Raw genomic sequence first — 115,343 nt, 5'->3', positions numbered from 1 at the left:
GATTTAAATGATGCAGCTTCCATTGGAATCATTGGAGCCGCCGATGGTCCAACATCCATCTTTGTAGCCAACACTTTGAATTCCAAATATATGGGAGCAATCATGGTTGCAGCTTATTCTTATATGGCTTTGGTGCCGATCATTCAGCCGGTTGCGATCAAGGCGGTCACAACGAAAAAAGAGCGTTCGATTCATATGAATTATCGCGCTGGCGAAGTCTCGCAAACAGCAAAAATTCTTTTTCCGATCGTTATCTCTGTCGTTGCCGGGCTCATTGCCCCTGTATCTCTGCCATTAGTTGGTTTCTTGATGTTCGGAAATCTCTTGAGAGAATGCGGCGTATTAGACCGACTTTCTATCACAGCTCAAAATGAGCTGGTAAATATCATTAGTATTTTGTTGGGGCTCTCTATCTCAGTAAAAATGCAGTATGAAGAATTTTTGCAAGTCGATACATTGATGGTGATCGCTTTAGGCCTGGTTGCCTTCATCATGGACTCTGTAGGTGGTGTCTTGTTTGCAAAAGTGCTGAACCTGTTCAGAAAAGAAAAAATCAATCCAATGATTGGAGCCGCGGGGATTTCTGCATTTCCTATGTCAAGTCGAGTGATCCAAAAAATGGCAACGGATGAAGACCCACAAAACTTTATTTTGATGCATGCAGCCGGTGCCAATGTTTCTGGTCAGATTGCTTCAGTTATTGCAGGTGGTTTATTGCTTGCCTTACTAACCTAAGAAAGGAGAGATTCGATGTCAGCAGATTTAATGAAATCACTGGAATTATTAGTGCTGGGATGGGGCGGCGTCTTCGTGGTTATCTTGATTATCTATCTTGCTTCGATGCTGCTTAGCAAACTTTTTCCAATAAAAAAATAAAAAGATAAAGAAGAGACGTTTATGTATTCATTAAAACGGCTATGGCTAAGAGATCAAGGAGTCTATAAACAGTGGGCTTCCTTGATGGATCGAGCCGGTCTGAATAAAGAGGAAGAACTTGATTACACAGTGGGAATCTACGATAACGATTTACTGGTTGCTACTGGATCCTATTATCACAACATATTGAAATGCTTGGTTGTTTGCAAAGCCTTTCAATCAGAAAATCTACTGACGGACATCATTCAACATCTGGTTGATCGCTTGGCAGAAGAAGGGGAACAACATTATTTCTTGTATTCAAAACCCAGCAATGAATTGATCTTTCGCTCACTAGGGTTTCAGAAAATCATCGCAACCTCAGAAATTCTTTTTATGGAACGAGGATTGCCAAATTTTGCGAGCTATCTTTCTACGCTGGCTAAAGGGAAAAAAATGGGGATCGGAAGCGGGATAGTGATGAATGCCAATCCCTTTACCAAAGGACATCAGTATCTTGTCGAGACAGCTGCGCAGCAGAGTCAGCAAGTTTATGTCTTTGTGTTATCCGAAGATCGTTCAAAGTTTTCGACTGCAGATCGGATGGAAATGGTAAAACGTGGAGTCGCACACTTGTCCAATGTAACAGTTTTTCCCACCAATGATTACCTTGTATCTTCCGCAACGTTTCCTTCCTACTTTCTGAAAGACAGTGCCATAGAAACAGTAGCGAAGATCCAGGCAAAGGTTGATGCGCAACTGTTTAAAGAGAAGATAGCACCTGTATTAGACATTCGGACACGGTTTGTCGGAGAAGAACCCTATTCAAAGGTGACCGATACGTATAATCATGCGATGCAGGAAATGTTTGGCGACTCATTAGAATTGGTTATTTTACCTAGATTGAGTATTGATGGTGAGATCATCAGTGCTACCAAAGTTAGAGAAGCCTTGAAAAATCAGGATGACCGCCGTTTGAGACAATTTTTGCCATCAACGACATATCATTATTTAAAAAACGAGAGGTGAAACCATATGGAAATTACACAAATCGCAGTAGCCGGTACAGTAGAGTCAAGCGACATTTTGATTACTGTCGAGCCGACTGAAGCAGACGAAATCCAAATTTCTTTGGAAAGCAGTGTAGAGAAACAATTTGGTCAACAAATCAAAAAGGTGATCGAAGAGACCATCAAAAATTTAGGGATCAAGTCTGTTCGAGTAGCTGCCGTTGATAAAGGCGCTTTGGATTGTACGATTCAAGCTCGAACCATTACCGCGATTCATCGGGCAGCAAAAAAAGACGCATATGATTGGAAGGAGATTGATTCATGGAACGCTTAAGAAGAACCATGATGTTTGTTCCAGGTGCAAATGCAGCAATGCTAAGGGACGCACCCTTATATGGTGCAGACTCAATTATGTTTGATTTAGAAGATGCAGTTTCTCTTAAAGAAAAAGACTCCGCGCGTACATTGGTTCACTTTGCATTGAAAACATTTGATTACAGCAATGTAGAAACAGTCGTACGGATTAATAGTTTGGAGGCAGGTGGCGCCCAAGATGTCGAAGCAATGGTTTTGGCTGGCGTTGAGGTTATTCGCTTACCAAAAACAGAGACGGCACAAGATATTTTAGATGTGGATGCGGTCATTACATCTGTTGAAAAAGACAATCAGATTCCAGTGGGCACAACGAAAATGATGGCAGCCATCGAATCTGCAGAAGGGGTATTGAACGCACGGGAGATTGCCAAAGCGTCAGAGCGACTGATCGGAATTGCTTTAGGAGCAGAAGATTACGTCACAAATATGAAAACCAAGCGCTATCCGGATGGACAGGAATTATCCTTTGCCCGCAACATGATTCTGCATGCAGCCAGAGCTGCAGGAATTGCGGCTATCGATACTGTCTATTCCGATGTGGACAATGTAGAAGGATTCCAAAATGAAGTGCAACAAATCAAGCAGCTAGGATTTGATGGAAAGTCAGTGATCAATCCACGACAAATTCCGTTGGTAAATGCTATTTATACACCGACAGACAAAGAAATCCAGAATGCCAAAGAAGTTATCTGGGGAATTCGCGAGGCCGAAGCGAAAGGCTCTGGAGTTATTTCAGTCAATGGGAAAATGGTAGACAAGCCAATCGTTGAACGTGCACAGCGAGTGATTGCATTGGCTAAGGCAGCGAAGTTGATTACGGAGGAGGATATTTAGGCATGGTCATGAATAAAGTAGGAAAAGATATTCCACAAGTATATGCTGACCAATACGGTGTTTTTGAAGGGGAATTGGCGCATATCGATACGTATCAAGAAGCAAGTCGTACCGTTACCCCCGTTCGTCCAAGAGATACCAAACTTTTTAGCAGTATTCGCGAGGCGATCGAAAAGACAGGGCTGAAAGATGGCATGACGATTTCCTTCCACCATCATTTTCGTGAAGGCGATTATGTCATGAATATGGTCTTGGAAGAAATTGCTGGTCTGGGTATCAAAAATATTTCTATTGCCCCTAGCTCCATCGCAAATGTCCATGCACCGTTGATTGACCATATCAAAAATGGCGTTGTAACCAATATTACTTCCAGCGGATTGAGAGACAATGTGGGTGCTGCTATTTCAGCAGGAATCATGGAAAATCCTGTTGTGATCCGTTCACATGGCGGTCGGGCTCGGGCCATTGCAGCTGGAGATGTGCATATCGATGTGGCTTTTTTAGGCGCACCAAGTGCAGATGCCTATGGCAATGCCAATGGTACGGTGGGAAAAGCAACCTGTGGTTCATTAGGTTACGCAATGATCGATGCAAAATATGCAGACAAAGTCGTGATCATCACAGATACGCTCGTGCCATTTCCGAATACACCAATCAGTATTCCGCAAACCGACGTGGATTATGTGGTTGAAGTGGAAGCAATCGGTGACCCACAAGGGATTGCCAAAGGAGCCACCCGCTTTACCAAAAATCCGAAAGAACTATTGATCGCAGAATACGCAGCAAAAGTGATCACAAATTCTCCTTACTATAAAGAGGGATTCTCCTTTCAAACAGGTACCGGTGGTGCTGCATTAGCTGTTTCCCGCTTTTTGCGCGAAGCGATGCTTAAAGATGGAATAAAAGCGAGCTTTGCATTAGGCGGTATTACCAATGCAATGGTGGAACTATTGGAGGAAGGATTGGTTGAAAAAATCATTGATGTACAAGATTTCGATCATTCTTCAGCCGTTTCATTAGGAAGCAATGCAGGACACTATGAAATCGATGCTGAGATGTATGCTTCGCCGTTAAGTAAAGGATCAGTGATCAACCAATTAGATACCGCTATTTTGTCCGCATTGGAAATCGATACAGACTACAATGTGAACGTGATGACAGGATCCGATGGTGTGATTCGGGGAGCGTCAGGCGGGCACTCTGATACGAGTATGGCATGCAAAATGAGTCTCGTTATTTCACCCTTAGTGCGAGGCAGAATTCCAACGATCGTTGACAAAGTAAATACAGTGGTCACTCCAGGAACAAGTATAGATGTGATCGTGACAGAAGTAGGGATTGCCATCAATCCAGATCGTCAAGATTTGATTGAACATTTTAAAACACTAGATGTGCCTCAGTATACGATCGAAGAGTTAAAAGAGAAAGCTTACCAGATTGTTGGAACGCCTGAAGCCATTCATTATGGCGATAAAGTAGTGGCATTGATTGAATATCGAGACGGCACGCTCATTGATGTTGTGAGAAATGTGTAGCTTGTTATTTGAGGGACCGGAAGTTTCATTAGCAGAAGTATTGGCGGCTAGAGAACAGCGTGCAAAACGGCAAAAGGAGTTACTGGAGTCGGCGCCCCAATACACACTGCTATCTGCCACCATGAATATTCCCGGACCTGTCAAAACATCAGATGAGTTAGAAGCTGTGTTTAAAAGCTTGACGGATGAAGTCGAGCGAGCAGTGGCGGATGCCTTTTCATTCCTTCATCTTTATCGAAATGAAAAAACTGGCTATGAATATTTTCTTTTACTTCCTTTAAAAAAAGAAGAACTAAAGAAAAGGATGGTGGCACTTGAAGAAAGACATCCTTATGGGCGATTAGCAGATCTTGACGTGCTTTGGCTAGAAGCGGGTGAAGTGCAGTCCATCAGTCGCGAAGCGTTAGGCTATCCAAGACGGCGCTGCTTTCTTTGTGACAAGGAAGCAAAACTATGCGGACGATCGAGAACGCATTCAGTCGAAGCAATACAGCAAAAAATAAATGAATTAGTTTCAAAAGGAAGGATGCAAGCAGATGACTAAGAAAATTCAATTCATGGAAACAGTCTTACGTGATGGCCAACAAAGCTTGATCGCTACCAGAATGCCGACGTCAGATATGTTGCCCATCATCAAAACATTGGATGAAGTAGGCTACCATTCATTAGAAATGTGGGGTGGAGCAACCTTTGATTCTTGTATCCGCTTCTTAAATGAAGATCCTTGGGAACGTCTTCGACAGATTCGCCGTGAAGTGAAGAACACGAAATTACAGATGCTTCTTCGCGGACAGAATCTACTAGGATACAAAAATTATGCGGATGATGTGGTGCGAAAATTTGTAGAGACATCGATCAAGAACGGAATCGATATTATTCGCGTATTTGATGCATTGAACGATACCAGAAATTTGGCGACTTCTATCACAACAGCAAAAGAAGCTGGTGGTCATTGCCAAACAGCGATCTCTTATACAACAAGCGAAGTTCATACCGTTGAATACTTTGTGCAATTAGCAAAAGAAATGGCCCATATTGGAGCAGATTCGATTTGTATCAAAGATATGGCTGGTGTGCTGACACCTCAAATCGGATTTGAATTGGTCAGCCGAATCAAAGATGCTGTGGATCTGCCATTAGAGGTCCACACCCACGCTACTAGTGGTATTTCAGAAATGACTTATTTGAAAGTTGCAGAAGCTGGGGCAGATATTATCGATACAGCAATTTCTTCATTTGCAGGGGGAACGAGTCAGCCAGCGACAGAATCTGTGGCGATCGCATTAGAAGAACTGGGATTTGATATAAACCTGGACAAAAAGAAATTGGCTGAAGTTGCTGATTATTTCAATCCAATCCGCGATCGGTTCCGAGAGGAAGGGATCTTGAATCCTAAAGTCAAAGATACAGAACCAAAAACACTGATCTATCAAGTGCCTGGTGGGATGTTATCCAACTTATTGAGTCAGTTGACAGAACAAGGTCTGCAGGACAAGTACGAAGAAGTATTGGCAGAAGTGCCGAAAGTGCGTGCCGACCTTGGATTTCCTCCTTTAGTTACCCCTTTGTCTCAAATGGTTGGCACACAGGCTTTGATGAATGTGATTTCTGGGGAACGCTACAAACTAGTCCCAACTGAGATCAAAGATTACGTTCGTGGTCTTTACGGTCGTCCTCCGGCACCAATCAAAACGAAGATCCAAGAAAAAATCATTGGGACGGAAGCAGTGATCACCGAACGACCAGCAGATTTGATTCCACCGCAGCTCCCGGAATTCGAGCAAGAAATCAAAGAATATGCCAAAACGGAAGAAGATGTACTGATGTATGCACTTTTCCCAGCTCAAGCAAAAGATTTCTTGGGAAGACGAGAAGATCCGTTTTATGACGTGGCGATCCAGACAGTCGATGTGACTATCGCGATTCCATAAAAAGAAAATGACTGAACCGTTTCTGAGCGAGAAAACACTTTGTTTCAACTCAGACGTTTCAGTCATTTTTTTTTGGCTAATAGAAGTGAAAAGGGGAAGAAATGGCCATTCAACAATTGATCGCAGCAGTGTATTTTTATTTTTGACAAGCGAGAAATAAAAACAAATAGAAAAAAGGATTTGTTAGAGAATATTTTTTAACAAAACAAAAAGAGTGGTCAACAATCAATGGTCGACGACTCTTTTTCAATAGTTTAGGTTATCCAATTTTTTTAACTCTCCCGCCAATTTTATTTGCGAAGCGTTCGGCATCTTCTTTGCATGTATAAGTCAAAGCAATTGATTTATCTCGAGTTCTTTTTCCTTGTGCTGTCAGATAACCATGAAATATCTTGATAGCATACACTGCACTATCCACCTCCTCTACCTTTAAAGAATAACAAAAATACCGCTTACAATCAAGAGGGCTTTAACAAAAAATAACAATTTTATACAATTCGATACCTGTTTTTGTCAAGATGACCGTTTTTTTCATAACTGGGTTCCTTTATCTCGTATAAATCACGATAACTGGTGCTGCCAGAAGCTTGCAACTGAGTATAATTCCTCCGCAGGGCGTATAATAAGGAAAACGATTCAGTCAATAACGGCAATGAAAACCAGTAAGGAGAAAAGAGATGAAAAATTTTCAACTTAATTTTATTACCAATAAGGAAACTGTAAGATGGCTGAAAATCTTGCATACCTTCGAGCGAATACCAACGCGATCAGTCAAAGAACTAGCCCAATTCACAAAAAGCACTTCACGAACGATCATTGCCGATATTACCGGAATTCGGCAATATTTTCAGCAGTCGATTCTGATTGAAAACACGAGTTCAGGCTATTTGTTCAAAGAAACCAATCGAGAAGCGTACCAAACTAAAAAGCGGTCATTGCTTGAAAATGAACCACTCTTTCACATTATTGAAGGGATTTTTCAAAGGCAGATCAAAGAGATCGGAGAATGGGCCGATCAACTCCACTTCTCAGAAAGTAGTTTGCTGCGCTATTTCAAAATGGTAGAAAATGAATTGGCGCGCTATCGACTGACACTGTCCCTGAAGAAAGTGGATTTCATTGGAAAAGAAATCGATATTCGCAGTTTCTTTCATGATTTTTATTATGAATCAGAAATAACTCCACACACGGTCTTGCCATCAATTGCCATCCAGTCGATTGCCTTTGCCTTACAAAAAAAGCACTTCTTCAGTAGCTATCCCAATGTTTCTTTGGGAGATTTTAGTTATACTCTAATGATTACTTTAGAACGTGAGGGAGACTTGCTTATCGAGTCAGAAATGATTCAAGCGCTGAAAGAACGAGAGGCATTCCAGCGTTTTTCAACTATCAATGATGTGATTGATGCGTCAATCGGGAAACGTTTGCCAGTGGAGGAATTATTGTATTTGTATGTGATGATTTTGTGTCGGCGTTCATTGACGGATCTGGCTGGAGAGCAGCAGTTTATTCAGGAACTCCAGCCGAATGTTGGGATTACAGACTGTGCCCAACTATTTTTATCCGCTTTTGGCCAGCAGAGTAATGACCTTCAGAGAGACATGATCCTTGTGCGTTCTTTTTTTACTATGCTGTATTTAAAAGAACAGCTATCACCAGTCACAAATCAAAATATTCTTGATATTCATGAAGTCGTCCAAGAGAAATACCCAGATTTGTATCTTGAGTTATTAGCATTCTTTACCGAACACCATCAGACAATCTCAGGGGGAAAGACAGCAGTAACAGAAATCACCGTGATGGCCGTCCTATTCATGGACTCACTAAAGGAAATCCATTGGGGAGCACCTAAAAATATTGCATTTTTATTAGAGGGAAACTACCTTGTTTGTCAGAATATCCAAGCAATGGCTATCAAATATCTTGGCCGGTTCCAGCACCTGTTTTTCCCGAATGCATTAGAGATGAACTTAGATTATTTAGAGCAGAATCATATTGATCTAGTAGTGACAAATTATAGTGAATATGTCAGTGATCAATTGATTGGAAACTGGCATTTGCTTTTTAAGTCAATTCCAGACGCAGAGGATTGGAATCGACTATTGTGGGAAATCAATCCTCGAATCATCAATGAATTTTCTTTAAGAAATGGTCAGTAACACTCAGTTTGTTTCGCAACAAAGGAGGTGTCAGCAGTAGCAAATAAGAGCAAGAGGCTAGAGTCACATCCAATCAATTTGATGACATAAATCAGACGATCACGTACTGCTAGGTATCCGCTGTCAGCAGTACGTCGCTGAAGAATAAAAAAACTTCGTGTTTAAAAGAGCGTATTTGCTTATGAATAGGCTCTTTATTTGAGGTGTCGATTAGACGAGAGGAGTGTGTGGTTTGGGAAGAGCGTTGCTATTACCCATTTTATCAGTATTTAGTCTTGGTAGCTGTCTTAGTTCTTTTTTGATGGTTGTTGTTTATCGTTTGCCCCGTCAGGAATCATTGGGAGGCCGCTCTCATTGTGAGCACTGTGGAAAGGTACTAACCCCGTGGCAGCTGATCCCTATTTGGTCATTTTTATTCTTAAAAGGCAAGTGCAGGAATTGTTTGGTACCGATTAATCGCAAGTATCCAATAAGTGAAATCGTTGGTGGGATCCTGTTGGTCATATTGTATATATTTTAAGGAATTGGAGGGAAATCAAGAGGGCAATGATTGAGCAGGAATCAAGACGAAACAAAGCGAGAAATGATCAGAGGGAACAATCAAGAGGAACCAAATTATAGCCTGGCAGTATCCAGAACGAAAAAAGGATGGGGGATTAGGGTGGTGTTGACAAAAAATCCCGAATAATACGGTTGATTAGCGTGAACGTGAACACAGTCAAGGGTCTTCCATGAATGAGAGCCCTCGGACGAGAGAAGCAAGTCAGCCATTATTCGGGTATTCGAGGGATATGGTCAAAGATCCAATTAGGAATTTTGCTGCGAAGCTTCGTCTTTTTGATAGACAAATGCACCGTTAAAAATGGTTGCAGTGACTTCTACCTCAAGCAGCTCTTTTTCTGAAAGGGAAAGAATATTTTTCGAAAGAATACAAAGATCAGCCAACTGCCCGACTTTGATCGAACCAATGTCTTGTCGACTGAGTGCCCGAGCTGCATCAGCGGTATGAGCAACCAGAGCATCTGCCACATTCATCACTTCAGAGGGCATCAATCCTTCTACTGGAGAGCCGTTTTTTTCTTTTCTAGCCACTGCATAATAGATCGAATCCAATGGAGACACATCGATCACTACTGGGCTGTCGGTTCCAAATGCTACTACAGCATCGTGGGCCAAAAAGGATTGAAAAGGAAACATTTGACTAGCGCGTTGCGGACCTACTTCTTCATCTAACGTTTCATAGCCGACTAATAAATGACTAGGTTGAACAGAAAGAACTAAATTGTCTTGTGCCACTAAAGAAAGATCTGCAGGATCCATGACTTCCAAATGCTCCAGTGTATTATTTTTACCGGCAGACAGAGGGAAGCGCGCATGACTTTCATTAAAAAAAGACAACGCTTGATGGATCGCTTGGTCACCGATCGTATGGATGCGCATCGGCCAATTTTGCTGGTTTGCTAAGAAAATCAACTGGCGCATTTTTTCAATTGCAATCAGCGGCATACCAATATCACCAGTAAAATAAGGCGTTTCGTACTCCGATTTCAACAAAGCAGTATGGGTACTTGTTACACCATCAAAGAACTGTTTCACACCACCCATTTGGACTTTCTCAGATCGATAGTTTTGATAGATATCAGTTAAATGCTCTATTTCCATTCGCATCGCAGGGTAAAAAACCGCCCGTAAAGTCGCTTTTTCGGCAACTTTTTGGTAAAGCTCTGGATAAATCAAGTCGTCCCAGCTTTCGCCAGTCAGGGCAACATCGCCGATTGTAGTAATGCCATAACGATTGAGCTGCTTCATGTAAGAAAGGTACGTTGAGTAACTGTTGGCTTGAAAAGATTGCAGCACCTCCGCCAAGTAATTAATAGCAACTGCCTCAAGAAAACAACCCGTCAATTCGCCATCTTTCATCAATGCTTCTCCACTGATTCCGGTAGGAACTGAATCGGTTGTGATTTCTAAGGTTTCCATTCCTTTACTGTTTAACCAAATGCTGTGGGCGTCTCCTGAAATCAGCATGACTGGCACTTCGTCACAGTAGTGATCAATCGTTGCTTTTGTGGGATAGACTTGTTGTCCAAAGTCACTGCTGAACCAACCAATCCCAATTTTCCAGCCATGGGTCACAGGAATTTGCGGTACTTGCTGGGCAACTGCTTCTTCAGTTGTTCCAGTGACATGAGTTAACTGCCCTGCATGGAGCAAAGCGGAAAGATAAAAGTGAATATGGGCATCGATAAAGCCAGGAATGATCATTTGGTCATGACAATCAATGATCGTTGTTTCAGCTGGTAAGTTGGTAGGTGTGGCATCCAAAGGACCCACATCCTTGATCCTAGTTCCTTCAATCAAAATAAAACCAGCAAAGGTCGTTTTTCTTTCTGTATCAAAAATGTAGGAAGACTTCAATAGTATATTCATTTTATAATCCCAACTTCCATTCGAGAAAAAGATCGTTGTACTGTTCAACGGCATTTTTTCCTAAGTATTCGTAGTGTTCCATCTGTTGCATTGCTTCCGGCTCTGGATAGAAAGCTTTATTGGAGGTCAATTCAGTCGGTAGCAGTTGCTTCGCGGTCTCACTCGGTGTCGCATAACCGACATACTCAGCGTTTTGAGCGGCATTTTCAGGACGCAGCATGAAATTGATAAACGCATAAGCTCCTTCAAGATTGCCGACTGTTTTTGGAATCGCAAAGTTATCTGTCCAGATAGCACCGCCATCATTAGGGACGACATAGGTTATAGCAGGATTCTCAGACATGACATACGCTGCATCTCCTGAATAGCCAATGCCGATCGGTGCATCGTTGTTGACCATCAAAGTCTTGATCTCATCAGTGAGGACTGCTTTGACATTGGGGCGTAATGCTTCCAATTTCTCGATGGCTTGTTGAAGGTTTGCTGTATCTAGCTCATTTTGAGAAAGATCTAAAGTCTGCAAAGCCATTCCTAACGTTTCTCTTGCGCCATCAACAACTAGAATATCGTTGGCAAATTCCGGGCGCCATAAATCTGCCCAGCCATGAATGGTGGTAGGATCGATTTGGTCACTATTAACCATGATTCCAATAGTTCCCCAAAAATAAGGAATGGAGTAATGATTGTTTTTGTCAAAGCGCTGATCCATCAGAAAATCAGAAAGATCTTCACTGCCGACGAGTTTATCATGTTCTAAAGGAATCAGCAGCTGCTCCTCAATCATTTTAGGAATCATCGATTCACTGGGGAAAATCAAATCGTACCTGGTACCGCCTTGTTTGACCTTTGTTTCCATTGCTTCATTCGAATCAAATGTATTATAAATCACTGAATAGCCACTTTCAGTTTCGAATTTTTTTATCAGATCGGGCTCAATATATTCTCCCCAATTATAAATAATAACCGTGTTAGCATCATTTGCTGATGCACTTCCTGTTTCATTGGACAGTACAGCTTTGCCAACAAAAAGAATACCTAGGATCGCAATGATCCCGCCAAAAAATACGTGCAATCTTTTCAATTCATCAATTCCTTCTTTCTTATCACATTCTTATTCCTGTAGAATAAATGAAACCTTTTAAAAAGGCAATAAAAAGTTAGTCAGTGAAAAAACTGCTTTTTCTGATAGAAAAGGGAAAGTCGAATCAGTTGTAAAATCAGGGATCATTGCCTAAGCTATGAAAGAGACCTTTCGTTTCTTTAGAAAAATGACGGAAGCTCATTTACATAATCTCAAGGAGTGATTTACATGGAAACACGAGCAGTTGTTATTAATGAATATGGTGGTAAAGAAAAACTAGCAGAAGCGAAAGTTTCACTACCTGAACTCGGTGCGGATCAAGTGTTGGTGAAAGTTGCAGCAACTTCGATCAACCCAATTGACTGGAAATTACGCGAAGGATACTTGAAGCAAATGTTTCCTTGGTCATTTCCGATTATTCTAGGATGGGATGTTGCTGGAGAAATCGTTGAAGTTGGTCAGAAGGTTAAAGACTATCACGTAGGCGATCGGATTTTCGCTCGTCCAGAGACGACACGATTTGGGACCTATGCGGATTATACGATTGTGGACAGCAACTTACTGGCGCCTGTGCCAGAATCTATTGCCTTCACGGAAGCTGCAGCTGTGCCTCTAGCAGGATTGACTGCATTACAAGCTCTATTTGATCATGGTTCGTTAAAAGCTGGCGAAAAAGTGTTGATTCATGCCGGAGCTGGCGGAGTTGGGACCTACGCCATTCAACTTGCGAAAAATGCCGGCGCCTATGTCATCACGACGGCAAGTCCCCGTAATCATGAACTTGTTAAAAAATTAGGTGCAGATGAAGTGATCGACTACCATACAACGGATTTCGAAGAAGTTCTTACTGACATTGATTTAGTTTTTGATACAATGGGTGGCGAGATCCAAAAGAAAAGCTTCTCCGTTCTAAAAGAGCATGGCCGCTTGATTTCTGTACTGAGTATTGAAGATGAAACATTAGCCGCAACGAAACAAATTGAAGCAAAAGCAATTTGGTTACGTACAAATGGAGAACAGTTAAGCGAATTAGCTAAACTAATGGCTGATGGCAAATTAGTAAGTGTGATTGGCGAAACTTTCCCATTGACTCGTCAAGGTGTCTATGATGCCCATGCATTAAGTGAAACACACCATGCGGTAGGGAAAATCGTGCTCGACAACCAAGAGAATCTGGATAAAAATCAAGCGAAGTAGAGGAAGAGCGGAAATGAGATTGTGGCATGAAGCACTTTTGCCTAAATTACCAAGACAACAATTACTGGGACAGCATCGGGAAGTAGCTGCGCTGAGAGGCGCTGGCTGGGGAAAGAAACATGCGACAGTCGATTACGTTTTTGCTCATTCTCCATATAAGCTGTACCAATACCATCTCCTTGTCATGGCAGAGATGCAGCGTCGCGGCTATCGTCCAGCAGCAGCGTGGTTAGAGCCTACTTATCGGGGGCAAAAGACAGCTCCTTATCAGGTGTTAGAGCCGATTGAGCAATCAGTCCCTATTTATTCTGAACATACTGCAATGTATTTAGAGGAGTGTTTAGCTAATTTAAGAAGCAAAGGAATCTATCTCTGATGGCTAATAAAAAAACAAAAAAGTGCGCGTCCTTGTTTGAAGCAAGGACGCGCTTTTCTTTTTGAAGCAATTCATAAACAGTTGACTTACAAAAAGTAAGCATATCTTTCGCGTTAATAAAAAGAAGTTGTTATAGTGAATGCAGGAAGTATTTGAAAAGAGGGAAATGATATGACAATCAATAATAAACAAATAGAATTTGGGTTAGATACCTTTGGCGATCTTGCCTTTGATGACCAGACCCATCAACGAATCAGTTACAGCCAATCATTAAGAAATATTATTGCAGAAGGAAAGTTGGCCGATGAAGTCGGTGTCGATATCCTCGCATTAGGCGAACACCATCGCGAAGAGTATGCAATCTCAAGCCCAGATACAGTATTAGCTGCGCTGGCAATGGTCACTAAAAGAATCAAATTAGGAACGGGAGTAACTGTATTAAGTTCTGATGATCCAGTTCGGGTCTATGAACGATTTGCGACAGTTGATGCCCTTTCAAATGGTCGTGCGCAGATCATGTTAGGACGGGGGTCATTCACTGAATCTTTTCCACTGTTTGGCTATGATCTGCAAGATTATGAAGAATTATTTGAAGAAAAAGTAGCAATGTTTTACGAACTCCTTAAAGGGGAGCCACTGACCTGGAAAGGCAAATTTACTCAATCTTTGGAGAATGCCGAAGTTTATCCAAAACTCGAAGGAACACTGGATACGTATATTGGCGTGGGAGGAACACCGGAGTCGATTATTCGTGCTGTTCGCTACGGCTTTCCAGTTATGCTAGCCATCATTGGCGGGGAGCCTGCGCGATTTGCCCCCTATGTACAACTTTATCAAAAAGCAACGCAGCAAATGGGCAGACCGATTCTTCCGGTAGGGATGCATTCCCATGGGGTGATTGCGGAGACGGATGAGGAAGCGTACGAAATCGGTTGGCACTATATCAAGAAAAGTATGGATAAAATCGGAGAAGACCGTGGTTGGCCCGAGATGTCGAAAGAACGTTTCGATTTTGAAGTAGAACATGGCTCTTACTATGTAGGTAGTCCTGAGACTGTGGCACAAAAAATTGCGCGAACGATGCCGCAAGTCGGCGTCGAACGGTTTGATCTTGTTTATGGAACCGGTGGACAATTACAAAAAGACCGTCTGCGGACTATCGAACTTTATGGTACAAAAGTAATCCCTAGGGTCAAAGAACTCTTGAAATCAGGTGGGAAATAATGGGAAAATCTAGAATTGGCATCTTAGGAGCCGGCAAGTTGGGGTTAGCATTAGCAAAATTAGGAGCAGAAGCTGGGTATGAGGTCTGGATCGCTAGCAGAAAGCCAGCGGAAAAGAATGCTCTAGCTGTTGAAATCCTTGCTCCAGGTGCAAAGGTGAAGAATGTCTCAGACATCCTGACGGAAATGCCAGTCATTTTATTAGCAATCCCTTTAAGCAACTATCCGTCACTTCCCAAGGAGCAGCTGGCTGGTAAACTTGTGATCGATGCAATGAACTATTGGTGGGAAGTTGATGGAACCAGCAAAACGTATTCGACTGTTGAAGAAACATCTTCAGAAAGGGTCCAAAAATATTTTGACCAAAGCAGAGTTATCAAGGCATTCAACCATATGGGTTATCATGATGTTCAAGACGAAGCTCGGCCGGCTGGTTCACCAGCCAGAAAAGCCATGGCAATCGCTGGTAATGATCCGGAATCTATGTCTCAAACGGCCAAAATCGTTGACGACTTTGGCTTTGATCCGGTAGTGATCGGTCGTCTAGCCAATGGTCTTATGCTAGAACCTGGCGGTGAACTTTTTGGCGCCAGTGAGACAAAAACAAATTTAAATCATTTAATTGAAACGTTTTATCAGAGTGCTCAAGGCAAACAATTACTCGAACGACAAAATTAAAAAGAACCTCTTTAGCGAAACTCACTTTTTCAGTGAGTAGGGCTAAGAGGTTCTTTTTGTTTCTCAATCTGCTGGATCGCTTTTTCTTGAATACTGTTTGCGATATAGCCAATCTCATTTCGTGTAATAAAGATGTCTGTTGCTTTGAAAGGAACTTTCTGAAAAGGAGGGACGATATTTCCGATAATCAAATCATAGGTTGCTTTGACGGCAGGGATTGAAAAAGAGTCTAACGGATTGAGAATCGTGATTTTCAGGTCGTAGGGGACGAACTGTTTGATTTGTGTTCGGATCATTTCCGTATGGTCGCTATTGGTATCGTAGAACAAGGCGAGATGATAATCTGCATGTTGATCAATGATTTGTTTTGTAAATAGTGGAAAAGAAGTATGGAAAATATAAATCAAATGGTTGATCGTAGCAGGGCGAATCGCCGGTAATTCAGAATGAGTCACTAGCTGAACAATATCCTTGTTGATTGCTTGCTGGACAGGATCGCAGTTATCAACAAAATGGGCCAGGCGATCATTCAAAATACAATACGGAACATTCAAATTCGTTTCCAGCAAATATTTGAAACTAACAGCATCCAATTTTTCTTGAAAGTCTGTTTCGGTGTAATGGTATTTAAGAAAAATTTGTTTAGTCAATCGATAGAAGATTTTTTTTACTTGTTTATAGATAGCTGGGTCGGCTGTGATATGAGAAGTCAGATAACCCATAACTTTTTCTAAATAAGATCGTTTGTAGCGAGAGAATTCAGCGAGATCGATTTTTTCTAGAAAATATTCAATTTTATTCGATTGCACTTCCGTGGCAAAAAGCCTCTCTCGTTTACTATGTACATAAATGATAAACGCTATTTTTCGTATGTCAGAAAAATACAGCTTTAATGGAGTAACTTCAGCCAAAAGTTGTGCAACTTTTAAAAATTCTTGTTCCTGATTTTTACTGGCATCTCTAAACTCATGTTGGTATTTCTCCAAAAAGAAAACCATGTAAAACTGGCGAATAGTCATTTCATTCCCGGCTATGCGGATAGGTTTTTTTTCTATATGAAAATCAAAAGGACGTATGACCGTGTTGATTTTTTTAATTAAACGAATAATTGAGGATTTGCTTAGATTCAATTCAATCGCTAGTGTCTCATAACTGGAAAAGTGGGATGAAAACAGAAGTTCCAAGAGTTTGAAAGCAGAAGAGTCAGCCAAGAAAAAACTATAGACATCCGATCGTGAAGCGAAAGAATGGAATTCCAGACTCACTTAGGAATGATTGTCTATATTTATTTGAAGAAAGGACAGATCGTGATTGATCTCTGTCACATACTTTCTGAACAACGACAAAGACAGGTCAAATTCATCCAGCAAATCAGCAATAAAACAGTGACGGTCATGCAACAAACTTTCAATCAACTACAATTTTATTTGTGAAGCAGTTGACAATAAACCTCTGAACATAGCTTTCCTCCAATCAGTTATGTATTGATGGTAGCACGTTTTTCCAAATAGTCAAAAATATTTGAAAAATGATTTTTTTGAACACTTAGTTTATGCCAAATTTGGGAAAATAAAGGTGAGATAACACATGCTTTTTTATTGATACTTGTCTCTGATTTTCTATAAAAAAGGTATGTTATTGAATGAAAAATAGGTTCTGGTCTAGCTATATCAATCGTTATGCTGTCTTCGGAAGAATGAGGGAAGAACGTACAGTACGGTGCCATCATAAATAATTATATTGGTTGGTTCTTTTAGAAAAACTTATATTTTAGAAAAGTAAAAAAATTAAGTTTTTCTAAAAAGTAACAGTTGTTTTTTTAGAAAGGATGAATCACTATGAATAAAAAACTATGTGCATATTTGAGCTTGTTGGTTTTGCTAGGTGCGACTTTTTGTACACCGGCAATTGCAGTAGCTGAACTGGTTTCAAATATAGAAGTTGAAAGTCAAACGAGTCAATCGAATTCACCTGCGACAGACACAAAAACGGAAGAATCAACAACAACTTCAGAAAACGCGGAGAGTACTAGTCAAACAGTCGAAGATACCTCAAACAGTCAACCGGAAAAAGCGACCACTACTACTACGACTGAAACGTCCACTTCAGAGTTGAATCAAAATACAATACAGCCAAGTGCACCCACGGAGGATTCAGAGACTGAATCTACCGAACAAGCAGTCACTCCAAATGCTGTTAATCCAGATTTAAATGCTCGAGGAATTCAACTATTTGATAATGTACGAATTACAGATATGAATGATCAACCTTTTGATCAAAACAATCCTCCTTATTATAACGACAATATTAAGATTCACTTTGACTGGTCATTATCTGATCAGGAGGAAATCAAAAACGGTGATTATTATATTTATCAGCTACCAAGCAAAGACGTAATCGTCAAATCTACCAACGGTAGCGGTACTTCAACGGGAACAAATGGCTCGTTGACAATCAATAAATATGACAGAGAAGGGGATAAGGAAGCTGGGATCAACAAAGAGGCACATTTCCAACTCAGTCGTAAAAATGCCGAAGGAAACTACGAAGTTGTTTTCTCCGAACTTGTTGTCAGAAATAATAAGTTGATTCAAGGAACTAGCGAATTTGACCACTTAGATGGGCTACGATATGGAGATTATAAAATCCAAGAAACGAAAGCACCAGATGGATATGAGCGGGATGAAAAAGAATATACGTTTACGATCTCGAACGAGGAAGTCGATTATGTCTTTGAACTAGCTAATACAAGGGAAATTATCGAAACTAGCCTAGCTTTAACGGCTACGAAAGCTTTGGAAGGCCGACAGATCGAAGACGGGGAATTCACTTTTGTTTTGGCAGATGAAGAAAATAAAATCCTTCAAGAAAAGACGAACAAGGCAAATAATATTCTTTTTGATGAGATTACTTATCAAAAAGAAGGAACCTATCGATATAAAATTTATGAAGTACAAGGACATGACGCTACGATTAGCTATGATGATTCAATCACCAATGTTACAGTAGAGGTGAAAAATAACGACGGACAGTTAGAAGCAACAGCGACTTATGAAGGCAACGCCGTCTTCACGAACACTTACACACCAAAAGCCGGCAGTGTAGTGTTGGAAGCTGAGAAAGTTTTGACTGGCCGTTCACTAGTCGCAGGGGAGTTCACCTTTGAATTAGTCGATCAAGAGGGACAAGTGATTCAAAGCCAAACCAACGACGGCACAGGGAAAGTTTACTTCGATGCGATTCCGTACGACAAAGCCGGTGAGTACAACTATACGATCCGGGAAAAAGCCGGACAAGACAGTACAATCACTTATGATGACGCAGAGATTCCAGTGACCGTAAATGTCAAAGATCAAAACGGAACATTGGAAGCGAAAGCAGATTATGGTAGCGAGCCAACCTTTACTAACCGCTACACGCCAGAAAAAGCTCCTGATCCAGCAAAAAATCAGAATACAAAAACACCGACGAAGAAAAACGAACTGCCAAAAACCGGTGAAACGTATCAAGTCAGCTGGATGTTAGTAGGCTTGTTACTAGTAGGCATTGTAGTAGTGGTATATCGCAGACAGAAAAGAAAGTAACTAGCTAAACGATCAAAGATTCCTTGATCTGGTTTCCTATGTTGGAAACGGATCAGGGGGTCTTTTTCTTTTGAAAGAGGTCTTGCTGAACAAAAAACCTCTGTTTACCTTTTGCGTAACAAAAGATAAACAGAGGCACCCACCTTGTCAAACCAGCACGTGGTCGTTAATTGAAAAATATAAGTTGTACGCTTGTAACTGAACAGCAGTCATTAAACTGGTCCCTGCCAGACCCCATTGGTGTACATATAAGCCTGTACCTGCTTTGTGCTCGCTTTTGACTCCCACCCAGCTGTTTTATAAATCAACAAGCCAATTTGTTTGTTGAATCTGCCCGTCTAATTCACGTAAGGCTTTTGCGGTTTGATTCAAACGGTCGGTGATTTGCTTGGTATCGATCGTTCGGATCATACGAATCTCATTACGTCCCATCCGTGGAGCAACCTTGGCTGCTTCCAATGTTGCCGTTAGCATCGCATGCGAACGCCTTAAAGCTTCCCGTTTCTCTAATGCAGCAGCAATCGTTTCTTGTCCACCGATTTTGGCGACCGCATTTCGCTGATTGATTGCAATGACCAACTGGGCAAATTCTTGGTTTGTTGTTTCATAATCCAGCAGTAAGTCGTCGATGCTGCGGTCTAACGTATCGCCTTCTTGGATCACGGCACTACTGGCAATCTCTTCTCGTAACAGAGTGAGTTTGGATTCAAGATCTCTTCGTAGTAATAATGCTTCAGCAAGTTTCATTGATTTCATCCTTTCGAGCAAGGTTTCTTTTCTTTATCCTAGAAAAAAAACACTAAGCTGGCAAGTATTTGCCCTCCAAAAAGTCTTGAAGCCATTATTGAAAAGATTGAAAATTCTAAAAACTGTTTGACTTGAAAAACGAGGAATAGTATACTTTTATCAATTCAGTAGAATATAGGACATCGATGAGAAGAGTAGCTTTGATGACTGTTTAAAGAGAACCCGGGTTGGTGAGAAAGGGGACAGAACGCTAAGTGAAGATGAGCTCAGAGTCTTTTAACTGGTTTACGCTGGTTAGACGGAACGCAGCCGTTATCCTGCCGAGTATGCATACGTACTGATGAGGTGTTATTTGTAAAAATGACACGAAAAAGGGTGGTAACACGAAGTCTTCGTCCCTTTGTTGATCAATGATGATCAGCAAAGGGACGAGGATTTTTTTATTTAATCAAGCTTGCAACTCGCAAGTGAAAAGGAAAGAGGAGAGTAAATGAAAAAGGGTTTGGTTGTTGTAGGGATTTTAAGTTTTTTGTTAGCAGGATGTAGCACGACTGGATCGTCCGCAAAGGAGACAGATCCAGAAGTTCAAGAGATTTCAGTCAGCTTACCGGCAGAGTTGACAACATTAGATACGACGCAAACAACGGATAAAGTTACGTTTACCGTTATCCAGCATCTTTTTGAAGGGTTGTATCGTTTTGATGAAAAGAGTCAGCCAGTTCCCGGTTTGGCGGAGGAAGCAGTCATCAGTGAAGATGGCAAGACATATACCTTTAAACTAAAGGAAGAAGCCAAATGGAGTGATGGGCAGCAAGTGCAAGCAGCAGATTTTGCTTATGCTTGGAAGAAACTGGTCGATCCTAAAACCATGGGGCCAAATGCGTATCTTTTAGACAATGTCGTCAACAGTCAAGATATTCGCGAAGGGAAAGCAGACATTGCGACGATTGGCTTAGAAACACCGGATGAAAAGACCTTTGTCGTCCATTTGGAACAGCCGCAACCTTCTTTTTTATCGGTGGTGTCGATTGGCTGGTTAGCGCCTCAAAGACAGTCTTATGTTGAAGAAAAAGGGACGGCATATGGGAAAACAAGTGAAGACTTGCTCTATACGGGACCTTTCATTCTGAAAGACTGGCAACAGACCGGTGCAGAATGGACGCTTGCCAAAAATCCTGAGTATTACGATCAAGCGGTAGTTAAGTTGGATAAAATCAAAGGTTCCACGATCAAAGAGGAGAATACTGGAATCCAGTTGTTTGAAAGCGGGGAGTTGGATCTGCAAAAAATCAGCGGACTCTATGTGCAACAGTACCAAAATAATGACTCCTTAGTCACTCAAAAGGATATTGCCAACTATTTTTTAGATTTTAATAAACAGGCAAATAAACCATTGGCAAATGTCCACCTTCGTAAAGCCATCGCTTTGGCGATTGACAAAGAGAGTCTCGTGAATGATGTGTTGAACGATGGAGCAAGCGTATTGAATGGCCTTATTCCCAGTGGGCTTTATGCCAATCCGAATACCAATGAAGATTTTCGCACTTATAGTGGGGACTACAATGAATACGATAGTAACAAAGCACAAGCAGAATGGAGCCAAGCACAATCAGCTATCGGTGACAAAATTGAACTGACTTTATTGGTAACAGATGATGATCATGGACAAAAAATCGGTGAATATCTGCAAAATCAGCTTCAAGATCATTTGCCTGGTTTGACGATTACAATCAATAAACAACCACGAACGAATTTGAATCAATCACGAGCAGATGGTCAATATGAGTTGTCGATTTCTGGTTGGATTGCTGGCAGCAGTGACTTGGACTCTTATTTCAATTTATATAAAAAAGGTTCTTCTTACAATTACGGTGGATATGTCAACGAGGACTATACGGCATTGACAGAAAACGCACGTACCGTGGATGCCAATGATCCAGATAAAGTATTTGAAGATTACAAATCAGCAGAATCAATTCTGTTAGCAGAAGATGCAGCTCAAGTTCCTCTATATCAGAGTGCATCAAATTATATGATCAGGTCAACGATCAAAGATATCCAATTTCCCGCATACGGTGCCTATTTTTATTTCCGTACGGCATCTGTAGAGAAGTAAGCAAAAAACGCAGCCCTAAGCTTGCTTGGGCTGCGTTTTTGTGAGCTGCACTTAATAACAACGATCAGTAGTTACTCATTTTCTGTGGTCATTGCAGCTTCTTTAAATAAGAGAACTTTACTTTCTGGATAGGTTGGAAAGTGATTCATTGGAATCTTCCAATCTTGTTCAGGAACTTCAAACTGATAGTGGTTGACCAGTAAATCACTGAACACGCGCAACGTATGCAAGGTAATCCATTCACCAGCACAGCGGTGCATTTTGCGGAAATCACCGCCTCCTTGTGCGATCATTTCATATTCTTCCTCATAGGAAATGGCTTGTGTACGTCCGACAAAGCGATCCACTTTGAAGTCATCTGGCTGATCAAAGGTTCTCGGATCATGATTCGTACCATAAATATCTTGGACGACCCAGCTGTCCTTAGGGATCAGATAACCATCGACGACAACATCTTGCAAGCTAATGGCAGGCATCATTGGAAAGAAAGGATAAAAGCGGCGTAATTCTTGAATAAATGAATCCTGTAACTCCGAAAAGTTTTGTTTAAGTGCTTGGTAGATAGTCGTTGTACTAAAAAGGGCATGTCCCATCAAAGCGATCCAAACGGTTAAAGCAACCGTAGGGCGGATGATATTTAACAGATCGACGGCTGCAACTTCGATCGGCAGTAAATTACCTTCAAGATCAGTGGCAGTAGCGAAAGTATAGAGTGCTAATGATTCTTTGCCAGCAACAGGATGTTGACGAGCTTCTTCAATCAATCCTTGAGCCCATTTCTCAGATTTTTTACGATCTTCGACGCCTCTTAAATGGGCGACAGGGGAGGTGACAGTCCCGCTGAACATAGCAACTTGATAATCAGCTAACTCACTGATCTCTGATTGAGACAGTGGTGCTAGATTGATTCCTGACCATTCACAAATCGTTTTGAATAGAACATTTTTTGTGAGTGAAAAAAGCTCAAAGGTACCGGATTGTTTATCCAGTTCATGAGAAAGGTTTCGTTCCAACAAATCATGGTAATCGGTCATTCTCTCAGGTGTCATCAAGTCCATAAAGTAGTTTTTCCGATGGTGATGTTGTTCCCCGTCTAAAGTTTGAACCCCCTCTTCCCCTAACAAGGTTGAACGGACGAGTTTAGGCATTGCTCCTTCACGTTTAAAGTTTCGTGGATCATAAAAAATTTTTGCTGCTTCTTTTCCATAAATGGCAATCACTTCTTGATTCAGAAATTTAGCTCTAACGACTGGGGCATTCACCTCAGACCGTAATTCTCCTAAGATTTCATAACCAGCATCAAAGAGTTCTTTGACCTCAGTTAATTTGATTTTCGCTGTTGGTACTTCTTTCATTGGATTTCCTCCTGTCTTTTTCCTATTGATATACTTCTAGCTTAAGCTTTTTTCTTTATTTAGACAAAAGAAACACATAAAAAAGAGCAGATCATCCAAGATGATCTGCTCAAAATGCGGAAGATGGGAGTTGAACCCACACGAGATATACTCACACGCGCCTGAAGCGTGCGCGTCTGCCATTCCGCCACTTCCGCGCATAAATAACCTTAGCGCATTTTGAGAATTTTGGCAAGAAAAAAAATAAGTCTGTCAGCGGGGACTGACAGACAAGGAGTAAAAAATGAAAAAGTTGGGTTGTTTGTTGGGTTATTTATATAGTAACCGGAAAATATGAAAAAATTGTGATCAACCCTTAGCGTTTTAAAGAAAAAAACAGGCCAAAGGTTAAAAAAAAACTAAAATAGCACCATGAAAAAAAAGGGCCTGCCAGCGGGGACTGGCAGGCAAGGAGTAAAATGAAAAAGTTAGGGTTTGTTGGTATGAATAAACTATACCGCCCAAATGTGAAAAAAGAGTGACTAAAAAGGAACGTTTTTGTTACGATCCGTAGACCAAATCAAGGTTTTTTTCATTGAAGGTGTCTCCATGCTCCAAATCACCATATTTGAACCCCCGGTTGAACCATTCAACTCGTTGTTTTGAAGTCCCATGAGTAAAACTATCTGGTACGACATATCCTTGGTATTCCTTTTGTAACGTATCATCACCAATGGCATTAGCAGCTGTGATAGCCTCTTCGATATCACCAGCTTCTAAAATCGGTTGGCCGTTATAAGTTTTTCCTTGTAGATACTTGGCAAATGTACCGGCTAAATAATCCGCTTGTAGTTCCAATCGAACACTATATTGATTGTATTCTTTTTCAGAAACCTGTTGGCGGATCTTATCGAGTTGCTGTGTAATACCAAGTTCGTTTTGTACGTGATGACCAACTTCATGAGCAATGACATAGGCCATGGCAAAATCTCCGCTGGCCCCATACTTTTGAGAAAGTTCTGTTGCAAAGCTGAGATCCAGATAAACATTTTGATCGGCAGGGCAATAAAAGGGACCAACTTGAGAAGTTGCATTCCCACAAGCCGATTGAACACTTCCTGTAAATAAAACCAGTTTAGGATCTTGATACGTAGTCTGTTCTGCTTCAAAAACACCATTCCAATAATCTTCCAAATGGCCGAAGACGACAGCGGAGAATTCTTTTTCCTCTGTATACTCGTCTGAAGCCACATTTTCTGTTTGATAATTAGCGGCTTGTCCGCCTCCTAAAATATCTGTGACGGAGTTTAAATCACCCCCACTGAATAGAAAAAAGAGGACTGCGATAACAATCGTACCGATACCACCGCCGGCCATTATTTTTCCTCCTGAACCTGCGGAACGACCAGAGCGGTCTTCCACATTGGAACTTTGTCTACCCCCACGCCATTTCATTTTGTTTCCTCCTCATTTGACTGTTTACATTTATTATAAGAGAAAACGAGGAAGATGAGAAAAGTTTGGCTTGCTTGAAGCGATTTTGCGGAACAAACGACCGATATTGCTATCAAGGGAAAGGGTGTGCACACCTTTTAATCATTTTTTAATCTAACAATTGGTCTTCATATTTGTTAAGGTATCACTAGAATAAAGGTAGAGGGTGAGCAAATGAAAAACAATTATTCTTTGATCGAAGACCGACGCATGCAAATTTTTAAGCGGCTGATCAATGGGGAGCACTTGAGTTACCAGCAACTTTCTGATGAGTATTATGTTTCTAGGAGCAGTATCGCCAAGGATATCGCTTATCTAAAAACACTGTTTGTCAAAGAAAATTTACTGTTGCGTTTTGATAATTCAGGCACTTATTTTCAAGGAAGCGAGTCACAAATCCAACGAATGTTGAAGCGATTCATTCTCCTTACTGTGGAGCATGGGGAGAACCTTTCTGTTCTGACAAATGTGTCATTATTTGAAAAGATAAATGCGGCTTTTCGCCATTCGATCATCGAAAAGCAAATGGAGATCCCAGAAAGCTACATCCAAAGCATCGTTGTTTCGATCTTGCTGATTGTCGAGCGCTCGAATCAGGCAAATCAGCTGGATATAGAAGAGAAGCGCCAATTTGGAAAATTGTTTTTGGAATTTGACAAGTATCCGTTGATTTATGAATTGTTGAAAGAAATTGAAGAACAAGAAATCTACCATTTTTCATCGAAAGAAGTTCAGTACCTAACCTATCTCATTGTAGGTAGTGGCTTACGTTTTTTTATGAAGAACGAATCGATTCCGTTCTCTTTTCGAGGGAAAGTCAGAAATCTGATTCAGAAAGTCAGTGAAGGCATCCAGATCGATTTGACACAGGATAGTCGCTTAGAAGAAGATTTGACGATTCATTTGTACCAGCTGTTTTTACGCATTGAGGCCCAAACTACTGTAGTCAATCCATTGCTAGATGAGATCAAACAGCATTATCCGGCGTTGTATGGGGTCGTTTGGTTCTCTTTGAACGACTTTCTAAAGGCCTACCATATTGGAATATCTGAGGATGAAATCGGGTTTGTTTCGATTCACTTTCAAGCTGCAGTAGAACGGATGCGGCAATTGAATAAAATTGTCTTTGTTTGTCCGAACGGTGTTGGCACCAGTTCATTTATTTCTGCCAAGATTCGTCGAATATTGCCTAATGTCGATAGTATTGAAACCGCTTCTGTCGCTAAGCTCAAAGAGATGGATATTTCTGCCATCGATTTCATTATTTCCACGATCGATTTACCTGATGTTTCCAAACCAGTCGTCCGCATCTCGCCGATGGTGACCAATCGAGACATGAAGCGGATCATGAATCACTATATCGATTTGATTATTGATAATGAACCGATTGCGGATAAGGTGAAAATCCTGCAAGATACACGGATGTTGATTGCACCGAAGATTTATTTTGAACGATTTGAGACCAAAGAACAAGCACTGGATTTTCTGATCAGTCAAAATGACTTTTCGTCGGAAAATCAGCGTACGGACTTTCAGCGTTCCGTCTTAGAACGAGAAGCATTGCAGTCGACCTATTTAGATAACGGTTTTGCCATACCTCATGGCAATCCTGAGTTTGTTTCAAAAACGACCTTTTCTGTATTGATTTTGGATCGTCCTGTTGATTGGGGCAACCAAAAAGTCGATATCATCGTGTTACTAATGATACGAGAAGATGAGGCCCAAGAAGTAGAACCTGTCATGAAGTTGATCATGCAAGGGATCGAAGACAAAGAATGGTTCATTTCAAAAATGTTGGAGGTAAAATCATGATCAATTTAAAAAAATTACTGCCTGAGGATCATATCGAGACCACGAATCAAATCCTCACTTGGCAAGAAGCAGTTCAATTGGCGAGTCAGCCGCTATTAAATGAAAAAGCCATCGATCAACAATATGTCGCTAATATGATCCATAGCGTTGAGGAGAATGGCCCGTATATGGTATTGGCTGATTACTTTGCATTGATGCATGCTCGTCCGGGGGAAGGTGTCTTTCATCAAGGGATGAGTTTGCTAGTGACTAAAAACGAAATCGATTTAGCTGGCAAGTCGGTCCGTATTTTCCTTGTTTTAGCTGCAAAAGACAATCAAAGTCATTTGGAAAGTTTGCAGGAAATCATGGAAGTGTTTATGGATCAGGAAAAGTATCAACTTATTTTGAATGGTGACAAAGAACAGATTTGCCAATTATTCCAATAGGAGGAAAAGAAGATGAAAATTTTAGCTGTGTGTGGATTTGGTGTTGGAAGTTCAATGGTGTTAAAGATGACGATCGATAAGGTGATTAAGGAGCTGGGGCTGAAGGCGACTGCTGAGAATACGGATTTGTCTACTGCAAAAGCAACTCCTGCAGATGTTTATTTTACAAGCCACGAATTATTGAATGATTTGCAAGCTTCCGTCAAAGCACCTGTCTATCCCATCAAAAAATATATGGATGTCGCTGAAGTCAAAATGCAAATGGAAAAGTTTTTAGCTGAAAGAGAGGGATAATCATGAGTTTTGTCACAGATCATATTTTAAAGAATCCGCCAGTATTGCTCGGACTGATTGCAATGATCGGGTTGATCGTGCAACGAAAACCTTTTGCCGAAGTGGTGAAAGGCTCGTTGACAGCAGCCTTTGGGATGGTAGCATTGACCGCAGGGGTCAATATGCTGACGGGAACGATCGCACCAATCAACACAGCGGTTCAGACACAGTTGGGGGTTCAAGTAGCCGATGGTCTTTCTGATGTGACCTTCACAGCAGAATACGGGGGAACTGTTGGGTTAGCTATGTTTTTTGGATTGATCTTGCACTTATTGATTGCTCGTTTTACACCAGTTAAGACGATTTTCTTGACGGGTCATATGTTATGGTGGTTCCCATTTGTGATCGTTGCTGGTGGGGTTGAAGGTGGAATGTCGGGGATTCCATTATTGATTTTAGGAGCTGTTTTATCTGCTTGTTATTGGTCATTTATGCCTTGGATCATGCGGAAATATGTTTGGGATGCCACTGGCGATGATTCGTTCTTGATTGGACATCCTACAGGGATCTTATCGATGGTGTCCGGCTTCGTGGCAAAACGAGTAGGAAACAAAGAAAAATCGACAGAAGATTTAAAAGTGCCAGAAAACCTGTCCTTTTTCCGTGAGATTTCCATTACAGGTGCCTTGGTGATGTTTTTGATGAATATTGTTGTAGGAATTATCGCACCAGTTCTTGTCCCAGAAGGTGGGAATCTGGTCATGTTTGCTGTTCAAGCAGGCTTGAACTTTGGCGCAGGACTCTTGATCATGCTTTATGGGGTCCGCCTATTGATCAACCAAATTATTCCAGCTTTCCAAGGGATTGCTGAAAAAGTCGTCCCTGGAGCCAAACCAGCTTTTGATGTACCGATCCTATTCAATTATCGTCCGAATGCCGTGATTATTGGTTTTATCGTAGCTATGATCACCTCAACGATCCTTGTGATCATTGTCAATACGACGAATGTTTTTGGAATCTTGATCGTACCATTAGTTATCACCAGTTTCTTTGAATGTGGCGGCGCAGCAGTTATTGGAGAAGGACAAGGCGGCTTGCGTGGCGCAGTCATTGGTACCATTGCCGCATCATTTGTGATGGTCTTGTTAGTTGGTGTATCTGCCGTTCTATTCAGCACAACGATTCAAAACTGGATTCTGATCTTTGGTGGCAATGACTTATCACTTTGGGGAATCATTGGTCGTGGTCTCGGCAGTCTATTTGGGGGAATTTAATATGTATCAATATGTTGATAAAATTCATGCATTACTAGAAACCGTTGAAAAAAAGGAACAGCATGCAATCGATGAGGCAATTCGTCTCTTGACTACAGCAAATCTAGAAAAGCATTCGATTTATATTTTTGGGGCTAGTCATGCGGGGATCTTGGCAGAAGAAATGTACTATCGCGCGGGAGGGATGATGACGATCAATGCGATCTTTGGACGAGAACTGATGTTGGATCGCAGTCCCATCACCTTTACTAGCAAAATGGAACGACTAGAAGGCTACGGCACCGCATTAGCGGAAATCCAGCCGTTCAAAGAAGGAGACGTGCTGATTTTACACTCAGTTTCAGGTCGTAATCCTGTCATAATCGATTTAGCACTAGCGGCAAAAGAAAAAGGCGTCAAAATTATCGCTTTAACAAACAAAACGTATTCGCAATCAGTCACTAGCCGCCATTCTTCGGGCCTTCGTCTGTTTGAAGTCGCTGATCTTGTAATCGATAATCATGGAGAAATTGGTGATGCAGGTTGTCAGATTAAGGGGATGGATCAAAAAGTGGGGCCTACTTCAACGGTGATTGGCGCTACGATCCTTAATACCATTATCGTCGAAGTTTGCCAACAATTGAAACAAGCAGGAATCGATTATCCGCCCATCTTTTATTCCGCAAATATGGATGGCGGCGATGAATTGAACCAATCATTGTTTGAACAATACAAAGAAGCCATTCATTATCAGTTGTAACGCTGATTGTACAGAAGTTTTAACTCAGAAAAAGAACTGTGAGAAAAGCATAATCCAAATGAAAACTGATCGTGTCAGAAGTTTTTACTTCTCATAAAATAGCAGCAAGACTTCAGTAGAGCCTTGCTGCTAGTAGATCTAAGGAATTCAATTGGGGCAAGTCATCTCGCAGTTCTTTTTTTGTGACCATTCCAATTCCTATAATTGATGTGAGCCTATGAAATCCCTCAGGAGCTTTGTGCTGTCTCACTTTACTCAAATTCTTCATATTCATTCGGATCTTGACCTTCAATACGTCCATCTTCTTTGTTCAAGCGATTGATTGCATTGATTTCTTCTTCAGTCAGTTCAAAGTCAAAAATAGCTAAGTTTTCTCGCTGATGGCTCAGGTTTCGGGATTTTGGTAGTGGTAGAATCCCGCGATCGACGTGCCAGCGTAAGATGACTTGACCCGCAGATTTTTGATATTTATTTGTTAGATCAGTGATGATGGATTCTTTGAGCGCCGCGCTGCCGCGGCCTAATGGACTCCATGCTTCAGTAATGATCCCACGTTTTCTGTTTTCTGCTACCATTTGTTCTTGGACCCAGTAAGGATGGATCTCGATTTGATTGATGGCTGGAGTGACACCAGTTGCCTCAATAATGGCATCTAAATGTTCAGGTTCAAAGTTAGATACACCAATAGAACGAATCAAACCTAATTTTTGCGCAGTCACTAACGCCTGCCACGCTTCAATGTACTTGCCGCGTTTAGGCAGTGGCCAGTGGATCAAAAAGGCGTCAAAGTAATCTAATCCCATGCGCGCCAGCGATTCTTGAATACTGGTCAGTGCATCATCATATCCATGATATTTTCCTGGTAATTTTGAGGTGATATAAAACTCAGAACGAGGGACACCGGATCGGCGAATCGCTTTACCGACGATTCCTTCATTGTCATAGTTCGTTGACGAATCAATCAAACGATAGCCATCTGCAATCGCTGCTTGCAACTGGCTTAAGCCTTCGCCACCGCGAATTTGATAGGTACCGATGCCCACGGCTGGGCGCATATTGCCGTCATTTAGTGTAAGTAAAGGTGCTTTCATATAATGATTCCTCCTTTTTCTTATACATTCTACTCTAACGCTTTTTTAGCTTTAAGGTAACCAACTTGCTCAATAAGACAAGAAAAGAGCAATGATTTCTTGTGAATGGAATCATTGCTCTTTTTATTCGTTTCGATCAATTTATTTTTCAGGTGGCGTGCCATACATTTTTGGTGTGACAGGATCTAGTTTTGGCGCTTTGCCTTCAACTTTAGGTGTAGAAAGCCATTGGTATTCACCTTCGCCATCAAGTGCTTTTCCTTTTGCCCAAGAGCCTTCTTTACTTTGATCTCCTTCAGAGAAATTGTAAAAGTCATAGGCGATGTCTAACCGTTCTTCATTACGAGGGAAAGTGCTCGGTACTAAGATTGTACCCTCTTTTTCTTCAAGTTCTTTGACAGCTTGTGCCCAAAGGTTTTGGTGATAGCTGTCCCGAGCTAATAGCACGGATAAGAGGTCTTTAACTCCACGGTCATCAATCATTTCATAGATTCGAGCGACTTGTAATCGTCCTTGTGATTCTGCATTTAAATTGGCACGGAAGTCTGCCAGTAAATTACCGCTGGCAATGATGTAAGCGCCACTCCATGGATTACCGACACTGTCAGCTGGACGTGGTCCTAAGCCAGCAACGATCGCATGTTGTGGATTCATTCCAGAGATAATTGCGCCAATTGCTGGGTCTTTTTTCATTGCGGCTTCTTGATCTTCTACCGGTGCACCTTCTAATAAACGAGCAACCATTGTAGCAAGCATTTCAACGTGTCCAATTTCTTCTGTCGCAATGTCCATCAACATATCTTTGTACTTTTCTTCTCCACGGCAGCTCCAACCTTGGAAGAGATACTGCATTGCTACACTCATTTCGCCATACTGGCCACCGATCAATTCTTGAAGATACTTCGCAATTAATGGATTTGGTTTGTCTGGTTTTGCTTCGAACTGTAGTTCTTTCTGATGTAGAAATATAGTTGTCCTCCTCTAAAATGATTTTTATTGGGCCCAAAAATATTCTCTCACGTTTATTTAGAATGGTCTAATCAAACGCTTGCTTTATTTCCGTATTAATAAAAACCGTTGAAATAGCGCTTTTTCTTGACAAAAAGCAGTCGCCATTAGATAGTTGAAGAGAAGTGAAGGAGTTAAAGGAGAGAGGCAAAATGTATTCGTACTATAAAATCGAACAGAACCAAATCAGAGAATCATCCGAAGAAGACTATAATTGGTTGGTAGTCAAACATGGAAATGAAGAAGAAAAAAAAGAGCTGCTGACACTTTTTGATTTACCGGAAGATATTTTTATTGGCTCCGATGAACCAGAGGAAGTTTCTCGATTAGAACATTTACGAGACACTAAATTAAACAATCCGTTTCTTTATACATTGATCGATCTTTCTTCAAATCATCAAGAACGCATTGAAAAACGCCTTGAACCTGTCACATTTATTCTTTCCAAAGGATTGATGATCACCTATGTCTCTAGAGAATCGAATCTCGTTGAGCGATTGATCGAGAAACATGGAAATGAGCTTCGACATTTTGAGGATATCATTGCTTTTGCCACATTAATGATCTATACCCACTTTATCAATGGGTTGAAAGAGATTAAAAAGCAAATCGACCAATTGGATGCGGCTGCCCGTAAAACAACCGAAAATAATGAACTATTTAATCTTGCAGACACAGAACGAGATATGGTTTATTTGGATCACACATTGAAAGATCAGAATCTTACAGTGAATCACTTGATGGAACGAAAAGAGTTTTTAGACAAACTAGATAATGAATCGTTAGTTTACGACATTAAACTGCGACAGAAATTTGCCAACAAGCTTGTCACGATCTATCGCGATTTATTGGAAACCATCGGTGGTCTATTCTCGGATATGATGGACAATAATTTGAACCATTTGATGAAATATTTAGATTCAGCAGCATTAGTGGTTGCAGTGCCATCATTAATTGCTGGACTTTGGGGGATCAACACTGGCGGACTGCCTGGGAAGGATAACACGATAGGAACGATTCTAGTCTTTGGGTTAGCTGTCTTAGTAGGCATCCTTACTGCTGTCTATCTTTCAAAGAAAGACTTTTCAAAAACAAAATAAAAAAGCAACTTTGTCTAGCATTGAACGCTGGGCAAAGTTGCTTTTTTTCGTGACTTCACAATCGCGAAGACTGTCCAATAAGCAGAGGGGAGAAGCGAGAAATGAAAAATATTAAGAAGAAAGGCCGGGGTACAATCCGAACAATTTATTTTTTACTTTACTCGCTATTGCATACGCTCACTTCTATCGCTGCTTTTTCTCATAATCCTTTTACATAGTGAGGGGAAGCAGGTTTCAAATACAAAAGGCAGAATCAAAGGAATGCCAATTGTTTTGATGTTTCATCAGAAGGATGTAGTGAATGAGGTGTGTACGACAATCTGGTTTCTTTGATTGCTTTTATTCATAGGGAAGATGACGGTTGAAAGCAGACAATGAAAGAAAATCGTACATAGTCTAGGTACCCTTTATCAGAAAATAACTTTTTGCTGATCAAAACGATTTCAAAGAGCTGCGGCAGTTTTTTTGACCTCTTGCAGTGAGTGTTAACGATTCCAAAAAAGTTGATTTATCCTTAATATAACAACGTTTTAAATTTTTTTTGTTTTTTTAAGAGCAAAATTTTTGTGTATTTTTAAGAAGAAGCGTAACATAATATGTGTAATAAATATTTCACAGAAAGAAGGAGAAAATTATGCATTGGTTATGGGTATTAATCGTAGGAGCTATTATCGGTTTGATTGCCGGAGCAATTACAAATAAAGGTGGATCAATGGGATGGATCGCTAACATCGTTGCAGGTTTAGTTGGTTCAGCAATTGGACAAGCATTGTTAGGTAGCTGGGGTCCTCAATTAGCAGGAATGGCTTTGATTCCTTCTATCATTGGTGCGATCATCGTTGTTGCTGTAGTATCATTTTTCTTGGGACGTTCAAGAGGTTAATCGTCAAATATATCAGCAATTTTACCTATTATCTTAAGGAGCAGCTTTTCGCTGCTTCTCTTTTTGTATAGACAAACTGCTTCTATCACTGATCATCGATGTTGTCTAACTGATGTCGCCAAATGCAAGCATTACCTTTGTCAGATTAAAAAATACTCGTTACACTTAATATAGAAAGACGAAAGAAAGGATGATCTCAATGAAAAAAATGTACGAAACAGCAATGATCAATCGTGGAGGCCGTGATGGCGAGGTCGAGGCACCAAACGGAAGTATGCACATGAAGATCGACCGCCCAGGAATCCATAGTGAAGGGACAAATCCGGAACAACTATTTGCGGCTGGATACGCATCTTGCTTCAACGGCGCGGTTCAACACATGCTGGAAGAAAATAATCTTGAGTCTGATTCTGAAGTCAAAGCACGGGTATCTTTATTTCAATTAGAAGATGGGGGCTACCAAATCGGGGTTGTTTTAGAAGTTTCTTTGCCAGGACTTGAGAAGGACCAAGCAGAGAAAATCGCAGAAGAAGCCCACGCATTTTGCCCATACTCTAAAGCAACAAGAGGCAATATTGATGTGGAAGTGACTATAGTAGAATAAGGGATTCTTAATGTTACTATAAATGAGATTATGAAAGATCCTATAAAGAAACGCTAGTAAAAGAAACATGTAGATACTGTAATTAATAGCGGTATATGTACGATTGATCGAATAGAACAAGGAGGCAAACAAATGACTCAGCGGGTAGCAATAATGATTTTAGTGTTGCTGGTCATTGGCCTCCTTGTTTACTATGTCCTAAAGTTTAAGCATTGGAAGCAGCAACGGATACATCAGGATATTGAAAAAAAGTTAAAACGGTATCCTATTGTTCAAGCAGCTTGGGAAAAGGCTGAAGCAAAACAATATAACATTCCTGGATTAACAGAAACAAGAATGGTGGTGCCGGAAACCGGCGAAAATGAGGTTTGTCAATGGATGACGCCGCAAGGGTTGGCTTTTTCTCAAGATTTTGTGTTTATTTCTGCCTACTGCTATGACCATCAGCATCATTCTATTATTCATGTACTGGATAGAGAAACAGGACAGCCGATCAAACTGCTGATTTTACCTAAACGGCCACATGTAGGGGGCTTAGTATATGATACAAAACGGGAACTTTTATGGTTGACAATCACAGGATCTGCTACTGGACGAGTAGCCGCTTTACGTTTGATCGATATCTTAGCAGATACATCTGAAGAGACGGGACAGCCAATCGCTTATTGGCTGACAACTGATCTCTTAGAGATTCCACAAGCATCGTATTTGACTCAAAACAATGATCAACTGGTATCTGGCAACTTCACACTAAAAGGTGAAGGACAGTTGACTTTCTATCTATTGCCGACGATAGCTGAAATGAAAACAGCAATTCGCCGCAAAGACAAAATCCAACCAACCGTGACAATGAGCAGAAAAACATCTGATAAGATTCAAGGTGTGGCTTTTTATGGCCATTATCTCTTAGCCAGTCGTTCTTATGGTCCTTATACCTCGGAACTCTTAGTGTCCGAGCGGGACTCTCCTAGCCGGATCCTAAAACGAATCAAATTTCCACCGTATTTGGAACAAATCGTTGTTTTAGAAGATCGTCTAGCAGTATTGTTTGAAAGTGGCGCCGCAGCGTATCGCGAGAAAGCCAATCCTGTGTTAGCCAATGTTTTATTACTAGACTTAGCAACGTTGCTTCATGCAAATAAACGTCCCAAAAAGATTGCTGCAACTAAAAAATAGTCGGACAACTCAAGATGATCACTGTTGTTCATAAAGAACGACAAGAAAAATCATCTAGCGATGTTCGACTATTTTATGAGTTTGAATCATTGAGCGTCTGTTGTATAGCAATGCGTATTAATCAATGATCGATCGTTGAATATCCAAAACAGTTCCTGTTTTCGCATCTGCTAAAAATTCGTAAGTGATCAGTTGTCCGTCTTCGGTCCGAGTAATACCGCCGGTATATCCTTGAGATGTCACTGCAAATTTACGAAGGGGTTGCTTCTCAAAATTGATCCAGGAACCTTCGATCGGACCTTCTTTTAAAAATGCTGCTTTGATTTGATCGAGGACGTCATCTGCATTCATCGATTGTTTTTTCTTCATCCATAATGTCGAGAAGATCCCGCCTGCAAAACCGACACCCACGCCGATGGCCAGGCCGTTTTTAAAATAATTGAATGGACGTTCATTGATCATAAATGTTGTGCCTCCTTGAAGACTTCTCCTATCCTGTTAAGGAATAAACGGAAATCCTTTTGTCTGTTTAGATTATTTTACCATAGTTTAGAATTTTTCTATAAGAAAAGAACCAGAATGAGTAATTTGCGTTATAATAAATATAGATTTGCAAGAGGAGGGAAGGCTTGTTTCGATTCAAGCCGAAAAAAGTATGGAAGAAAAAACGTTTCAACGAATCAAAGAATTAACAGAATTGCAAGGAACTAGTGGATTTGAACAGGATGTTCGGGCCTATATGCGGGAAGCGATGACTCCATTAGTGGACGAAATCCAACAAGATGGACTTGGCGGGATCTTCGGATTACGTCATCATTCAGATGCAGATGCACCACGCGTGATGCTAGCTGCTCATATGGACGAAGTTGGATTCATGTTGACACAAATCACCGAACGCGGGTTATTTAAAGTGACACCTCTTGGCGGTTGGAACCCTTATGTCGTTTCAGCACAACGCTTCACTTTAAAAACTGCGAAAGGCAACTATCCATGTATTTCTTCATCAGTGCCCCCACATTTACTACGTGGAACAGCTGGACAAAAAGCAGTAGAAGTAACGGACATTCTGTTCGATGCTGGTTTTGATTCTAAAGAAGAAGCGGAAAGTTTTGGCGTACGACCAGGTGACACCATCGTACCTCAAGTAGAAACAATCAAGACAGCGAATGGCAAAAACATTATTTCAAAAGCTTGGGATAATCGTTATGGCTGTACGGTTGTATTAGAAGCATTGGAAGCATTGAAAGAAGAACAACTGGGTCATACATTGATTGCTGGTGCCAATGTGCAAGAAGAAGTTGGCTTACGTGGTTCAAAACCTTCTGTCACGAAATTCCAACCAGATCTATTCTTCGCTGTTGACTGTTCACCAGCTGATGATACAGTGACGAAGAATGGGACTTTTGGGCATTTAGGTGAAGGTACACTGATGCGTATCTATGATCCAGGAATGATCATGTTGCCTCGGATGAAAGAATTCTTGCTGGACACAGCAGAAACAAACAATATCCCTTACCAATACTTTGTGTCTAAAGGCGGTACGGATGCTGGTGCAGCTCATATGGCCAATGAAGGAATTCCAAGTTCTGTGATTGGTGTACCAGGACGTTATATCCATACCCATCAAACACTATTCAGCATCGCTGACTTTGATGCTGCGAGAGAAATGGTGATCCAAGTCTTGAAAGGTTTGGATAAATCAACAGTTGCTACAATTGTAGAAGGAAAATAAAAATTAAGAGCTGTGATACGACTCAACGCTAGATCAGACCTATTTGGTTCAATTTTTGATCTGTTATTGTAACTGTTTACGATAATCAGGAAATGGGACAACTAGGGTGCTGTTTTCAGTGACTAGCATGGGCGTGTTCACAGCTCTTTTGCTTGTGAGTTGGTTCCCTGTTTTAAAAGGTGTATAATTTGATTAGAGAAAAGAAAGTGGTGAGCGTGTGATTGTTCCAAAAAATTTAGAAGAATTGGCAACATATGTCGAAAAAGGAAAGAATGTCTTCTTTTTTACAGCAGACTGGTGTGGGGATTGCCGTTATATTAAACCGCAATTGCCTGAGATCGAAGCAGATTTCCCTGAATTTCAATTTGTTGAAGTTGATCGTGATGCTTATATGGATGTGGCTGTGGAATGGAATATCTTTGGAATTCCAAGTCTTGTAGTGATCGAAGACGGCAAAGAACTTGGTCGTTTAGTCAACAAAGATCGAAAAACAAAAGCAGAAATCGAATCTTTCTTATCAAGTCTAAATTAAACTTTCGAGGTGAAAAACATGAGTGGGCAAAGATATCAAAATATTTTAGTAGGTGTCGATGGCTCCGACCAAGCCAATGAAGCGTTCAAAAAAGCAGTTGAAGTGGCACGACGCAATCAGGGGAAAGTCTATGTAGCGAATATCATCGATCAGCAGATCCCCACGATGATGGGATATGCTCCTTTAGATACAACGATCATTGAGCAGGAAAAGGATACTGCCCAAGAATTAATCGAATCCTGTAAACAATATGGTAAATCCGTTAATTTTGATTTGATCGAAGGGATCATTGCTTACGGCTCTGCGAAAGAAGCAATGGCCAAACAGTTACCAGAAAAATATGGGATTGATTTGATCATGGTAGGCCAATCCGGACTGAATGCAGTTGAGCGGTTTATCACCGGGAGTGTAGCGAGTTATATTATTCGCGAAGCGAAATGTGATGTGTTGGTTGTCTCTCCTAGCGAAGAATAAGCAAAAGACAAAGCTGTGACAGAAGATACAGAGACAGGAAAAAAGAGCAAGCGAGTGCTTTTTCATTCACTAGCTGCCTGTTGGTCTGATTTCTGTCGCAGTTTTTTTATGGATTGGGAAGTGCAGCGATTGTAAACTAAGAAAATTCCCATGACGAACAGACAAAAATTTGTTAAGATTATGGGCGGAATAAGTAAGAGGAGGAAGACAAGTGATTTTTTCATACAACAAAGAATATGTGGGCGATACTTTGATCGTGATCACAGCAGATGATAAAGGGCTGGAACAAACGGCTGTACGAAAAGGAAATGTCGCTCAAATCAAAAATGAAGAAGGTACGATCGTAGGTTGGAACTTCTTTCACATTTCTGATACAGTTGCCATTGAAGGAAACGGACAAGTAGTTTTGACGAAACAACAAGTGGAAACTTTGAACCGATTGATCACAGAAGCTGGCTTTACGGAGCAATTGGCAATTGATTTAGAGCCGAAAATCGTTGTGGGTTATGTCAAAACATGTGAACCACATCCAGATAGTGATCATTTATCTGTAACGGAAACAGAAGTCGGAGAAGGCGAGGTCCTGCAAATCGTTTGTGGTGCTGCCAATATTCGCAAAGGATTGAAAGTCGTTGTTGCTAAACCAGGGGCAATGATGCCGGATGGGTTATTGATCTGGCCAGGAACGCTTCGTGGCGTCGATAGCTACGGCATGATCTGTTCTGCTCGTGAACTGCACTTAGCAAATGCACCATTGAAAAAAGGAATTCTTGAATTACCACAAGATGCCGTTGTTGGTGAAGCTTTTCCAGTTGGAAAATAATAAAAAAGATCTGCCACGTCCTGTTTGTGTGGCAGATCTTTTTTTGACTTGAATTTAGTTGCTGCTGTCAGTCGATTGTTCATTGATCGAAGTATCTACAGATAGAACGACTTTGGCTGTTTTTTCTTCTTTGCCGCGGTAGAACGTCACTGTGATCGTATCACCGACTTTGTGCTTGTACAGTGCAGATTGTAGATCTGTGGTTGTGCTGATGTCGGTATCATCGATTTTCGTGATGACATCGTATTGTTTCAATCCTGCTTGTTCAGCTGGTGTCGCGTTATTTACTGAGTATACGACTACTCCGTCAGTGACAGAAGATGGTACTTTCAAGATTTGTTCTTGTTGTTGCGAAGTGATTGAGCTTAAGTTGATTGTTCGAATACCCAATGCTGGACGAACAACTTTGCCGTCTTTTTCTAATTGGTTGATAATATCGACAACGTCGTTACTTGGGATCGCGAAGCCCATTCCTTCTACGCTGACACTTGATGTTGATTCAGAAGTGCTGGCGATCTTGCTAGAGTTGATTCCGATCACTTGTCCTTCAACGTTGATCAGTGGACCACCAGAGTTTCCTGGGTTGATCGCTGCATCTGTTTGAATCGCATTGATGCTGACTGCTTCACCAGATTCATTTTGATTCGTTACTTGACGATTCAGAGAAGAAACAATCCCTTGCGTTACAGAATTTGCAAAGCTAGATCCTAATGGAGAACCAATCGCAATTGCTGGTTCGCCAACTTTTAGTGAATCAGAATCGCCGAAAGAAGCAACCGTGTCTACTTTATCAGAAGAGATGCGTAAAACAGCAAGGTCAGTGTAAGCGTCTGTTCCGACTAATTCAGCTTTGACTTTTGTGCCATCAGAGAGAACGACTTCCAAACCATCTTGTCCTTCTACTACGTGGTTATTCGTAACGATATACGCTTTGTCACCATCTACTTTATAAATCACGCCACTTCCTTCAGAAGAAGCTTCTAGTGAACTGTCATCGCCTGAATTCTCAGTCCCTGATCCTTGACCACCTTGCTGACCAGAGCCAAATAACCCTTCGAGGCCATTCGCATTATTTTGTTGCAAGTTGATGATCGAAACGACTGCTCCTTGCACTTTTTCGACTGCTTTTGTTACATCGCTGTTGACGTCATATTTAACATTGGAGACTTTCGTTTGTCCATTGTTATCTTGAACACCGCTGGTTGCGGTCGTTACAGGTGAAGTCAAAGAAGAGCCCATCGCCAGATAAAGTCCGCCGAAGGTCAACAAACCACCAACTACTCCGCCAAGAATGCCAATACCTAATTTTTTTAATAAGCCGGAAGAAGGTTTTCTTCCTGGTGTCACATTTTTTCGTACCATTTGTTATTCCCCCTATTGAATTGTTTGTATGTATTTATTATATTCTTTCTTTCTGACAATAGTCTACTAAGAGATTTTGAAAAAAATATGAAGAAGATAGGGAGGATTTAGACCAAAACAATGAAATTTCTTTTTTTAGACTACCAATCATTTTTTTAGTAAGAAAAGAGTCACTTGAAACGATTCGTGGTATCAATGGTACTATAGAAGAAAAAATTGGTACGCGACATATATTCTGAAAAGAAATTCCATTATAATGATAGCGGAAGGTGAGTGGTCATGAATATTAAAATCGTCACAGTAGGCAAATTAAAAGAGAAATATCTGATTCAAGGCATCAATGAATACGTGAAACGATTAGGTGCTTATTGTAAAATCCAATTCGTGGAAGTTCCTGATGAAAAAGCTCCAGAAAGTATGAGTGAAGCTGAAATGCTTCAAGTGAAAGAAAAAGAAGGTAAGAAAATCTTGGCAAAGATCAAAGACCAGGAATACGTCTTTGCATTAGCGATTGAAGGCAAAAATCCCACCAGTGAAGCTTTTGCCCAGCAGATCGAGCAATTAGGAATCCAAGGCAAAAGCCAACTAGTCTTCGTAATCGGCGGCTCCTTAGGTCTCAGCCAAGAAGTGATGCAGCGCAGCAACACCCAAATCTCTTTCGGCAAAATGACCTATCCCCATCAGTTGATGAAACTGATTCTAGTCGAACAAATCTATCGTGCTTTTCGCATCAATACAGGCGCGCCTTATCATAAGTGAGGGTGTTTTCTCCACGAAAGAAAAAATAGTAAAACAGAGGAGTAACAAATGAGTGAACTTAACCATTTTTCTGCATCTACATTAGCTGCGTTGCAAAAAGATGAGCAACATCCTTACTATGTTTATTGTTTGGTTGATCCTAGAAACAACCAGACTTTTTATATTGGGAAAGGCAAAGGTAACCGTATTTTTGCACATCGTCAAGCGGCTCTAAGTATGTTAAGTCAATCTGATTATTTTGAAGAAGATGAATCAGCTAGAACATTAAAAATAAAAACTATCCAAGAAATAAACGGAATGAATCTGCAACCATTGAGTTATATACTTAGCTATGGATTAACTGAGAATGAAGCTTACGCTAGTGAAAATGCGTTGATTAATTATGCTCAACTGATTCAAGGACTCTCTTTGACGAATTTAGTAAAAGGACATGGTTCTAAGCCAATGCTAGTGGAAGAGGTAGAAGAGCGATATGGATTTCAACCCATATCTGTAAATCAAATAGCAACGGATGAGTTGGTCTTAGCAGTAAAAGTGAGAGATGCTTTTGAACTTTGTAAAGATGAGTCAGATGAATATCCGATTGACGACAAATTTCGTGATGATCATAATTTAAAATCTCGTACGCTAGGTAATTGGGTAATTGGTTGTGATAAAATTCATCGGATTCGCTACATTATAGCGATTAATACTGGAGCAGATAATGCGGTTGTTGCTGCATATAAAGTCTCCTCTCAATATTCAGGATCGAAGAAAAACGAAAACGGACGGACACGCTATGCGTTTCGTGCACTCTCTCAAAGAGATGATACGTTAAGAGAGCTGAATTTATACAAACGATCGTTGCCGGAGATTAAATTTGGTAGTGGAAGTGCAATTGCATATATTAATCATTAGAAAAGTGTTTCAAGAAAAGCCCAACACTAAAATGATATGACGGGATAACTTAAATAACAAAAATGCTGATAATTGATTTTTCTAAGAAAGAAAACCTTATAGACAATAGTTAGATGGAAGTTGCAATTGAGAAGAAATACATTGGAAAAGTATTGCCGGCATATTTGCTAATAATGGTAGATGACTACTTCTTCCTAATTAAAAAATAAAACCTCAAAAAGAACTGCTAGTGATAGGTTTCTCATCACTAGCAGTTCTTTTGTCAATTTCATTCGTAGGTTATTATTGTTTGTGAGAGATTGTTGGAGGTTCAAGATACTGTCGATATTTACTAACGATGATATCCATAATGATTTGATAGATAAAAGAATGGGTTTGAAAAATAGTCTCATGAGGGAAAAGAATAACATCATGAACGAAACGATAGTTACGAACCTCTTCATTTGCTGTGATTACGAAAATCTTGGCTTTTGTGTTTTCAAATACATTTCTGTAGGGTATATCATCTCTAAGTTGTTGTCGCTGTAAAAAACCGCCAGAGTTAGAAAAAATAATCAATAGTGTCTCTTCATCGGCTTGTTCTATGAATTCGATTTGTTTGAGATCACTTTGATAAGTAATAATAAACTTTCCCGCATAAGCCAATTTGTATTGAAAATCAATGGCTGCTGATTCGGAAAATAGCAGTCCAAAAGCACCTACTTTATTATAGGTAGTCAGACATTTTGCTAACTCATCAATACTTCTCATGTTGCTTTGCTGTTTGAACGCACTAATATCTTTAATGATGGCATCTAAATAATCATCATAACCATTTTTTTCAATTGGATTGATAATATTTGAAATGTAATTTAAGTCGAAATGGTATTTATTTTCAGCAAAGGTTGAGGATTTTTTTAATTCATAATAATCTTCAAATCCGATGGAACGAGCAAATTTTGAAATGGTTGATTTAGAGACAGTGCATAAAGTAGCTATATCAGAGATACTTGATTTATCGATAATGCTATAGTTATTCAAAAGTGTCTGAGCGATATGGTAGTAGGTAGAAGAAGTTGTTTCATTGTTAAGAACAGTCAATAGTCTAATAATTAAGGGTCCCATAAATACTAGCTCCTATCTGTGAAAGAGTTTCCAAAAAACGAAATTTTTATTTAATATGTTGAAAAAATTGTATATTACACATGTATTATAACAAACATAAACAAAATTGATAGGAGTTGTAACAATGGGGAAAAATTATAGTGCTCTTTCCAAAAGTATTATTGATTATGTTGGTGGAACAGAGAATATCATTAGTCTTTATCACTGTATCACTAGATTGAGATTCAAGTTAAAAGATGAAAGTATTGCACAAAAAAATACCGATGAAATTAAGAAGATTTCCGGTGTCTTGTCCGTCGTCGAAGCAAATAATCAGTACCAAGTCGTTATTGGAAATGAAGTGGAAGATGTCTATAAAACGATCATGGCTAACTATGACATTAAAAGCGCCTTGGGATCAGACGAGTCGGAAGCATTAGATGATGACCGATCTGGAAATATCTTCATCCGCTTCTTTAATACACTGTCTTCCATTTTTAATCCGATTATTATGCCTTTAGCTGGGGCAGGAATGATTAAAGCCTTGTTAGTGGTTTTAATGACCTATCATTTTATGTCAGCAGATGGAAGTACCTATAAGATTCTTTCAGCAGCCGGCAATAGTGTATTTTTCTTCTTACCGTTATTTTTGGCTTTTAGTGCGGCCAGAGTGTTTAGAACAAATCAATTTATTTCATTAGCAATTGTAGCAGCACTTTTAGAGCCTAATTTCACAGCATTAGTCACAGAAAATGGTGTGACGGTTGATTTCTTAGGTATTCCAGCAATTTTAATAGGGTATTCTGGAACTGTCATTCCTGCGATTATTTCCATTTACCTCTATTCAAAGTTAGAAACGCTGCTAAAGCGAATGATTCCAAAGAGTTTAGAAATTTTTTTGTTGCCAATGGTTGCCCTTCTTATTATGGTTCCGCTAACTGTGTTAGTTGTTGGACCAATCGGCGTTACATTAGGGGATGGGATTGGAAGCGCTATGAACTTTATCAGTGACCGCAGTGGGTTACTGGCTGGTTTGATTATTGGGGCAGGATGGACTTTCTTGGTAATGATTGGCATTCATTGGGGTGTTGTGCCAATCATGATCAATAATCTTGCAGTCTATGGTTATGACGTTATTCGACCAATGGTTGCGGCTGCCACTTTTGCAAGTGCAGGTGTGGCGTTAGGCGTATTTTTAAGAAGCAAAGATAAAAATGTTTAAAGTGCTCTCGCTATCTGCGATTGTACCAGCTTTACTTGGTGGGATAACTGAACCCATCGTCTATGGCTTGTCGGTAAAATATAAAAAACCATTGATTGCCCAAACAATCGCAGGTGGAATTGCTGGAGCTTTCATGGGAGCAATGCAGACAAAGGCGATTGTCTATGTTTTTCCAGCATTAACAACGTTACCAGCCTTTTTGGGTGATACCTTTGTTTATTACCTCATCGGAATCGCTCTTGCTTTCTTCCTGTCAGCAATTTTAACTTTTGCTTTTGGACTGGGAGAAGAATCTTCATCAAGTAATGATGAAACAGAAGGTCAAGTCAATACAATCAGTTTACCATTGGATGGGGAAGTGATTGAGTTAGAAAAAGTCAACGATCCAGTGTTTTCAGAAAAAACGATGGGTGACGGATTTGCTGCAATACCAACTGATGGCGTAATTAAAGCACCATTTAGTGGAAAGGTCGAACTGGTTTTTCCTACAAAACATGCGATTGGATTAAAGTCAACATCTGGTGTAGAAGTATTGATTCATATTGGCATCAATACCGTTGAATTAAACGGCAACTATTTTGATTTAGCTGTTAAAGCAGGCGATGACATCCAAAAGGGGCAAAGAATCGGAAGTGTGGATATTGAAGGCATCCAGTCTGAAGGCTATGATCCAACCACGATCCTTGTAGTAACCAATTTGGATGATCTTGATGAGGTAGACATTATCGACTCTAAGGGTAAAATCATCCAAACTTTCACTGGCAAAAAAACGATACAAACAGAAATAATAGCATAAAAACAACAATCTGAAAGAGGTAATCGAATGAATAAAAGCTATTTTCCCAAGAACTTTCTTTGGGGCGGAGCAATTGCGGCGAATCAAGTAGAAGGGGCTTGGAACGTTGATGGAAAAGGGATGTCGGTAGCAGATGTCGCAATGTACAAACCTGATGTAGATAGGACAGATTATATCAGTCAATGGCACGTGTCTCCTGAACAAATCGAGGAAGCCATGTAGTCAAAAAACGATAAGTTATTTCCGAAAAGACGAGGAATCGATTTTTATCATCGTTACAAAGAAGACCTGGCATTAATTAAAGAAATGGGACTGAAATGCTTAAGGGTATCTATTGCATGGACAAGATTATACCCCAATGGGATTGAAAGTGAACCCAATCAAGCTGGAATCGATTTTTACGTAAGCTTATTTAAAGAGATGAAGAAGAATGGGATTGAACCTCTAGTCACATTGTCTCATTATGAAATGCCATTATATTTAGTCAATGAATATGACGGCTGGGTTTCCCGAGAAGTGATCGACATGTTTGTACGATTTAGCAAAACTTGCTTTGAACATTTCGGAAAGTATGTAAACTATTGGCTGACTTTCAATGAAATCGATAGCGTCTTTAGACACCCCTTCACTACGATGGGAGTGGTGGAAGAAAAGTACAAAACAAAAAAAGAAGCTGAAGAGGCCATTTATCAAGCGCTACATCATCAGTTTGTAGCTAGTTCCCTAGCGACTAAATATGCCCATCAAATCATTCCTAATGCGCAGGTGGGGTGCATGGTTACAAGAGCTTTAGCTTATCCGTTAACCTCAAATCCAGTGGACGTGATGCTAGCCCAACAACATAATCGGGAGAACTACTTTTTTTCTGATGTGCAGGTTTTTGGAACGTATCCGACTTTTGTCAAAAATTACTGGCAAGAGAACAATTTTTCCATTGAAATGGTGGAAGGGGATGAGGAGATCATTCAGCAACACACAGTGGATTTTGTCTCTTTTAGTTATTATATGTCTATGATTAAAACAGAAGATGAAGAAGATCGGGAAAAAGTTGGCGGAAATTTAGTCACCAGTGTGAAGAATCCTTATCTTGATACAAGTGATTGGGGTTGGCAAGTAGATCCAACAGGATTGAAAATTGCATTAATCGACATGTACGATCGTTATAGAATGCCTCTGTTCATTGTTGAGAGCGGGATTGGTGCTTTTGATGCGTTTGAAGATGGAAAAGTGCATGATGATTATCGCATAAAGTATTTTGAAGACCATTTTAAAGCGGTCAATGAAGCCATCAGAAAAGGCGTTGAAGTAATGGGTTATACTACGTGGGGATGTATTGACTTAGTAAGTGCATCGACTTCTCAAATGTCAAAACGATATGGATTTATCTATGTGGATGCGGATGATGAAGGGAACGGAACCTATGATCGGTTTAAAAAGGATAGCTTTTACTGGTACAAACAGGTGATTGCGACTAATGGAGCTTCTTTGGTTAAAGAAAATAATTAAGGATTAAACATCAAAAAAATTGAGAGCAAAGTTGTTTGGAAAGGCAACTTGCGTCAAAAGGTCCAATCATCTTGATTCGATGGTTGGACTATTTTATTGCAAAGCTGGGAAAAATAGCTAGTCGACCAAAGGCATCAAAAAAGGCGAACCGCAACTCTTAGGGAACAAACGAGCATTTTGTCATTAGTTGAAATATTTAAGCAAACTTGCGAAGAAAAGCGCAAAGGATTCAATGTTTTCAAAACAACTACACTAAACTGTTTTTTTATTTTTATGGTCCTAAAAGTAACCTTCGCAGTTCTAAATCCATAGCAATGCCATGTAATGTTATTTATCAATCTCATGTATGAGGAAGTTGTGAGAAAAAACTTCGCAAAAATTTAGTAAGCATTTAGTATATGGTCTGCTACTATATGTACACTGAATACTCCTTAAGGGTGGTTTAATAAATGAAAAAAAATGCTAGTAACAACGATGGGTCTACTGCTTTTTTTGGCTGGCTGTTCCGCAAATAAAACAGAGGAAACATCTTCTACAGAAAAAGTCGTGACAACGGAGTCAAGCACGTCTCAATCAATTTCAACCAAAACAGCTAACGCTACGAGTACCGAAGCGTCTAAAAACAGGACCACTGAATCATCTGAACAACAATCGTCAAATGAGCAAAGCGCACAACCACAAGCTTCCACGAATACTGCACAAGCAAGTCAACCGGTGACACACGTTTTGTGGGATGCTTCCAAGTCTGCAGAGCTTGCGACGTTTATGCAGAGTTGGGGACAAGAAATGGGGCAGCAATATCGAAGCTATGACGACCATGTGCAAGCGAATTACTATGGTCTCCAAGTACCTCAAGATATTTTTGATGGTAAATGGACAACCGTCATTAATCAAACGCCCGTCTCGGTGGAGTGGTCAGAAAATGGTGAGGGACAAGCCGATTTTCAGATTGTGGCAATCTATTCGGACATCGACCATGCTACACCAGCTGGAGGGCATCTCTATTTCTTTGGCTTCCAGCAAAAGCAGCCAAAAGTTCTAATCACACAACAAAATCAAGGAAATCAAAACAATTATCTGTATTTTAAAGAGACAGCGAATGAATCATTAAAAAATGCATTTATTCAGCTTGCCAATCGTTAAACAGTGCTAAGATGAAGAACACTTGGAACTGAATGGCATGAAAAAGATTTTGAAAAAATTGTCGGGCTTTCTGAGTCAGACAAAAGAGGGTATCCAATGAAGAAACACTACTTTATGGCTTTTTTACTTAGTTTATTCTTTTTATTTGCTCTGCCAGTGCAGGGAATGGCAGTTGCTGGGGGACACGGCGGTGGTTCGACCAGTCGTGGCGGATCCGGTGGCGGCTTTGGCGGTGTCACAACAGTTGATGACTATTCGGATCATTATTCCAGAGCTTCTTGGGGAAGACGAGGGTATGGATATTATAGCCCCTATGGTTCATCATCAGTTATAGAAAATTATGTTTTGGTTGGGGCGTCAGTAGGCGGAGCCGCGATTCTCTCTTTAGTTAAACGAAAAAAAGACCAACGAACCAGAAGGAATGATTTATTCGCTCAAATTCCTGGTAATAAAAAGGAAAAGAAAAAACTGCTTGACGAAATCCAACAGACTTTTTTTGCGATCCAAACCGCTTGGGATCAAGAAGCACTTGAAAAATCCAGCAGACACTATACTGAAAAACTATTGTTGGAACACAGTCAAGTATTGCAACAGAATAAAGAGGATGGTATAAAAAATCATACAAAGAAAGTCATCCTACATCAAGTGGAGAATTATCGACAACTTCGTGCAGACAGCTTCTCCATTCGAATTGATTTCAGTTGTTGCGATTATGTGGAAGACCGGGTGAGTAAGCAGATCCTCTCAGGAAAGAAACATCGAAAACAATCTTTTTCTCAACTATGGTATTTTAACTATTCTGAGAAAGAGGGGAAATGGCAGGTTGATTTTATTCAACCAATTGATTTGGATTAAGCAAGAGCGGGCTGGTGATAGTCGTAGTTGTTGGGTTAAATGCATGCATACGATGAAACATTCTACTAAGTTTTAGGTTTTAGTTATTCGAGTTAAGTTATCCAGTAAAGTTGCTGACTCCTAATGCCTGACGTTTCGTACCGACGATAATCAGGAGGCGAAATAAAGGAAGCATTTCTATACGCAAACAGTTCAAAAAAATCTTTCGATCAGATAGACGGTTACGAACCGCTTTATCAAATCGAAAGATTTTTTTTCGGATGATCATTTTTTGACAAAAAAATATAAGCAAATTTAACTGGATAAAAATCAAAGAACCCCATCGTTTGACGAGTATCGAATTCTATATGAATAACTGCAAAAACAATGCGTTCAGCGTGAATCATTTCATTTTGAAAAATCTCAAATCAACTACAGTTTCCTTACCGGTTATGATTTTCTCAAGATATCAGTGCCTCTTTGATTCTGCAGTCCGCAGCGCATATGCGTCGAGCAAGATTCTAGCAAGGATCGAGAGGGGCAGTCTTGAACGAACTTCATAGTCTGGAAAGAAGGAGCCTTCTGATTTGAAGCCAACAAAAGGAATTTCGATATGCGCCATTAAGCTAGAGTGCCGATTGGCTGTCAGCAGAATGGTACCGATCTCCGCTTCATAACAGTTTTCAGCTGCGGTGATCAATTCTTTGGTTTCACCATTTAAAGAAACGAAGATCACGATATCTTCCTTTGATAGTTTCTTACTGATGTTCTTAATGATGTTGGGATCGGTATGCATCTCACAGTATTTGCCAGTAAGCTGAAATTTGACCATCATTTCTTGAGCAATCAGTTCAGAAAATCCACGAGCAAAAATCATGATTCGTCTAGCAGCTTTGATTCGTTGGATCGCGTCTTCGATATTGCCGCTTTCCACCATATTGATCGTGCGGATCACTTCTTGTTCATTCTTTAGAATCGCCGTCTTTATCCCTTCGTCCACCTTATCAAGCGCTGCAAAATTGATATTGGTATTATCTTTTTCTTTTAGTGAATGCTTGAAAGCAGTAAACCCCTCGTATCCTTTTTTCTTCATGGTACGAACAACAGTCGCCGTTGAAACGTTTGCATATTCACTTAATTTTATAATGGAGCAAGACGGAATCTCAAGGATATGACTTTGGATAAAATCCCACAGGTATTGCTCTGACTCACTTAATTTTGTATCCATGTTCTGCCTCCCTTCAGCTAGTCTTTATTGTAAATCGAAAGATTCACCTACTTCAAGGTCATGAAGTATTTCTTGTAAAAGTTTTCAGCGGTTTTGTTTATTTATGAAAACATTTACATCAAGTAGTGATCCATAATAGGTTTGTAGGAAAGGAGGGGCGCAAATGGCTGTTTATACATGTACGTTAAATCTAGCGATCGATCTTTTTATCGAAACAGATGAGATGAAACCATTTCAAGTGAATCGCACAAAGGATGATGATATCCAAGCCAATGGAAAAGGGGTCAATGTCTCATTGATCATGAAAAAACTTGGTATCGATAGTACAGCATTAGGGTTCAAAGCTGGTTTTACTGGTAATTATATTGAGGACTACTTGCATCAACAAGCGATTCAGACCGATTTTATTCCCGTTCCGGGATTTACGCGAATCAACGTTTTTACGCATGTAAATCGCGATAATAAGGAGTACAAACTTGTGAATAAGGGACCTGAAATTTCAAAAAAGCAGATCAATCTTTTGCTAGAACAAATTAGACATCTGCAAGCTGGTGACTATCTCTGTGTATCTGGGAGTATGCCACAAGGTGTCTCGCCCAAAATTCTTATAGCAATCAGTCGTATTTGCTTTGAAAAGCAAGTGAATCTGATTATTGATTCAAGTTATTCAGAGGTGTTGGAATGTCTGCCTTATCAGCCTTTCTTGTTAAAGCCCAATGAAGAAGAGCTGCAAGCATGGTATCAGACCGAAATCAATGATCGCAAAGGCTATATCGACTACGCCAAACGATTGGTGGCTAGTGGTGCGCAACATGTGCTGCTCTCTTTAGGAGGAGAAGGCGGCCTTCTCTTGACAAAAGATACGGTCTACTCTGGAAACTCTCCTAAAGGCAAAGTAGTGAATACAGCATGTGCTGGAGACACGTTGTTAGGAACATTTCTTGCAGGGTATTTAACAGGTGAGCCGCTGGATGTCAATTTGAAGAAAGGATTAGCTGCTGGAAGTTCAACCGCTTTTCGTAAGGGACTAACTGATTTTTCGGATGTTGCAGAGTTGGAAGAACAAATTGAAATCAAAAGAAGGAGCGAATAAAAAATGACCACTTACAAGATTGTTGCTGCAACGGGCTGTCCCACTGGGATCGCCCATACCTATATGGCACAAGAAGCGTTGGAACAAGCCGCCAAACGCAAAGGAATAGCTATTAAAGTAGAGACTCATGGACAAGTGGGGATAGAAAACCAGTTAACGCCAGAAGAGATAAAAAATGCAGATGCGGTCATTATTGCTGCAGATAAAGATGTCCAAGCGGAACGTTTTGCGGGAAAACGCGTGATCAATGTTCCGGTCAGCAAAGGAATCAAAGATGCCGATCAGCTAATTGAAGAAGCATTGAGAGGGTCGCTGATTGCAGAAAACAAGACGGTCGATGCATTGGAGCAAGCAGATGGGGGAATGGCTGCTGGAATCGGACATAGTATTTATAAAAATCTGATGAATGGTGTTTCTCATATGCTGCCATTTGTCGTAGCAGGGGGCGTGATCATCGCCGTCTCATTCGCAATCTGGGGTGTCTACTCTTTTGATCCTAATGATCCCACCTATAATCCGACATCAGCGATGTTAAAAGGAATTGGGGATACAGCAATGGGAATGATGGTCCCTATTTTAGCGGCTTACATTGCTGAAGGGATTGCTAAACGACCTGGTTTGGTGGTGGGATTTGTCGGCGGCCTGTTGGCCAATGCTGGTGGCGCTGGTTTTCTAGGCGGGATCTTTGCTGGATTCTTAGCTGGGTACTTTATTCTGTTCTTGCAAAAAGTCATGAAAGGATTACCGAAACAATTAGATGGATTGAAGGCTATTTTCTTATATCCAGTGATTGGTGTTTTAGTCATTGGTGTGGTGATGTCTTTGTTAGCAAGCCCGATGGAGGCGATCAATCAAGGTATGATGGATTTCTTGGCAGGATTCCAGAATTCGAATCCATTGATTTTAGGCATCATTGTTGGCTGTATGTCCGCATTTGATATGGGCGGTCCCGTCAATAAAGCCGCTTACGTTACGGGAACGGCATTGTTAGCTCAAGGAAACCATACCTTTATGGCAGGTGTTTCTGCGGCATGTATCGCGCCACCATTGATTACGGGATTTGCTGTCTTATTTTTTGGGAAATATTTTGATACGAACGACCGCAATGCAGGGCTAGTCAACTTTATTTTAGGATCAACGCATATTACTGAAGGGGCGATTCCATTTGCAGCCAAAGATCCTCTGCGTGTTCTGCCTACGATGATGTTGGGTTCATCGATCGCAGCGGTTTTGACCTATATGTTTGGAGTCCAAGTTCCTGCTCCTCATGGCGGCTTCTTAGTATTGCCGGTTGTCACGGGGAAAATTGCTTGGGTAGGTTCGATTTTACTTGGCTCGATCATAGGTGGAGTGATTTTAGGGTTCATCCAAAAACGCAGTGTACAAAAACGTGAAGCAGAAGTTTCAGCTGATGAATGGAAAGAAACAGCGAAAGAATAGAAAAGAGGAAGACAAATGACGTTGATCAAAACAGACCACATTTTTATGAAGCGAGATTTTGTGACACAAGACGAAATAATGACCTTCCTTGCAGCACAAGCAGTTACTCTAGGCATCAGCAGTGATCAAGCTGCTGTTTATAGAAAATTGCTAACAAGAGAAGAGGAGAGTACAACGGGGATGATGGATGGATTTGCTATCCCTCATGCGAAAGATCACAGTATCGAAGAAGCCAATGTCATCATCGTCCAATTAAATAGCAAAATCGATTGGAAAAGTTTGGATGGGGAAGGAACTGATTTTATTATTGCTCTTTTTATACCTGATTCAGAAGCGGGAACGACACATTTGAAACTATTGTCTCAAGTGGCACGGCTTTTGATGCATAAAGAGGTGACAAATTGTTTGAAGCAAGCACAGTCTCCTGATGAAATTGCCGAAATTTTAAATGGAAAACTGGCAGAAAACTAAAAAAGGAAGTAGTGAAAGCATGACATTATCAAATAAGCAAGCATATATCCAACAGCTATGTAATGAAAATGGCATTATTAGTGCTTTAGCCATTGATCAACGAGGGGCTTTGAAAAAAATGATTGGCAGATTCCAAGACCATTCAGTCACGACAGAGCAAATCAGTGCCTTCAAAAAAATCGTGTCAGCCGAGTTGACGCCCTATGCCTCAGCAATTTTACTAGATCCAGAGTATGGATTGCCAGCAGCCCAAGTTCGGGATGAACAAGCTGGATTATTGTTAGCCTACGAGAAAACCGGTTATGATGCTTCAACTCCGGGTCGTTTGCCTGATCTTTTGTCCAACTGGTCTGTGAAACGGCTAAAAGAAAATGGCGCGGATGCTTGTAAGTTTTTGCTCTATTATGATGTGGACGAACCTGACGAGATCAATGATCAAAAGAAGGCATTTATCGAACGGATTGGTTCGGAATGCCTTGCTGAAAATCTACCATTTTTCTTAGAACTGGTTTCTTATGATGCTGCTATCCCAGATACCACTTCGAAAGAATATGCTTTGAAAAAACCTCATAAAGTAAATGATATGATGCGAGAATTTTCGCAAGCATACTATGGCGTTGATGTCTTGAAAGTGGAAGTCCCTGTGAATATGAACTATGTAGAGGGCTATGCGGAGGAAGCTGCTTATACTAAAGAAGAAGCGGCGGTTTATTTCAAAGAGCAAGCGGAAGCAACGGATCTGCCCTATATTTTCTTGAGTGCAGGGGTTTCAGCTGAATTGTTCCAAGAAACACTGCAATTTGCCAAAACATCCGGCTCAAAATTCAATGGCGTACTTTGTGGACGAGCAACCTGGGCAAACGGTGTAGAGCCTTTTGTGACTCAGGGAGAAGGTGCGGCGAAAGAGTGGCTGCAGACCCAAGGACGTACAAATATTGAAGCGCTAAACAATGTTCTGCAAAAGACTGCTACACCGATTCGCTTGTAATAAAAACGTCCTTTAGAAACAACTGAAATTCAATTCTATCGGTTCCTTCGTTCTCTTCAGTGAATGAAGGGCCTTTTTGTTTGGATGAACCAAACGAATAGCGGTCAAGAATTTCTAGTTAGGTGGTAGAATAAAGCTAGTATTCGTTGTTACAGATAAATAAGGATGCGTTCTTTTCCCGAAAATCTGAGATAACAGTAGGAAAAATGTTGTGTCATAGAAGAAAGGAGTTTTCGATGGAAACTCGTGTATTAAAGTATTTTCTAGCAATAGCCGAGGAACAAAATATTACCCAAGCAGCTAAAAAGCTGAACATTACGCAACCCACTTTAAGCAGACAAATTCGAGAGTTTGAAGAGCGTTTGCACACAGAATTGTTTGTGCGCCAAAATAAGAAACTTTATTTAACAGAAGCAGGTCTGTTTTTAAAAAAGCGCGCAGAAGAAATTCTTGAATTGAATCAGAAAACAGAACAAGAATTGTTCAATTATCAGGAGACGATTCTGAATGGACAAATTGCGATTGGTTGTGTGGAAGCAGAAAACTCCTATTTGCTCACACAAATCATCGAAGAAATGGTTACTGATCACCCCCAAGTGTCTTTTACTATTTTTAGCGGAACTAGTAATGATATTCTGGAAAAACTTGATAAAGGCTTGCTTGATGTGGCGATTTTGATTGATCCTGCAACGACGGATCAATACAATCGGCTGACCATTGCCTAAGAAAGAAGTCTGGGGGCTGTTTGTTGCAAATGAACACCCGTTGGCTGATCAAAGCAGTATCTCACCTGCAGACATCCTCACCACACCGTTGATTTGTTCGAGTCGTAAAGAAGTTTTGGAAATGTTTTGCACGTGGGGGGGATTCGTTGAAAAAGAGTTGACAATCGTTGGGAGATACAATTTGATTTTTAATGTGCTTTTATTGGTCGAAAACAATGTTGGTGCTGCTTTAGCAATTGCTGGAGCGATTCATCATCGAGAAAACCAAATAAAATTCATCCCCTTTTCGCCACCTCTGGAAACGAACTGTGTTCTGGTATGGAGGAAAGAGACGATTTTGGCGCCGACAGTCCAAACATTTTTGAAGAAATTCAAGCATGCTTTGCAAGCATAGAAATCAGCTTAACAAGTATTGGACGTTATGTGGATCAAGCAGTAACATGAACTTGTAAGTTATTGAAAGGATTGCCGCTTTATTGATTGTGAAAGCTGACAAAATGGCACAATGGTATCAGACAAAGAGGTATGCAAGGAGGAGACAAGCAATGGCAAAATTTGAAGAGGTAAAAGATGGCGTGATTTTCCCAAGTGGCGCAAAAAATGAAGCGTATGCCCAATACTTTGTTGAACAAAGTTATTTAAACACTTTAGTTGCAGACCCCTCGGTCAATGTTGGCGTTGGGAATGTAACTTTTGAGCCAGGTTGCCGCAATAATTGGCATATTCATCATGATGGTTATCAGATTTTGCTGATTACTGGTGGTGAAGGCTGGTATCAAGAAGAAGGAAAACCAGCCCAATTTTTGACAGCAGGAGATATTGTCGTCACCCATGATGGCATCAAGCATTGGCATGGCGCAGCAAAAGATAGCTGGTTTGAACATCTGGCTATTACTGCCGGAACGCCTGAATGGCTCGAAGCTGTGGCGGAGGAAGACTATCAGCAGTTACAAAAATAAGGAGGCAATGAGAATGAAAAAACAAACAGCAGGAAGCGAACGATTGGGTGACTTCGCCCCTCAGTTTGCGGCATTGAATGATGACGTATTATTCGGAGAAGTGTGGTCTAGAGAACAAGAATTGTCCGCCAGAGATCGCAGTTTGATCACTGTTGCCAGCCTTTTGACACAAGGTGTGCCTCAATTAGAAGCTCATTTACGAATCGCCAAAGAAAATGGTGTGACTCAAGCAGAGATCGTTGAATTGATCACACACTTGGCTTTCTATGCCGGATGGCCTAAAGCATGGTCGGCATTCAATTTAGCCAAAGAAATTTATGCGGAAGAATAATTTTTCAGTCCTTTTTACCAGCAGGTTGATTCATTGGTTTCTCCCTTTTTCTGTAGTAGAGTAAAGATAAGCACTTACTAAAGAGGAGGAGTATCATGAAGGAAACACAATTGACGATCGAGACATTGCAACGGGCCCAAGAACGATTTGAAGAAACGTTGGCGCAAATGAGTATCGCGGAAGCGAACACGATGCCGGAGCCACTGATTAAGTCAGTCACTTGGCTGATCTGGCATACCGCTCGCGAAATCGATCTGCAGATTTCCGCATTAGCGGATCAAGAACCACTTTGGCTAGCGGACTGGACGAAGCGATTTGCTTTGGATTTGCCTGACGATACAGAAGATTGGCGTCATACACCAGAAGAAGCCGCCAAGGTAATTGTTAATCAAAAAGAACTATTAGTGGATTATCTTTCTGCTAGTGTCGAGTTAGCAGTTAATTACCTTCAGTCTATCGATGAAACTAGCTTATCAGAAGTGATTGATGAGAACTGGACGCCAGCTGTGACACGACAAGCTCGGATCGTCTCCATCGTCGATGATGCAGTCATGCATTCGGGCCAAGCAGTCTATACAAGGAGATTAGTGATTGGGAAATAAAAGTTTTTAATGACATCAGAAATTTGAATCTTTGGCTGTTTTCTTGAAATATCGCTAAAATCTTCTTTAGAGCATTTACACCGGTGACGGGTTCCCTTATGATAAGCAAGGGAACCCGTTTTTTTGGGGTAAATCATTGATGACAGGAGCAATTAACATAAATGAGAAATATTAAACTTACGATTGAATATGATGGCAAGCGCTATCTGGGGTGGCAACGTTTAGGCGATTCTGATCGAACGATCCAAGAGAAAATTGAAAGTATTTTGACACAAATGACAAATGAAAAAATCGAAATCATCGGGTCTGGACGTACAGATGCAGGGACGCATGCGAGAGGACAAGTAGCCAATTTCAAGACAGCAAGCGATTTGTCCCCCGAAAAAATGTTGCAATTCCTGAATCGCTACCTACCTCAAGACATCGTCATCAAAGAGGTCGCAGAAGCCTCTGAACGGTTCCATGCCCGTTACAATGCGACCGGCAAACAATACAGTTATTATGTTTGGAATAGTCCGATTCCAACCGTATTTGAACGTCATCGGAGTTTTCATTGTCCGCAAGAGCTTGATTGGGACAAAATGCAAGCAGCTTGTGAGAAGTTTATTGGCACTCATGATTTTATTGGCTTTTCTGCATTAAAAAAGACCAAAAAATCCACTACTCGTACAATCGAGGAACTCTCACTCACAAGAGAAGGAGATATGCTGCGTTTTCGCTTTAAAGGAGATGGCTTTCTTTATAAAATGGTACGGATCATCACCGGGACGATTTTAGAGATTGGTGCGGGTACAATGGACATTTCGGCGATCGATGAGATATTTACGAATCAAGTCCGAAAAGCAGCCGGAGAGACAGTGCCTTCCCAAGGATTGTTCCTAGATGCTGTTTACTACCACTAAAAAAATAGAGCTTAAAAGTAAGGTGACATTATGGAATTTGCTAAGGCAGATTTTGATTTATTCGATCGTGAGGTATTTGCCTTTAAACAAATCAAAGACATCTACCCACCAGAAACAATTCAGCGGCTGAAAGAGGATTATCAGATGAGCTGGCAAAAATGGAAACATATCCAAATGACTGTCGCAACCAATGTATCAGCAGACCTTCAACCGAAAGTTGAGAGTTGGACGAATGGTTGGAATTTGCGCAGTCATTTTTGGTGTGCTTATCGGAATGAGGCACATCCGAATCAAAATGCCTGCCTAGCTGCATTGATCAATCAAAAGCAATATCAAGTCTATTTCATGTTCCAACATTACAAAAGTGGCCAACGTTCAGGGAGTTTAGCAGCCTATAATGACTTACGCTGGCAGATTGAAGAATGGAGCAAAGACAAAAATTTGGCTGATTATTATATTTGGCCACAGGTGGAACATGAACTAGAAGATCATTGCCCATTAGCTGTATACCTCTCAGAGCCGCAAAAACAAAGACAACTTGAAGAAAAGCTGCAAGGACGCAGTTTTCAAATCGGCAAACTTTGGTTTCCATCAGAGAGCATCGAAGATGTTGAGAGATTGACGACTGAAGCATTAGAAGAATTAAGTCCATTGTATTTTTCACTAACAAGATAAACAATGCTCTTAAGATAACCAAACAGCAAAATACCTCGAACTGAACGATAGCTGATTTCTGTTCTACAGGAATTTCAGACCCTCCTATGTTGATGGTCTGTACCGCTATTTGTTCGGTTTTTTTGTCATTTAGAGAATTTTTTCTTTGGTCAGAAAGCGAATCAGTAGGCCAGATGAAGGAAATATGGTAATTTGCATATAAATCATTTCAAGTAATTGCAAGAGGATGGAACACTTCAAAGTTTTGCTGGCAGAGAGGATGAGAAGGATGGACGAGGAACGATTAAGTCAGCTTTACAATTTGATCATCAATCCAGGGACAAGAGATTGGGAACGATCCCAGTTGTTGGCAGCCCGAGATCGGTTAGAATCCGGACAAGAACAAAAAAATGTCCTATCAGAGTTGGAAGCTGCTTTGCGACCATTGGCACTTCGAGGCAACTTGACACCGGATTTTCAGGATTTTTATGATCAGTTAAGAGGGATAGAAACAACTCAAACAACTCAAAAAACAAAGACACATCAAATCACTGACTGGAGTCATCAAGAAACAGCCATTTTTGCGGGGGGTTGTTTTTGGTGTATGGTGGAGCCTTTTGAACAGAAAATAGGGATCACTTCTGTTCTTTCAGGATATACCGGCGGGAATATCCCGCATCCCACGTACGATCAAGTCAGTAGCGGGTTAAGCGGACATGTAGAAGCAGTGGAAATCATTTTTGACAATCGGTTGATTACGTATGAGGGGCTAGTCTCATTGTATTGGCAGTTGACGGATCCCACAGATGCTGGTGGACAGTTTCAAGATCGGGGAAAGCAGTACCGACCAATCATTTTTGTCGGAGATCCGCAGCAACAAGCGATTGCTGAAGCGTCAAAAGAACAGCTGCAAAGGGCAGGTCATTATGCAAAACCAATCATCACAGAGATTAGACCAGCCACGACTTTCTGGCCAGCCGAGAATTACCATCAAGGGTTTTACCAAAAAAATCCTCATCGGTATCGCCGGATTCAACGTGCCCGCAAACAATTGCTGGTCTATCAGCGGATTAAGCGATTCTTCAGTGGAACCAGATAATTGATAAAAGTGGCTGGTCAGAATAGGCAGAACAGCCGCTTTTGTTTCACTTTGATGCAAATGATTTAGACAATCGGCTAAAAAAAGATCGTTTTTTTTAGAATAACGTCCAAAGAAAGCGGATTCACATTCGCGTAAAATAGAAAACAGGAAGATAGGCAGAAAAGGAGAAAAGGAAGAATCATTCCCACAAAAAAGCGGTGTATTTGTATGTCCGACAACTTCAAAGGATTCACCAACGGCATCTTGTGGCCGTTTATTAGTAGTGGACAGTGCAGGGAATGATTCTTAGGGAGGAGTGGCTCAGAGAACTTGTAGCTGAATAGCAAGTAGTGAAAGGGGTAGTTTTTTAAGAGTGATCTCATTTTGATTTCAATAGGTAATCGGCAGTAATTGTTTTATAAAAGGAGAAAGCAGGCCCCGTTTGAGTTTCTCTAAATGGAATAACCTATTTTGCTAGTTACGTAATAGACTGAATCATTCGTTTTTTTCAATGCATTTATTTTTATCCAAAAAAGGACGTGGAAAAATGAAAACATTTAAAAAATGGTTTTTTTTGCTTGCTGCTATGTTTGTAGGAATGTTTTATGGCATTGCTGTACATGCTGAAGAAGCAATTGACCAAATCGTTGCACCAACAGGATTTAAAGCTATTTTGGTTTTAGTTCCATTGGTCTTGGTTTTAGTTCTTTTATTTAGAAAGGTAGATATGATCATTGCTGGACTGGTTGCTGGTATACTAGCAATGATCATCGGAGGTATCAGTTTAGCAGAAGCCAATACGCAACTGCTGGAAGCTGTGCCAACGATGTTGAGTATCACTGTCCCCATCATCAATTCTGCTGTGGCAATGGCTGTTTTCAAAGCGGGAAGCTATACGGCAGCTTTGACTTTGGCTAAACGAGGAACAAAAGGCAAGGTAGAATATGTTTCTGCATTTATTGTCATTTTGCTTGCAGCAGCTACTTATATGTCTGGTATTGGCGGCGGCAGTGCAATGGTGATCGCACCACTGGCTTTTGCAGCAGTGGGAGTGGTTCCAGAATTGATTGCAGCCATGTCGCTAGCGGCAGCTGTCTCGTTTACAACTTCTCCTGCCTCCTTAGAATCAAGTATTGTTTCCAAACTGGGCGGCTTTAGCGTTTCTTCTTATGTTGTTGAGATGCGTCCTTTTTGGTTGTTGTTTGTCGTGTTAGCTATCGCTTTGGCTTTTTGGGGAACGAAGCGCCGGCACATCGGCTTTAAAGCTTCTGCAGAAAATGAATATGAAACAAAAAGTAATGGCGAGTTGTTCAAAATCACATTACCAGCGATTTTCTTGCTTTTTGCAGTTATATTCGGCCCGCTAGTCAATGAGTTGATTGGTTTTGTTTTCTTCACACCGCTTGTTTATATGGTGATCACATTAGCATTGATTTACTTATGTACTGATTTTTCAATGAATCAATCGGTGGAAGCAATGGTAGATGGATCAACGTATATTCTGACTCGTCTTTTTCAAGTGGGAATCTTCTTGGCATTCATCAATATCATTGCGCAAACAGGAACGTTTGCCGTCATTGCTGGGGTAGCTCAAAATGCACCGGAATTTGTTGTAGTACCTGTGGCGATTTTAACCGGAGTCTTGATTGGCATTCCTGCTGGAGCGTATGTGGGCTCAGTGTTGACACTTGTTTTGCCAGTCGCCGTTTCCCTAGGATTCCCACCGATTGCTTTAGGTTTTGTCACAATGGGCGTGGGCTTAGGCAGTCAAATGAGTTTCGTCAACATCACGATGCAAGCATTATCTTCAGGATTCCAAATCCCCATTTTGGATGCGGTCAAAGGAAATGTGAAATGGCTAAGTCTTGCTTCAATTATATTGTTGTTCATTGGTTTGATTTTTGGGTAAGTAAGAGGGAGGAAAAGAAATGGATCTACTAATTAAACAAGCAAGAATCGAGGATGGAGAAGAGTTAAAAGACGTTGGCATTACTGCTGGCAAAATCGTCGAGATCGCACCATCCATCGAAACAGTTGCAAATGAGACCATCGAAGCCAATGGACGAGTGCTGATTCCCGGTCTTGTAGAAAGCCATATTCATTTGGATAAAGCATTGATCGCTGACCGTGAACCCAACAATTCCGGCACACTGCAAGAAGCTATCGCGGTTACTGCAAAATTAAAGCCAACTTTCACAGAGGAAGACATATACCAACGGGCAAAACAAGCACTTGAGATGCTGATCGTTCATGGTACGACAGCTGTGCGGACTCATGCAGAGTTTGATCCAGCCCAAGGATTTACGGGCTTTGATACGATCATGCGATTAAAAGAAGAATACAAGGATTTGATTGATATGCAAGTTGTCGCATTTCCCCAAGAAGGAATCTTCAAGGCGCCTGGTACTGATAAGATGATGATCGAAGCAATGGAAAAAGGTGCCGACGTTGTAGGGGGAATTCCTTATAATGATGCACCAGCCAATGAGCATATTGATTTGGTTTTTTCGATTGCCAAACAGTTTGATAAAGACATTGATCTCCATCAAGATTTCGCCGATGAAGCGGATGAGACATCAATTGTTTATCTGTGTGAGAAGACCATTAAAGAAGGCTATCACGGGCGTGTCTCCGTAGGTCATTTGACCGCGTTGCATGCGATGCCGCCTGAAAAATTAGCAGAAGTCATCTCATTGATGGCGGAAGCACAAATCAATGTCATGCCATTGCCTGCCACCGATCTTCATTTAGGGGCGAGAAACGATCCTTATAATGTGCGTCGTGCAGTCACTCCGATTCGCAAATTAAGAGATGGTGGTGTAAATATCTGCTTAGGAAGCAACAACATCCGCAATGCCTTCACACCTTATGGGAATGGGGACTTGATTCAGATTGCGATGCTAGCTGTTCCAGTTGCCCACTTAGGTGGGGCTGCCGACTTGCCGACGGTTTTACCGATGATCACTACCAACACGGCGAAAGCGTTGAAACTAGCTGATTATGGATTAGCTGTTGGTAAAAAAGCCGATCTTGTATTGTTAGATACAAAGTCGAAAAGCAATGCATTGATTGATATTCCCGAACGGGTTTATGTGATCAAGAACGGTCGTGTAACGGTTAAAATCGAGAAAACGATCGAAATCTTACGTTAAGGATCATGGAAAGATATTCTTTAGTGGAAAGAGGCGGAAATCAGTTCACTGACACAAAGGATATACCCTAGCTAGAGTTTGTTTTTTGATTCAAGGGGACAAAAACGACTGATTGCTGATCCATTGAAGTGGAATAGCAACATTTTAAACACAACACCTGCTCTTTTTTCTGATAGGAGAGCAGGTGTTGTGTTTTTTTGGGGGAAAAAATGAATAACAAAATCAGCTGCAGTGACTGAATATTTCCTTCCTTTAGATACCATTACTTCACAATATATAGTATTTTTTAATCTTTTTCTTACACTCTGTTCACTATATATTGTATTTACTTTTTTTAAAGATTAGGTAAAATGGATCTTGAAGTTTGGAAGGAGCGCTGTTTTTGTCATAATCGTTTAGCAGGGATTTGTGTCGAAGTGAGGCAAACAAGCATAAAGAATCCGCCATTACGACTCTGAGAAACGCACGAGTTTAGACGACAACCTGTTAGCAGAAGAGTGCCCGTTATTGGAAAAAGGACCTTCAATCTTGTAATACCTGCTGGATTTGATACACTAGAGAGGTTGCCACTGAGACATTAGTCGCGAGAAATCTTTTGTTATCAAAGAGAAATCAGTAAACAAGGTCTTTTATGAGTATTTTGCTGCTAACCAAATGCCATGTAAAGATACGCCTACGTTTTGAATCAGCTTCAGTGTTAGGTTTATCAGTGAGGGAAAAAGCGAGACAAGGATGGCTCAACGATATTTTAGTAAGAAGGATGGATGCATGTGTTATTGATAGCAGGAACGATTGGAGCAGGTAAAAGTAGTTTGACCGATTTTTTATCGAAGGAAATGGCTTCAAAACCATTTTATGAAAATGTTGAGGACAACGATGTGTTACCATTGTTCTACTCAAATCCAGAAAGATATGCTTTTTTGTTGCAAATCTTTTTTTTGAATAAAAGTTTTCTTGCAATGCGGGAAGCCTTGTCTCACGATGACAATGTGATCGACCGTTCGATTTATGAAGACAGCATGATGTTTCATTTGAATGCAGATCTTGGAAGGATCTCACCAATGGAAGTCGAGCAATACGACAATTTATTGAACACGATGCTGCGTGAGTTGGAAGACTCCGCCCCAATGAAACAACCAGACTTGATGATCCACATCAAAGTTTCTTTGGAGACTATGATCGATCGGATCGGTAAGCGAGGACGTTCGTATGAACAGGTGGCAAATGATCCAAGTTTGTATGATTACTACAAATTGTTGAACGAACGGTATGATGCTTGGTATGAAAATTTTGATGTCTGTCCGAAAATGCAGATCGATGGGGATGAACTAGATTTTGTAGCAGACCCTCAAAACTTGAACAAAATTATGAAAATGATCGAAACAAAGCTAGCCGAGATACGTACAGGAAAAGAGAAAGGAAGCTATCAAACCCAGCGGGCTGTCGTAAAAGGCGATTTCTCAGAAAAGTGATTGTTCCATAGAGTCTTCCCCTTCACAAGTGAAAAATAAAATCAAAAGAGGGTGCCTGTTTTCAAAAAAACATGCTAAAATCATATCGATACTGAATGGCTGCCAAAGTTGAAGCAGAGAGGGGAAAGGCAATTGAATGTAGAGAAATTTATTGCAGCACGAAAGGCTGTTGGGATGTCACAAAAAGAACTTTCAGAGGGTATTTGCACACAAGCAACTCTGAGCAGGTTTGAAAATAATGGACAAGTCCCTTCCTTGAAAATATTGATCAAGTTATGCAATCGAATCAATCTGCCTTTAGTGGATCTTTTTTCTTCAATCAATGTGGTGAATTCACAACTAGATGAACAACTAGAAAAAGCTGAATTTTCGCTGATTACCAGTGAATTTGAACAATTGGCTCAAATTTTGGAGAAAATCGATCCCAAAACGATCAAAGACGCCGATTTAAGAGCTCGTTATTATTATCTTAAAGGATTCGAGATGGTTTTTAACCAGGCGCCGTTTACGGATGTCTTGTTCCATTTTGATCAATTGCTGATGTCAAAGACGACCGACACAGTATTTCAACTGCTGGCCTACACGGGGATCGGCATCGCTTATGCGCGTGAAGCTGAGTTGGAAAAAGCGGAAGTATATTTCGATAAAGTATTTAGCGAAATTTATACGTATCCCATCCAGACAACGGAAGACATCTGGCGCGTTTTGAATATCGTTTTCCATTGCGGGGTTTTTTACGCGCAAACGAATGATCTTGAAACCAGCAACGCACTATTAAATTATGCGATCGCCATTTGCTCAGAGAATCATTTGACCTATTATCTGGCCCGTGCAGCTGCACAGTTGGCCAAAAATGCCCAAGCTGCCGGCGAACCAGCTTCTGTCATTCTAGAATTGATACAAGATGCACTTGCGTTTGCAAAAATCAACAAAAATCGGCTGTTGATCAATGAGTTAAATCAGATGAAAAAACAGCTATAATGATGCATGACTAAAGCAAATGAAAATGAGTCGTTATTTTTGATCCGTTTTATAGGGAACAACCTTTGATCTAGCAACGAAAGATCGAAGGTTGTTCTTTTTTTTATATAAGATTAGCGCGGTTTTGTATATAAAAAAATATATAATGATATTGACAAAAATGTTTTAAAGGAGTATTCTCTGATTGTGAAAATACTAACAAAAATGATGGTTCGCTAGCGAGTCGTTTGATTTTTGGAATCAAAGAAGGGATACAAATGGGTGAAAACTTTTTTCGAGAAGAAACAAGGGTCATTCATCGAATGGGTACAACCATCACATTACAAGTTGCCCATAACGATCCAATGTGGTTACTATCAGAATTAGAACGCCTGCTGCATGAATATGAAACACGATTTAGCGCAAACGATCCCCACTCAGAATTGATGGCGGTGAATCACGCAGCTGGTCAACATCCTGTGGTCGTCGATCCAGAACTTTATGAGCTGATCAAAATCGGCAAATATCATAGTTGTGCAGCAGACAGTCACTTGAATATTGCGATTGGTCCTCTTGTCCAAAGATGGCGGATCGGATTTACGGATGCAAAAGTCCTCACACCCTCAGAAGTAACTGCACTATTGCCATTGACAGACCCGCAACAAATTCGTCTGAATGAGGAAGAGCAAAGTGTCTTCTTGGAAAAACAGGGAATGCTGCTAGACCTCGGTTCATTAGCTAAGGGCTACATTGCTGATAAATTACGAATGTACTGTCATCAGAACCATGCTGTTTATGCTTTGATCAATTTAGGTGGTAATATCGTGACCTATGGCGCGTCTCCAAAACATCAGGATGGTTTTTGGCGTATAGGTATCAGAGACCCCCAAGGAACAAGGCAGCAATCATTGGAGATCATCAAAGTCAAGAATGCCTCTCTTGTGACTTCTGGTATCTATGAACGCTATTTACAGCAAGGAGCATCCGTTTATCATCACATCATTGATCCAAAAACAGGCTTTCCAACCAAAAGTGACTTAGCGAGTCTGACCATTGTTTCTAAGTCATCGTTGGAAGGAGAAATCTGGACAACTCGTTTATTTGGTAAACCGATCGTTCAAGTGGTGGATCAATTGAAAGCTCAGACCGGAATCGAAGGAATTCTTGTCACAAGGGAGAATCGGGTCTGCCACACGTCAGGGATCAAAGAAAATTATTTTGGAAAGGAAGAATAAAAAATGAAATTTATAGGCTTAGTAGGAACCAACTCATCACGATCAACGAATCGCGATTTGTTAAACTTCATGAAAAACTTTTTTGCTAGTGAAGCGGAGATCGAACTTGTCGAAATCGCCGGTCTTCCCTTATTCAATAAGCCGGAAGACCATGAGTTGCCGGAAGCAGTCAGAAGGATTGCAGAAAAAATTGAAGCTGCTGATGGCGTGATCATCAGTACCCCAGAATATGACCACGCCGTTCCAGCTTCGCTGATCAATGCCTTGAATTGGCTTTCTTATGGTATTTTTCCTTTTGTTGATAAGCCCGTTATGATCACAGGGGCGTCGTATGGCACACTAGGGTCTTCCAGAGCACAGGCTCATTTGCGGCAGATTTTAGATTCACCGGAATTAAAAGCACGGATCATGCCAAGTTCAGAATTTCTTTTGGGGCACTCATTGCAAGCTTTTGATGAACAAGGACGCCTGAAAGATGAAGAGCAAGTAACAAAATTGCGGGAGCTATTCAGTGATTTTCTCTTGTTTGTGACGATCACAAGTCAGTTACAACATGCCCATCAAGCTAATAAACGTGAAGCAGAAAATTTTTCTTGGGAAACCATTTAATTGCGATAGGAGATAGAAAAGATGAAATTAATCGGTATCGTCGGATCAACAGCAGAAGTTTCAACCAATCGAAAATTATTAACATTCATCAAAAAACAATTCACCGAACTTTTTACTTTGGAACTGGTCGAAATCAAAGATTTGCCATTATTCAATCAAGATGATGATCAAACGAACAGTCCAGAGATCCAGCAACTAAATCGAAAAATCATTTTAGCCGATGGCGTAATCATTGCTACACCAGAACACAATCATACAGTACCAGCAGGCCTGAAAAGTGTCTTGGAATGGCTTTCATTTAAGATTCATCCTCTTGAAAATAAGCCAGTAATGGTCGTGGGTGCTTCGTATTATGATCAAGGAACTTCCAGATCACAGTTGCATTTGCGTCAAATCTTGGATGCCCCAGGAGTCAATGCACTTGTGATGCCGGGGAATGAGTTTTTACTAGGAAAGTCAAAAGAAGCTTTTGATGAAGATGGGAATCTGATCGATCAACGAACAATTGATTTTTTAGGCAGCACGTTAGCAAGCTTCGTCAAATTTATTAACGTAGTCTCTGCATTAGCTGGACCTAAACAATTGCCACCAGAAGATTTACATGCGACTGGGAAGATCGCTACAACGGTGGAAGGCGTTGATATGTCTGATGATCAATGGCTTGAGAAAGCTGCAGAAGCAGTAGGGGCCGTTTCTGGAAATACTTACGTTCAGTTAAATCGTGGATTATTGACCGTCGATCAAATCAATTACTTTTTAGATTCAATGCCGATGGAGTTGACCTTTGCGGATAGCAATAATCAATTCTTGTATTATAACTTGCGTCAAGAAGCCCATGAAATGTTGGCAGCTCGTGTTCCCGGTCAGGTGGGCAATCCATTAGCAAACTGTCACCCTGAAAAATCATATAAAAATGTGGAATGGGTGATCCAACAATTGCGCAGCGGCGCTACAGATGCTGTTCGGGTTCATGTACCAAAACAGGTTCCAGAGAAATACATCGTCCACAATTACCAAGCCATGCATGATGAAAATGGCGAATATGCAGGTATCAACGAGTATATTCTAGATTTCAAACCAATCATTGAATGGTATCTGCAACAAACCGGTCAAAAATTGGTGGGAAACGAAGATGCTGTCTCTAGCGCTTCTGTTCACGAGAACTCAGATGCTGTTACCAGTGCTTCTGTCCACGAAGATAACGCAGAGTCAGCTACGACAACTGGTGCGCCAGAGGCTGTCGTAGTCGATGCTGTTTCTAGTGCATCTGTAAAATAAAAGAGGACTAAATTTTTCCTATCCTAAAGGAGATAGAGGAATAAAATAATTCGATCAAAACTAACTGAGTGCAACTTCTTGTTTGCTCCAGAATAGTTTTGATCTTTTTTATATCACTTGAACCGTATAATTGACGGCAATGAGAGAGCACTGTCTTTTCTGATAGATTAACTGAGATCAAGTGATTCACGAAACTTTCTTGAAAAGTTTGCATATTTCGATTTTCATTCCTATAATTGATAGAGAGGCCGTTGCCTCTCTGCTAGAAAGTCGCTGCTTGTTTTTTCATTGTTAAAAATCTTCCATCTTCTATAGCTTGCTTCATCAGTTATGCCGTGTTTTTCATTGAAGATCTTGTTTTCTTCTGATCATTTACATACTAATTTTTTCCCAAACAACCACTTATAAAAGATGTCGCTCCCAATAGGGGCTAGAGGAGGAATGTCATGAATTTAACTACCAAACTATTACGTCCATTGGGCTCTGGCATCGCAATGGGCGTTCCTTTGATTACTGGGATTCTTTCCAAAGACCCCATGATTTGTTCTGTTGGAGCCATGGGAGCTTTTTCTTATTTGGCTTTTCAGCACCGTTCCTTCAGTTACAATATAAAAGCAATCCTGATCCACGGTTTTGCATTGTTGAGTGCCTTTATTTTAGGGGCGATTACTTCATTGATTCCTTGGAGTGCACCGTTTATTATCGGCTGCTTGTCCTTCACGGCTTTTTTACTTTCCAAAATCTACCGCTTGCCAAAACCAGATTATTTCTTTGTACTGATGCTCTACGCAACGGGATTCAATTTTCACCATCAAACACAGAATGTGACAGCTGCTTTACTGGCGATTCTTCATCAAAGCTCCTATCTTCTTTATGGAATCGTAGGTTCTCTGGCGGCTGGGTTGCTGATCTCCGCTGCAGAAAGGCTGCCTTTTCATTTACCCAAAGATCGCTTTCAGCAGCTTTCTCTCAAAGATAAGTATTATGTCGCTCTTTACCACCAACCGGAAATGATCCTAAAAGCGATGCATTTTTCGATGATTTTATTTATTGCTACTTATAGTGGATATCTGTTGAGAGCAAGCAATGGTTATTGGATCTTGATTTCTGCAGCCGCGGTACTCGCTGGCGAACATATGGAAAACATCAAAAAAAGAACAATCGGTCGTGTGCTAGGAGGAATAGTTGGGCTCTTATTAGGTTTCTTACTCATGGCACTGGATTTACCATTAGAAGCAAAAGCTGCTATTTTGATTGTATTGAATGTATTGACGGAATATTTCATGCCTGTCAATTATACGATCGCCAACTTTTTTACCAATCCGCAAGTGCTGCTTTTGATGACTATCGGCAGTAGTTTTGTACCACTCCATCTGATTCCTTGGCGTTTCTCGGGAACATTGATCGGTAGTTTATTGGCTATGGGATTGATTTTTCTCATGGATTTTGCGTTAAAGCAAATCCAGCAAAGCATGATCTATCGCAAAGAATGATTGCTTGTTGAATTATGCTAGCTGACTTTAGAAATTAGTGCTGTCTGGCTTTCTATCTGCCAGAATTTGCTTTATCATAAAGAGAGAATGACAGAGCACAAAGCGAGGGGAGCAGATGCAGGAGATTTTTGAGAAGTATCAGCGATTGTTAGCAATCGCTGATGCTGGGATCTATTATGGCAAGGATATTTATGATCAAGAGCGTTATGTCGAAATGAAAGAAATTCTAGTGGAATTGATGAGCCGATCGACGGAAGAAACAACCGATACGCTTAAACTTGTGCTAGATGCCAATGAAGGGTATCCAACACCAAAAGTAGATGTTCGAGCATTGATTCGCCAGGATAACAAAGTCTTATTAGTGGAAGACATTCATACAAAAGAGTGGTCTTTACCGGGTGGCTATGCAGAAGTCGGTTTCTCACCCAAAGAAAACGTTATAAAAGAAGTGTTGGAAGAGACAGGATTAGTTGTTGAAGTTGACAAACTTTGTGCAGTATTTGATACTAATCTGCGCAAAGACATTCCACAATTGTTTCAATATTATAAATTAGTTTTTGCCTGTTCGATCAAAGAAGGTTCTTTTGTGACGAACAGTGAAACCTCTGCCAGTGGTTTCTTTACGTTGGAAGAGTTGCCGCCGTTGTCAATGAAACGAACGACAGCAGAACAATTAAAGATTTTGATTGAGGAAGAGCAAAATTTTGTGGATTGATCATTCACAAAAACAGTTTAACCAATAGGTCAGCAAAAGAAATCCTGATAGGATCTTTCTGTCAGGTAGGATTGGCTTTTCTGCGGAAAAGATGATCGTTCTTTGGCTGCCTATTTTTGTTTCTGACAGTACAGACTTTTTTTGTTTTTGCTATTCAAGTGGTACAATCGAAGCATAACGAGTATGAGGCACTGTGTATGGGAAATAAGCGGTTTTAGCATCTTAAATGAAAATGAAAATAGTTCTGAAATTTTTAGAAAAGTTTATTTACTTGGAGGAAAAGTTGGTATATCATTGATTTCGTTGTTTTATTAAGGATTCAGAGGGAAAATAATCGCGCCTATCTGAATAATGGAGGATTCAAAAAATGAAAAATGTGCTTCACTCTTATTTTGGGCTTGATGAGCTCAACACGACCATCAAGCGGGAACTCTTGGCTGGATTCACGACATTTATTTCAATGGCCTATATTCTTTTTGTCAATCCAACGGTCCTTGGTGCTTCTGGTATGGATGAGGGAGCGGTCTTTACAGCCACAGCATTAGCAAGTGCCCTCGGATGTATTTTGATGGGAGTCTTGGCAAAATACCCGATTGCGACAGCTCCTGCGTTAGGAATCAACGCGTTCTTTTCTTATTCAGTCTGTATCGGGATGGGTGTGCCTTGGCAAACGGCACTAGCCGGTGTTTTTGTCGCTTCGCTGATTTTTATTGCAATCACGATTTTTAAACTTCGTGAAATGATCATTGATGCGATTCCTTCCGACTTGAAATATGCTATTTCTGGTGGGATAGGCTTGTTCATTGCTTTCCTTGGTCTTAGTGAAGGTGGGATCATTGTTTCCGACGATTCAACGTTAGTTGCCTTAGGATCATTGAGTGTAGGTACGACATGGTTAACGATCTTTGGCTTGGTCATTACGGCTGTGTTGATGGTTCGTCGAGTACCTGGCGGGATTTTCATTGGGATGGCAGCGACGACCATTCTTGGTTTAGTGACAGGTTTGATCCACGCACCAAGTTCGATCGTTTCGGCAGCACCTAGTATGTCGTCGACTTTTTTAGTCGCATTGAAGCATGTCGGTGACATCAACACATTGCAAATGTGGGTCGTTGTCCTAACATTCTTACTAGTCACTTTCTTTGATACTGCCGGTACGTTAGTTGGTTTAGCCAATCAAGCAGGTTTCATGAAAGACAATAAGATGCCTCGAGTGGGGAAAGCATTAGCGTCAGATTCGACAGCGATGTTGGCAGGATCATTACTAGGAACTTCTCCAGTAGGCGCATATGTGGAATCTTCAGCAGGGATCGCTGTCGGCGGTCGTTCTGGACTAACAGCTGTGACCACAGGTATTTTCTTTTTGTTTGGTCTATTCTTTTCTCCGCTTTTATCAGTAGTGACCTCTCAGGTTACAGCACCAGCATTGATTATTGTCGGAGTACTGATGGCGCAATCACTAAAAGAAATCAAATGGCATGAAATGGAAATCGCGATTCCTTCTTTTCTGATTTTATTAGGCATGCCTTTGACTTATAGTATTTCTGACGGGATCGCGCTAGGTTTCATTTTCTATCCAATCACAATGATTGCGGCCAAACGTGGTAAAGAAGTTTCACCGATCATGTATGTGTTATTCTTTGTCTTTATTGGTTTTATGTGGATCTTGAACGTTTGATCACGAGAAATAAACGGATGCTTGCTAGCTCTTTCATGAGTAGCAAGCATCTTTTTTTGTGGCTTCCTATCTTTTGATGAAGTGAATGGCATCCGAAAGAGAATCAGTGCTTATTTTTGTTTCAGTTCTTGGTATAATAAAAGAAAAAGCAAAGTAGGGTGACTATGGTAACGGTAACGATTAAAGATATCGCTGAAAAAGCAGGCGTTGCGAAAAGCACCGTTTCCCGCTATTTGAATAATGGCTATGTTAGCGAGCAAACACGTAAAAAAATTGATGCAATTATTGAAGAGACCGGCTATCGGCCCAATACGTTTGCCCGCAGTTTAAAAGCACAAGACACAAAACTGTTGGGAGTGATCATTCCTAGGCTGGATTCTCCTTCCACCAACAGTGTGTTAGAAGGGATCGATGAAACAGCTCGAAAGAATGGGTATCAATTGTTAATCACGAATTCTAATCAAAATGAAGAACGCGAATTAGAAAATATTGAGATGCTGGTCAAGCAAAAGGTTGCTGGTATCATTATGCTGGCTAGAGAGATCACGAGTGAGCTAGCACAAGTCTTGCAGCAATTGACCGTTCCTGTACTGATGTTGGGTCAACACTTACAAGGAGTCCATTCGATTGTCCATGATGATTATCGTGCGGGAGAGAAACTGGCAGAGTATGCAATTGAACTCGGCCATCGGTCTTTTTTGTTTATCGGAGTGACTGAAAAAGACGAAGCAGTAGGGATCTTGAGAAAAAAAGGCTTTACGGATGTGGTCGCTCAAATGGAAGGGACCAAATTATCTTTCATCGAAACGTCTTTTTCCAGAAGTGAAACCTATCAAAAAGCTCGCTTATTTCTAAAAGAGAATCAAGCGACCTATTTAGCCTGTGCCACAGACAACATTGCTGTTGCCGTATTGAAAGCCGCGCATGAGTTAGGCTTGCGAGTGCCGGAGGATTTCTCCCTTAGCGGCTTCGGTGGATATGATTCGACGGATTATGTCTTTCCGACGATCACGACCACTCACTATCCTTACCATCAGTTAGGTGTCGATGCGGTGGAAACGATCCAGAAGTTGATCCAAAAAGTTCAAGTGCCAGAATTGATTAAGTTACCGAATCAACTGGTGATCAAACAATCAACGATTCCCATAGAACAAATACCATAATGATTCGTGAAAGGGACTGTGCCATAAGTCTCCGACAAGTAACACTATCCGAACCTTAACTATTATTGCTCCTGCGGTGCAGTGGCTCCTCGTCGCAAAAGTCCGAGGAATCTATCGCAATAGCATATGATTTGGTTTAACTTGTTGGATGATGACTTTGTCACAGTCTCTATTATTGCTCCTGCGGTGCAGTGGCTCCTCGTCGCAAAAGTCCGAGGAATCTATCGCAACAGCATATGATTCGGTTTAACTTGTTGGATGATGATTTTGTCACAGTCTCTATTATTGCTCCTGCGGTGCAGTGGCTCCTCGTCGCAAAAGTCCGAGGAATCTATCACAATAGCATATGATTCGGTTTAACTTGTTGGATGATGACTTTGTCACAGTCTTTTTTTTTTGATAAAACGGGTTGATTTTGCAAACGGTTTCTGTTATTCTTCTTGTAGAACCGGTTCCACAAAATAAAGTGAGTTGAAATGGAGGAAAATTAAAATGAAAGATCAGAAAATCATTGATCAGTTGCTCCAAGCAGTGGGTGGTAAGGAAAACGTTAAAAATTATGAGCATTGTGCCACTCGACTACGTATTATTTTGAAAAATGATGCGTTGCTAGACAAAAAGAAGGCAGAAAACATTTCTGAAAGCAAAGGTTATTTCTTTAATACAGGACAGCATCAGTTTATTTTTGGGACTGGAAAAGTAAATGAAGTTTATGAGGCTTTTGCTCAAACAATGGGTAAAGATGGTGAGCAGCAGACAGCCTTTAAAGAAGATGTTTATTCCAATCTGACGCCTGTTCAGAAAGTTGTTCGTACTCTTTCTGATGTGTTGGTGCCATTGATTCCGGCATTAGTTACAACTGGACTTTTGATGGGGATCCGTGGTCTGCTAGTTGAATTAGGGGTTCCTTTTAGTGCGGACTGGTATGCGCTCTTTGAAATGCTGACAGATACAGCCTTTGCTTTCTTACCTGTATTGATTGCTTATAGTGCCACCAAAAAATTTGGCGGTAATCCGATCATCGGGATCGTTGTTGGTTTGATGATGGTAGCACCTCAGTTACCCAATGCTTGGGCAGTTGCTAGTGGCGATGCACAGCCGTTTCATTTATTCGGTCTTTCTATTTCAGGGTATCAAGGTTCGATTTTCCCCGCAATTATTGTTGGTTGGCTTGTTTCCAAATTAGAAAAAGGATTTAGAAAATTTGTTCCACAAATGATGGATTTAGTCGTCACTCCATTTCTGACTATCGTAGTGACGCTGACATTAGTTTTATTTGCATTAGGTCCCATTTTGCAAGTTGCAGAAAAAGCAGTGATCAACGGCATTGTTTACCTCGTACAAGCGCCTTTTGGTATTGGCTATATCTTATATGCAGCGGTTCAGCAATTGATTGTTATCACCGGTTTGCATCATTCATTGAGCATCATCGAACTTGGTTTATTAAATACTTCAGGAGAGAATGTCTTGCAAGTTCTAGGAACAGCGAGTATGGCAGGACAATTTGGGGCAGCAATCGCAGCTGCTTTTCTTTACCGAAACAAAGTCAAACGCTCGAATGCCATTAGTGCGGCTGTACCAACCTTGTTTGGGATCACGGAACCATTATTGTTTGGGATCAATCTTCGGTCCTTGCGTATTTTTGCTTCTGGCATGGTTGGGGGAGCCATCGGCGGCTTGATGACGTATGTTTTTCAATTGGCAGCAACAGGAATGGGCATTACATTTATTCCTGGTTTGTTGTTGTATACAGGAGATTTCGGCGCCATGTTGAAATACATTGCAGTGATCCTCATTGCGTTTAGTGTGGGCTTTGCCTGCGTCCAACTGCAGCGGAGAAAGATTTCCGATGAATTGAATGAAGAAACAACGATTGAGGATGACCTTCAAACGTTAAGCGCAACCGAGAATTAATGGAAAAATTGTAGAGAAGAAAGTGGTGGATGGATTTGTGTGCAAAAGAAGCCTGGCAAGAGCTGGAACAACAATCGGAACTAAAAGCAAAGATCGCTCAGGATAACTGGCGACTGTACTTTCATTTAATGCCGGAAACTGGGTGGATGAATGATCCCAATGGGCTTTGTCAGTTTAATGGGGTTTATCATTTCTACCATCAATATGTTCCTCAAAATCCTGCAGGAAAAGAAGCACCCCATTGGGGACATAAAACGTCAACCAATTTGGTAGATTTCAAAGAAGAAGCAATTTTTCTTTCACCAGAACATTCGTATGATCGAAATGGTGTATTTTCTGGCAGTGCGATTGTAAAGGATGATCAGATCCATTTCTTTTATACAGGAAATGTGAAAAACGAAGGGGACCATGATTATACTTTTAGTGGCAGAGAACAAAATACGGTCCATGTGATTAGTGATGGTTATTCGATTGAAAAACAAGAAGTAGTGATCCCGCATGAAGCATATCCTGCAGGGTTTACCGATCATATCCGTGATCCAAAAGTATTTGAAAAAGAGGGCCGTTACTATATGATCTTAGGGGCTCGAACTCGGGAAAGTGAAGGAAAGATTTTGATTTATCAGTCAGAGGATCTTTCACAATGGACGTATCAAGGGATATTTTTAGGGGATGATTATTCCCTTGGTTATATGTGGGAGTGTCCCGATTTCTTTCAACTTGACGGACAAGATATTTTACTTTTTTCACCACAGGGAGTAGATCCGCAAGCTTATGCTTTCAATAATTTATACCAGTCTGGCTACTTATTAGGGGAAGTAGATTGGAAAAATTTGAAATTTAAGCCAACATCGGATTTCGTGGAATTGGATCGAGGGTTTGATTTTTATGCTCCGCAAACGTTCTTGGATCAAAAAGGGCGCAGATTGTTATGGGGCTGGATGGGACTAGGGGACACAAGTCCTGAATACTCGAATCCCACTGTTACTCGAGGATGGCAGCATGCGGCGACATTGCCGCGAGAACTGAGCTTCAATGGACAACGATTGATCCAACAACCATTGCCAGAATATCAAAAATTACGTGGAAAGCCTTTCTTCTGGAATGTCGAGTTAAAGGATAGCTTTACTGCTCCAAAATTAGCTGGAGAGGTCTACGAACTGCAGGTAGAGCTAACCCAACAGACAAAAAAACTGCAGCTTCTCTTGCGCCAAGACACGATTCTCTCTTATGATGGCCATATTTTTACTCTTTCTCATGGGCCTTCCGGCTATGGACGCAAAAAAAGAAGCATTCAACTATCAGAATTACGACAGATCCAACTGTTTATGGACACTTCATCGATGGAAGTGTTCATAAACAATGGGGAGTATACCTTTACTTCCAGACTTTATCCGCAAAAAGAGCAAGACCAAATCGTCTTCTCAGGGACTGGCAGTTTGGCTATTCAACTGTGGCCATTCTCAAATTAGCAAATAGCATGCGCAATCAGCAAAGAAGCGTGATAGAAGGAAAAGAGCGTGTCTATTCGCGTTGCATCGATCGAATCAATTGCTTAAGGTTTGCTTCATTGATGCGATAACCCCTAGATTCACGATAGACACAATCGTTTTCTTTGAATGTTTTTAACGTGTAGGTCAAGTGCCGATAACTGACACCAAGGTATTCTGCTGTTTCTGTGAGTTTTTCTTGATAAATTCCCGCTACAGCTACTTCCAAGAGCAACAGCGCCAAACGATAATTCAATTGGTAAGTCTGATTGATGGAGAAATGTTCCATCCGTCTAATTAATTTATCGCCAATATATTGACTGATCATTTTGACAAAATCAATGTCTTGCATCAATACTTGCTTGGCATGATCGATAGGAAGCGCCAAGCAAACAGTTGGACCGATCGCTAAAACTTCTTTGGTCGTTTTTTCAGCGGACACTAAGGTCAGATCTCCGATGAAATCACCGGAATGCAAAAATTGTAAAATCGATCGTTTGCCATTGGCTTGAGACTTGATAATCTTTGCTTTTCCTTCAAGGATCACGTACAAGTGAGTCAGTGTCCCGGCTTCTTCTTGTATGATCTCGTTGTGAGAAAACTCGTAAACAGAGGACTGTTCTAATGTTCCAGTGGAAAAAGGCAAGTCCAATTGATGAAACTTTTTGGCAACAGGATAAAGGGTTCGTTTCATTTTTCCTCTCTTTCTAGGAGAAATCTCCTAGTTGTTTTTCTTAGCATACCACATAATGGAGAAGGAGCAAATGAAAGGAGATCTCATATGAAACGAACCCTCTTTTGGTCACTGTTTTTCTATGGTATCAGCGCATTAGGGATCAGCTTGACAATCAAAGCAGCTGTTGGTGTAAGCAGCTTTAATTCATTGAATGTCTCACTATCCACAATCACAGGTATCAAGGTCGGAACCATTACGACAGCCATCAATCTGCTCTTCTTAGTCACTTGTTGGTTTCTGGACCACAGTCAAAAAAACCGTTATCGGAAATGGATCAACTATTTGATTATGATGGCAGCATTGCTTTTCTTTGGCAATTTAGTCAATGGTATTTTATATGGCTTACTGCCAAAACTGATAGTGCCAAACTATTTGGCACAAGTCACATGTTTTATCGTTGGGACATTGATTTCAGGACTCGCTACGGGACAAGTGTTGCGACTCAATCACTTGAAATTTCCTATTGAAAATTTTTGTCAGCTGATGGCTGATAGAAGTCGCTTTTCCTTCAAACAATATCGGTATAGTGTTGATGTGCTGTGTGTCATAATCTCAATCGGCCTTTCTACAGCTTTTTCATTTCCTTTGGTTGTGAGGGAAGGAACGGCCATTAGCTTATTCTTGTTATCTGGTGCTATCTCTTGGTCGCGAGAACGGTCATTTCTGTTCTTCCTAAAAAACCAATCAGTCAATGACATTGTTCAGTAAAAAAATGTCTGATTAACATTCATTCTTTCGGATGAATGTTTTTTTGATACCTTTTTATAGTGTATAATTGTAGTGTGAGTAAAAAAATGCTGAGAATGATCTAAAAACTACCCAAAGAGAATCATGAGAAAGAACGGAACGAGAAGAATCCTGATAGAGGTTAATTGTGAAGCGAAGCACCATGCAATTCTAGTGAAACTACTCAAAAAGGAGTGAAGACTTGAAGAAACTGCTTTTTCTTTTGGCTTTTGTTATCTGGAAAGGAATAGCCATACATGGAATTCCTTCTTCCTATGCGAAATTTTTAATGGGCTATCATGAGTTGGGCGCCAAGCTAGTGTTGCTTTGTTTCTTTGTTATCCTTTTTTATAGGGATTTGTTGGATCGTTTAAAAGAACTGAAGGTTCTCTCATTGATAAAAATAGGCTTGCTGACATTTGTAGCGATTCTTTTAACAACGGTTTTCTTCAACCAGATTATCTTTCCAGGTGAACAATCAATGACTTTTTATTATCCATCGTCTCAGAGAACCGTTCCTTTACTATTGGGGGCATTAGTAGTAGGCCCATTGTTCGAAGAAATGTTCTATCGCTATACGCTTATTTATACTGGTAGAAAAAGATGGCTGAGAATTGTTACGACATTGTGCAGTCTTTTGTTGTTTTCGTGGGCCCATATTGTTAATGCTAATGGTAATATTTTTTTGTTATACCCTTACTTTATTATTGGATTTTGGCTGACAATCGTCTATTTGCGCAACAAAAATCCATGGGAGTCTGTGTTTGCTCATATCGCTTATAATTCCTTGGTTGTCTTGCTAGCGATAATCGGATGATCTGCTAGCGTTGATTTTGCTGATTAAATGCGGCTACGCGTTCTGCGTTGATCCGCATGATCTCTTCTCCAGGGATATTTTGGTCATTGATGATAAGATCGAAGTCGGGATTTTTTGGTTTGTACTGATTGACGCCAAAGGCTACACTATTGGCAGGAATGTCTTTGGTAATAATGGCGCCTGCTCCAATCACAGAATTTTCACCGATGATGACTGGGCCAAGAATTTTGGCACCATCTGCAACGATTACATTTTCTGCTAAAATAGGTGTGCCCAGATTTTCCCAGGCATTCTTTTTCCGGTTAAACCGCTGATTTGAACCAATCGTTACATTCTGGAAAATCACAACATTGGCGCAAAGTTTCGCAGCAATGATCGTACAGCCGCGAGCATGGTGAGCAAAGCGGACACTTTTGTCCATCTCACCACAACGAATCTCGCAGCCATAACGATATTCTAATAATTCAGCTGCTTTCTTTCGTTCTTCTTTTTCTTCAGAAAAACAGTTGATTTGGATTAATTCTTCAAAAGTCATCGTTTCCATAATTTCACTCTCATTCATAGTTGTTTTTTATAGCTATAAAGACCGAATCTTTCATCAGGAGAAGGCTTACCAACGACAGTTTAGCAGATAGTTTTCCCCATCATATAAGATCATGATAGACCGCTGTTTTCGTGGCGCTCGGTGATTCATCTAATTCCTGAATCGAAATACCAACGTGTGTCAATTCTTCCCATTCGGTGAGCGTAGGAAGACGCCCCTTACAATAAAGGTTGTTTTCTGCAAAAACTAAAGGCAAGCACGCGAGATCTTCTTGCTCTAGAAGTTCCAATACAAGTGGGTGAGTAATGAAAGGCAGAATGCTTTCAGTCAAAACAGAAGAATGAATCACCAAGGATTCACCATGAAGTTGTTTATAGGCGCTGTGCCAAGACTCCGATTGAGGTAAATAGTCATAAAATTGTGTCTCTTCTGGCTTTTGCAGTAAATAAAGATCAATTTTGGGCATGGTATATTTTCTCCCTTTCTTATGTAGTGAAACGAACAGATAAAGTAGTTTTCATCGCTCACAACCCTTTAGTGAATGATACTCGGTGACCGAGCATCCGTCAAATAATGGCTGGATAAAAAACACTCGAATCTATCACAGCACTGGCTTTGATGGATTCGAGTATTGGTTTTGTGTAATAAGTGATCAGGAATTAGTTCGCTAAGAAACTAAAATCAGTCAATTCATCATAAGTGTAAGCTTGATCAATTTGTCCTTTGTCTTTAGTCCAAGCCACGATTTTGTCTAGTTGGTCCTGTGGGACTTTGGCAGCATAAGGATAGTCTTCTTTTTGGCTATCTAAGTAAGTACTCATGGCATCTGGGAACTGATAGTCGGCTAAGATATCAGCATATTCAGAAGCTTTGTGGCTGTTCATATAATCGATGGCTTGATCGTAAGCTTGATAAAATGCGGCAACATCTTGTGGTCGATCTTTTACCACATCAGTCATAAATTGCAAGGTACCACCTTTGATGCCAGCTTCTTTGGAACTGCCCAAAACAATTGCACCTTGAGCGGCTAACATACTCGCTTGCGGTTCTGTGTAGACAGCACCATCAACTTGATCGCTTAATAGTGCCTCAGAACGAGCCGCAAAAGAAGCAATGTCAACGATTTGATAAGTAAAATCATTTTCAGCAGCAAACTGGTCCATGATGTATTCTAAAATGAAGTTCGGTACAAGGGTAATTTTTTTATCAGCCAATCCTTTCATTTCAGAGATGCCTGAATTTGGCGAAGCTAAGACTTTAAAGTCTTCTAGAATGTCCGAAGTGATTGTCATGTCAATGCCATTTTGCTTAAACGTCGCTTCTGTCATCACATCACTGATAGTTGCGTCCAATTCTTTGGCTTGTACGGCAACATTGCGATCATTTGGAGAAGTAAAAGATTTGATTTCTACATTTAGACCTAAATCTTTAAAATAGCCTTCTTCTTTGGCCAGAATAATTGGAATCGCAGATTCTGCTGGTAAAATCCCCACATTCAACGTTTGATCGGTCACTTCAGCAGTTGTCGCAGAGGTGTCAGTTGTCTTAGTTTCTGAAGTGGAATCTGAATTGTTTCCGCAAGCAGCAACTCCTAAAGCCAATAATGATAAGCAAGTAAATAAAATCGTTTTTTTCATTTTTCGTTCCTCTTTCTTATTTATTCCTTGAAGGGATGTTCTTAATGGGTCTTTTTGAATAATTGTTCAAAAGATGTCTTATCCAATGAGAAGGGAATAATGTCTCTTCGTAGTTCCATGCGTGGGGTTTCTAGGGTGTTGAACCCTGGAATCGTCGTGAATGACAAGACAAAACCTTTCGCTTCTAGTGTTTTGATCGTCTGTTGATCATAGAAACCAAAGGGATAAGCAAAAACATCTTGTATCGCTACAGTTTGATTGCAGCAATCTAAATCAGCCGCAAATTTTTCAGCCGGTTCCCACATTGAGCGGCCCATCATTCCTTTTCGTTCATGGAAGTGAGTCGTATGATTGGCGTATTCAAAAACATCACTCATTTCGTTCAATTCCGAGCGACTGAGTGTTTTGGAAACAGCCGGCTTATAAGGGCTCGGTTCAGCAAACAACCAACCGCTGACAACAAAAGCGGTCGCTTTGAAGCCGGCCTCTTTCAATAACGGGTAGGCATATTCCCTCATGGATTGGTAGCAATCATCAAACGTCAACAAAACCGCTTTTTCTGGTAAAGCTTTCTTTTGAAGATAGTAGTCTTTGACTTCCTTCAAAGTAAGGGTATGATATTTTTCTGCTTTCAAAAAGTCGATTTGTTGTTTAAAATGAGAACAGCTATTGAATAACGGCAATGGAAGAGCATCTTGATAGCCATCGGCAACTTCGATTGGTCTTGGTTGCTCACTTAACTCATTGTCTGGTCGTATTTCATGAAACACAAGTGTGCGGAACATCAAATGCATCCCTTTCTATTTTTTTTCGCAACAATCAGTATAGCATAGAATGTGAAAGAGGGAACAACAATTTTTTAGAAAGAAGGAGCCAATTTATGGCGATTCATTTAGAATCAGTCGCATTTTCATTTCAAGATCGCTTAATCTTTAACAATCTAGATTTAACCTTAGATAAGGGCCATACATACGTCGTCTTGGGAAAATCAGGGGTTGGTAAAAGCACCCTGCTCTCATTGTTGAAAGGGTGGCAGCTGCCGCAATCAGGTCATATCGATTATGGCGATAGCCATCCTTCTGAGATCGAATTGGTTTTTCAAGACTTACGTCTGTTTCCGTGGCAGACAGTTTATCAAGCGGTAGAAATGCCTCTTCAAATCCAAAAAGTCCCCAAAAACCAAAGAGAAAAGTTAGTCGAAACGTGCTTACAAGCGTTAGAACTAGATTCTTTCAAAGCGCGTTTCCCTAGTCAACTGAGTGGCGGCCAAAAACAGCGAGTGGCAATGGCAAGAGGATTAGTGACCAGTCCAGCATTTTTACTGTTAGATGAGCCGACATCGTCTTTGGATCAGGAAACCAAAGAACGTACGCAAAATCTGATTTTATCTGAGCAACAACGACTTGCGAACGGTTTAGTCGTAGTGACCCATGATACAGAAGAAGCGGCTTACCTTGGCGAGACGATCCTATTGGTTCAAGAACATCAAATACATCAGATCAAAAACCCAGTTTTCCACCAAGCTAACCGCCGTGAGACGATGGACTTTTATGCTTTTTCATTGGCATTGAAAAAGAAGATGAGAGGAGAAGTCAGATGAAAGCCGGACGTTCTTTTTTGTGGGGGGCACTGTCGTTTTTATTGTTATGGTGGGGAATCAGCTTGTTAGCGGATAACCGTTCGCTGCCGGACCCTTATCAAACTTTCCAACGATTTTGGCAATTGCGTGCAGAATTAGGGTTACATGCAGGGGCCAGTGTGATTCGTGTCCTGATCTCACTATTTTTTGCGTTGCTGATCGGTATACCTTTAGGGATTTTTCTCGGAAGAACAAAAATAGCAGCAATCGTTGATCCTCTGCTCTATTTCTTATATCCGATTCCAAAGGTCGCTTTTCTACCAGTTTTCATGATTTTTTTTGGTTTAGGGAATGTTTCAAAGGTGATCCTGATTTTTTCGGTGATCGTGATTCAAGTTGTGGTTTCGATTCGAGATGGGGTAAAAGAAATCCCAGCAACTTACTTTCAAGTGATGCAAAATTACACGCAAAACCCGCTGCATCAGATCCGTTTCTTGATTTTGCCAGCAATCATGCCGGCATTGTTTGCCAGCATGCGGGTAAGTATTGGTATCTCGCTTGCCTCCTTGTTCTTTGCGGAAAACTATAATACGACTTATGGCGTCGGGTACTTGATTTTGAGTGCTTGGTCTAAAATGGATTATGAGCAAATGCTGTCAGGCATTGTTGTGATTGCATTGATGGGCTTTTTCTTCTTTGGTGTGGTGGATGGATTAGAGAATCGCGTGTGTCGCTATCGCAGCTGATTATTTTCTATCACTAAATCAAGAGTTTCATCTTGCTATTAAAGAATCATTCGCTCGCAGAGGTCGAGAAGTGGTTCTTTTCTTTTTGTGCCAAGTGAGGGGAGATAAATTTGGAAATGATCGTGTAATTGTGAGCAATTTCGTATATAATATATGCAGTTGATTGAGAATTATTCTCAGTAGAAGGAAGGATAAGAATGAAAGAAGCAGATTTCTCAAAAAATCTCTTTGATTTAGTGTCGGAACATCCGGAAATCAAAGATATTATGAGCAAACTTGGCTTTACTGCCATCAATAAACCCGGCATGCTCCAAACTGCCGGTCGCTATATGACGATTCCGAAAGGCGCACAAATGAAAAAGATACCTTTGGAAAAAATCATTCAATCTTTTGAAAATCAAGGTTTTCTTGTGAAAGGAGTCGACAAATGAGAACGAAGGAACAACGGCAAGAACGAATCGTCGAAATTTTGAGCTTGCTTCATCAAGGCGGTTCTTTTGAAGAAGCCAAACGCTTATTCAATGAAGAATTTGACGGCGTAGATGTCACTGAGATCACCTCGGCAGAAAAAGCATTGATTCAAAGCGGTTTAGACCCTTCGGAGATCCAACGTCTATGCAATATTCATGCGGCTGTATTTAAGGGATCGATCAACGAGATCCATCATTCAAATGAAGAATATGGACAACCTGGTCATCCAGTCCATACCCTCAAGCTAGAAAACCAAGTCCTGCAATCGTTATTGACGGACGAAATCGATGGATTGCTCAAGAAAATCAAAAAAGGGGACTGGTCACAAAAAGGACGTCTGCAAGCAGCACTGCAGGATCTGTTACAGATCGACAAACATTATGCAAGAAAAGAAACGCTGATCTTTTCATATATGGAGAAGTATGGAATCTCTGCTCCGCCGAAAGTCATGTGGGGAGTCGACGATGATATTCGCGAGATGATCAAAGAGTTGAACCAGTATTTGGCAACTGACAAAGCAGCATATAATCCTCTTGCTGAAAAATGGCAGGCAGTAAAATCTGAAATTGAAGAAATGATTTTTAAAGAAGAAGAAATCATGGTTCCTATGACATTGGATGTCTTCAGTTTAGCGGATTGGCAACGGATCGCGGAAGATAGCTTTGACATTGGGTTTGCTTATATTCCTGAACCATTGCCTTGGAAACCAAGCCAAGAGTCACTGGAGAAAGAATTGGAACGGGAGCCAGCTCGTCAATTGGCCATCAAACAGGCCCAAGAAACCACAGCTGGTATTGCCGCGGGACTTGGGTTTGGAGAATTCGCTGAACCGCCAGTGACAACGACTGCTCCCACGAACCAAACCGTTCAATTTCCCACCGGTTCCTTGCAGCTGGAACAATTGATTGCTATGTTCCAAACATTGCCAGTCGATTTGACGTTTGTGGACAATGAAGATCGGGTACGTTTTTATTCTGAAGGGAAGAGTCGAGTCTTCCCCCGGACAAATTCAGTGATTGGTCGAGAAGTAGTGAATTGCCACCCACCTAAAAGTATGCACATCGTTCAAAAAATCTTAGACGATTTTCGGTCAGACAAAAGAGAAACAGCTGATTTCTGGATTGACATGCGGGGACGAAAAATCTATATTCGCTATTTTGCGTTGAAAAATCCAACGGGGAAATATCTAGGCTGTCTGGAAGTCACGCAAGACATCACAGAGATCCAAAAGATCGAAGGACAAAGTCGGTTACTGGATGAGGAGTAGGAATGGAGTATTTACTCAACAAAACACATGCAAGCAGAAAAAAATGATAAAAACGCTTGCACGAAAATCAAATAAATAGTATAGTATAAACAATCAAATGGGTAGTTACTGATAATGCAGGCTATACCTTCGTACGTGTGTATGGATCCTACACATGTATTGAGGTATAGCCTTTTTTCATTTTAAGGAGGTGAGAAACGTCTTGAAGATCAAAAAGATTCTAAATAATAATGCGGTTTTGGTCGGAAAAGATGGCAAAGATTTTATTTGGATCGGCACCGGGCTGGGCTTTAAAATGAAACCGGGACAAGCAGCAGACGAGACGAAAATAGAGAAAGTATTTGTATTGCATAAAAACAAAGCTTCTGAACGTTTTTTGACATTAATGGAATCAATCCCGGCAAAGTACGTTTCCTTAGCTGATGATATTATTCGATTAGCTAAAAATGATCTAGAGTATGAGTTAAGTGAAACATTATATGTATCCTTAACCGATCATTTATATCATTTGATTAAATTACACAAACAGGGAATGAGTATTTATAACCGCCTTTCATGGGAAATTAAGAAGTTTTATCCCAAAGAATTTGAGATAGGGAAAAAAGCACTATTTTTAATTAATGAAAAAACGGGTATCCAGTTCGAAGAAGAAGAAGCAGGGAATATTGCAATGCATTTGATCAATGCTCAGCTGACAGATGAGATCGATCAACCTGAAGATGTCCAGCTAATTGCAAAGAAAATTAGAGATATTATTTCACTTATTCGTCTATCTAATAAAATTCAAATCAATGAAGATTCGCTTGCGTTTGATCGCTTTATCACTCATTTGCGCTTTTTCTTCCAACGATTGACTACCCGGACTAAGATGAATAAGCAAAAATCCATTGCTGGAGCACATTCAGAGTCAATACCCAGCAGCTTACAAAACGATGATTTTGGTTGAGCAGTATCTGAAAGTCTCTCTAAGTGATGATGAAAAGTTATACTTATCGCTACACATTCAAAAATTAATAGAGAACGAATAGAGGTTGTTACTGGTAAAGCAGGCAAGACTGATAATTATTCCTTTGTTGGGAATAATTATTTGTCTTGCCTTTTTGATTATGAATAAGGGGATGAATAAAATGGCATACAAAGATTTAGTTGAGGAAATATTGAAAAATGTGGGTGGAAAAGAAAATATTGCCGGTCTCACTCACTGTATTACTCGTTTACGTTTCAATTTAAAAGATGAATCAATTGCAGATACTGGAGCATTGAAAAAAACGAAAGGTGTAGTTACAGTAGTACAAAGTGGTGGACAATATCAAGTAGTCATCGGAAACCACGTACCAGAAGTTTATCAAGAGTTTATTGACTATGCTGGGTTATCAAACGAAGCCTCGGAAGAAAAAAAGGAGAAGAAAGGACCTTTGGATGCTTTTATAGATATTATTTCTGGTATTTTCACACCTGTATTAGGGTTACTGGCAGCTACTGGAATGATCAAAGGATTAAACGTTCTCTTTGTTTCTCTTGGTTGGATTGAAAATACTTCTGGAACCTATGCCATCTTGCAAGCCGCTGGTGACTGCTTCTTCTATTTCTTTCCAATTTTTCTTGGTTATACCGCAGCAAAGAAATTTGGTCTGAAGCAATTTGTTGGTATGGCTATCAGTGCGGCAATGGTCTATCCGGCCTTGTCAGGGTTAACTGCTAATACAGAACCTCTTTATACCTTATTTAATGGTACGATTTTTGAGTCACCTGTTTATGTAACTTTTTTGGGTATACCAGTTATTCTGATGAGTTATAGTTCTAGCGTTATCCCAATTGTGATTGCAACTTTCTTTGGAGCGAAATTGGAGAAAGTGATTACCAAATTAATTCCGAGCGTTTTACGTAGCTTTTTAGTACCATTTCTAACAGTTTTATTGATGGTTTCTTTAACATTTATCGTGATTGGCCCAATAGCCACATGGATTGGAAATATTTTAGGGGCTGCTGTGTTAAGTATTTATCAGTTTAGCCCGATTGTTGCTGGTATAGCGGTGGGTGCAATCTGGCAAGTTCTTGTCATGTTTGGTCTTCACTGGGGGATTATCCCGATTGCTATCAACAATATTGGTGTATTAGGATACGATCCTGTAATGGTTTTAGGACAAGCAACTCCATTTGCTACTGCTGGAGCAGTATTAGCGGTTATCATTAAATCCAAAAATAATTCTGTTCGTGCGATCGGTATACCCGCTTTTATTTCTAGTCTTTTCGGTGTCTCTGAACCCTCCCTTTACGGGGTAACGTTACCCCGTAAGAAACCATTCATTGCAACTTTGATTTCTTCTTCCATAGGTGGTCTGATCATGGGGTTCTTTGGGACAAAATCATTTATCATGGGAGGAATGGGCGTTTTTAGTCTTCCAAATTATATTAGTCCTAGTGATGGAATTGGCAGTGGTTTTTATGGCTATGCACTTGCAATTAGTGTGGCATTTGCACTATCGTTTGTTTTAACTATTACATTCATGTATGATCCTACTGAAGATCGAGAAGAAGCTGAATCAGAGGAAGAGCAAGAGATAGCTATAGATAATTATTTAATGACGGAAACAAAGATTGAGATGCCTATCAAAGGAGATTTACTGACATTGGCTGATGTTGAAGATGAAGCTTTTTCTTCTGGGTTATTAGGAAAAGGTGTAGCGATTGTTCCAAGCAATGGAGAGATCTATGCGCCATTCGATGCTACTGTAGAAACATTGTTCCCAACGAATCATGCGATCGGTTTAAAATCTACGAATGGCATTGAATTGTTGATTCATGTCGGAATGGATACTGTTAACTTAAAAGGCGATTTCTTTACTTCCTACGTAAAACAAGGACAGCAAGTAAGGAAAGGCGAGCTGTTGATTCGATTTGATAAAGAAAAAATTCAATCCAAAGGCTACTCGATCATCACACCGGTTGTTGTAACAAATACTGATACTTATTTGGATGTTATCCCAGATATTGTTAATGAAGTCATTCAAGTGATTCATTAAGTTGTGTTCTATATGATACGATAGTAAAGAAGGGAAGGGAAAATATGCGCGCTATCATGCTAATGTTTGATACGTTGTCAAAAGATTTTCTGTCAAATTATGGAAATGATTGGATCCAAACACCAAATTTCGATCGCTTAAGGGAAAAAACGGTTACTTTCGATAATTTTTATGGGGGAAGTATGCCTTGTATGCCAGCACGTCGTGAACTTCATACAGGAAGATATAACTTTATGCATCGCATGTGGGGGCAATTGGAGCCTTTTGATCATTCCATTTTTGATGTGCTACAACAAAATGGCATCTACTGTCACCTAGTGACCGACCATTCTCACTATTTTGAGGATGGAGGGGCAACCTATCATAATCGCTATTCTACTTGGGAGGGGTTTCGCGGGCAGGAAGGTGATCGCTGGGTACCTAGGAAATTTGCTGAAGGCCATGCAGAAATAAATCCTTTGAATAAGCAAGGCATTTCAGTTGAACAGCATTTTGCGAACCGCACAAGACAAGTTGATGAAAATGAGATGTCGAGTGTTCAAACAATTCAAGCTGGACTTGATTTCTTGGAAGAATATAAAAAAGAAGATAATTGGTTTTTGCAAATAGAATGCTTTGACCCTCATGAACCCTTTTTTGTTCCAGAAAAATATCGTAAACTTTATGAGGACTGTCCAAATGAGTCACCTTATTTTTGGTCAAAGTATGGTCGGGTTACAGATGACATTTCTTCCGATGATTTAATTGAATTACAAAACGAATATGCTGCATTGATAGCAATGTGTGACCATCATCTCGGAAAAGTCATTGATTTTCTTGAGACGAATCAAATGTGGCAGGATACGTTGGTGATTATTAATACGGATCATGGTTTTCTTCTTGGTGAGCATGATTGGTTAGGAAAGAATGTTGCTCCTATGTATGAAGAAATTATCCATTTGCCATTTTTTATCAGTTACCCAAATGCTGAAGTGGATACCCATACTTCTGTTTTAAGCCAAACGATCGATATTCCTGCAACTTTATTAGATTATTTTGGTATTGCGAATGAATTGGATATGGATGGTAAATCATTATTGCCAGCTCTAAAGTCTAAGGAGACTGTTTTACATGATGAAATCATTTTTGGAACAAATGGCGGTCATGTCAATATTTATGATGGGAAGTACGTGTATATGCGTGCGTCTGTTGATCCTTCCAACGGCCCAATCACTATCCAAACATTGAATTACGCGATGTTAAGGGGGTTCATCAATAAGGAAGCATTAGATACCATGAAGCAAAGAAAGGGAAATCGCTTCACAAATCAGTATCCTTATACAGAAATTGAAGTCTCCACATACATTGATTCTTATTCAGTTGGCCATTTGCTATTTGACTTGGAGGAGGATCCGCAACAGTTGACTCCACTGGATAATCCTGACGTTGAAGAAAGGATGATCCAGAAATTAATAAAAATCATGGATCGAATTGAAGTGCCAGAAAGTGAATATATTCGTTTGGGATTAAGAAATTAAATAAATTAGCAACTTCAAAAAGTTATTTAGAATCGAGGCTTCTACCATGAAACATATTTCAGTATTGATCAAACCCGCATCTTCCCTCTGCAATCTTCGCTGCAGCTACTGCTTTTATGCCAATGTCAGTTCCTTGCGGGAAGTCCGCTCGTTTGGCAAAATGAAAGAAGAAGTAACAGATAAAATGATCGAAAATATTTATGCAGACTTAGAAGACGGTGATCAATTGACATTAGCGTTTCAAGGTGGAGAGCCAACGATGGCGGGCCTCAATTATTTTCGAAAAGTGACCCAACTAGTGGATCAACAGCAAAAGCAGGTACAGGTCCATTATGCGATTCAAACGAACGGGACCATGATCAATGAAAAATGGTGTGCTTTTTTGAAAGAACATGATTTTTTGGTCGGTCTCTCAATCGATGGCCATCCGCTCTACCATGATTTGCATCGGGTCGATCCGAAAGGAAGAGGAACTTTTCAGCGAGTGCTGCAAACAAAGCAGCTGTTTGACCACTTTGAGATTGGCTACAATGTGCTTTGTGTCCTGACCAATCCATTGGCTAAAGAGGCTAAGAAAGTCTTTCGCTTTCTAAAAGAACAAAAAATCGATTTTGTCCAGTTTATTCCTTGTTTAGATGATTTAGATGCGAAAGAAAGAAATAGCTATGCCCTCACACCAAAACGTTTTGCGGGATTTTACCACCAGCTTTTGCAGTTATGGCTGCAAGAATTAGCGGAGGGGCATTATGTGAGTATCAAGCTTTTTGATGATCTTTTGAATTTATTGGTCAAGCAACAATTCACCGCCTGCGGGATCTTAGGAAACTGTCAAGTGCAATATGTCATTGAAGCAGATGGCAGTGTTTATCCTTGTGATTTCTATGTGTTAGATGACTATCGAATGGGGTATATTCAAGAACAGACCTTGCGTCAGTTATTTGAACAGGACATTGCAAAAACGTTTGTGTGTCAACGGCCCGAAATGCCAAAGAAATGTCTGAGTTGCCCGTTTCAAAAAATGTGTCGTGGCGGCTGCAAACGAATGAAAGATGCCATCTATGTGGATGGGGACTATTGCGGTTATCAGCAACTCTTGCAGGAATTTGTGCCGCAGATCAATCGGATTTTAGGTTTGTTACAGGGGGTAAGTGTGTGATTGGGTTCATTTATTTTATAGTGATCGTGTTGGCGAATACGGTTGGTGCCGTTTCAGGCATGGGGGGGGGCGTTCTGATCAAACCCATTTTTGATTTTATCGGCGCCCATTCTGTTGCGGCCATCTCGTTTTATTCTGCCGTAGCAGTCTTTACTATGTCGCTGGTTTCTACCGCAAGACAGTTGGCTAGCGGACATAAGATCAATTGGCAAATCGTCCTTTGGGTTTCAGGAGGCGCCATCTTAGGCGGTGTCTTGGGCAATGTCGCTTTTGATCAGCTGTTGCTGTTTTTCCAGAATGAAGACCATGTACAGATGGTGCAGATCTTTTTGACCGTCGTGACCTTGTTGTTTGCTTTCTTTTATACCAAATATGACTGGCCCGGATTCCAACTGAAAAATAACTTCTGGTATTGCTTCTGTGGTTTAGTCCTTGGTTTTCTAGCCAGTCTTCTAGGAATCGGCGGCGGACCGATCAATGTTTCTTTGCTGATGCTGATGTTTGCTTTGCCAATCAAAGAAGCGACAGTCTATTCGATTTGTACGATTTTTTTCTCTCAATTGGCGAAAATCGTGACGATTGCTGGGACCACTGGATTTGGCCTCTATGACTTAAAGATTTTGTGGTTTGTGATTCCAGCCGCGATTGTTGGCGGTTTGTTAGGGGCAAAAGTCAGCACTGTCCTCTCACCACAAAAAGTGACGCTGGTCTTCCAGACAGTCATCCTCTTGGTGCTAACCATCAATCTTTATAACGGCTATCAATTATTATAGAAAGAAGGCAGATGGGATGATCAAGATTCCTGCTGGAACGTATCGAATTGGCACGGATACAAAAGCTGGCTTTGAAGAGGACCAAGAAGGTCCCAAGATCCAAGTTGAGATGGCCTCTTTTGAAATCGATGAAACGACTGTTACCAATCAGATGTTTGAAGCATTTATTGCGGCAACAGGCTATGTGACGGAAGCAGAACAGTTTGGCTGGTCGTTTGTCTTTCATTATTTTCTTTCCGAAAAGACGAAACAGAGGAGCCAACTGATCCCCAATATGAGTTGGTGGTATGCGGTTGCGAGAGCAGACTGGCGACATCCTGAAGGTCCGGACTCATCGATTGAGCAACGGATGGATCATCCAGTCGTCCAAGTCTCGCGAAATGATGCGTTGGCATTTTGCCGCTGGGCAGATAAGCGGCTGCCAACAGAAGCTGAATGGGAGATTGCCGCGAAAGGTGGTACAGAGAATGACTTATATCCATGGGGGACAGATTTTTTAGCTGGAGAAGACTATCACTGCAACATCTGGCAAGGCGCGTTTCCCAAAGCAAATACGAAGGCAGACGGCTTTGCGAGTACTGCACCTGCTCGGTTTTATGAGCCGAATGGCTATGGACTTTATCAAGTCATTGGCAATGTGTGGGAATGGTGCAGCAATCCCGCAAGGATACCATTGGAACAATTTCGTTCATGGGACAGCCATTTTTTTGAGCAACGATTTCAGCAGGTGGATGATGCCATGTATGCGACACGGGGAGGGTCGTTCTTGTGTCATGAATCTTACTGCAAACGTTATCGGATCGCAGCCCGCAATGGAAACTCCGGGATGTCTGCGGCCAATAATTTAGGCTTTCGCTGTGCCAAAAGCTAGGCGTATCTGTGAATAATAATAAAAAAACTATCTAAAAAATCTTGATTGTCTCATTGCTTTTTTTAGCAAGTCGTCCTTTGATAGGAACAATCAGTGATCGCTTAGATAGTTTTTTGTTTAATTGCTGTCTTAATAAATGATGGAAGTAGGGCCTGTATTGACCGATTAATCCCATTGAGAAAGATAATTTCCTGAAAGATCATAAACCAGATTCAGTGCAGTATGTCCCCGAATATCATCGACACCGACCGTCCAAGTCCATTTGCCTTGAGAACCATTTAAGATCACGATACTAACTCCGGGATAATAATGGTCTAATTTCGCAACCCGTTTTTCCGTTTCTTTGATAACCTTGGGAATAACGCCCCAATCGATTTCATTATAAGCAATGGTCTCTTGAATAGGTAACTCGATCGTATCACTGTCTTTCTGCCATTTTTGTAAAAGATTTGTCGAATAATACCAGTATTCATCTTGTAGTTTAGTGGTAGGGTTGATGATTCGCGCGACTGCATAGACGCCGCTTTTCAAAGGAATGTTCCGAATGTGATAGCTATAACTGATGAGCTGAACCTCTTGATCTTTCAGCGCTTTTTTGTCGGTTAATTCAGCCATGATCGCGGAAGCAGAGGCTTCTTCTCTAAAAAAATTTCGGTCGAAGGGTAGCAAGGTTGTTAAAGCACCAAATGCTAACAAGATGCTAGGGAGAATGACCAATGTGCCGATCCAATAGAACAAAGCCCTTTTTCTTTTTCTGATACCAAAAAATAATGCCAAGACTATCATTAGTGCTATAACGAAGTACCAGAGTAGCGGAAGATAGCCGATCACTTGGTCGCGAGTTTCTACAACTGTGTACTCATCCAGTCCAAACCAGTTTTCGGCAATATTGATGTTCGTCAGTACAACGATCCCTAAGATTCCTGCAATGATGAGCAGGAGGATGAAATAAAAAAGCAGAGAAGGGAGAAGCTTGGAGTTACGTTTTTTATCAGTCATGGGTCACTTCCTTTGTCGGTTCATTGTGAATGAGCTGCTATTCCTAGTCCAGCCAAAATCTATTTATCTAAATTTTTTAATTCGCTGTTGACACTAATTATACAACAAATAAAAAAAGAGACAAAAGGCAATGCAAACAAAAAGATCTGATCCATAGAAAGTAGAGCAACTATGGATCAGATCATTCGTTTCTTGCTTTTTATTTATCAATGATTATCGGTTCACGTTGTCTTGACGAGCAATACCAACAAAGAACTTCAAGCAATAAATCGCGCAGATACCGACAATTACGTAAATGATTTTAGCGAATAATGTAGTTGATCCGCCCGCAATTGTTGCAACCAAGTCAAATTCAAATAGTCCAACCAATAACCAGTTTAGGCCGCCAACGATAAGTAGCGCTAAAGCTATACTGTCTAATACTTTCATTTTAGAATTCTCCTTTCTTTGTGCATATTTATAGTATATAGCATGTGTTTTGTTTTGGGAAAAATACTGCTTGAAGAAAATCGTCACTGTTTATTCACCATCATCGGATACTTCGATATTCTTTTCTTTCTCTCCATTTTGTTTCCGTTCATTGTAAATAAATACATGACGGACGATCTTCAACAATGGTCGGATCGTTAAGAAGATTGCTCCTATCAGATAGGCGATAGTTCCATAGATCGCAGGCAGATCTGTCAAGGACACGATACTTCCGAAAATATAAAATAAACCAGTCAAAATATCATTCGTTAGGGAAATCAGCAGATACCGGTTTTTGAAATAGACATGAAAACGGCGTCCTTTAATAATGACGTCTTCGTCTTTACCAAGTTCGATCTGATGTTCATTTCGTTTGATTTTTGGCACTGAGGGCGATCATCCTTTCTTTGCGTTAATTTGGCTTTAATACCACTTTGATGTTGTTATCTTCTTTTTTGTCAAAAATGTCATAAGCCGCAGCGGCTTCTTCTAAAGGCATGGTATGAGTGATGATCGGTGTTGGGTCGATCTCCTCTTTTTGGATCATTTCATAAATTTTTGGCATTAAGTGGATAACGGGTGCTTGTCCATGTTTCACTGCCACATTGCGCATGAAAAACTCTTGTAAAGGGTAGGACGATGCTGGAGTCATATAGACACCAGTAATTTGCACGGTACCAAATTTTTTGACCGCTTTCGCCGCCATTTGGATCGGTGAAATCGTACCACTTTGCAAGCTGACCAAATTTTTGGCTTTTTCTTTGACGGGTTCTAAACCATCCATACCGACGCAATCGATGATGACATCGGCGCCGCCTTTTGTTAATTCATACAAATCATCAGCGCTTGTCGCAAGGTCATCCAATTGGAAGGTCTCTACCTGATTGTAGCTTTGCGCCTTTTCCAGTCGATGGGAAACTGGATCGACCGCAATCACTCGTTTCGCACCAGCCATAACGGCGAACTTTTGGGCAAAAAGTCCTACAGGTCCTGAGCCAAGAATAATGACGGTATCGCCTTGTTTGACACCCGCATTTTGGACACTCCAGTAGGCAGTTGGCAAAATGTCTGATAGAAAAAGCACTTTTTCATCCGGGATCGCGGTATCTGGAACGACAAACGAAGTGAAATCAGCAAAGGGAACCCGTAAGAATTCTGCTTGTCCACCCCAATGATTGCCATTCAGCTTACCAAAGCCAAAGAGGCCACCATAAAGTTGATCAGAAGAGTTATCACATTGGCTCTCCATCTCATTTTGACAAAAATGACAATGTCCACAGCCAATATTAAAAGGGATGACAACACGGTCCCCTTTCTTCAATTTTTGAACTTGACTGCCGACTTCTTCAACGATCCCCATTGGTTCATGACCAACAACGTACCCTTCTTCTAGTACTGCACCACCGTGATGATACAAATGAAGATCAGAGCCGCAGATCGCTGTTGCTGTAATTCGAATAATCGCATCTGTTGGTTCAATGATCGTCGGATCACTCACATTTCGAACTTCCATTTTTTCTTTTCCTTGCCATGTTACTGCACGCATACTTGTTCCTCCTTTTATGAGATGTGACGGGAAAGGTTCCTGGTCGTGTGATTGACTGCCATTTCTTCTTTTGGGATGACAAAAAATTCGTGTTCTTAATAATTGTGCCGGGAAAAAATGCTTTTGACAAAAGAAACGCTCAAGGTTTACCAGCCGAATTTTTTGCAATCGGCAAGACAGTTGAAAACAGAATAGTTGATTTAACTAAACAAGCGTGACACTATAAAGGTGGATCGAAAACAGGATCGATGGGCTCATCCATCGAAGCGTATCCCCAATGAGGACTCACATAAAAGTAGAAAAGAGGAGAAAAACATGGATATTACGATTCGTGGAAAAGCATCTTGTGTGAATTGCAAGGAAAATTATGATGGCAAATTGATTGTTCATCTGCAAGAAGATGTAGATGGGAAGCTGAAAACAGTTCCGCCTCTAGAAGAAAACGAGTTACACTCAGATGAAATCGCTATTCATTATGATTATGGTGAAGTAAAAGATGCGATCGAAGGCACCTTTGTCTGTCCTGCATGTCAGACAACAAATGATGTCCGCATCGAGATACCGCAAGAATTACTGCATAATAACTAAAAAAGAAACGCCTGTGGTTGGCGTTTCTTTTTTAGTTATCTGTCCGATCAACCACTTCGACATTGAAGTCTTGTAAGATTTTCAATCCAGAAGACTCATGGTTTCTACCTGAAACTAGCTGTTGATTAATGAGAAAATCGGCTTCTGGAAAAGCACTCTGAATCTCGATCGTATTAGACAACACGCAGATGTTGGTTTCTACTCCGGTCACTTCGATATGTTTTTGTTCATTTTTATCATTGAAAAGTTGCTCCTTGATTTCCAAGAGAACTTCAGGTGGGATACTAAAGTAATATTTTTTTATTACTTTTTCATTCGGTAACGGTTGCAGTTCAGGAACGATCTGTAACGCTTCTTGTTCTTCATCAGGAGTATCTTTACAATCAATCGGGATATCTCTTGTAAAAAGGATATATTCACCTTCTGCACGAGCTTGTTGAAGCCGTTTTGCGATTCGCGTGATCAAAGCAGGGCTGTCAGAAATAAATGATTGACTATTTTCATCACGAATCTGATTCTGCATATCAATAACAACTAACATTGACGATTCCTTCTTTCTTTTTTTCATAAAACGTAGTTTTATTTTCATTGTTCTTTCTTAAGTGATAAAAAAATGAAAAAAGAGAACAATAGCTTAAGAAAAATCCTCTAAAACTATCATGCCTGAAAATAAATAAGATTTCAAAGAAAACGCTACAAAAAATCTCCGGATATGAAATTCGTTATTTTTTTTTGATAAAAAAACAATGCTTATTGTTTGCTCATTACTAAGAGTCATGATATTTTAAAATTACAACATTATAAAATAATGATAAAAATGAAAGCAGGGATAAAAGATGAAAAAGGCACTATCAATAGGGCTGTTGCTGTTTTCGACCGCATTGGTGACAGCGGCTTGCGGCAGTAATTCGGAAGACAAAAATACTGACGCATCGGGAAAACAGACAAGTGATGGGAAAATAACATTAGATTTTTGGTCTTTTTGGGGATCGGGGGCTCGCCAAGAAGTCATCGAAGAGATCATTGACGATTTTAATCAGTCACAAGATGAAATCGAAGTGAAATATAGTTACCAGCCTTGGGGAGATATTTGGACGAAGTCTCTCTCGGCAATCACTGCAGGAAATCCACCGGATGTTATTGTTCAAGACATCAATTCAGTCGCGCAGCGTGCAGAAGCACAGCAAGCAACGAACTTGAGCGAGTACGTTAAAGATGGCATGTCTGATGAATTTTATCCTCAATTATGGGATACGGTAGAATATGAAGGAGACCCTTATGCAATTCCTTTCAATACCGATACCCAAGTGATTTTTTATAACAAACAAATTTTCAAAGAAGCAGGGATCAGTGAAGATCAGTTACCCCAAACATGGGACGAACTTGAAACTGTTGCACACAAATTAGATGTCAAAAAAGGCGATGATTTTGAGCGTATCGGATTCTATCCTTTGTGGAACCTTGGCGCGGATGTTTGGGCATTGAACGCTGATAACGGTGTTAGTTGGTTTGACAAAGATGAAAAGGTTTCGATTGACACAGAAAATAAAGTGAAGGCTCTGGATTGGATTCTTGATTGGCAAGATTATTATGGGCAAGATACGATCAATCGTTTAGAAGCTGAGTTTGGCTCCGGTGTAGCAGATCCATTTATTTCTGGTTTGGTGGCCATGCGGGCACAGAATATCAATTATTACTCTAGCTTGATGGAAAATGCGCCAGATGACTTTGATTTTGGCGTCATCCAGATTCCAGAAAAAGAAAAAGGTTCTGGTCACTGGTCATGGGGTGGCGGCTTTGTCTTAGAAGTTCCTCAAGGAGCCAAAAATCCCGAAGCGTCCTACAAGTTTATCGAGTATCTTTCAACCCCAGAAGTTCAAGAAAAATTTGGTGAAAAGAGCTTTGATATTATGGCTAACCGAACAGCAAATGAAAATCTTGTCAAAAATGATCATTTAGATGAAAAAGGTCAAATGATCTATCAAATGGCAGATGAGAATTTTGCTAATACAGTAATCACTCCGGTACCATTGGATGCACCAGATTTCAGCAGTTTAGTCAATGAACAAATTGATCAAATTCTGCTAGGGAATAAAAAACCAGCAGAAGGATTAGCAGATGCTCAAAAAGCAGTGGAAGATCTTGTAGAACAAAATAAATAATAGATTGAGATAGGGAGTTGTGGCTAGCCGCATTCCCTTTTCTATCGTTACTGTTCTCATTGCATCCTTGCTATTTTGCTGAAAAAAGATGGCAGAAAACACTTTACTAAAGGAGGGGAATTATGAAAAAGAAACGATCGAGAAGCAAAAGACAAGATGCCCTCTGGGGATATTTGTTTGTAGCGCCGTTTTTGATTGGTTTCATGGTGTTCATGCTGGGCCCTATGTTATTCTCGTTTATCGGCAGCTTTACGGATTACAATCTAACGTCAAAAATGAATTTTATTGGTTTTGGAAACTTCAAACGAATGTTTACGCAAGATGCACTTTTTTGGAAATCACTTTATAATACAATTTATTTTGTACTCTTTAATGTCCCACTGACGACCTTATTCAGTGTCTTTCTAGCTACATTATTGAATCAAAAGATTAGAGGAATCAGCTTTTTTCGGACGACTTTTTATTTGCCAGCGATTTTATCCGGTGTGGCAGTATATGTGTTATGGATGCAGCTGCTGTCGCCTTCCGCTGGTTTGATTAATACTTTTTTAAGCTGGTTCAACATCAAAGGTCCGGCCTGGCTGTTTGATCCTGAATGGACCAAACCGGCATTGATCCTAATGAAAATTTGGAGCTCTGGGGGGGCGATGCTGCTGTACTTGGCGACATTGCAGAACATCCCCGGAACGCTTTATGAATCAGCAGAGATCGATGGTGCTGGTATGTGGGCTAAGTTTAAACATATTACGATTCCATTGATTACACCAATTATTTTTTATGATGTCATTACGTCGACAATCGGTTCTTTCCAAATCTTCCAAGAAGCCTATGTTATGACGAAAAACGGCACTGGTGGACCTGCCAATTCGCTCTTGTTCTATAATCTCCATATGTGGAACAAAGCGTTTGTAGCTTTTGATATGGGGTATGCAATGGCGATGTCGATGATCCTTTTCTTAATCGTATTAGTTTTAACATTTATCAATCTGAAATTAGCTCCTCGTTGGGTCCACTATGCAGGAGGACAAAACTGATGGCTTCAACAAAGTACACTATCTCAGGAGGGCTGACTGTATGCAGATGTACAAAATAAAGAGCAATTCTCAACAGCAGCGGATCAAAAAGTTAACGAGTTATTTAGTGATGACTGTGATTGGCATCGTTCTGATCATTCCGTTGCTGTGGATGGTATTCACCTCATTAAAGCCAATGGAAGAGATCGTCCGTTATCCACCAACGTTTTTTCCAGAAGAAATCAATTTCTCAAATTATCTTGATACGATCAATGCGTTTCCTTTTTGGCAATATGCAAAGAACACCTTGTTTATCACGGTGTTAGTTGTGTTCGGCAACGTGCTTTCAAACTCATTTATCGCTTATGGATTTGCCAAGTTGGATTTTCCAGGGAAAAACCTGATTTTTTCTCTGGTCCTTTCAACAATGATGATTCCAGGATTTGTGACGATGATTCCACAATACGTGCTGTTTTCTAAAATCGGCTGGGTAGGGACGTATCTGCCGCTGATCATTCCCTCATTTTTTGGGAATGCCTTCAATATCTTTCTGATGCGGCAATTTTACTTATCGATCAATAATGAACTGATTGAAGCGGCAAAAATGGATGGCGCCAATCATCTATATATCTGGAGCCATCTGATGATTCCTTTAACCAAACCTGCACTGATCACGATTGCCATCAATTCATTCAATGGTGCTTGGAATGACTTCTTAGGACCATTGCTGTATATTCAAAATCAAGAAAAATATACACTCCAAATCGGTTTGCAAGTTTTCCAAAATCAATCAACGACACAGTGGAACTATTTGATGGCGGGTGCAACACTGGTCTTATTACCAACGATCCTATTATTCTTTTTTGCACAACGCTACTTTATTGAGGGAATGGATCTGACGGGAGGAACCAAAGGATGAGAAAGATAGAGCCGCAGCGTTTATTCAATGGTCTGATCACTTGGATCAATTGGATGCCCAAATTGATTCTTCTACAATTTTTGTGGTTGGTTTGCTCATTGCCTTTTTTTACAGTGGCAACAGCGACAAGAAGTATGATTGCGGCGATTAAGCAGATCAAAGACACTCAAGAGAGGGCAGAACAAGAGAAAACGACGACGATTTTCTTTACGAAATTTTCTGAGCTGTGGCAACTGAATAAAAAGAAAGATATTGTATTCAGCTTTTATAGTCTTTTTCTTTTGATTGATCATTCCATTCTTAGTCGATTTCCACAACCGCTTTTTCAAGTCATGGCCACGATGCTGATCGTGATCTTCATGATCTGTAGCTTGATTTTTTTCTATCAGACGCTTTTAATGGGCGAAAAGAAGCAGCAAGTCAGCTTCTTTTATGCTTTTTATCAAGCCGGTCGCTCACCTAAACGAGTGTTGCTCCATCTTTTTTGGACGATTACGCTATTGTTGTTTTTTGGCTTCTTCGGTCCGGCGTACTTATTTTTGGTGGGAATGAGTGGTTGTTGTTTGATTCAGTTAATTATCTGTCCTGCTTCGATTACTTCAATCCAGATCTCTCATTAAAAAGAGTAGACATAAGTTGAGACAAAACGATACGATACCCTGCATGATGGGGACCGCCGTTTTGGGAACTTATGACTACTCTTTTTAACTGCATTGATTAGGAGCTAATCCATTAAATAAGCAATTGTAGCGGTACCGACCGCTTTGGCTGCAATCAAGAGACAGTCTTCATTCATCATGAAATCAGGACTGTGGTGAGGATGATTGAGATGATCTTCTGTCATACAACCGATATAAAAGAAAAGACTAGGTCGTTCTTGTGCATAGTAGGCGAAGTCTTCAGAGGGATCTTGAGGACCGCAATCAAAGATCTCCTTCACTTCAGGTAAGTGAGCTTCTTTGAGGGAATCAATCACTTGTATTGTAAAAGCTGGATCATTATAAAGAACCGGATAATTGTCATCATATTCAAGACTGGTTTCAACCGCAAAAGTTTGTGCTAGACCCTCTGCCATTCGCTGGATCTGTTGGTGAATCGTTTGACGTGTGGTTTCTTTCATCACACGAACATCTCCCTTTAGGGTCACAGTCTCTTTGATTGCATTAAAGGAACCACTCCCGTCAAAAGAACCAATCGTTAGACTTGCTGTGTCAAAAGGATCGATCCGACGAGAAACGATCGTCTGTAGTTGAGTAACGAAATAACTGCCTGCTACGATGGCATCATTTGCTAGTTGCGGCATGGAAGCATGACCACCTTTGCCACGAATGGTCAAAGTGAAATTTGCCCGTCCAGTTTGGGTTTCGCCAGAGTGGTAGCCAATCTTGCCTGTTTCCATTGAAGACATCACATGGACGCCAAGTACATGATCAATATCTGTTAAACAACCGTCGGCAATCATGCCTTTGGCACCGCCAGGAGATACTTCTTCAGCTGGTTGGTGGATGATGCGGATGCTTCCTTTTAACTGGTCTTTTAAGGTAATCAAATTCTTAGCCAAAACCATTAAATAGGCCGTATGCCCATCATGACCACAAGCATGCATCACACCAGGAACCTGAGATCGAAAAGGTAGCTGATTGTCTTCTTCTACAGCCAGAGCATCAAAGTCGGCCCTTAAAGCCAGCTGTTTTCCACATTGCTCACCGATGATATCAACGATCAGGCCATAGCCGTCGCCACATTCTGTGATTTGGCAGTCTAGTTTTTCATAGTAGGCTTTGATATAAGCGGCGGTTGCTTTTTCCTGAAATGAAAGCTCTGGGTGTTGATGTAAGTGCCGCCGAATCGCAATCATTTCCCCTTCGTCTTTTTCCAATTGCTGCATAAGTGTTGTTGTGATATTCATCTGAATCCCTCCTATTTCTACTTTTATCATACACGAAGCAACTATTTTTCTGCACGCGATAACCTAACCTGTTTTCTTGCGTAACAAGTAGGGATTGACAAAATCGCTGTTTCTCTCTATTCTTAAAAAGAGATTTAGTAAACAGTAAACAACGGGGTGGCAGAATGGCAAGTATGAGGGATATTGCAAAATTGGCAGGGGTTTCCGTCGCAAGTGTGTCGCGAATCTTAAACAATGATGAAACATTTAGTATCAACGAAAATACCCGCAAACGGGTGATCGAGATCGCCAACCAGCTGAATTATTCAAAAGACAAGAGCTTTTCGAGTTCGCGAGAAGCTGGCGATAAAAATACGATAGCAATCATTACACGGCATAACAGTGAATCGGAGCGTAATGATCCTTATTTTATGATGATTCGTAACGGAATAGAGAAAGAGGCAGCCAAATGGCGTTTAAAAACGGTTCGTGTCTTCTCGATGCGAGACCAAGACAAAGATCTGACTCAACTGGCAAAGTATGGTGCTGTCATCATCATTGGGGAAATGACGCAAGAGGCATTGCAAGAAATCAGCCGGTACAATCAACATATTATTTTGGTAGATAATTATAGTGAAAACGACGCCTATGATTGCATACAAACTGATTTTGCTCGAAAGACCCATCAAATTTTGGATATCTTAAAAGCAAAAGGACATGAGAACATAGCATTTATTGGTGGTGTTTCCAGTCGAGTAACGATCACAGGAGAAGTCGTTTATGATGAACAAGAAATTCGTGCAGAGAATTACAAAAATTGGATGCTGATGAACAAGCTGGAAGAATACAGTCATGTTTTTCAAGGAAAATGGTCTCCAGAGACTGGATTAGCTTTTGGCAGAAAAATCGCCGAGATGACCCCACGGCCGACAGCCATCATCGTTGCTAGTGATCCCATGGCAGTGGGGGTCTATAAAGCATTAAATGAACACGGATTGAAGATCCCAGAAGATATATCAGTGGTTAGTTTTGATGATATTCAAATGGCCCAGTTTATGACACCAGCGCTTTCTTCAGTCAAAATGAAAGCGGAAGAAATGGGTCAAATGAGTGTAGAGCTGGCGAAAAACAAATTATTGGGCGTTCGAACAATGCCAGTCCGAGTGATTTGTAAAAGTGAATTGATATTAAGAGAATCGATTGCCGATAAAAAAAGATCATGAAAAATGATCTTTTTTTTATTTTAGAGTTTTGTAAACATTAACTAAACAATTATACTGATTGTAGTAAACGTTTACAGACAAATTAAAGGAGATTAGTTATGAAATTTATTGATAAATTAGCAGAGAAGATGGTTCCTTTTGCCCAAATCATTGCCAATAATAAGTATTTATTGAGTCTGCGTGATGGCTTTATGGTTGCTTTTCCCGCGACAATGTTTGCTTCAATCATGATCATTATTCAAAATTTACCCGCTACCTTTGGCTTATCTGAGAAACTGCCCGCAGGACTGATGACCTTTTTGAATGATTTCTTTGGTCCTATCGGGAACGCAACCATGAGTATCACAGCGATTTTTGTTGTTTTCGGGATCGGCTATCAATTGGCAGGAAAATATGGCCAGCCAAAACTTTTTGCCGGAGCAATCTCATTGTCCTCTTTCTTAATGCTTTTGCCCTACGGTTCTTCCGATGACCTGGGAACAGTGATTCCCCTTTCAAAATTAGGTGCGGAAGGGATGTTCGTTGGGATCATCACAGCGATTATCGCTACACAAATTTATTGCAAGATCAGTGCTTCTGGGTTAACGATCAAAATGCCTGAATCGGTTCCGCCGATGATCGCTGAGTTTTTCCTTGCTATCATTCCAGGTGCTGCGCCATTGTTTTTATTTAATTTGATCCGTTACTTGTTTACATTCACGTCATGGGGCAATGCGGTCGACTTTGTCTACGAAATCTTACAGAAACCATTAATGGGCTTGGGGGGCACGTTGCCTGCAGTCTTGATTGCCGTTTTATTCACCCAATTCTTCTGGTGGTTTGGGATCCATGGCACACTGGTTGTTAACGCCGTGATTGATCCGATCATGAATGCATTGGCGATTGAAAACTACGAAGCCTATAAAGCAGGTGCAGAACAACTGCCTCATATCATCAATACAACCTTCATGGGCGTTTTTGTAAACCAAGGAATGCAATTAGGGATCTCGATTACGATGGCATTTTTTATTGCTCGTTCGATTCGGATGAAGAAGCTGATGAAGACAGTCATTGCACCATCTGTTTTCAATGTGTCAGAGCCAATGACATTCGGGTTGCCGATCGTATTGAACCCGATTGCTTTTGTTCCGTGGATTTTGGCCCCGCTTGCTAGTACGACGATTTCTTATTTTGCAATCGCTGCTGGTCTTGTGCCTCGCCCAATCGGAGCAACGGTAGTCTGGACGACACCGGTCTTCTTATCTGGCTGGCTGGGAACTGGCTCTGTAGCAGGTGCCATTCTACAATTGGTAACTGTTGCTGTGATGACATTGATTTGGGTGCCATTCCTAATCGTGATGGATCGTGGCTATTTGAAAGAAGAAAAAGAAGAGCTAGCCAAAGAAGCGCTCGCACAAACTGGCCCTGCCATCGACGAAAGAATCAAAGAAAGCTAAGCTTAGTATTCCGTTCTGTCAGCATGGCAACTGAAAAAATGGAGGATCGAAGATGCGAACAGATACATTGACCTATACTTATCAGATGCGTACAACGCCGGAACGATTCTATCAAGTGATGATCGCACAACAAGCGGCATTCTTTCGCTCAAAAGGAGCAGAAGAACCTTTCGGCGAGAACAGTCAAATTGATTTGATGATTCGCACAAAATCAGCGGCCACGCTGGTGCCAGCGGTGATGAAAGTCAAAAAAATCGCGCAAGATGAGGTTGCTTTGATAACAGCCTATGAACAAGGAAAAATCTGTCAAAGGTATCGCTTTGTTCCTAGGGGAGCAGAAAAGATTGAGGTTACGTATTCGGAACAGAATTCTTTTGATCGTTCCCGCAATACGTATAGTTTCATGCTGGCAGCATTATTCTATAAGTTCTTTTTTAACAAAGGGGTCAAAAAACGCATGCAGTATTTGGAAACTGCATGCCAGAAATATAATGAAATAGACGAGAATAAAGTTGAAATTAGAGGAAAAAAATGATTGAGATAATAACCGATACGCTTTTTCATTTATACAATGAAAAGATTAGTTATGTGATGCATGTTTTACCAAATCGACAATTAGGTCATCTGTACTTTGGTCCATCTTTGGGGCATTTGAGTGCCAATGACATGGACTATTTAACCAAAAAAGAAAATAAATCTGCCGGCACGGTCAAATTTTTTGAAAATGATGGCCTGTTTACGTTAGCAGATCGCTTTCAAGAGTTGCCAACCTATGGTTCTTCTGACTTTCGAGAAGGAGCCGTTACTATTTTTGCAGAAGACGTGCCTTTGTATGTGGATTTTAAAGTCGCAGAAGTCGAAACTTTCGCAGGAAAGGAACGAGAGCTGGCCAAACCGGCGAGTTTTGCCGAAAAAACAGAAAGCCAAAGCCTGCGAATAATGTTGATCGATGAGCAGCGGCAATTGAAAATGGAAATCACCTACACTATTTTTGCTGGTTTAGGCACGATTGCGCGCAATCAGCGGATCACCAATCTTGGCGCTGAGAAAAAACAACTTTCTTCGTTGATGAGCGGGGTACTGGAATTAAGAAATCAGCAATTTGAATTTGTTCACCTTTCTGGTGCTTGGCTAAAGGAACGCCAAATCAAAGCCACACCATTGACGCAAGGAACCTTTCGAGTGGGGTCTTTAAAAGGGGCCTCTGGGCATCAGCACAATCCCTTCGTGGCACTGAAGGCTGCCAATGCCACCAATGATCAGGGACGTGTCTATGGAGCAAATCTGATTTATTCAGGGAATTTTCTCGCTCAAGTCGAGATGGATGAGTGGGACAATGTCCGCTTGATGCTGGGGATTCATCCCGAACAGTTTTCTTGGACATTGCAGCAAGATGCAGTCTTTGAAGCCCCAGAATGTATATTGACATTTACCGATGAAGGGTTGAATGGGTTAGGGCAAGAGTCTGCTGCGTTTATTGAAAAGCACGTGATTGCCCCTTATTGGCAAAAACGGCCGCGGCCGATTGTCTTCAATAATTGGGAAGCAACTTATTTTGATTTTGACCAAGAGAAATTAGTAGCATTAGCAGCAGAAAGTCAGGCATTAGGAATGGAATGCTTCGTCTTAGATGATGGCTGGTTTGGTAAAAGAGACAACGATCGCAGTTCTTTAGGGGATTGGGTGCCAGATCCAGCGAAATTTCCTAATGGCATCGGTCATTTTGCAAAACAAATCCACGATCTAGGGTTGAAGTTAGGCGTTTGGTTTGAACCGGAAATGGTCTCTCCTGACAGCCAGCTTTATCAAAAACATCCCGATTGGGTGGTCCGACATCCTTATGAACGCATCTCTGTGGGACGCGGCCAGTATGTCTTAGATTTTGCCAATCCGGCAGTCGTGGAGGCGATCTTTGCTGCGATCAAAAAAGTCATCGTCGAAACGGATCTTGATTATATCAAGTGGGACATGAATCGGAATATCACAGAAGCTTATTCACCTTATTTAGCAGATGAAGGGATTCCCCAAACAGAATTCTTTCATCGCTATATTTTAGGGGTCTATGCCCTTTATCAGAAAATATTAACAGAATTTCCGGAGATTTTGATCGAAGGCTGTGCTGGCGGCGGCGGTCGTTATGATTTAGGGATCTTGTTTTACAGTCCTCAGATTTGGCCGAGTGACGACAGCGATGCCGTGGAACGACTACAAATTCAAACCGGCACATTACTTGGCTATCCGATGTCTTCATTCAGCAATCATGTCTCCGCTTGTCCCAATCATCAAGTGGGGCGCAATACGTCACTGGCATTTCGGCAATCGGTGGCTATGTTTGGCCCATTAGGCTACGAGTTGGATCTTTTCAGTTTATCAGCAGCTGAAAAACAAGCAATCAAAGAACAAATCATTTTCTATAAAGCTCATCGACAACTTCTGACTTATGGCGCCTTCTATCGGATGACCGATTTGAGCCAAAAAAATGAAGTTGTATGGGGAGTCTCTCATCAAGAGGAAGCACTGATTGCCTATTTTCGGATTCTTGCTGAAGCAAATCCTGCAGCGGAAGCTTTTATACCGGTACCGTTCATTGATCCGGATCGAAGCTATCTGCTGGAGAATGAGCAGTTGTCTGGCAAGGTTCTGAAGCAAATTGGACTGCGCAAACCGTACTTATTCAATGCTGTCAATCACCAAACGGCGCAAGTAACAGGAGATTTCCAGTCATTTGTTTATCAAATCAAAGCAATCAAAAAGGAGTAAAAAGATGACGAATTATTTCTTTGATCAGCGGTTCCTGCATGGTGGGGACTATAATCCCGATCAGTGGCTTGATTATCCGGAAATCCTAAAGAAGGATTTGGCGTATATGCAAAAAGCCCACGTCAATACGGTCACACTTGGGGTGTTTGCTTGGAGCGCTTTGGAGCCAACAGAAGGGGTCTATCAGTTTGACTGGCTTGATGAACAGTTTGATGCGATCCATGCTATGGGGGGCAATGTCATTTTGGCTACCCCCAGCGGTGGTCGTCCCCAGTGGTTGAGTCAGAAATATCCGGAAGTCAATCGCACCAATGCGTATGGACAAAAACATACCCATGGCTTTCGCCATAATCATTGCTATTCTTCACCAATCTATCGCGAAAAAGTGCGGCAGATCAACACAAAATTAGCTGAACGCTATGGCGACCATCCGGCACTAGCCATGTGGCACATGTCCAATGAGTATTCGGGGGAATGTTTTTGCGAATACTGCCAAGAAAATTGGCGTGACTGGTTAAAGAAAAAGTACAAAAACCTAGAAGCATTGAATCATGCGTGGTGGATGAGTTTCTGGGGCAATCGCTATTCCGATTGGGAACAAGTCTTGCCACCATCACCTTTAGGAGAACATAAAGTTCATGGGATGGATCTGGATTGGAAACGATTCGTCACTGATCAGACCATTGATTTTTATTTGAATGAGATTGTCCCTATTCGGGAACGAACCCCTGATATCCCAGTAACGACGAATTTTATGGCGGAAGGTCATGCCACACAGGATTTCATTCCTCTGGAAGGAATCGACTATGGCAAGTTTTCTCAGTATGTGGATGTGGTTAGTTGGGATAGTTATCCCGATTGGAACAATCGCTTTGAAGCAATCGCTACAACCGCTATGAAGTCTGCCTATGTCCATGATCAGTATTGGTCTTTGAAGAAACAACCCTTTTTAGTTATGGAATGTACCCCAAGTTATGTCAATTGGCACCAATACGACAAATCGAAGCGCCCCGGGGTCCATATTTTAAGTAGTATGCAGCAGTTAGCTCATGGGTCAGATAGTACCTTGTATTTCCAGTGGCGCCAATCTCGTGGCAATTCGGAGAAATTTCATGGCGCCGTTGTCAGTCATGATGATTCCACAAACAATCGAGTGTTTAAAGAAGTTGCTGAATATGGCGCTCGTCTCGAAAAAATCAGTGAAATCAAAGGAACCACTCGCAAGAAAGAAGTGGCGATTCTCTTTGACTGGGAAAGCAATTGGGCGTTGAAGCGCGGGGGAGGATTCGGCCGTCCTACGAGACGTTATCCCCAAACGTTGCAAGAGCATTATCAGGTTTTCTGGGAACAAGACATTCCGGTTGATATTCTGACTCCTGAGCAGGATTTTTCTGATTATCAATTAGTCATTGCGCCAATGCTATATATGATGACAGAAAAAACGATGCTAAAATTAACGAGCTATGTTGAAAAGGGTGGAATACTAGTATCCAGCTATTTCACAGGAATGGTCAATGAAACAGATTTGCTTTATATTGGCGGATTGCCTCAACCATTAAAGGCGCTCTTTGGCATTGAGGTATTAGAGCTTGAAACACTTTTAGAAGACGAACACAATCAGATTGATTTTCAAGATCAGCGATTTGTCACCAAAGACTATTCAGCAATCATTGACGTGTTGGATGCAGAAGTTTTAAGCCATTATCAGACAGATTTCTATCAAGGCACGCCTGCGGTTACGAAGAAGCCATTCGGTGCAGGGGCTTCGTATTATTTGGCTGCCCGAACGAACAGTGATTTCTTAGCTGCTTTTTATCAAAAGTTGATTGAAAAGTTGGGATTGAGAAGAACAGCGATTGCTGAAGCACTTCCTGAGGTGTCGATTCAAACGCGAGTTGGGACGCAACGAGACTATTCATTTATTATGAATTTTTCAGAGGAAGAACAGCAACTAGTATTGAAGCAGCCAGTAACCGATCTGGAAACCAATGAACATCTAGTAGGAGCAATCACGTTGGCACCCTATGAAGTCAGGATCGTATATCACCCCTCTGAAGTACACTAAGAAAAAAGGACCATTCGTTACGCCAATCAGCGCAACGAATGGTCCTTCATAAATTTAGGCAATGCTTCACTGATCTGTGTCGGCAAGACAACATAGTTCTCGGTAGCTAAATGTTCGCCAATCAAACTGTGGAGATAAACCGCTGCGTGGACCGTTTCTTCGGTTCGATCAAATTGTGCCAAAAAGCTGGTAATGATCCCGGCTAAGGTATCCCCGGTGCCGCCAGTGGCCATAGCTGGCGTTCCTAATGGGTTTTCGACGATTTCTGTGCCATAAATCTGGGTGCGATGGCTTTTTAAGACCACGATACTGGCTAATTTTTTTTGGAAGGCTGCGTTTTTCTCCGGTGTTTGCTCACTGATCTCAATGCCGCTTAATCGTTGCCACTCCATTTGATGAGGGGTAAATACGACGTGACTGGGGTAAGGAAAAGTCAATGGGTATTTCGCAGCTAAATTGATCGCTGACCCATCAACAACTAGCCATTGATGGCTTTTTTGTGCAGCGACGACTGTTTGCAATAGATTGAAACTGGTTTTGCCTTCGCCCATGCCTGGGCCAATCAATAGGACATCCGCAGATTCAGTGACTGTGCTGATAAGCTCAGTCTGGTCCCAAGAGACGAACATCGCTTCTGGCAGTCGCGCATGTAGCGCCGTACGATTGACAGGATCGGAGATCACCGTGGTTAGTCCAGTTCCGCCATAAACACTGGCTTGTGCCGCCATCAAGATTGCGCCTCCGTACTGTTGGTTACCGCCAATCACTACGGCACGGCCAAAGGTTCCTTTGTGACTTTCGACGGGGCGTTTGCGAATCACTGCTGCTAAAATAGTTTGCTCCAGTTGCTTCATACAATGACTCCTTTTCTGCTTCTTTCACTGGGCTCATTTTCTAGAATAAACCTATTGCTTTTATTATACTCGTTTTATGAAAGATATCGTCTGAAAATACACAATTTTTTTTCCTTTTTTTAGCTAAGAGTGTTATCATAAAAGGCGAGAAAAGAATTGGAGGGAATCGTATGACAATCGATTGGAAAAAAGAAGTCGAAGCGCGTAAAGACGATTTGCTAAATGACTTGATTGATCTTTTGAAAGTAAAAAGTGAACGAGAAGATGACAAGGTAACGGCAGATGCTCCGTTTGGACCTGGACCTCGTGATGCCTTGCTGCACATGTTGGCTTATGGGGAACGTGATGGTTTCGCTGTGAAAAATGTCGATAACTATGCTGGACATATCGAATTTGGTGAAGGAGACGAAACATTAGGGATCTTCGGCCACATGGATGTTGTCCCTGCTGGTGACGGTTGGGCGACAGATCCCTACGATCCTGTGATCAAAGACAATAAAATTTATGCTCGCGGATCTTCCGATGATAAAGGTCCTTCAATGGCTGCTTATTACGGAATGAAGATCATTAAAGAGTTAGGCTTGCCATTATCTAAAAAAATCCGCTTTGTCGTAGGATCTGATGAAGAAAGCGGCTGGGGTGATATGGATTACTATTTCGAGCATGAAGAAAAACCTGATTTTGGTTTCTCTCCCGATGCGGAATTCCCAATCATCAATGGCGAAAAAGGGAATGTAACATTAGGGCTTCATTTCCAAGGAAATAACGAAGGTGCTTATCAACTGCAACAATTCACTGCTGGTTTGCGGGAAAACATGGTACCAGGAACTGCGGTTGCAAAATTGACTGCCCCATCTACAGAAGCTGCATTAGAAATGGAAAAAGCTTTTTTTGATTATGTCGAAGGTCAACCAGTGACTGGCACCATCGAAACAGAAAATGAAGAAATTACCATTGAACTAGTCGGTAAAGGCGCCCATGGTGCAAGTCCTCAGTCTGGGATCAATGCGGGAACTTTCTTGGCAGTCTTTTTAGATAACTTTGCCTTTGGCGGCGGCGCAAGACAATTTATCCATACGGCGGCAGCTTATGTCCATGAAGATTTTTATGGTGAAAAATTAGGCGTGGCGCATGAAGATGAAAAAATGGGTAAACTAACCATGAATGCTGGTTTGTTTGCTTTTAAAGCTAATCAATCAGGTGTTCAAGCAGACAACTTTATTGCCTTGAATTTCCGCTACCCTCAAGGGGTAACTGCAGAAGGTCTGGAAATCGGCATTGAAAAAACCGTTGGCATGGAAGGCGCAACAGTGACTCGGAACGAGCGCAACATGGAGCCTCACTATGTGCCGATTGATGATCCATTGGTGAAAACATTGCTTGAAGTTTATGAAGAACATACTGGTCAAAAAGGCTATGAACAAATCATTGGCGGTGGCACTTATGGCCGTTTATTAAAACGTGGTGTCGCATATGGGGCGATGTTCCCAGGCTACACAGATACGATGCACCAAGCAAACGAATTTATGAGCTTGGATGATCTATTCAACGCGGCAGTGATTTATGCAGATGCCATCTACCGTTTGGCAAAATAAAACAACTCGAAACACCTCATGAAGAACTTCTTCATGAGGTGTTTTTTTGATGGAGACAGTCTAGCGACCGGTAAAAAGGAGCAGGTGCTTGTTTTCGCACTTACTGTGTCAAAAAGCCTTGCCTTTTCAAAAATTTTTCTACGTCCGGACGGCGAGGTTCTTGGAAAAAGCCAGTCATTTTGGTTTGCCAATCCGTTTTTTGTTGATTGCTTCTCCGATGGGCATAGTAGTCCGCGGTAGTTTCATTGTAGCGAGCAACGAGGTCTTCGGTCAGGGGCTGATAGTGGTCGACACTTAACACAGCGGATTGCGGTAAGCGAACTTTCGGCTCATTTTTCGTTGCGGGATAACCGATAGTCAACCCAAACAATGGCAGTGTATACGGGGGCAGCTCCGTGAGTTCAGTGATACGGAACAAGTCATTCCGGATTCCGCCAATGTAACAGATTCCCAGACCTTGGGTTTCTGCAAAGGCTGCCATATTTTGAGCAGCAATCGTGGTATCTACCACAGCAACTAGAAGGGCTTCCATATTCGACAACCCATCACTAGGCAAATTTGCTTGCTGCAACAATTGATGGTGTTTATATAAATCTGCTACGAACAGATAAAAGACACCCGTCTGTGTGATATAGTGGGGAGCACCGGCGATTTTCTCGATTTCTGCCAATCTTTTAGGATCTTTGATCTCGATGATTGAATAGGCTTGAACGAAATTTGAACTTGAACCGCTTTGTGCTACTTTGACAAGTTGTTGCTTCATTTCTGCTGATAAAGACTTTTTTTGGAAGTCTCTAACCGATGTGTGACTTGTAAAAAAATCAATGGTTTCCATTATTGTTCCTCCTCTGTCACGCTTGTTACGCTGTAGATTAGTGTAACAGAAAAAAGAAGCTTTTTTCAAAAAAATATATCTGAGAAAAGACAAATTTGTGCATAAAGGTTGCTATCTTCAAAAAATTTCGTTATGATGATTCTACATTCTGATAAACCCTTAGGGGAGTAACCAGTGGCTTCGGCTGCGATAATATCAACAGTAAGTAAACTGGCGACAGTTTTCTGGTATTATATGAAATGGTGAGACCTAAGACAAGCATCCACTTGTCTTAGGTCTCTTTTTTTCTAAAAAAGGACTCATGCAAGGGATAGCAACTATGAAGGAGAGAAATCATTGGCAAAAGAAATGTATCAAAAAGAAATCACAGAGGTTATGAACGAGGTAAACAGCAGTCCATCTGGATTGTCCCAGCAAGAAGCGGCAAAGCGCTTAGAAAATGGCTTGAATCAGCTGAAAGAAGCTCCCCAAAAATCAAGTTTGATACTCTTTTTAGAAACCTTCAAAGATGCGATGGTGATCGTTTTGCTGATCGTGGCTATCGTTCAGATGATCATGGGCGCCCATGTTGAATCGATTGTCATTTTTGCTGTTTTGCTACTGAATTCGGTTGTTAGTGTCATCCAAACGAAAAAAGCAGAAGGATCGTTAGATGCATTGAAAAGCCTCTCGGCACCCAATGCAAATGTCATCCGAGATGGAAAGGAACAAACGGTACCGGCAAAAGAATTGGTAGTGGGTGATATCGTTATTCTAGAAGCAGGGGACTATGTACCTGCTGATGGCCGTCTGATTGAAGAAGGGGCATTGAAAGTCGATGAAGGAATGCTGACCGGTGAATCGACACCTGCTGAAAAAGAACTTGGGGTTATTGACCGCACAGCGCCTATTGGAGACCGCGATAACATGGTCTTTAGTGGAACGATCGTGACTTACGGCCGTGGACGTTTCATTGTGACTGCCACAGGAAATGTGACAGAAATCGGGCAAGTCGCTGGTTTATTAGAAAACACAGTGGAACACAAGACGCCATTACAACGCGGGCTGGATCGCTTCAGCAAAAAATTGAGCTTGGCGATCCTCGTTCTTTCCTTGATTATTTTAGGTGTCCAAGTTGCTCGGCTATTTTTAGGTGATGGGTCTGGCGATATGACCGCCGATCTAGTCAACGCTTTTATGTTTGCAGTCGCTGTTGCGGTGGCTGCTATTCCTGAAGCACTCCAATCGATCGTTACGATTGTTTTATCGATCGGTACCAAACAAATGGCTCGTCAACATGCGATCATTCGTAAGTTGCCGGCAGTTGAAACACTAGGTTCTACTAGTATCGTTTGTACAGATAAAACAGGAACATTGACCCAAAATAAAATGACGGTCGTTGATTTTTATTTGCCAAATGGACAGACGGGTGAATTTTCTGAGAATCCTGCTGAATGGACAGTGCCTGAACGTCGCTTGATCGAGATCAGTGTGCTTGCAAATGATGCGGCAATCAGTCCCGAAGGAGCTAAACTAGGAGATCCCACAGAGATTGCCTTTCTTGATTATACAGAAAAATTGAATCAACCGTATCGTGAGATTCGTCAACAATACCCGCGATTACAAGAATTGCCTTTTGATTCCGATCGGAAATTGATGTCCACATTGCATACCATTGATTCGGAACAACTCCTTTTGACAAAAGGGGGACCGGATATTGTGATCGGAAGAAGTACAAAGGTTCTTATCAATGACGAAATCGTTCCACTGACTGAGGAAATCAAACATCAGTTGCAGCATCAAAATGAAGAATTCTCTAAACGAGCGCTGCGGGTTTTGGCTTTTGCTTATCGTCCGCTGACAGTGTCTGAAGACGAAGAACTGCATTTAGGTCTCGAAGAAGAGTTGATCTTTGTTGGTTTGATGGCGATGATTGATCCCCCTCGGAAGGAAGTCAAGCAAGCCGTGGCAGACGCGAAATCGGCTGGCATCAAAACAGTGATGATCACTGGTGACCACAAAACGACGGCTGTGGCCATTGCTCAGGAGATCGGGATTGCGCAAGAAGGTGACTTAGCATTGACCGGTACAGAGCTTGATGCACTGTCGGAAGAAGAACTGACGAATCAATTGGAGAAAATCACTGTCTACGCCCGCGTCTCTCCTGAGAATAAAATCCGCATTGTGCGAGCATGGCAAGATAAAGGGAAAATCTCTGCTATGACCGGTGATGGCGTAAATGATGCACCAGCATTGAAGCAAGCGGATATCGGGATTGCGATGGGGACCGGAACGGACGTTGCAAAAGATGCAGCAGCAATGGTCTTGACAGATGACAACTTTGCTTCAATTATTCGAGCGGTAGAAGTTGGCCGCAATGTGTTTGATAATATCAAAAAGGCGATTTCTTATCTTTTTGCTGGTAACCTCGGCGCGATTATCGCCATTGTGTTTGCTTTAGTAATGGGCTGGGACAATCCATTTACAGCCTTGCAATTGCTGTTTATCAACTTAGTGAATGATTCGCTTCCTGCTATCGCTTTAGGGATGGAAAAAGCGGAACCAACTATCATGCAAAGAGAACCTAGAAATCCTGATGCTGGCATCTTTTCTGGTAAAACGCTGATCTCAGTTACTTATCGTGGGATCTTGATTGCGGCAGTGGTGATTATAGCGCAATGGATCGGGATGAATCAATCGCCGGAGTTAGGTGTTGCAATGGCATTCTCAACTTTGATCTGGAGCCGTACATTACAAACATTGCCTGCTCGTTCCAATACAGAGACTGCTTGGCAAGCTGGATTGTTTGCGAATAAAATGGTTTGGCTGGCGATCGTGGTTTGTGGTCTGCTTTATAGTGTGACATTGCTACCTGGAATTCGGGAAGTCTTTGCGATTCCAGAAACCTTTACAATGAACCATGTTGGGTTAAGCATAGCTATGGCAGCTGGTGCTGTCTTGATGATGGAAATCACAAAACTGATTATTTTAGCGGTACAATCTCGAG

Annotated in this window: 110 protein-coding genes, 1 tRNA gene and 3 pseudogenes (2 of these 114 cut by a window edge); 86 read left to right on the top strand and 28 right to left on the bottom strand. The window is 41.0% G+C overall.

What is annotated here, in order from left to right:
* The 8 genes in view from EGX73_RS01230 to EGX73_RS01200 are tightly spaced (at most 21 nt apart) and all read left to right on the top strand, a layout consistent with a single transcriptional unit that may run on beyond the window.
* On the top strand, window positions 1–735 hold the 3' portion of the coding sequence (locus tag EGX73_RS01230) for a sodium ion-translocating decarboxylase subunit beta (RefSeq protein ID WP_005470669.1). It extends 381 nt beyond the left edge of the window; only the last 735 of its 1,116 coding nucleotides appear in the window; its start codon lies beyond the left edge, outside the window; the stop codon is at window positions 733–735.
* Window positions 736–750: 15 nt separating this feature from the next.
* Window positions 751–876, top strand: a complete 126-nt coding sequence (locus EGX73_RS16090) for an OadG-related small transporter subunit (RefSeq protein ID WP_005470670.1) — start codon at window positions 751–753, stop codon at window positions 874–876.
* Window positions 877–897: 21 nt separating this feature from the next.
* Complete coding sequence (citC, locus tag EGX73_RS01225) at window positions 898–1,884, top strand: [citrate (pro-3S)-lyase] ligase (RefSeq protein ID WP_003125759.1); 987 nt, start codon at window positions 898–900, stop codon at window positions 1,882–1,884.
* Window positions 1,885–1,890: 6 nt separating this feature from the next.
* On the top strand, window positions 1,891–2,199 hold the full coding sequence (gene citD, locus EGX73_RS01220; protein ID WP_003125761.1) for a citrate lyase acyl carrier protein: 309 nt from the start codon (window positions 1,891–1,893) through the stop codon (window positions 2,197–2,199).
* Complete coding sequence (gene citE, locus EGX73_RS01215) at window positions 2,187–3,074, top strand: citrate (pro-3S)-lyase subunit beta (RefSeq protein WP_003125762.1); 888 nt, start codon at window positions 2,187–2,189, stop codon at window positions 3,072–3,074. The genes citD and citE overlap by 13 nt, the downstream gene beginning before the upstream one ends.
* A gap of 2 nt (window positions 3,075–3,076) precedes the next feature.
* Window positions 3,077–4,609 (top strand): citrate lyase subunit alpha, encoded by a 1,533-nt coding sequence (gene citF / locus EGX73_RS01210; RefSeq protein WP_123866651.1) that lies wholly within the window; start codon window positions 3,077–3,079, stop codon window positions 4,607–4,609.
* Window positions 4,602–5,153, top strand: a complete 552-nt coding sequence (gene citX / locus EGX73_RS01205) for a citrate lyase holo-[acyl-carrier protein] synthase (RefSeq protein WP_003125765.1) — start codon at window positions 4,602–4,604, stop codon at window positions 5,151–5,153. The genes citF and citX overlap by 8 nt, the downstream gene beginning before the upstream one ends.
* Entirely contained in the window at window positions 5,146–6,540 is a 1,395-nt protein-coding gene (locus tag EGX73_RS01200) for an oxaloacetate decarboxylase subunit alpha (protein ID WP_003125766.1), read from the top strand. The genes citX and EGX73_RS01200 overlap by 8 nt, the downstream gene beginning before the upstream one ends.
* 259 nt (window positions 6,541–6,799) lie before the next feature.
* Here EGX73_RS01200 and EGX73_RS15875 read toward each other — a convergent pair whose 3' ends face one another.
* Window positions 6,800–6,946: a hypothetical protein gene (locus tag EGX73_RS15875; RefSeq protein ID WP_086269049.1), complete on the bottom strand. Its 147-nt coding sequence runs from the start codon at window positions 6,944–6,946 to the stop codon at window positions 6,800–6,802.
* Between the two features lie 271 nt (window positions 6,947–7,217).
* Between EGX73_RS15875 and EGX73_RS01195 the strand changes: the two genes are divergently transcribed.
* Entirely contained in the window at window positions 7,218–8,699 is a 1,482-nt protein-coding gene (locus EGX73_RS01195) for a helix-turn-helix domain-containing protein (protein ID WP_003125768.1), read from the top strand.
* Window positions 8,700–9,000: 301 nt separating this feature from the next.
* On the top strand, window positions 9,001–9,219 hold the full coding sequence (locus tag EGX73_RS16450) for a prepilin peptidase (RefSeq protein WP_367613632.1): 219 nt from the start codon (window positions 9,001–9,003) through the stop codon (window positions 9,217–9,219).
* A gap of 287 nt (window positions 9,220–9,506) precedes the next feature.
* On the opposite strand, the gene EGX73_RS01185 is transcribed toward EGX73_RS16450, so the two are convergent.
* Both EGX73_RS01185 and EGX73_RS01180 read right to left on the bottom strand, forming a co-directional pair.
* The gene (locus EGX73_RS01185; RefSeq protein ID WP_029486511.1) at window positions 9,507–11,129 is read right to left on the bottom strand and encodes an amidohydrolase; all 1,623 of its coding nucleotides are present in this window, start codon (window positions 11,127–11,129) and stop codon (window positions 9,507–9,509) included.
* Window position 11,130: 1 nt separating this feature from the next.
* Window positions 11,131–12,210: a PotD/PotF family extracellular solute-binding protein gene (locus EGX73_RS01180; RefSeq protein WP_123866650.1), complete on the bottom strand. Its 1,080-nt coding sequence runs from the start codon at window positions 12,208–12,210 to the stop codon at window positions 11,131–11,133.
* A gap of 228 nt (window positions 12,211–12,438) precedes the next feature.
* Between EGX73_RS01180 and EGX73_RS01175 the strand changes: the two genes are divergently transcribed.
* The 4 genes from EGX73_RS01175 (at window position 12,439) to EGX73_RS01160 (ending at window position 15,684) form a co-directional block, all read left to right on the top strand.
* Complete coding sequence (locus tag EGX73_RS01175) at window positions 12,439–13,407, top strand: NADP-dependent oxidoreductase (RefSeq protein ID WP_123866649.1); 969 nt, start codon at window positions 12,439–12,441, stop codon at window positions 13,405–13,407.
* Between the two features lie 13 nt (window positions 13,408–13,420).
* On the top strand, window positions 13,421–13,783 hold the full coding sequence (locus EGX73_RS01170) for a TIGR02328 family protein (RefSeq protein ID WP_123866648.1): 363 nt from the start codon (window positions 13,421–13,423) through the stop codon (window positions 13,781–13,783).
* 171 nt (window positions 13,784–13,954) lie between these two features.
* Window positions 13,955–15,007: an LLM class flavin-dependent oxidoreductase gene (locus EGX73_RS01165; protein ID WP_005470677.1), complete on the top strand. Its 1,053-nt coding sequence runs from the start codon at window positions 13,955–13,957 to the stop codon at window positions 15,005–15,007.
* The gene (locus tag EGX73_RS01160; protein WP_081131552.1) at window positions 15,007–15,684 is read left to right on the top strand and encodes an NADPH-dependent F420 reductase; all 678 of its coding nucleotides are present in this window, start codon (window positions 15,007–15,009) and stop codon (window positions 15,682–15,684) included. The genes EGX73_RS01165 and EGX73_RS01160 overlap by 1 nt, the downstream gene beginning before the upstream one ends.
* 29 nt (window positions 15,685–15,713) lie before the next feature.
* Here the strand turns inward: EGX73_RS01160 and EGX73_RS01155 are convergent, their stop codons facing one another.
* Both EGX73_RS01155 and EGX73_RS16085 read right to left on the bottom strand, forming a co-directional pair.
* Window positions 15,714–16,703, bottom strand: a complete 990-nt coding sequence (locus EGX73_RS01155; RefSeq protein WP_029486515.1) for a hypothetical protein — start codon at window positions 16,701–16,703, stop codon at window positions 15,714–15,716.
* 27 nt (window positions 16,704–16,730) lie between these two features.
* Window positions 16,731–16,949: pseudogene (locus tag EGX73_RS16085) on the bottom strand (helix-turn-helix domain-containing protein); the annotation flags it as partial.
* Between EGX73_RS16085 and EGX73_RS16080 the strand changes: the two are divergent.
* Both EGX73_RS16080 and EGX73_RS01150 read left to right on the top strand, forming a co-directional pair.
* Window positions 16,932–17,117 (top strand): hypothetical protein, encoded by a 186-nt coding sequence (locus EGX73_RS16080; RefSeq protein ID WP_003125778.1) that lies wholly within the window; start codon window positions 16,932–16,934, stop codon window positions 17,115–17,117. The pseudogene EGX73_RS16085 and the gene EGX73_RS16080 sit on opposite strands and share 18 nt — an antisense overlap.
* Window positions 17,118–17,522: 405 nt before the next feature.
* Window positions 17,523–19,268, top strand: a complete 1,746-nt coding sequence (locus EGX73_RS01150) for an FctA domain-containing protein (RefSeq protein ID WP_123866647.1) — start codon at window positions 17,523–17,525, stop codon at window positions 19,266–19,268.
* Window positions 19,269–19,565: 297 nt separating this feature from the next.
* Here the strand turns inward: EGX73_RS01150 and EGX73_RS01145 are convergent, their stop codons facing one another.
* Window positions 19,566–20,015 (bottom strand): DIP1984 family protein, encoded by a 450-nt coding sequence (locus EGX73_RS01145; RefSeq protein WP_005470685.1) that lies wholly within the window; start codon window positions 20,013–20,015, stop codon window positions 19,566–19,568.
* A gap of 490 nt (window positions 20,016–20,505) precedes the next feature.
* On the opposite strand from EGX73_RS01145, the gene EGX73_RS01140 reads away from it, so the two are divergent.
* Window positions 20,506–22,131, top strand: coding sequence for a peptide ABC transporter substrate-binding protein (locus EGX73_RS01140; protein ID WP_005470687.1), 1,626 nt, complete (start codon window positions 20,506–20,508; stop codon window positions 22,129–22,131).
* Window positions 22,132–22,202: 71 nt separating this feature from the next.
* On the opposite strand, the gene EGX73_RS01135 is transcribed toward EGX73_RS01140, so the two are convergent.
* The 3 genes from EGX73_RS01135 to EGX73_RS01125 form a co-directional block, all read right to left on the bottom strand.
* The gene (locus tag EGX73_RS01135) at window positions 22,203–23,486 is read right to left on the bottom strand and encodes a cytochrome P450 (RefSeq protein WP_005470691.1); all 1,284 of its coding nucleotides are present in this window, start codon (window positions 23,484–23,486) and stop codon (window positions 22,203–22,205) included.
* Between the two features lie 115 nt (window positions 23,487–23,601).
* Window positions 23,602–23,683, bottom strand: a tRNA-Leu gene (locus EGX73_RS01130).
* 343 nt (window positions 23,684–24,026) lie between these two features.
* Entirely contained in the window at window positions 24,027–24,920 is an 894-nt protein-coding gene (locus tag EGX73_RS01125; RefSeq protein ID WP_002316719.1) for a neutral zinc metallopeptidase, read from the bottom strand.
* A 213-nt stretch (window positions 24,921–25,133) separates the two neighbouring features.
* Here EGX73_RS01125 and EGX73_RS01120 point away from each other — a divergent pair, with 213 nt between their 5' ends.
* From EGX73_RS01120 to EGX73_RS01100, 5 genes are read left to right on the top strand one after another with little or no spacing between them, the layout of a single operon-like run.
* On the top strand, window positions 25,134–26,771 hold the full coding sequence (locus EGX73_RS01120; protein WP_096710703.1) for a PRD domain-containing protein: 1,638 nt from the start codon (window positions 25,134–25,136) through the stop codon (window positions 26,769–26,771).
* Window positions 26,768–27,199, top strand: coding sequence for a PTS sugar transporter subunit IIA (locus EGX73_RS01115; protein ID WP_002301435.1), 432 nt, complete (start codon window positions 26,768–26,770; stop codon window positions 27,197–27,199). Before EGX73_RS01120 ends, EGX73_RS01115 begins: the two co-directional genes overlap by 4 nt.
* 12 nt (window positions 27,200–27,211) lie before the next feature.
* Window positions 27,212–27,493: a PTS sugar transporter subunit IIB gene (locus EGX73_RS01110; RefSeq protein WP_002301437.1), complete on the top strand. Its 282-nt coding sequence runs from the start codon at window positions 27,212–27,214 to the stop codon at window positions 27,491–27,493.
* 2 nt (window positions 27,494–27,495) lie between these two features.
* Window positions 27,496–28,746: a PTS ascorbate transporter subunit IIC gene (locus tag EGX73_RS01105; RefSeq protein ID WP_003125789.1), complete on the top strand. Its 1,251-nt coding sequence runs from the start codon at window positions 27,496–27,498 to the stop codon at window positions 28,744–28,746.
* Between the two features lies 1 nt (window position 28,747).
* Window positions 28,748–29,485, top strand: coding sequence for a sugar isomerase domain-containing protein (locus EGX73_RS01100; RefSeq protein WP_002301439.1), 738 nt, complete (start codon window positions 28,748–28,750; stop codon window positions 29,483–29,485).
* A gap of 251 nt (window positions 29,486–29,736) precedes the next feature.
* Here the strand turns inward: EGX73_RS01100 and EGX73_RS01090 are convergent, their stop codons facing one another.
* Complete coding sequence (locus EGX73_RS01090; RefSeq protein ID WP_029486522.1) at window positions 29,737–30,576, bottom strand: aldo/keto reductase; 840 nt, start codon at window positions 30,574–30,576, stop codon at window positions 29,737–29,739.
* A 141-nt stretch (window positions 30,577–30,717) separates the two neighbouring features.
* On the bottom strand, window positions 30,718–31,545 hold the full coding sequence (locus EGX73_RS01085; protein WP_010723486.1) for a manganese catalase family protein: 828 nt from the start codon (window positions 31,543–31,545) through the stop codon (window positions 30,718–30,720).
* 191 nt (window positions 31,546–31,736) lie between these two features.
* On the opposite strand from EGX73_RS01085, the gene EGX73_RS01080 reads away from it, so the two are divergent.
* The 4 genes from EGX73_RS01080 (at window position 31,737) to EGX73_RS01065 (ending at window position 35,347) form a co-directional block, all read left to right on the top strand.
* The gene (locus EGX73_RS01080) at window positions 31,737–32,684 is read left to right on the top strand and encodes a magnesium transporter CorA family protein (protein WP_021150199.1); all 948 of its coding nucleotides are present in this window, start codon (window positions 31,737–31,739) and stop codon (window positions 32,682–32,684) included.
* 634 nt (window positions 32,685–33,318) lie between these two features.
* Complete coding sequence (locus tag EGX73_RS01075) at window positions 33,319–33,567, top strand: GlsB/YeaQ/YmgE family stress response membrane protein (RefSeq protein ID WP_002292290.1); 249 nt, start codon at window positions 33,319–33,321, stop codon at window positions 33,565–33,567.
* 199 nt (window positions 33,568–33,766) lie between these two features.
* Window positions 33,767–34,171 carry an organic hydroperoxide resistance protein gene (locus tag EGX73_RS01070; protein ID WP_002292291.1) on the top strand — a complete coding sequence of 135 codons (405 nt, stop codon included), beginning with the start codon at window positions 33,767–33,769 and terminating at the stop codon, window positions 34,169–34,171.
* A 132-nt stretch (window positions 34,172–34,303) separates the two neighbouring features.
* Window positions 34,304–35,347 carry a hypothetical protein gene (locus EGX73_RS01065; RefSeq protein ID WP_029486526.1) on the top strand — a complete coding sequence of 348 codons (1,044 nt, stop codon included), beginning with the start codon at window positions 34,304–34,306 and terminating at the stop codon, window positions 35,345–35,347.
* 117 nt (window positions 35,348–35,464) lie between these two features.
* On the opposite strand, the gene EGX73_RS01060 is transcribed toward EGX73_RS01065, so the two are convergent.
* Window positions 35,465–35,809, bottom strand: coding sequence for a PepSY domain-containing protein (locus EGX73_RS01060; RefSeq protein WP_003125823.1), 345 nt, complete (start codon window positions 35,807–35,809; stop codon window positions 35,465–35,467).
* Between the two features lie 193 nt (window positions 35,810–36,002).
* Between EGX73_RS01060 and pepA the strand changes: the two genes are divergently transcribed.
* From pepA to ytpR, 4 genes are all read left to right on the top strand, one after another.
* On the top strand, window positions 36,003–37,079 hold the full coding sequence (gene pepA, locus EGX73_RS01055; RefSeq protein WP_003125824.1) for a glutamyl aminopeptidase: 1,077 nt from the start codon (window positions 36,003–36,005) through the stop codon (window positions 37,077–37,079).
* Between the two features lie 217 nt (window positions 37,080–37,296).
* Window positions 37,297–37,611, top strand: a complete 315-nt coding sequence (locus EGX73_RS01050) for a thioredoxin family protein (RefSeq protein WP_003125825.1) — start codon at window positions 37,297–37,299, stop codon at window positions 37,609–37,611.
* An 18-nt stretch (window positions 37,612–37,629) separates the two neighbouring features.
* A complete protein-coding gene (locus EGX73_RS01045) occupies window positions 37,630–38,085 on the top strand; it encodes a universal stress protein (protein WP_005470736.1) in 456 nt (151 codons plus the stop codon).
* Between the two features lie 211 nt (window positions 38,086–38,296).
* Entirely contained in the window at window positions 38,297–38,908 is a 612-nt protein-coding gene (gene ytpR / locus EGX73_RS01040) for a YtpR family tRNA-binding protein (protein WP_003125829.1), read from the top strand.
* Between the two features lie 54 nt (window positions 38,909–38,962).
* On the opposite strand, the gene EGX73_RS01035 is transcribed toward ytpR, so the two are convergent.
* Window positions 38,963–40,270 (bottom strand): S1C family serine protease, encoded by a 1,308-nt coding sequence (locus tag EGX73_RS01035; protein WP_005470737.1) that lies wholly within the window; start codon window positions 40,268–40,270, stop codon window positions 38,963–38,965.
* Between the two features lie 279 nt (window positions 40,271–40,549).
* On the opposite strand from EGX73_RS01035, the gene rlmH reads away from it, so the two are divergent.
* Window positions 40,550–41,029: a 23S rRNA (pseudouridine(1915)-N(3))-methyltransferase RlmH gene (gene rlmH, locus EGX73_RS01030; RefSeq protein ID WP_003125832.1), complete on the top strand. Its 480-nt coding sequence runs from the start codon at window positions 40,550–40,552 to the stop codon at window positions 41,027–41,029.
* 48 nt (window positions 41,030–41,077) lie between these two features.
* Window positions 41,078–41,926: a hypothetical protein gene (locus EGX73_RS01025; RefSeq protein WP_117474433.1), complete on the top strand. Its 849-nt coding sequence runs from the start codon at window positions 41,078–41,080 to the stop codon at window positions 41,924–41,926.
* A gap of 282 nt (window positions 41,927–42,208) precedes the next feature.
* Here EGX73_RS01025 and EGX73_RS01020 read toward each other — a convergent pair whose 3' ends face one another.
* The gene (locus EGX73_RS01020; protein WP_003125834.1) at window positions 42,209–43,030 is read right to left on the bottom strand and encodes a MurR/RpiR family transcriptional regulator; all 822 of its coding nucleotides are present in this window, start codon (window positions 43,028–43,030) and stop codon (window positions 42,209–42,211) included.
* Between the two features lie 124 nt (window positions 43,031–43,154).
* On the opposite strand from EGX73_RS01020, the gene EGX73_RS01015 reads away from it, so the two are divergent.
* From EGX73_RS01015 to EGX73_RS00995, 5 genes and pseudogenes are all read left to right on the top strand, one after another.
* A complete protein-coding gene (locus EGX73_RS01015; RefSeq protein ID WP_123866646.1) occupies window positions 43,155–44,231 on the top strand; it encodes a PTS transporter subunit EIIC in 1,077 nt (358 codons plus the stop codon).
* A complete protein-coding gene (locus EGX73_RS01010) occupies window positions 44,224–45,027 on the top strand; it encodes a glucose PTS transporter subunit IIA (protein ID WP_123866645.1) in 804 nt (267 codons plus the stop codon). Before EGX73_RS01015 ends, EGX73_RS01010 begins: the two co-directional genes overlap by 8 nt.
* 27 nt (window positions 45,028–45,054) lie before the next feature.
* A pseudogene (locus EGX73_RS01005) lies at window positions 45,055–46,533 on the top strand (glycoside hydrolase family 1 protein).
* Between the two features lie 459 nt (window positions 46,534–46,992).
* On the top strand, window positions 46,993–47,676 hold the full coding sequence (locus tag EGX73_RS01000; protein WP_123866644.1) for a DUF4767 domain-containing protein: 684 nt from the start codon (window positions 46,993–46,995) through the stop codon (window positions 47,674–47,676).
* A gap of 96 nt (window positions 47,677–47,772) precedes the next feature.
* On the top strand, window positions 47,773–48,531 hold the full coding sequence (locus tag EGX73_RS00995; RefSeq protein WP_029486531.1) for a TIM44-like domain-containing protein: 759 nt from the start codon (window positions 47,773–47,775) through the stop codon (window positions 48,529–48,531).
* Between the two features lie 448 nt (window positions 48,532–48,979).
* Here the strand turns inward: EGX73_RS00995 and EGX73_RS00990 are convergent, their stop codons facing one another.
* The gene (locus EGX73_RS00990; RefSeq protein WP_003125844.1) at window positions 48,980–49,738 is read right to left on the bottom strand and encodes a MurR/RpiR family transcriptional regulator; all 759 of its coding nucleotides are present in this window, start codon (window positions 49,736–49,738) and stop codon (window positions 48,980–48,982) included.
* A gap of 163 nt (window positions 49,739–49,901) precedes the next feature.
* Here EGX73_RS00990 and pfkB point away from each other — a divergent pair, with 163 nt between their 5' ends.
* The 25 genes from pfkB to EGX73_RS00870 all read left to right on the top strand — a co-directional run bounded on the left by pfkB (window position 49,902) and on the right by EGX73_RS00870 (window position 76,125).
* Window positions 49,902–50,831 carry a 1-phosphofructokinase gene (pfkB, locus tag EGX73_RS00985; protein ID WP_041118766.1) on the top strand — a complete coding sequence of 310 codons (930 nt, stop codon included), beginning with the start codon at window positions 49,902–49,904 and terminating at the stop codon, window positions 50,829–50,831.
* Between the two features lie 3 nt (window positions 50,832–50,834).
* Window positions 50,835–52,271 carry a PTS fructose transporter subunit IIC gene (locus EGX73_RS00980; RefSeq protein ID WP_005470752.1) on the top strand — a complete coding sequence of 479 codons (1,437 nt, stop codon included), beginning with the start codon at window positions 50,835–50,837 and terminating at the stop codon, window positions 52,269–52,271.
* A 15-nt stretch (window positions 52,272–52,286) separates the two neighbouring features.
* Window positions 52,287–52,742 carry a fructose PTS transporter subunit IIA gene (locus tag EGX73_RS00975; protein ID WP_005470755.1) on the top strand — a complete coding sequence of 152 codons (456 nt, stop codon included), beginning with the start codon at window positions 52,287–52,289 and terminating at the stop codon, window positions 52,740–52,742.
* A 19-nt stretch (window positions 52,743–52,761) separates the two neighbouring features.
* Window positions 52,762–53,730: a tagatose-bisphosphate aldolase gene (gene lacD / locus EGX73_RS00970; RefSeq protein ID WP_005470757.1), complete on the top strand. Its 969-nt coding sequence runs from the start codon at window positions 52,762–52,764 to the stop codon at window positions 53,728–53,730.
* A gap of 236 nt (window positions 53,731–53,966) precedes the next feature.
* Complete coding sequence (locus EGX73_RS16445; RefSeq protein WP_021150185.1) at window positions 53,967–54,455, top strand: LysR family transcriptional regulator; 489 nt, start codon at window positions 53,967–53,969, stop codon at window positions 54,453–54,455.
* Entirely contained in the window at window positions 54,448–54,849 is a 402-nt protein-coding gene (locus EGX73_RS16440) for a LysR substrate-binding domain-containing protein (protein WP_042620361.1), read from the top strand. Before EGX73_RS16445 ends, EGX73_RS16440 begins: the two co-directional genes overlap by 8 nt.
* A 151-nt stretch (window positions 54,850–55,000) precedes the next feature.
* Window positions 55,001–55,414 (top strand): cupin domain-containing protein, encoded by a 414-nt coding sequence (locus EGX73_RS00960; protein ID WP_123866643.1) that lies wholly within the window; start codon window positions 55,001–55,003, stop codon window positions 55,412–55,414.
* A gap of 13 nt (window positions 55,415–55,427) precedes the next feature.
* Window positions 55,428–55,745 (top strand): carboxymuconolactone decarboxylase family protein, encoded by a 318-nt coding sequence (locus tag EGX73_RS00955; RefSeq protein WP_005470766.1) that lies wholly within the window; start codon window positions 55,428–55,430, stop codon window positions 55,743–55,745.
* A gap of 95 nt (window positions 55,746–55,840) precedes the next feature.
* On the top strand, window positions 55,841–56,347 hold the full coding sequence (locus EGX73_RS00950; RefSeq protein ID WP_003125858.1) for a DinB family protein: 507 nt from the start codon (window positions 55,841–55,843) through the stop codon (window positions 56,345–56,347).
* Window positions 56,348–56,508: 161 nt separating this feature from the next.
* Window positions 56,509–57,249, top strand: coding sequence for a tRNA pseudouridine(38-40) synthase TruA (gene truA / locus EGX73_RS00945; RefSeq protein WP_003125859.1), 741 nt, complete (start codon window positions 56,509–56,511; stop codon window positions 57,247–57,249).
* 30 nt (window positions 57,250–57,279) lie between these two features.
* The gene (locus tag EGX73_RS00940; RefSeq protein WP_005470767.1) at window positions 57,280–57,924 is read left to right on the top strand and encodes a glucose-6-phosphate 1-dehydrogenase family protein; all 645 of its coding nucleotides are present in this window, start codon (window positions 57,280–57,282) and stop codon (window positions 57,922–57,924) included.
* 268 nt (window positions 57,925–58,192) lie between these two features.
* Window positions 58,193–59,002, top strand: a complete 810-nt coding sequence (gene msrA / locus EGX73_RS00935) for a peptide-methionine (S)-S-oxide reductase MsrA (RefSeq protein ID WP_172956402.1) — start codon at window positions 58,193–58,195, stop codon at window positions 59,000–59,002.
* 568 nt (window positions 59,003–59,570) lie between these two features.
* Window positions 59,571–60,893: a citrate transporter gene (locus EGX73_RS00930; protein WP_253764202.1), complete on the top strand. Its 1,323-nt coding sequence runs from the start codon at window positions 59,571–59,573 to the stop codon at window positions 60,891–60,893.
* Window positions 60,894–60,912: 19 nt separating this feature from the next.
* Window positions 60,913–62,136: an amidohydrolase family protein gene (locus tag EGX73_RS00925; protein ID WP_029486537.1), complete on the top strand. Its 1,224-nt coding sequence runs from the start codon at window positions 60,913–60,915 to the stop codon at window positions 62,134–62,136.
* Window positions 62,137–62,906: 770 nt separating this feature from the next.
* Window positions 62,907–63,608: a deoxynucleoside kinase gene (locus tag EGX73_RS00920; protein ID WP_081842106.1), complete on the top strand. Its 702-nt coding sequence runs from the start codon at window positions 62,907–62,909 to the stop codon at window positions 63,606–63,608.
* 132 nt (window positions 63,609–63,740) lie between these two features.
* On the top strand, window positions 63,741–64,589 hold the full coding sequence (locus EGX73_RS00915) for a helix-turn-helix domain-containing protein (RefSeq protein ID WP_021150175.1): 849 nt from the start codon (window positions 63,741–63,743) through the stop codon (window positions 64,587–64,589).
* A gap of 257 nt (window positions 64,590–64,846) precedes the next feature.
* On the top strand, window positions 64,847–65,803 hold the full coding sequence (locus tag EGX73_RS00910) for an FAD:protein FMN transferase (protein WP_029486538.1): 957 nt from the start codon (window positions 64,847–64,849) through the stop codon (window positions 65,801–65,803).
* Window positions 65,804–65,806: 3 nt separating this feature from the next.
* Window positions 65,807–66,412 (top strand): NADPH-dependent FMN reductase, encoded by a 606-nt coding sequence (locus EGX73_RS00905; RefSeq protein WP_021150173.1) that lies wholly within the window; start codon window positions 65,807–65,809, stop codon window positions 66,410–66,412.
* Window positions 66,413–66,433: 21 nt separating this feature from the next.
* Complete coding sequence (locus EGX73_RS00900) at window positions 66,434–67,690, top strand: NAD(P)H-dependent oxidoreductase (protein WP_005470786.1); 1,257 nt, start codon at window positions 66,434–66,436, stop codon at window positions 67,688–67,690.
* A gap of 446 nt (window positions 67,691–68,136) precedes the next feature.
* Entirely contained in the window at window positions 68,137–69,183 is a 1,047-nt protein-coding gene (locus EGX73_RS00895; protein ID WP_005470791.1) for an FUSC family protein, read from the top strand.
* A gap of 115 nt (window positions 69,184–69,298) precedes the next feature.
* Window positions 69,299–69,898 carry an NUDIX hydrolase gene (locus EGX73_RS00890; RefSeq protein ID WP_003125871.1) on the top strand — a complete coding sequence of 200 codons (600 nt, stop codon included), beginning with the start codon at window positions 69,299–69,301 and terminating at the stop codon, window positions 69,896–69,898.
* 367 nt (window positions 69,899–70,265) lie between these two features.
* Window positions 70,266–71,576, top strand: a complete 1,311-nt coding sequence (locus EGX73_RS00885) for an NCS2 family permease (protein ID WP_003125873.1) — start codon at window positions 70,266–70,268, stop codon at window positions 71,574–71,576.
* A 164-nt stretch (window positions 71,577–71,740) separates the two neighbouring features.
* Window positions 71,741–72,739, top strand: coding sequence for a LacI family DNA-binding transcriptional regulator (locus EGX73_RS00880; RefSeq protein ID WP_003125876.1), 999 nt, complete (start codon window positions 71,741–71,743; stop codon window positions 72,737–72,739).
* A gap of 492 nt (window positions 72,740–73,231) precedes the next feature.
* Complete coding sequence (locus EGX73_RS00875) at window positions 73,232–74,653, top strand: PTS transporter subunit EIIC (protein ID WP_005470797.1); 1,422 nt, start codon at window positions 73,232–73,234, stop codon at window positions 74,651–74,653.
* Between the two features lie 29 nt (window positions 74,654–74,682).
* On the top strand, window positions 74,683–76,125 hold the full coding sequence (locus EGX73_RS00870; protein ID WP_003125880.1) for a sucrose-6-phosphate hydrolase: 1,443 nt from the start codon (window positions 74,683–74,685) through the stop codon (window positions 76,123–76,125).
* Between the two features lie 52 nt (window positions 76,126–76,177).
* On the opposite strand, the gene EGX73_RS00865 is transcribed toward EGX73_RS00870, so the two are convergent.
* A complete protein-coding gene (locus tag EGX73_RS00865; RefSeq protein WP_003125882.1) occupies window positions 76,178–76,837 on the bottom strand; it encodes a cyclic nucleotide-binding domain-containing protein in 660 nt (219 codons plus the stop codon).
* 87 nt (window positions 76,838–76,924) lie between these two features.
* Here EGX73_RS00865 and EGX73_RS00860 point away from each other — a divergent pair, with 87 nt between their 5' ends.
* Entirely contained in the window at window positions 76,925–77,587 is a 663-nt protein-coding gene (locus EGX73_RS00860; RefSeq protein ID WP_005470802.1) for a YitT family protein, read from the top strand.
* Window positions 77,588–77,807: 220 nt separating this feature from the next.
* Window positions 77,808–78,422 carry a CPBP family intramembrane glutamic endopeptidase gene (locus tag EGX73_RS00855; RefSeq protein WP_003125885.1) on the top strand — a complete coding sequence of 205 codons (615 nt, stop codon included), beginning with the start codon at window positions 77,808–77,810 and terminating at the stop codon, window positions 78,420–78,422.
* A 4-nt stretch (window positions 78,423–78,426) separates the two neighbouring features.
* On the opposite strand, the gene EGX73_RS00850 is transcribed toward EGX73_RS00855, so the two are convergent.
* The 4 genes from EGX73_RS00850 to EGX73_RS00835 all read right to left on the bottom strand — a co-directional run bounded on the left by EGX73_RS00850 (window position 78,427) and on the right by EGX73_RS00835 (window position 81,388).
* A complete protein-coding gene (locus tag EGX73_RS00850) occupies window positions 78,427–78,966 on the bottom strand; it encodes a serine acetyltransferase (protein ID WP_005470804.1) in 540 nt (179 codons plus the stop codon).
* A 100-nt stretch (window positions 78,967–79,066) separates the two neighbouring features.
* On the bottom strand, window positions 79,067–79,432 hold the full coding sequence (locus EGX73_RS00845; protein WP_003125889.1) for an arsenic metallochaperone ArsD family protein: 366 nt from the start codon (window positions 79,430–79,432) through the stop codon (window positions 79,067–79,069).
* Window positions 79,433–79,625: 193 nt separating this feature from the next.
* Window positions 79,626–80,603: an ABC transporter substrate-binding protein gene (locus EGX73_RS00840; protein WP_034704185.1), complete on the bottom strand. Its 978-nt coding sequence runs from the start codon at window positions 80,601–80,603 to the stop codon at window positions 79,626–79,628.
* A gap of 41 nt (window positions 80,604–80,644) precedes the next feature.
* A complete protein-coding gene (locus EGX73_RS00835; RefSeq protein ID WP_005470808.1) occupies window positions 80,645–81,388 on the bottom strand; it encodes a polysaccharide deacetylase family protein in 744 nt (247 codons plus the stop codon).
* Window positions 81,389–81,483: 95 nt separating this feature from the next.
* Here EGX73_RS00835 and EGX73_RS00830 point away from each other — a divergent pair, with 95 nt between their 5' ends.
* The 10 genes and pseudogenes from EGX73_RS00830 to EGX73_RS00785 all read left to right on the top strand — a co-directional run bounded on the left by EGX73_RS00830 (window position 81,484) and on the right by EGX73_RS00785 (window position 92,006).
* Window positions 81,484–82,203: an ABC transporter ATP-binding protein gene (locus EGX73_RS00830; RefSeq protein ID WP_005470810.1), complete on the top strand. Its 720-nt coding sequence runs from the start codon at window positions 81,484–81,486 to the stop codon at window positions 82,201–82,203.
* Window positions 82,200–82,928 (top strand): ABC transporter permease, encoded by a 729-nt coding sequence (locus EGX73_RS00825; protein WP_003125894.1) that lies wholly within the window; start codon window positions 82,200–82,202, stop codon window positions 82,926–82,928. The genes EGX73_RS00830 and EGX73_RS00825 overlap by 4 nt, the downstream gene beginning before the upstream one ends.
* Before the next feature lie 197 nt (window positions 82,929–83,125).
* A complete protein-coding gene (locus tag EGX73_RS00820; protein WP_003125896.1) occupies window positions 83,126–83,359 on the top strand; it encodes a DUF1858 domain-containing protein in 234 nt (77 codons plus the stop codon).
* Window positions 83,356–84,666 carry a DUF438 domain-containing protein gene (locus tag EGX73_RS00815; protein ID WP_005470815.1) on the top strand — a complete coding sequence of 437 codons (1,311 nt, stop codon included), beginning with the start codon at window positions 83,356–83,358 and terminating at the stop codon, window positions 84,664–84,666. The genes EGX73_RS00820 and EGX73_RS00815 overlap by 4 nt, the downstream gene beginning before the upstream one ends.
* Before the next feature lie 190 nt (window positions 84,667–84,856).
* Window positions 84,857–85,694: pseudogene (locus EGX73_RS00810) on the top strand (PRD domain-containing protein).
* 99 nt (window positions 85,695–85,793) lie between these two features.
* Window positions 85,794–87,689, top strand: a complete 1,896-nt coding sequence (locus EGX73_RS00805; RefSeq protein ID WP_172956400.1) for a beta-glucoside-specific PTS transporter subunit IIABC — start codon at window positions 85,794–85,796, stop codon at window positions 87,687–87,689.
* Window positions 87,690–87,733: 44 nt separating this feature from the next.
* Window positions 87,734–89,206, top strand: a complete 1,473-nt coding sequence (locus tag EGX73_RS00800; protein WP_123866640.1) for a sulfatase-like hydrolase/transferase — start codon at window positions 87,734–87,736, stop codon at window positions 89,204–89,206.
* A 46-nt stretch (window positions 89,207–89,252) separates the two neighbouring features.
* Complete coding sequence (locus EGX73_RS00795) at window positions 89,253–90,362, top strand: SPASM domain-containing protein (RefSeq protein WP_003125904.1); 1,110 nt, start codon at window positions 89,253–89,255, stop codon at window positions 90,360–90,362.
* A complete protein-coding gene (locus EGX73_RS00790) occupies window positions 90,359–91,135 on the top strand; it encodes a sulfite exporter TauE/SafE family protein (RefSeq protein ID WP_003125907.1) in 777 nt (258 codons plus the stop codon). The genes EGX73_RS00795 and EGX73_RS00790 overlap by 4 nt, the downstream gene beginning before the upstream one ends.
* A 16-nt stretch (window positions 91,136–91,151) precedes the next feature.
* Window positions 91,152–92,006 (top strand): formylglycine-generating enzyme family protein, encoded by an 855-nt coding sequence (locus EGX73_RS00785; protein WP_003125909.1) that lies wholly within the window; start codon window positions 91,152–91,154, stop codon window positions 92,004–92,006.
* A gap of 165 nt (window positions 92,007–92,171) precedes the next feature.
* Here the strand turns inward: EGX73_RS00785 and EGX73_RS00780 are convergent, their stop codons facing one another.
* The 4 genes from EGX73_RS00780 to EGX73_RS00765 all read right to left on the bottom strand — a co-directional run bounded on the left by EGX73_RS00780 (window position 92,172) and on the right by EGX73_RS00765 (window position 95,019).
* Window positions 92,172–93,005: a hypothetical protein gene (locus tag EGX73_RS00780; protein WP_005470822.1), complete on the bottom strand. Its 834-nt coding sequence runs from the start codon at window positions 93,003–93,005 to the stop codon at window positions 92,172–92,174.
* Window positions 93,006–93,218: 213 nt separating this feature from the next.
* Window positions 93,219–93,434 (bottom strand): DUF378 domain-containing protein, encoded by a 216-nt coding sequence (locus EGX73_RS00775; protein ID WP_003125912.1) that lies wholly within the window; start codon window positions 93,432–93,434, stop codon window positions 93,219–93,221.
* A gap of 90 nt (window positions 93,435–93,524) precedes the next feature.
* Window positions 93,525–93,860, bottom strand: coding sequence for a YrhK family protein (locus EGX73_RS00770; RefSeq protein ID WP_003125913.1), 336 nt, complete (start codon window positions 93,858–93,860; stop codon window positions 93,525–93,527).
* A gap of 25 nt (window positions 93,861–93,885) precedes the next feature.
* Window positions 93,886–95,019 (bottom strand): alcohol dehydrogenase catalytic domain-containing protein, encoded by a 1,134-nt coding sequence (locus EGX73_RS00765; protein ID WP_005470824.1) that lies wholly within the window; start codon window positions 95,017–95,019, stop codon window positions 93,886–93,888.
* A 315-nt stretch (window positions 95,020–95,334) separates the two neighbouring features.
* Here EGX73_RS00765 and EGX73_RS00760 point away from each other — a divergent pair, with 315 nt between their 5' ends.
* A complete protein-coding gene (locus EGX73_RS00760) occupies window positions 95,335–95,607 on the top strand; it encodes a hypothetical protein (RefSeq protein ID WP_005470826.1) in 273 nt (90 codons plus the stop codon).
* A 31-nt stretch (window positions 95,608–95,638) separates the two neighbouring features.
* Here EGX73_RS00760 and EGX73_RS00755 read toward each other — a convergent pair whose 3' ends face one another.
* Window positions 95,639–96,148, bottom strand: coding sequence for an isochorismatase family cysteine hydrolase (locus EGX73_RS00755; RefSeq protein ID WP_005470828.1), 510 nt, complete (start codon window positions 96,146–96,148; stop codon window positions 95,639–95,641).
* 295 nt (window positions 96,149–96,443) lie between these two features.
* Between EGX73_RS00755 and EGX73_RS00750 the strand changes: the two genes are divergently transcribed.
* The 4 genes from EGX73_RS00750 (at window position 96,444) to EGX73_RS00735 (ending at window position 100,321) form a co-directional block, all read left to right on the top strand.
* Complete coding sequence (locus EGX73_RS00750) at window positions 96,444–97,769, top strand: ABC transporter substrate-binding protein (RefSeq protein ID WP_029486547.1); 1,326 nt, start codon at window positions 96,444–96,446, stop codon at window positions 97,767–97,769.
* Window positions 97,770–97,891: 122 nt separating this feature from the next.
* Complete coding sequence (locus EGX73_RS00745) at window positions 97,892–98,803, top strand: carbohydrate ABC transporter permease (protein ID WP_003125918.1); 912 nt, start codon at window positions 97,892–97,894, stop codon at window positions 98,801–98,803.
* A gap of 40 nt (window positions 98,804–98,843) precedes the next feature.
* Complete coding sequence (locus EGX73_RS00740) at window positions 98,844–99,701, top strand: carbohydrate ABC transporter permease (protein ID WP_021150133.1); 858 nt, start codon at window positions 98,844–98,846, stop codon at window positions 99,699–99,701.
* Window positions 99,698–100,321, top strand: a complete 624-nt coding sequence (locus EGX73_RS00735; RefSeq protein WP_029486549.1) for a DUF624 domain-containing protein — start codon at window positions 99,698–99,700, stop codon at window positions 100,319–100,321. Before EGX73_RS00740 ends, EGX73_RS00735 begins: the two co-directional genes overlap by 4 nt.
* Before the next feature lie 104 nt (window positions 100,322–100,425).
* Here the strand turns inward: EGX73_RS00735 and EGX73_RS00730 are convergent, their stop codons facing one another.
* Window positions 100,426–101,610 carry an amidohydrolase gene (locus EGX73_RS00730; RefSeq protein WP_005470841.1) on the bottom strand — a complete coding sequence of 395 codons (1,185 nt, stop codon included), beginning with the start codon at window positions 101,608–101,610 and terminating at the stop codon, window positions 100,426–100,428.
* A gap of 164 nt (window positions 101,611–101,774) precedes the next feature.
* On the opposite strand from EGX73_RS00730, the gene EGX73_RS00725 reads away from it, so the two are divergent.
* The 5 genes from EGX73_RS00725 (at window position 101,775) to EGX73_RS00705 (ending at window position 109,073) form a co-directional block, all read left to right on the top strand.
* On the top strand, window positions 101,775–102,812 hold the full coding sequence (locus EGX73_RS00725) for a LacI family DNA-binding transcriptional regulator (protein WP_029486550.1): 1,038 nt from the start codon (window positions 101,775–101,777) through the stop codon (window positions 102,810–102,812).
* A 98-nt stretch (window positions 102,813–102,910) separates the two neighbouring features.
* Window positions 102,911–104,248, top strand: a complete 1,338-nt coding sequence (locus EGX73_RS00720) for a PTS sugar transporter subunit IIC (RefSeq protein WP_029486551.1) — start codon at window positions 102,911–102,913, stop codon at window positions 104,246–104,248.
* A 52-nt stretch (window positions 104,249–104,300) separates the two neighbouring features.
* Window positions 104,301–104,783, top strand: coding sequence for a hypothetical protein (locus EGX73_RS00715; protein WP_003125927.1), 483 nt, complete (start codon window positions 104,301–104,303; stop codon window positions 104,781–104,783).
* A complete protein-coding gene (locus EGX73_RS00710) occupies window positions 104,780–107,008 on the top strand; it encodes an alpha-galactosidase (RefSeq protein WP_029486553.1) in 2,229 nt (742 codons plus the stop codon). Before EGX73_RS00715 ends, EGX73_RS00710 begins: the two co-directional genes overlap by 4 nt.
* Window positions 107,009–107,012: 4 nt before the next feature.
* Window positions 107,013–109,073: a beta-galactosidase gene (locus tag EGX73_RS00705; protein ID WP_005470856.1), complete on the top strand. Its 2,061-nt coding sequence runs from the start codon at window positions 107,013–107,015 to the stop codon at window positions 109,071–109,073.
* A 26-nt stretch (window positions 109,074–109,099) separates the two neighbouring features.
* Here the strand turns inward: EGX73_RS00705 and EGX73_RS00700 are convergent, their stop codons facing one another.
* Window positions 109,100–109,927 (bottom strand): NAD(P)H-hydrate dehydratase, encoded by an 828-nt coding sequence (locus EGX73_RS00700; RefSeq protein WP_029486556.1) that lies wholly within the window; start codon window positions 109,925–109,927, stop codon window positions 109,100–109,102.
* 170 nt (window positions 109,928–110,097) lie between these two features.
* On the opposite strand from EGX73_RS00700, the gene pepV reads away from it, so the two are divergent.
* The gene (gene pepV, locus EGX73_RS00695; RefSeq protein WP_003125931.1) at window positions 110,098–111,522 is read left to right on the top strand and encodes a dipeptidase PepV; all 1,425 of its coding nucleotides are present in this window, start codon (window positions 110,098–110,100) and stop codon (window positions 111,520–111,522) included.
* A 100-nt stretch (window positions 111,523–111,622) separates the two neighbouring features.
* Here pepV and EGX73_RS00690 read toward each other — a convergent pair whose 3' ends face one another.
* Window positions 111,623–112,357, bottom strand: coding sequence for an NADPH-dependent oxidoreductase (locus EGX73_RS00690; RefSeq protein ID WP_003125932.1), 735 nt, complete (start codon window positions 112,355–112,357; stop codon window positions 111,623–111,625).
* 348 nt (window positions 112,358–112,705) lie between these two features.
* Here EGX73_RS00690 and EGX73_RS00685 point away from each other — a divergent pair, with 348 nt between their 5' ends.
* Window positions 112,706–115,343, top strand: the 5' portion of a protein-coding gene (locus EGX73_RS00685) for a cation-translocating P-type ATPase (protein WP_029486557.1). It continues 20 nt past the right edge of the window; 2,638 of the gene's 2,658 nt are visible here — the first part of the coding sequence; the start codon lies at window positions 112,706–112,708; its stop codon lies off the right edge, out of view.

Source organism: Enterococcus sp. FDAARGOS_553 (assembly GCF_003812305.1).
In the GTDB taxonomy this organism is placed as follows: Bacteria; Bacillota; Bacilli; order Lactobacillales; family Enterococcaceae; genus Enterococcus_D; species Enterococcus_D gallinarum.
Note: the sequence above shows the minus strand (reverse complement) of the source record. Positions and strands in the feature narration are given on the sequence as shown.

Bases quoted from the DNA above. Each gene is read 5' to 3' on its own strand.
- EGX73_RS00760 (WP_005470826.1), top strand. From the start codon at position 95,335: ATGGATATTACGATTCGTGGAAAAGCATCTTGTGTGAATTGCAAGGAA.
- EGX73_RS00805 (WP_172956400.1), top strand. From the start codon at position 85,794: ATGGCATACAAAGATTTAGTTGAGGAAATATTGAAAAATGTGGGTGGA.
- EGX73_RS01135 (WP_005470691.1), bottom strand. From the start codon at position 23,486: ATGAAAGAAGTACCAACAGCGAAAATCAAATTAACTGAGGTCAAAGAA.
- EGX73_RS00975 (WP_005470755.1), top strand. From the start codon at position 52,287: ATGACGTTGATCAAAACAGACCACATTTTTATGAAGCGAGATTTTGTG.
- EGX73_RS00930 (WP_253764202.1), top strand. From the start codon at position 59,571: ATGTTTGTAGGAATGTTTTATGGCATTGCTGTACATGCTGAAGAAGCA.
- EGX73_RS01065 (WP_029486526.1), top strand. From the start codon at position 34,304: ATGACTCAGCGGGTAGCAATAATGATTTTAGTGTTGCTGGTCATTGGC.
- EGX73_RS01185 (WP_029486511.1), bottom strand. From the start codon at position 11,129: ATGAATATACTATTGAAGTCTTCCTACATTTTTGATACAGAAAGAAAA.
- EGX73_RS01070 (WP_002292291.1), top strand. From the start codon at position 33,767: ATGAAAAAAATGTACGAAACAGCAATGATCAATCGTGGAGGCCGTGAT.
- EGX73_RS00795 (WP_003125904.1), top strand. From the start codon at position 89,253: ATGAAACATATTTCAGTATTGATCAAACCCGCATCTTCCCTCTGCAAT.
- EGX73_RS00755 (WP_005470828.1), bottom strand. From the start codon at position 96,148: ATGTTAGTTGTTATTGATATGCAGAATCAGATTCGTGATGAAAATAGT.
- EGX73_RS01200 (WP_003125766.1), top strand. From the start codon at position 5,146: ATGACTAAGAAAATTCAATTCATGGAAACAGTCTTACGTGATGGCCAA.
- EGX73_RS00705 (WP_005470856.1), top strand. From the start codon at position 107,013: ATGACGAATTATTTCTTTGATCAGCGGTTCCTGCATGGTGGGGACTAT.
- EGX73_RS01060 (WP_003125823.1), bottom strand. From the start codon at position 35,809: ATGATCAATGAACGTCCATTCAATTATTTTAAAAACGGCCTGGCCATC.
- EGX73_RS01010 (WP_123866645.1), top strand. From the start codon at position 44,224: ATGTTTAAAGTGCTCTCGCTATCTGCGATTGTACCAGCTTTACTTGGT.
- EGX73_RS01195 (WP_003125768.1), top strand. From the start codon at position 7,218: ATGAAAAATTTTCAACTTAATTTTATTACCAATAAGGAAACTGTAAGA.
- EGX73_RS00900 (WP_005470786.1), top strand. From the start codon at position 66,434: ATGAAATTAATCGGTATCGTCGGATCAACAGCAGAAGTTTCAACCAAT.
- EGX73_RS00740 (WP_021150133.1), top strand. From the start codon at position 98,844: ATGCAGATGTACAAAATAAAGAGCAATTCTCAACAGCAGCGGATCAAA.
- EGX73_RS00845 (WP_003125889.1), bottom strand. From the start codon at position 79,432: ATGCCCAAAATTGATCTTTATTTACTGCAAAAGCCAGAAGAGACACAA.
- EGX73_RS01120 (WP_096710703.1), top strand. From the start codon at position 25,134: ATGAAAAACAATTATTCTTTGATCGAAGACCGACGCATGCAAATTTTT.
- EGX73_RS00870 (WP_003125880.1), top strand. From the start codon at position 74,683: ATGGATTTGTGTGCAAAAGAAGCCTGGCAAGAGCTGGAACAACAATCG.
- EGX73_RS00950 (WP_003125858.1), top strand. From the start codon at position 55,841: ATGAAGGAAACACAATTGACGATCGAGACATTGCAACGGGCCCAAGAA.
- EGX73_RS01165 (WP_005470677.1), top strand. From the start codon at position 13,955: ATGACAATCAATAATAAACAAATAGAATTTGGGTTAGATACCTTTGGC.
- EGX73_RS00905 (WP_021150173.1), top strand. From the start codon at position 65,807: ATGAAATTTATAGGCTTAGTAGGAACCAACTCATCACGATCAACGAAT.
- EGX73_RS01100 (WP_002301439.1), top strand. From the start codon at position 28,748: ATGTATCAATATGTTGATAAAATTCATGCATTACTAGAAACCGTTGAA.
- EGX73_RS00860 (WP_005470802.1), top strand. From the start codon at position 76,925: ATGAAACGAACCCTCTTTTGGTCACTGTTTTTCTATGGTATCAGCGCA.
- EGX73_RS01045 (WP_005470736.1), top strand. From the start codon at position 37,630: ATGAGTGGGCAAAGATATCAAAATATTTTAGTAGGTGTCGATGGCTCC.
- EGX73_RS00865 (WP_003125882.1), bottom strand. From the start codon at position 76,837: ATGAAACGAACCCTTTATCCTGTTGCCAAAAAGTTTCATCAATTGGAC.
- EGX73_RS01115 (WP_002301435.1), top strand. From the start codon at position 26,768: ATGATCAATTTAAAAAAATTACTGCCTGAGGATCATATCGAGACCACG.
- EGX73_RS16445 (WP_021150185.1), top strand. From the start codon at position 53,967: ATGGAAACTCGTGTATTAAAGTATTTTCTAGCAATAGCCGAGGAACAA.
- EGX73_RS01075 (WP_002292290.1), top strand. From the start codon at position 33,319: ATGCATTGGTTATGGGTATTAATCGTAGGAGCTATTATCGGTTTGATT.
- EGX73_RS00815 (WP_005470815.1), top strand. From the start codon at position 83,356: ATGAGAACGAAGGAACAACGGCAAGAACGAATCGTCGAAATTTTGAGC.
- EGX73_RS00720 (WP_029486551.1), top strand. From the start codon at position 102,911: ATGAAATTTATTGATAAATTAGCAGAGAAGATGGTTCCTTTTGCCCAA.
- pepA (WP_003125824.1), top strand. From the start codon at position 36,003: ATGGAAGAAAAAACGTTTCAACGAATCAAAGAATTAACAGAATTGCAA.
- EGX73_RS00890 (WP_003125871.1), top strand. From the start codon at position 69,299: ATGCAGGAGATTTTTGAGAAGTATCAGCGATTGTTAGCAATCGCTGAT.
- EGX73_RS00940 (WP_005470767.1), top strand. From the start codon at position 57,280: ATGGAATTTGCTAAGGCAGATTTTGATTTATTCGATCGTGAGGTATTT.
- EGX73_RS00875 (WP_005470797.1), top strand. From the start codon at position 73,232: ATGAAAGATCAGAAAATCATTGATCAGTTGCTCCAAGCAGTGGGTGGT.
- EGX73_RS00800 (WP_123866640.1), top strand. From the start codon at position 87,734: ATGCGCGCTATCATGCTAATGTTTGATACGTTGTCAAAAGATTTTCTG.
- citD (WP_003125761.1), top strand. From the start codon at position 1,891: ATGGAAATTACACAAATCGCAGTAGCCGGTACAGTAGAGTCAAGCGAC.
- EGX73_RS01000 (WP_123866644.1), top strand. From the start codon at position 46,993: ATGCTAGTAACAACGATGGGTCTACTGCTTTTTTTGGCTGGCTGTTCC.
- EGX73_RS16090 (WP_005470670.1), top strand. From the start codon at position 751: ATGTCAGCAGATTTAATGAAATCACTGGAATTATTAGTGCTGGGATGG.
- EGX73_RS01140 (WP_005470687.1), top strand. From the start codon at position 20,506: ATGAAAAAGGGTTTGGTTGTTGTAGGGATTTTAAGTTTTTTGTTAGCA.
- lacD (WP_005470757.1), top strand. From the start codon at position 52,762: ATGACATTATCAAATAAGCAAGCATATATCCAACAGCTATGTAATGAA.
- EGX73_RS00885 (WP_003125873.1), top strand. From the start codon at position 70,266: ATGAAAAATGTGCTTCACTCTTATTTTGGGCTTGATGAGCTCAACACG.
- EGX73_RS00730 (WP_005470841.1), bottom strand. From the start codon at position 101,610: ATGAATATCACAACAACACTTATGCAGCAATTGGAAAAAGACGAAGGG.
- pfkB (WP_041118766.1), top strand. From the start codon at position 49,902: ATGGCTGTTTATACATGTACGTTAAATCTAGCGATCGATCTTTTTATC.
- EGX73_RS00745 (WP_003125918.1), top strand. From the start codon at position 97,892: ATGAAAAAGAAACGATCGAGAAGCAAAAGACAAGATGCCCTCTGGGGA.
- EGX73_RS00910 (WP_029486538.1), top strand. From the start codon at position 64,847: ATGGGTGAAAACTTTTTTCGAGAAGAAACAAGGGTCATTCATCGAATG.
- citE (WP_003125762.1), top strand. From the start codon at position 2,187: ATGGAACGCTTAAGAAGAACCATGATGTTTGTTCCAGGTGCAAATGCA.
- EGX73_RS16450 (WP_367613632.1), top strand. From the start codon at position 9,001: ATGGTTGTTGTTTATCGTTTGCCCCGTCAGGAATCATTGGGAGGCCGC.
- EGX73_RS00750 (WP_029486547.1), top strand. From the start codon at position 96,444: ATGAAAAAGGCACTATCAATAGGGCTGTTGCTGTTTTCGACCGCATTG.
- EGX73_RS00785 (WP_003125909.1), top strand. From the start codon at position 91,152: ATGATCAAGATTCCTGCTGGAACGTATCGAATTGGCACGGATACAAAA.
- EGX73_RS01090 (WP_029486522.1), bottom strand. From the start codon at position 30,576: ATGAAAGCACCTTTACTTACACTAAATGACGGCAATATGCGCCCAGCC.
- EGX73_RS00725 (WP_029486550.1), top strand. From the start codon at position 101,775: ATGGCAAGTATGAGGGATATTGCAAAATTGGCAGGGGTTTCCGTCGCA.
- EGX73_RS00765 (WP_005470824.1), bottom strand. From the start codon at position 95,019: ATGCGTGCAGTAACATGGCAAGGAAAAGAAAAAATGGAAGTTCGAAAT.
- citC (WP_003125759.1), top strand. From the start codon at position 898: ATGTATTCATTAAAACGGCTATGGCTAAGAGATCAAGGAGTCTATAAA.
- EGX73_RS00990 (WP_003125844.1), bottom strand. From the start codon at position 49,738: ATGGATACAAAATTAAGTGAGTCAGAGCAATACCTGTGGGATTTTATC.
- EGX73_RS00880 (WP_003125876.1), top strand. From the start codon at position 71,741: ATGGTAACGGTAACGATTAAAGATATCGCTGAAAAAGCAGGCGTTGCG.
- pepV (WP_003125931.1), top strand. From the start codon at position 110,098: ATGACAATCGATTGGAAAAAAGAAGTCGAAGCGCGTAAAGACGATTTG.
- EGX73_RS01025 (WP_117474433.1), top strand. From the start codon at position 41,078: ATGAGTGAACTTAACCATTTTTCTGCATCTACATTAGCTGCGTTGCAA.
- EGX73_RS00995 (WP_029486531.1), top strand. From the start codon at position 47,773: ATGAAGAAACACTACTTTATGGCTTTTTTACTTAGTTTATTCTTTTTA.
- msrA (WP_172956402.1), top strand. From the start codon at position 58,193: ATGGACGAGGAACGATTAAGTCAGCTTTACAATTTGATCATCAATCCA.
- EGX73_RS00735 (WP_029486549.1), top strand. From the start codon at position 99,698: ATGAGAAAGATAGAGCCGCAGCGTTTATTCAATGGTCTGATCACTTGG.
- EGX73_RS01155 (WP_029486515.1), bottom strand. From the start codon at position 16,703: ATGACTATTCGCCAGTTTTACATGGTTTTCTTTTTGGAGAAATACCAA.
- rlmH (WP_003125832.1), top strand. From the start codon at position 40,550: ATGAATATTAAAATCGTCACAGTAGGCAAATTAAAAGAGAAATATCTG.
- EGX73_RS01170 (WP_123866648.1), top strand. From the start codon at position 13,421: ATGAGATTGTGGCATGAAGCACTTTTGCCTAAATTACCAAGACAACAA.
- EGX73_RS01160 (WP_081131552.1), top strand. From the start codon at position 15,007: ATGGGAAAATCTAGAATTGGCATCTTAGGAGCCGGCAAGTTGGGGTTA.
- EGX73_RS00715 (WP_003125927.1), top strand. From the start codon at position 104,301: ATGCGAACAGATACATTGACCTATACTTATCAGATGCGTACAACGCCG.
- EGX73_RS00775 (WP_003125912.1), bottom strand. From the start codon at position 93,434: ATGAAAGTATTAGACAGTATAGCTTTAGCGCTACTTATCGTTGGCGGC.
- EGX73_RS00840 (WP_034704185.1), bottom strand. From the start codon at position 80,603: ATGAAAAAAACGATTTTATTTACTTGCTTATCATTATTGGCTTTAGGA.
- citX (WP_003125765.1), top strand. From the start codon at position 4,602: ATGTGTAGCTTGTTATTTGAGGGACCGGAAGTTTCATTAGCAGAAGTA.
- EGX73_RS01035 (WP_005470737.1), bottom strand. From the start codon at position 40,270: ATGGTACGAAAAAATGTGACACCAGGAAGAAAACCTTCTTCCGGCTTA.
- EGX73_RS01015 (WP_123866646.1), top strand. From the start codon at position 43,155: ATGGGGAAAAATTATAGTGCTCTTTCCAAAAGTATTATTGATTATGTT.
- EGX73_RS00980 (WP_005470752.1), top strand. From the start codon at position 50,835: ATGACCACTTACAAGATTGTTGCTGCAACGGGCTGTCCCACTGGGATC.
- EGX73_RS00925 (WP_029486537.1), top strand. From the start codon at position 60,913: ATGGATCTACTAATTAAACAAGCAAGAATCGAGGATGGAGAAGAGTTA.
- EGX73_RS00835 (WP_005470808.1), bottom strand. From the start codon at position 81,388: ATGTTCCGCACACTTGTGTTTCATGAAATACGACCAGACAATGAGTTA.
- EGX73_RS00960 (WP_123866643.1), top strand. From the start codon at position 55,001: ATGGCAAAATTTGAAGAGGTAAAAGATGGCGTGATTTTCCCAAGTGGC.
- truA (WP_003125859.1), top strand. From the start codon at position 56,509: ATGAGAAATATTAAACTTACGATTGAATATGATGGCAAGCGCTATCTG.
- EGX73_RS00955 (WP_005470766.1), top strand. From the start codon at position 55,428: ATGAAAAAACAAACAGCAGGAAGCGAACGATTGGGTGACTTCGCCCCT.
- EGX73_RS01150 (WP_123866647.1), top strand. From the start codon at position 17,523: ATGAATAAAAAACTATGTGCATATTTGAGCTTGTTGGTTTTGCTAGGT.
- EGX73_RS00780 (WP_005470822.1), bottom strand. From the start codon at position 93,005: ATGACTGATAAAAAACGTAACTCCAAGCTTCTCCCTTCTCTGCTTTTT.
- EGX73_RS01110 (WP_002301437.1), top strand. From the start codon at position 27,212: ATGAAAATTTTAGCTGTGTGTGGATTTGGTGTTGGAAGTTCAATGGTG.
- EGX73_RS00825 (WP_003125894.1), top strand. From the start codon at position 82,200: ATGAAAGCCGGACGTTCTTTTTTGTGGGGGGCACTGTCGTTTTTATTG.
- EGX73_RS01125 (WP_002316719.1), bottom strand. From the start codon at position 24,920: ATGAAATGGCGTGGGGGTAGACAAAGTTCCAATGTGGAAGACCGCTCT.
- EGX73_RS00820 (WP_003125896.1), top strand. From the start codon at position 83,126: ATGAAAGAAGCAGATTTCTCAAAAAATCTCTTTGATTTAGTGTCGGAA.
- EGX73_RS01175 (WP_123866649.1), top strand. From the start codon at position 12,439: ATGGAAACACGAGCAGTTGTTATTAATGAATATGGTGGTAAAGAAAAA.
- EGX73_RS00850 (WP_005470804.1), bottom strand. From the start codon at position 78,966: ATGGAAACGATGACTTTTGAAGAATTAATCCAAATCAACTGTTTTTCT.
- EGX73_RS01080 (WP_021150199.1), top strand. From the start codon at position 31,737: ATGTATTCGTACTATAAAATCGAACAGAACCAAATCAGAGAATCATCC.
- EGX73_RS00700 (WP_029486556.1), bottom strand. From the start codon at position 109,927: ATGAAGCAACTGGAGCAAACTATTTTAGCAGCAGTGATTCGCAAACGC.
- EGX73_RS01105 (WP_003125789.1), top strand. From the start codon at position 27,496: ATGAGTTTTGTCACAGATCATATTTTAAAGAATCCGCCAGTATTGCTC.
- EGX73_RS16080 (WP_003125778.1), top strand. From the start codon at position 16,932: ATGGAATTCCAGACTCACTTAGGAATGATTGTCTATATTTATTTGAAG.
- EGX73_RS00710 (WP_029486553.1), top strand. From the start codon at position 104,780: ATGATTGAGATAATAACCGATACGCTTTTTCATTTATACAATGAAAAG.
- EGX73_RS01145 (WP_005470685.1), bottom strand. From the start codon at position 20,015: ATGAAACTTGCTGAAGCATTATTACTACGAAGAGATCTTGAATCCAAA.
- EGX73_RS00690 (WP_003125932.1), bottom strand. From the start codon at position 112,357: ATGGAAACCATTGATTTTTTTACAAGTCACACATCGGTTAGAGACTTC.
- EGX73_RS00895 (WP_005470791.1), top strand. From the start codon at position 68,137: ATGAATTTAACTACCAAACTATTACGTCCATTGGGCTCTGGCATCGCA.
- EGX73_RS01020 (WP_003125834.1), bottom strand. From the start codon at position 43,030: ATGGGACCCTTAATTATTAGACTATTGACTGTTCTTAACAATGAAACA.
- EGX73_RS00830 (WP_005470810.1), top strand. From the start codon at position 81,484: ATGGCGATTCATTTAGAATCAGTCGCATTTTCATTTCAAGATCGCTTA.
- citF (WP_123866651.1), top strand. From the start codon at position 3,077: ATGGTCATGAATAAAGTAGGAAAAGATATTCCACAAGTATATGCTGAC.